The following is a 115343-nucleotide window of genomic DNA, read 5'->3' as shown; positions in this document are numbered from 1 at the left end:
ATCCTGGTTCATTTCAAAATCAACCCGAAGACGCTCATTTATTCCCAGCTTTTTTTTGCTAACGCTCGCCTCAAACTGTACCTGGGCCTGCAGCAATCCGGCCGAAATTATTAAAAAGCTCAGTAATATTAATTTCAACTTCATTTTCTGTCTTCTTATTCAGATTTTTCGGATATCTAAATTTTAATATTTCCCTACCAGTCTTTTTCAGACCTTACCTTTACACCTTTGGCCTTTTCAGCATTTATTTTATCCTGCACCTTCTTCTCCTCATTGTTCATCGCTTCCAAAAGGCTCTTTATTTGCTGAGGAGATAATTGCCCCTGGGCAGGTTGGGGTTGTTGTGGCTGCTCTTTTTGCTCCTCTCCTTCATCACCCTTATCCTGCTGGTCTTTTTTATCCTGGTTCTGGTCCTTTTTCTCGTCCTGATCGCCCTTATCTTTATTTTGCTCGTCTTTATTCTCTCCTTCGTCCTTAGGCTTATTATCCTTATTCTGCTTATCGTCTCCACCTTCACCATCCTGGTTTTTCTTATCCTGGTTCTGGTCTTTGTTTTGATCTTTATCCTGGTCCTTATTATCCTTATTTTGATCCTTGTTCTGGTCCTGGTTTTTCTGTTGTTCTTCCAGCATTTTTTTAGCTAAAGCAAGATTGTAACGCGTTTCTTCATCGGAAGGATTATTTCTTAAGGCATTTTTATAAGCTTCAACCGCTTCCTTGTATTTTTTCTGCTTCATATAAGAGTTCCCGAGATTGTGATTAATACGGTGCCTCTCCTCTTTGCTTCCTGAAATTTCGTTAGCCTGTTTTAAGCGGCTTTCGGCCTGTGGTGCTTTCTCCCTGTTATAATACAGGTTTCCCATATTATATTTTGCGGCCGTATTGCCGGGATCTTTGGCAATAGCTTTGCGATATGAAGCTTCTGCGGAAGCAAAATCATTTTCAGACATTGCGTCTTCGGCTTCGCGAATGTATTTGTTTACCTCCCGCCGAATCTTCTCAGGATTTTCCTGAGCTGAAATTTTAGTGAATGCTAAAATGGCTACTATCACCATTAAAGCCGCTATATTTTTGAAATTGTTTGTCTTCATCATCTTAATCCTCCTTTTTCTTTCTTTCGTTAAAAAGGTTCAACTTTTTAATCCATGCTGTACTACGTTCCAGCAAAAATAAATCCAAAAATAACAGGAGCAGCCCTAAACCTAAAAACCATTGAAAATGAGACTCAAAATCGGCAAATTGTTTGGCCTCAAATTCTGTCTTTTCAATATTCTGAAGAACCTCCTGCACCTCATCTGTCACTTCAGCAGTAATATTTCCCGGGATATATTCTCCGTTTGCTTCTGAAGCAATTTGCTGAAGGGTTTCGGGATTCAGTTTGGTAATTACAGTTTCCCCGGCATTGTCTTTCTTATAATTCTGAATAATTCCGTTTCTCTTTATAGGAATAGGCCCGCCTTTTTCAGTCCCAACCCCTATGGTTATAATTTTAATCCCTGCCTCGGCCGCTTCTTCAGCAATACCTTCTATATTTCCTTCATGGTCTTCCCCGTCACTGATGATGAACAATACCCTGTTAGTCTGGTCTTCATTATCATAATAGGTTGTGGCCAACTCTAAGGCATCGCTAATGGCCGTACCCTGGGAAGAAATCATATCGGTATTAAGCGACTGAAGGAACATTTTTGCCGCGGCATAATCTGTGGTAATCGGCAGCTGTGGGAAAGCACTCCCGGCATAGGCTATAATTCCCACGCGGTCACTTCCAAGATTATTCAGAATTTGCGTTACCAGCTGCTTGGATTTTTCAAGCCTGCTGGGGGCAATATCTTCGGCCTCCATACTTTTAGAAACATCTATGGCAAAAACAATATCCACCCCTTCGCGCTTCACTGTTTCCATTTTTGTACCAATTTTGGGGTTTACCAATGCCACTACAAGGCTGGAAATAGCCAGTAGAATTATAATCAGCTTTAAAACAGGCTTAAAAGTGGAACGGTTTGGGGAGAGATACTTGAGTAAATCTGAATTGGCAAATTTCTTCTGTGTACGCTTTTTCCAGAATAACAGAAAAAGGAACAGCAGTACCACCACAGGAAGTGCCAGTAACAACCAAAAATATATTTTCTCTTCTAAAACGTACATTCTTAACTTCTAATTTAAACACATTATATAAAACTTCTGAATATAGTGTACCTCAGCAATATTTCGAACAACAGCAAACCTCCTGCCAGTAAGATTAACGGGCGGAATTTTTCATCATAATTATAATAACGGAATTCTTCAATATCGGTTTTTTCCAAAGCATCAATTTCAGCATAAATTTCTTCCAGTTTTTCATTATTGGTCGCACGGAAATATTGTCCGCCGGTCTCATTGGCAATTTGCTTTAGCAGCGCCTCATCAATTTCAACCTTGCTCATCCCGTACTGAAACCTTCCGTTAGGCAAGATAGCAACGGGAGACAAGGCATTGCCGTTGCTTCCCACGCCAATGGTGTAAACCTTTATCCCGAATTCCACCGCCAGCTCACTGGCAATCTTAGGATCTATAAACCCTGAATTGTTCACTCCGTCTGTGAGCAGGATAATAACTTTACTTTTTGCCTCACTGTCTTTCAGCCTGTTTACGGCAGTAGCCAGGCCGGAACCAATTGCGGTACCGTTTTGCAGCAAATCGTTATATTCTATATCCTGAAGGGCGCTCAGCACAATCTCTTCATCACTGGTAATGGGCGTTTTGGTAAAACTCTCCCCGGCATAAACAACCACTCCAATCCTGTCTGAAGGCCTGCCTTTTACAAATTCCTGGGCCACGTCTTTTAGGGCATCCAAACGATTGGGTTGTAAATCACGTGCCAGCATACTGGCCGAAACATCTATAGCCATTACAATGTCTATCCCCTGCGTACTGCTTGTTCTTGTAGAAACGTCTACGGTTCGTGGCCTTGCCATGGCAGTAATAATTAAAGCCAGCACCAGTAACCTCAATATAAAAAGTACTGGTTTAAGCTGTGCCAGTAAACTTTTTTTGGCTTTAAAACCTTTTATGGTGGAAATACGCAATTCTGCCGTCTGTTTGTTCCGCTTCCAGAAATACCAGGCGATAGCTATGGGGAGAAGCAGGAACAGCCAGAAAAACTGTGGATTTTCAAAGGTGAAATTTGTAAACATCAGTCGTTCAGATTTGTGAGTTCTACCGAATCTATAAGGCGTTGCGCGATTTCTTCGGCATAAACATCCTCTACATCATATATTACGGTGATTTGCTGATAGCCACCGTTTTCAGCAAAGTTCAGGATTTCATATTTATTTTGGGTAAGCTCCCCGGTTACGGGATTTTCAATTTCCAAAGTTCCAAAGGCCCTTATTCCTTCTGCGCCATTTAGAGTGGTAAACTCTTCGCGTTTCATAATAATGTTTTGCGCCCCCTGACTTTCCAGGTAAGTATAAATACCATCTACAGCAGTTTCCAGGTTAAACTCCACCTGCTGATTAAATTGTACTGTACTTACTGTAGTGTAAAAATTACCAATAAGGCTGCCATATAAAAAAGTTTCATTGCCTACCAGCATTTGTTGCGCTTCCTGTGGTAATTCTATTTCTCCTCTTTTTAAAACTTCAGGCGTGGTAATGGCTACCGGTGGATTGCCGTATTCACTTCTAATCCACTCCCCTTCCAGCAGTTCTTTGGTGGGGTGGCCCAGGTATGTATCTTTTACATAGGTAAAGCCTTTGGTTGCAACAAGTGCACCCGCTGCTACCACTAACGCAAAAGCGCCTATTATCATACCAATTATAATACGCTTTTTCTTGCGCTGCTTCAGCTTTGCCTGGCGGTACATTTCATCCCGCATCAATTCTTCCTCAGTAGGTTCAGGAATTGAAGTTTTTACGTCATCAACTATATATTTAACGTTGGAACGATCTTCTTTAGCAGTAATCACATCAGGACGGGAATTGGCAAATTTGGCTAAATCGGCACGTTGCAGGATTCGCTTTAAATCATCAATGGTTTTCCGGTCAATTTTAAGATTGCCACTTTCCCTCTGCAATTCAAGGTAGGCCACAAGTTCACTGGTGGTGCTTTCAAGAGCACGGTCATATACCTTACGGTCTAAATATTTCCGTATTGAAAAAGTAAGCTGGGAATAATATTCTTTTACTTCCCTTTGCTCCAGCAGGTGAGATTGATCCAGCTTCTCCAGTTCCAGCATAGCCTGCTCATAAGGGGGTAATTCCCTTTCGCGGGCTTCTTTTCTCTTTTTTCTGAATAAGAAAAATAACAAAGCCAAAATAACCAATCCCAGCAATGTCCACCAGATCCAGTTAGGAATGGAAAACGTAGAAGGCGCTTCTACTGAAGGCTTTATAGGATACATTTTTTGTTTTGTGGTATCCACCACCACACTGGCTACTTTCACCAGCATAGAATCTGTTAAAAATTCGCGGTCGCTTATAATCACCCTTTGCTGCGGAATGGTATAGGAACCGGAGTCAAACTGGGTTAGCGAATATTCCTTTAAAAGCCTGAACCTATCCTGTATACGGGAGGTATCGGTTGTTATAGATTCCACCACTTCCAGAGGTAAAAAAGTATTGCCTTCAGGAAAAACCACCAGGTCTGTAGAATCAGTTTCTACTGAAATGCTGTACTTTATTTGTTCCCCAATTTTCATAATTGAGGAATCTATTTCGGCAGTTACCTGAGGCTGTTGTGCGAAAACGAAACTTGTAAAAAGAAGGAAGAAATAAAAGAAAATATGGTTACACCTTCTTTTATTGTTCAGGATATGCAATGCAGTTTTGTTTTTAGAATATGAATTTTCTTTTATCATATTGATTATGCTCTTCTCTTAAAGTAACCCAGTAGTTTTTTTACATAACTTTCGTCCAGCCGGTTTTCTATTGTCCCGGCACCGCTTAGCGTAAAACTTTCCTGAAAATAAGCTACTCTGTTCCTGTAATGTTCGGCATAGCTGTTCCTAACAGATTTTGAACCGGTATTTACAGTAATACTTTCGCCGGATTCCTCATCCAACATTTGTACCAAACCAAGATTGGGAATTTGTTCTTCGTGCCGGTCGTAAATCCTGATCCCTGTAACATCGTGCCTGCCTGCAGCAATTTTTAATGTATGCTGGTAATCTTCAGCCACAAAATCTGATAGAACAAAAACAATAGCTTTCTTTTTCATCACGTTGGAGAGGTATTTAAGGGCGCCGGTAATATCAGTTCTTTTTCCTGAAGGTTGAAATTCCAGTAGTTCCCTAATAATCCGCAATACGTGAGAACGGCCTTTTTTAGGCGGAATATACAATTCGATCTTATCGGTAAATAACATAAGACCAATCTTATCATTATTCTGGGTAGCAGAAAAAGCCAGGGTTGCGGCAATTTCTGTAATCACGTCTTTTTTAAACTGGTTGTGCGTACCAAACATTTCTGAAGCAGAAACATCCACCATCAACATCATGGTGAGTTCCCGTTCCTCCTCAAAAACCTTAACAAAAGGTTCGCTGTAACGCGCGGTAACATTCCAGTCTATATTACGAACATCGTCCCCAAACTGGTACTGCCGCACCTCGCTAAAAGTCATCCCGCGACCTTTAAAGGTAGAATGATATTCCCCGCCAAACATGTGATCGCTCAGCCGGCGGGTTTTAATCTCTATTTTTCGTACTTTCTTAAGGAGCTCTTTAGTATCCATGTGTTTCAATAAACAATTTGACAATAATCAATTACTAAAAATCCCATTGATCATTATTAACTAATAATTGTTAATTGCTACGGCACTTCTATTTCATTAACGATTTTGCTCACCAGGTCTTCAGAAGTAATATTTTCAGCCTCAGCCTCATAGGTTATTCCAATCCTGTGTCGCAATACATCATGGACCACTGCCCTTACGTCTTCTGGAATCACATAGCCACGGCGTTTGATAAAAGCATAACATTTAGCTGCTGTAGCCAGATTAATACTACCCCTTGGAGAAGCCCCAAAACTGATTAGCGGCTTGATATCTTCAAGTTTATATTTTTCAGGAGTACGAGTGGCAAAGATGATATCCAGGATATATTTTTCAATCTTTTCATCCATATAAACTTCACGAACGGCTTTTTGGGCGCGGGTAATTTGTTCAAGGCTTACCACGGGGTTCACCTTTTCAAATGCACCTTTAAGGTTTGCCCGAACAATAAGCTGTTCCTCATTCATCTGCGGATACTTAATAACGGTTTTCAGCATAAAACGGTCCACCTGGGCTTCAGGCAAAGGATAAGTTCCTTCCTGTTCCACGGGATTTTGCGTTGCCATTACCAGGAACGGGCGGTCTAGAATAAAAGTTTCATCTCCAATAGTCACCTGTTTCTCCTGCATGGCTTCCAGTAAAGCCGATTGCACTTTGGCGGGAGCACGGTTTATCTCATCTGCAAGCACAAAATTGGCAAATATGGGGCCTTTCTTAATGCTGAAGTCATTCAGCTTCATATTATAAATAAGAGTTCCCACAACATCTGCCGGTAAAAGATCTGGTGTAAACTGCACCCTGCTAAAACTGCCATGTACTGCCTGCGAAAGTGTATTAATAGCAAGGGTTTTAGCAAGTCCCGGCACTCCTTCCAAAAGAATATGCCCCTGCCCGAGAAGACCAATCAGCAGGCGCTCCACCATGTGCTTCTGGCCTACAATTACTTTATTCATTTCTGAAGTAAGTACATCTACAAATGCACTTTCCCTCTCTATTTGTTCATTCAGGCTGGCAATATCTACCGAAGAATCGTTTTCTATCATCACTTATAATTATTTAACGCGTGAATATACACTTAACGAATTAACGTCGCAAATGGAAAATTAATTAAATCTAATTTGTTAATATTAGGTTAAAATAAAAGAGCGGCCCAGTGAAGCCGCTCTTAAGATGTTATAAAAATCTGAACTTATTCCAGAAAAATAGTATCCAGATTAACCGAACTGCCGGCTTCAACTACCACGTTATTTTCTTCGATAGTTGGCAAATTTGATGCCACATCTGGTGTAATAGTAACTTTATATGTTCCGGCCGGAACCCCATGCAGGGTGAAATTCCCGTTAGCATCAGTATAAGCCGAAATCGTATTAGAAGCATTTTGAGCCTTCACCAAACTCCTGAAGTCTGAAGGATGTACTTCACCTTCAATGGTACTTGCTCCCTCTTCCGCAGAAAACCTTATTACCGGTTTAAGGCTGTAACCACCATTACCCTGTTGCACCACAGATTCTTCAACATCAAAATCAAGTAAAAAAGAATACTGCTCACCCGCTTCCAGGTCCTGGTTCACATTCAACTTTAATCCAGATTGTTGTGCACTTGGAGTGGCCATAGCATAAGATTCTCCATTTACAACAATAGAATTGTCGTTACCAAGAATCAACCTCATTTGGCCAAGATAACCTGCCGGAAGTTCAACATCGGCTAGAAGCTGGGAAACTCCACCGGTTAATTCCAGCAAATCGTAAACCCCCGTTTCCACTTCTCCAATACTCTCCCAGCCTTCATCTTCTGCCCCGTCCATATCGGTTCTAATCATTACATCCTCCACATCTATGAGGACACCATCATAATCGCCGGGAGCATCAGTCATACGAACAGTGACCTGAGCTGTTCCTTCCTCTTCATTGGAACCGCTATCATCATCACTACAACTAAACATAGTAAATGCTATTAAGCTCAGCATTAAAAAGCTTTTCAATTTGAAATTTGTTAGAGTCATACTTTTATATTTAATGTTTTGCAGGATAACGGCAGAAGCGATTTTCCATTTTGTCAAAGCCGGAAGATTAACGAAATTTAACATGCATTAACCCGCTATTAATAAATTGCTGCCCAAAGCAAGGAATTACTTTGTTACATTACACCAAAAAGCAAATATGACAAATGCACTTATTACCGGAGCATCAAGTGGAATAGGAAAAGCAACCGCCAGAATTTTTGCGGAAGAAGGATTTAACCTGATTCTCTGCGGAAGAAGAAAAGAAAAGCTGGAAGAACTAAAGTCTGAACTGGGAGAGAAGGTGAAAATTCACCTGCTTACTTTTGATGTAAGAAATAAAGAAGAAGTATTCAATAATCTTGAAAATTTACCTGAAGATTTCAAAAATATCAACATCCTGATTAACAATGCCGGAAATGCACATGGCATGGATCCCATTCAGGAGGCTAGCACAGAGGATTGGGACGCGATGATAGATATTAATGTAAAAGGTTTACTTTACGTTTCCAAAGCCATTATTCCGCAAATGACTAAAAGAGGAAGCGGACATATTATAAATATTGGCTCTACGGCCGGGAAAGAGGTTTATCCCAATGGAAATGTGTATTGTGCCAGCAAACATGCCGTAGATGCTATAAACCAGGGAATGCGTATTGATTTAAACGGCACAGGAATTCGTGTAGGAGCGATAAATCCCGGCCTGGTAGAAACAGAATTCAGCGAAGTAAGATTTAAAGGGGATAAAGAGAAAGCAAATAAGGTATACCAGGGATTTGAAGCTTTACAACCTGAAGACATTGCAGATATTATCAGGTTTGTAGTCACCAGGCCTTATCACGTAAATATTGCCGATTTAATAGTGATGTGTACCGCCCAGGCAAGCAGTACTATTGTGGATAAAAAGTAAGCTTTAGGCTGTAAGCTGTGGAAAATAGCTAAAAGAACAGATCGGTATTTCTGGATCTGTTCTTTAAAATTTGCCGAAGAATTTGGAGAAAGGAAAAATTAAAAGTTATTAAGTTTTAAGCTGAACAGGGAAAATCCAGATAAAAGGAGCAAAATTTGATTAATAAAGTAATAGTGAATTTTTTTAATGATTAACAAACGCCTTTTAATTAAAAACCTGCTTGCGCATAATGATGAGAATAGCTTTTATGATAAAAAGCTCAGGCTCAATCTTGGCGAAAAAGAAGGAAAGGCGAAGTTTTTAAAGCATGTTTGCGCGCTTTCAAATTCTAATCCCGAAAATAATTCTTATATCGTGATTGGAGTGGAAGATGAAGACAATAATATTGTTGGTATCGACTTTTTTGACGACAGTAAAATTCAGAACCTGGTAAATGCCTATCTTCAGAATCCCCCTATAATTAGCTATGAAAATATCCCATTCCCGCACCTGCCAGATCATCAGGTGATTGGGTTGGTGACCATACGTCCTAATCACGGCAGGATTTGTTCTTTGCGCAAGAACATCTGGAAATATTACGGGGGATCAATTTTTTTAAGGGATGGCAGCATTAGTATGCCCAAAGATTTTGACATTAAAATTGAAGATGTAAACTCTAAAATAGTCGCTTCTATAGAAAACCATGCGCAGAATAACATTGAACTTACTTTGGATGGCGTTTTTGATTTTTTCAGCAAACGCGAAGATTACAACCCCACCTATAAAGTTTTTAAGGAATATTTTGTGGTTTGCTGGGCAGGGAAACAGAAAAAAGGAAAAGACAAGGTTTACTATTCCAGGGTAGATATTGAACTTATAAATGAGCAGGTTAAGCTTTTTTACTCAGATTTGGATGAGGTAAGCATAGAACGGGATGAAAATTGCTTTAAAATTATTGAATATGTACATTTAGGGCTTCATGACAGTTTTAAATATTACCCGTTGGAGGAAGTTAGTATAGAATTTAGAGATAACGCCAGCTATGAGATTCATAGTCAGCTTTTATTTGAACCCCCCAGGTACGATAAAAAAACGCTTCACCACATATACAATATCAACAATGCCCTTGTCCAGCGCTTAAAACAAAACCTGCCCCTCAATAAAAATCAGCAAAAAGATTTAAAAAATCTCCCATCTACTTATTTACTTTGCTATTTCAATGATTTTGAAGATGCCATTGATAAGCTGGAAGAGGCGAAACTTTATTTGAAAAAATATAATGAACAGGTATACCATTCTTACAAGGAAAGCATGCGTATATTGAGGAAAGTAAAATATAATTAAAATGGGCAGGACGATTGCAATTGGAGATATACATGGAGGTTTAAAAGCTTTGATTCAGCTGCTGAAAAAAGCAAACGTAACTCCCGAAGACCAGCTGATTTTTTTAGGAGATTATGTAGACGGATGGAGCGATTCTGCCAATGTAGTGTCCTATCTTATTGAACTTGCCAAGCAAAATACCTGTGTGTTCATCAGGGGAAATCATGATGATTTGGTTCACCGCTGGTTAAAATCGGGAGAAATGAATGAAAAATGGCTGCAACATGGCGGCCAGTCCAGCATGGATGCCTATAGAAATTTTACTGCGGAAGAAATAAAGCTCCACATTGGATTTTTTCAGCAAATGCTCAACTATTATATTGATAATGAAAACCGGCTTTTTATACATGCAGGATTTTCCAATCAGCATGGGCCTGAAAGCGAATATCACGATACCGGCTATTACTGGGACCGCACCTTATGGGAAACTGTACTTGCCCTGGACCCTAAGCTGGATAAAGCTCATAAATATTACCCTAAAAGACTTCAAATATTTGATGAAATCTATATTGGCCACACTCCGGTAATCCGAATTGATGAATCAAAACCCTTTAATAAAGCCAATGTTTGGAATGTGGATACCGGCGCTGCCTTTACAGGAAAACTTTCTGCCATAGATGTAAGCACTAAGGAATTTTGGCAGAGTGACCCGGTACACCTGCTCTACGAGAAAGAAAAAGGCAGAAATTAAGAGTATTTTATCATACACTCTCTTAACATATTTATATCTTTGAACTTCAATAATTTCAGCTCCTTTCGGGATAAAATTCCAGGATGCCAATAAAAACTGCACGGTTGTTGATATTCAAATAAAATTCATACACTTGCACTCCCATTGGGTTCAAATTTAGATTAAAAGAAATGGCTTTAGAGAATGTTAGATTAGAAGTAATGCAAACCGTAGAGAAATCTGTGGACGGTTTTATTGATAAATATTTAATTCCGGTTGAAGAAATCTGGCAACCTACTGATCTCCTACCAAACTTCCAAAAGGAGAATTACATGGATGATGTTATTCAAATTAGGGAAGAGGCCAAAGAGCTTGGATATGATTTTTGGGTGGTACTGGTAGCAGATATGGTTACTGAAGAAGCCCTGCCTACCTATGAAAGCTGGCTAATGGATATGGAAGGCGTGAAACAACACGGGGCTTCCAGAGGAGAGCAGAACAGTTGGGCCAAATGGGTTCGCCACTGGACTGGAGAAGAAAACAGGCACGGTGATACCCTCAATAAATATTTGTATCTATCGGGAAGGGTTAATATGAAGGAAATTGAAAAAACCACGCAGCACCTTATTAATGATGGTTTTGATATAGGTACAGGTAGAGACCCTTACCGCAATTTTGTTTACACCAGTTTTCAGGAACTTGCTACTAACATTTCGCATAGACGCGTTGGGCAGCTTGCCAAGAAAAAAGGAAACAAAATGCTGGCTAAAATGTGTAATATCATAGCGGGGGATGAAATGAGACATTACATGGCCTATCGCGAATTTGTAAAGACTATTTTTGAACATGACCCTAGTGAAATGATGCTGGCTTTTCAGGATATGATGAAAAAGAAAATTGTAATGCCTGCACAGTTTATCCGTGAAAGCGGACAGGGTATTGCAGAAGCCTTTGAGAATTTCTCCAATGCAGCACAGCGGCTTGGGGTTTATACCACACATGATTATATTGATATTCTTAAAAAACTAAATGGCTACTGGGAAATTGATAAAATGAATTCTCTTACAGATGAAGCCGAAAAAGCAAGAGATTATTTAATGAAGCTACCGGACAGAATGTCCCGTATCGCTGACCGTATCGCTGTTCCCGAAGATCCACACCAGTTTAAATGGGTGGAGCCAAACGGAACACTTTAATCAAAATTTAAAAGGTTTAATGCAAAAACCGCTTCCTGCCGAAGCGGTTTTTCTTTTATCTTCGCCCCTATCCCCAAAAAATTTAAAAAATAGTTGCTACTTTTAACAAAAAGAATTCTCTATGAAAAAGATCATCCTATTCCTATTGGGAGCATTTATTGCTCAAAATGCTTCTGCACAAATTGATTTCCCTCAAAATGAAGTAAAGATAAATATAGCAAATACTATTGCCATTGCTTCTGTAGAATTAGGTTACGAGTTGTTTATGGACGATAATCAATCTATAGATTTTGGCCTGCTTCTTAATGACCGTATGAACTATCATTCCGAAAAAGGCTCCCGGAATTTTAAAACCAACAGTTTTAAGGTAGGTTATAATTTTTATTTTGGAACTGAAAATTCCGGATCAGGATTTTTTGCAAGTCCTTTTGCTAAATTAAGAACAGGTAAATTTACCGAAGTAGTGAGCATAGAAGAAGAGGAGGTACAACGTGAAACCGATATGAGCGCATTCATAATCGGTATAGGTGGGGGTTACAAATGGAACTTTAACGACACCTTTGTAATTGGCCCTTATGCCAATGTAGGGAGAAATTTTAGCAGTGAAGTTAAAGATCGTTTTTCTGCCATAGAATTCAATACCGGTTTAAGCGTAGGCTACAGATTTTAATTTTCAGATTACTTAAAATTATAAACCGGCTAATTTGTCTAATATGATTTCCAGACATTGGACAGGAGTTCTTAAGCCTGAACAAGCAGAAAACTATATTTTATACCTGAAAAGGGAAATTATCCCTCACCTGAAAAACCTGAAGGGTTTTCACACGGCGCCAGTATTAGAAGGCAAAGGTCTGGGGACGGAGTGGAATTTATGTTTATCTCAAACTGGAGTTCTATGGAAGCAATTAGAGCCTTTGCCGGAAAAGAACTTAATGTGGCGGTAGTTGCCGAAAAAGCACAAAAAATGATGCTGGACTTCGATAAGGAAGTCCGGCATTATGAAGTTATTTATTCTGACAATGGCTGAAGAAATTAAGAAATTGAAGAATCTTTCCAAACCTTGTAAGCAGCAAGATCTTTTTCAATAAGATTCAAACAAAAAGCAATTACCGCCGCATCATCCAGATATCCTATAACAGGAATAAAATCGGGAATCAGATCAATTGGGGAAAGCACATACAGTAAAGCACCTCCTATAGAAGCAATTATATTCCACGGAATTTCCCTGTAACTACCATTGGAATAATCCCGAACCAGGGAAAACAAAATCTGAACATCATCAAAATACCGGCTTAATTTACCTTTATTTTGAAATTTAGACTTGATCTTTTCTTCTTCTTCCTGAAGTTTATCAAGATCCTTTTCCTGAAATTCATCCTGTCTCTTATCGTGTTCTTTTTCAGCTTGTTCCTTAGAAAATATGCTCATTTTTATCGAATTGGATTTTATTATATTTTTTCTAAAATAAGAATTTTATATGAAATGAAAGTTCTGCCTTTGCCAATCTTGCGCCAGAACTATCTTAAGAATGCGTTAATTCAGCAATTAGATATTTATGCTGCGGGAATTTTGGATTAGCTGCTTCCTTTCTATTATCAGCAGGATAAAATTCAGCCGCTATTCCTCCTCGGCTACAAAACGGTGGTCTACCGGCATCACTTCCCCACAATTATCACAGGTGCGTAATTCTCTGCTTTCGTAAAAATGTTTAAAATGCTTCAGGAAATCTTTTTCAATATCCTCCAGTGGAAAATATACTTCATAAAGCTTATGGTTACAGTTATCACAAAACCATAACAGCCCGTCATTGCCTTCCTCATTCATGCGTTTTCTTTCCACAACCAGACCTATGGAGCCCTCTTTTCTCACCGGCGAATGCGGCACTTTCCCCGGATTCAAATACATATCTCCCGGCCCCAGCTGCATGGTTTTCTTTTCGCCGTTTTCCTGTACATGCACTTCAATATTTCCCTCCAGCTGGTAAAATAGTTCTTCCGTTTCGTTATAATGATAGTCCTTACGGGCATTTGGCCCGGCTACTAACATCACAATATAATCGCCAGATTCTTTGTACAAATTCCTGTTGCCCACCGGCGGCTTTAAAGTATCCCGGTTTTCTTCCAGCCATTTATTGAGATTAAAAGGTTTGTTTATAGCCATTTTTTAATGTTTTTGCTCCTAAAATTAAACATTCTGCACAAGAATTCATTATTATAAGCCTGATAATACTAATAGCGCCTGCTCCGCACCGCGCTATCCGCTGCAAGTCCTCGCCCTAAAAAGGGCTGTTGGCTTCACGCTACTATCGCTGGCGCAAATTTAAGTTATGGCTTTCGTTGTGCCTCTTTGAGTTATTTCTCTTGTTTCTTGTCTCCTGCCTCTTTAACTCGTTTTCTTTTTAACTGCTAAACTCCACTCCAAACTCCCAGCTCCTAACTTTCCTCTATTCACTCTTCACTTTACACTTACACTTTCCGCTACCATTCTTTTTATTAACTTTCAGCATTTCACAAAAGATTATTAATTATAGCGTACCAACAAAACTTTAATATGAAAAAATTAATTCTCCTCTTCAGCCTTAGCCTGTTTATCTCCTGCAATCAAAATACATCTTCTGAAGCAGCTCACACTTCCGAAGAAAATTCAGCAAAAAATACTAATGATTCTATTCCAAATTTCGGAATTGTAATTCACGGCGGCGCGGGGACAATTCTTAAAGAAAACATGAGCGATTCTTTAGAACATGCCTACCGGGAAAAACTGGAAGAAGCCATTACCACCGGGCATCAAATCCTTGCAAACGGAGGCACCGCTATAGAGGCGGTGAGAAAAACTATTAATGTCATGGAAAATTCTCCGCTGTTCAACTCGGCTAAAGGAGCGGTTTTCACCAATGATGAAACTAACGAATTAGACGCCTCCATTATGGATGGAGAAACGCTGAATGCCGGCGCGATTGCAGGAGTATCTACTGTTAAAAATCCTATAGATCTGGCTTATGAGGTAATGGTAAATTCTGACCACGTGTTGCTTGCCGGAAAAGGTGCTGAAAAATTTGCTGAAGAACAGGGACTTGAAATTGTAGACCCTTCTTACTTCTATACTGAAAACAGGTTCCAAAGCCTTCAAAGGCTAAAAGAAAGGGAAAAATCACAGGCTGGTAATAAAACTGCTTTTCATGATCCTTATATAAAAGACTCAAAATATGGAACGGTAGGTTGCGCTGCTTTGGACAAAGATGGCAATCTTGCCGCGGGAACCTCTACCGGGGGAATGAGCAACAAAAAATATAATCGTATTGGAGATTCTCCCATTATTGGCGCGGGCACTTATGCCAATAATAAAACCTGTGCAGTTTCCGGCACCGGCTGGGGAGAATTTTTTATTCGCGGGGTAGTTGCTTACGATATTTCAGCACTTATGGAATATAAAGGCCTGAGCCTTCAGGAAGCGGCAAGCCGGGTGATACAGGAGAAAAACCCGGAGCTCGGTGGCAACGGCGGTATAATTGCTATAGATAACCAGGGCAATGTTGCCATGGAATTTAATACTGCCGGCATGTACCGCGCGAAAATGAACAAAAACGCAGAGCTGGAAATTGGCATTTACGGGGAGTAAAATTCAGTTTCATAATTTTTTCACAGCCATTGGCTCAAAAATGATTACAAGAAAAATCTTAACATATAATTAGAACAGGAAAATAGATGTTACGGCTTTCAGATTTTAATTTTAGAAAATTAAAATCAGGATTAATGAAGCGTTGCTTTTTACTTATTTACCTCCTGTTTAGTTTTTCTAATCCTTTTGGTTATAGCCAGGCATTAACAAGGGCGCAGATTGACGATACCATCGCCACCATTCCATCTTTTTCTATACATAAAAATAATTATTTTATTACCGGTGTCCCAATGGACGAAAAAATTTCAAGGGAAACTTCCGATGTTAAATACCAGATAAGTTTTAAGCAGCTGCTAACAAGAAAAACCCTGCCATTAGATACTTATTTATTTCTTACTTACACACAAACAGCATTCTGGACTATTTATGCCAAATCCAGCCCTTTCGAAGAAATTAATTTTAATCCCGGTATAGGCCTCGGTAAACCTCTCTATAACAAGGAGGATAAATTAATGGCTATGGGATATTTGCAGTATGAACATGAATCCAACGGGCGGGACAGTATTTATTCCAGAAGTTGGAACCGGCTTTCTCTGAGTTTTGAAGCTGCGCTTAATGCCCGCACCACTGTAAGGATAAAAGGCTGGTTTCCATTTAGATATAAAGAGGACAACCCGGAAATTTTAGATTATCTTGGCCTGGGAGAAATAAACCTTTCTTACCAGCTTCAGCCTGAAAAATGGATTCTTGATGTAAGGCTTCAGAAAGGATTGGATGACTGGAAGGGTTCTGTAAGGGCACAAATTTTTTATAATTTATTTAGAGCATCTAACCAGTATTTAATGTTTGAATGGTACAATGGCTACGGGGAAAGTCTTATTAGTTTTAAAGATTTTCGTAGCATAGTGCGCATCGGCTATGTTATAAAATCGAACAACCTCAACCTCTTCAAATTTTCATCTAATTAATTAACATTTATTTAAGTTCTTTTAGTTCGGTGTGTTCCGAACCAATACTATATTTGCAGCTTTAAAATTGTGACCTTAGCATATATGAACTGTTGTTCCCCCGAAAAAAGAAAGCTGATAGAAGAAATTGGAGTACACTTTGAAAAAATACACCAATTGGCGCCACTTGCTGCCCGAATTTATGCAATTATGGTCTTATCTCCTGCAGACGGCCAGACCTTTGAAGAGATTATGACTATTACAGAAGCCAGTAAAAGTTCAGTCTCTACTCAGCTCAACTTACTTCTTCAGCTTAAAAAGGTTGAATACTTCACAAAATCCGGTGACAGGAAAAGATATTTTCGTGCCAACAGGTTGTACCTAAAAACAACATTAGAAGGATACCTGGAGGATATCACCCAAGAGTTAGAACTTTTAGATAAAATTACAGAATTTAACTCTACTTACAACAAAGAGAAATTTGAAAAAACCGGTGCCACTGCACTGCTTTTTAAAGATTATCTGCTTAACCAGGAGCAAAACATCAGGAATATCATTAATAAAATGTCCGAAATCCAAAATAATTAACATCAAAACAATTTCCTTTAAAATGAAAAACCTCTTTAAATATATAGCTGTTACCGCCGGGCTAGTAAGCATAATTTCATGTGGCGATAACCAAAACCCACAACAGCAGGCCCAGGGTCCTGCCCCTTTTCCCGTAATAGAAGTTCCTACTAGGACAATAACCGGCTATACTTCATACCCTGTAAATATTGAAGGAACCGTTACCAGCGGTGTAAGAGCTAAAGTTTCAGGTTACATTACCGATGTTGTTGTAGATGAGGGGCAAGAAGTACGAAAAGGACAGACACTTTTCAGACTGGAAACCGAATCGTTGAGCCAGGAAGCAGAAGCAGCACAAGCTAGTGTTAACGCCGCCCAGGTTGAAGTAGATAAATTAAAACCTTTGGTAGAAAAAAATATTATTAGTGAGGTACAGCTGGAAACTGCAAAAGCAAACCTGCAACAGGCAAAAAGTGGCTACCAAAGTATTGCTGCCAATATTGGCTATGCAACTATTAAAAGTCCAATAGACGGAAAAATAGGGGCAATTCCTTTCAGAGAAGGTGCATTGGTTAGTCCAAATGACCCACAGCCACTAACTACCGTTTCACAAATAGATGAAGTGTACGCTTTTTTCTCTATGAACGAAAGGGAATATTTAAATTTTATTCAGGAAGCTGAAGGAGAAAGTATTTCAGAGAAAATTGAAAATTTCCCTCCTGTACAACTTCAGCTGGTAAACGGACAAATTTATGAGCAGGAAGGAGAAATCCAAACTGTTACGGGGCAGGTAGACCCTTCAACAGGAACGGTAAGTTTTAGAGCTATATTTCCAAATCCAAACCAGATCCTGGCCAATGGAAATAGCGGGAATATCAGAATTCCAAAAACATATACCGATGTTCCGGTTGTTCCAGAGTCTTCTTCTTTTGAACAACAGGGGAAAGTTTACGTATATCGCGTACAGGGAGACAGTATTGCGGTTTCTAAAGTAATAGAAGTAAGAGACCGGGTTCAAAGCCTTATTGTAGTAGCATCTGGTGTGGAAGCCGGAGACAAGATTGTTGCCAAAGGAGTAGGACAACTCCGTAATAATACGCCAATTCAACCACAACCGGCAACTTTTGACAGTATTGCCAATTCACTGAATCCCGTTTTTAAATAAAGAATAGTTCCATGTTAAAAAAATTTATAGAAAGACCGGTATTATCTACGGTCGTTTCCATTATAATTGTGGTCTTGGGTATTATAGGGATTACCACCCTACCCGTTACCCAGTATCCAGATATTGCACCGCCTACCGTACAGGTTTCAGCCAATTATCCCGGGGCCAATGCCCAGACGGTATTGGAAAGTGTAATTATTCCCATTGAAGAACAGATAAACGGTGTAGAGGGAATGGATTATATTACCTCTACTGCCAGTAATAACGGGAGCGCCAGTATCGAGGTGTTTTTTGACCAGGGGATAGATCCTGATATTGCTGCCGTAAACGTTCAAAACCGTGTAGCCAGGGCTACTCCATTGCTCCCCATAGAAGTAACACAATCTGGGGTAACAACCCAAAAGCAGCAAACAAGTTCGCTGATGTTCTTCACGATCCTTTCTGAAAATGAAGAATACGACGCTACTTTTATACAAAACTACCTGAACATTAACGTAATTCCGGAATTAAAAAGGATTAACGGAGTGGGTGATGTGAGGGTTTTTGGTGCCAAAAATTACGCCATGCGTATCTGGCTTCAACCTGAAAAACTTGCTGCCTATAATCTTATTCCTACAGACGTTACCGCCGCCATAAATGAACAAAGTCAGGAAGCCGCTGCGGGTGCACTTGGGCAAAATGATGCTGAAGCTTTTGAATATGTAATAAGGTACAGCGGTCGCTATACTACCGAAGAACAATATGGTGACATTGTAATTAAAGCCCTCGGCAACGGCCAGTTTCTCCGCCTGAGCGATGTGGCCGAAATAGAGTTAGATGCCGAAGGTTATAACGTGATTTCTTATACTAACGGGGTACCCGGTGTAAGTATGGCCGTTTATCAGACTCCTGGTTCTAACGCACAGGAAATTATTGAAAACATACATTCGAGTTTAGAGGAAATGGAAAGAGATTTTCCCCGTGGACTCTCTGTCTTTGTAAACTTTGACACAAACGAATTCTTAACTGCTTCTATAGAGAAAGTGGTAGAAACCCTTCTTGAGGCTTTTATCCTGGTATTTATTGTGGTATTTATTTTCCTGCAGGATGTAAGGTCTACCCTTATTCCCGCAATTGCGGTTCCGGTGTCCATTATTGGTACTTTCTTTTTCCTCAATCTCTTTGGATATTCCATTAATCTCCTGACTCTTTTCGCCCTGGTACTGGCTATTGGTATTGTGGTAGATGATGCTATTGTAGTGGTGGAAGCTGTCCACGCTAAGATGGAAGAAGGTGCAAAAAACTCCCTAACGGCAACCCAGAGCGCGATGGATGAAATTACAGGTGCAATTATTTCTATTACTCTAGTTATGGGTGCTGTATTTATTCCCGTTACCTTCATTTCCGGGCCAACAGGAGTGTTTTACGAACAATTTGGAGTAACACTAATTGTAGCTATTGCCATTTCAGCTGTTAATGCTCTAACCCTTAGTCCGGCTTTATGTGCCTTGTTCCTTAAACCTCATAATGATGAAAAAGATAAAAAGAAGAATGTTTTACAGCGGTTCTATTCCTCCTTTAACACTGCCTTTGATGCCACTATAAAACGTTATGGAAAATCCCTTTCATTTTTGTACAAGCATGCCTGGATAACAGTGGCCATTTTGCTGCTTTCTGTGGCAGCTATTTTTTGGGCAGAAACTAGTACTCCTACAGGCTTTGTTCCAAATGAAGACCGGGGGATGATATTTGCCAATATTGAGCTTCCTGCAGGCGCTTCTTTAGACCGTACGGTAGAAATAACTAATGAATTGAGCCAAAAAGTAAGACAACTTGAAGGTGTGGAAGGTGCCTCTATGGTAAACGGTTTCAGCTTAATTGGAGGGGCAGGTAGTAACTACGGCCTTGGACTTATTAAGCTGGATAACTGGTCTGACCGTGAGGACGAATCACTTTCGTCTGATGCTATCACAGCCAAACTGTTCCAGATTGGTGCCCAGATACCTGATGCCAATATCCTGTTTTTTGCACCGCCTAGTATCCCTGGTTTTGGAGTATCGGCAGGTTTTGAAGCCAAGGTGCTTGACCGTACAGGAGGAACTTTTGAAGAACTGGACAGGGTAACCCAGCAGTATTTACAAGATCTTAGTGCACGCCCGGAGGTGTTGTATGCACAGAGTTCATTTAATACTAATTATCCGCAGTACGAGATAGATCTTGATGTTAGTCGTGCAAAAGCAGCCGGTGTACCGGTAAGCAGCATCTTCTCTACCCTTCAGGGATATATTGGTAGTATTTATGCAGCAGATTTTGCCCGTTTCGGAAAGCAATACCGTGTTTATGTACAGGCTTTTCCTGAAGACAGGGCAACGGTAGACGACCTTAATTCACTTTTTGTAAGAAATGATGAAGGTGAAATGGCTCCAATCACAGAATTTGTAAGCTTGAACAGGGTCTATGGACCACAATCCGTAACCAGGTTTAACCTGTTTAACTCGGCCAATGTTAACGGTTCAGCGGCGCCAGGTTATTCTTCAGGTGATGCAATTGCTGCCGTCCAGGAAGTAAGTGAAACTTCTCTGCCTACCGGCTTTGGAATTGGTTTCTCTGGCTTAACCCGGGAAGAAATTTCTGCAGGCGGCCAGACCCTCTTCATCTTTATGCTAAGTATCCTTTTTGTGTACTTTATCCTCTCGGCCCAGTACGAAAGTTATTTATTGCCGCTAACCGTCTTGCTTTCATTACCTGTGGGGGTTATGGGTGCATATGTGGTAACGAATCTTGCAGGTTTACAGGCTAATATTTATTTCCAGATTGCATTAATTATGCTACTGGGGCTCCTGGCAAAAAATGCTATTCTTATTGTAGAATTTGCCATACAACGAAGGCAGGCAGGCCATACAATTGTGGACGCTGCATTAGAAGCCGCTAAGGTGAGATTACGTCCAATCCTTATGACATCTTTTGCCTTTATTATTGGTCTTCTTCCGTTGGTTTTTGCCGGTGGTACGGGAGCTGCAGGTAACCGTTCTATTGGTACCGGCGCTGTTGGAGGGCTTTTAGTAGGAACTATAATTGGTGTTTTTATTATACCAATATTATTCATCTTCTTCCAGTGGTTACAAGAAAAAGTAAGCGGCAAACCAGAAGCTGCAGAAAATAAACAATAAGAAAAAAGAAATATCGAAAATGAAAAGAGCATCCATATCTAAATTCTTACTTCTGCCGGGGCTTATACTAAGTTTGGGTTCCTGTTTTGTTGCCAGGGATTATGAGCAGCCAGAGATTGTAGAAGAAGAGCATTACCGAACCGATACCTTTTCCCAGGATTCGCTGAATATGGCCAATGTATCCTGGAGGGAGATCTTTACCGATCCTGTCCTCACCGAATATATTGAAGAGGGGCTGGAAAACAATATTGATATTAGAATAGCCATACAACAGATACTTGCGGCAGAAGCTTACGTAAAACAGGGAAAAGCTGCATACTTTCCCACGTTTAATGTCAATGCTCAAATGACCCATCAGGAGTTGTCTTCCAACAGCCAGTTTGGTAGCCTGTTTTCTTCTATAAATCAATATGAAGTTAGCGGGGCACTTTCCTGGGAAGCCGATATATGGGGTAGAATAACCAGTGCGAAAAGAGCATTCCAGGCGCAATACCTTCAAACTATTGCCGCTCATAAGGCTGTAAAAACCCGTTTAATTGCAAATATTGCTTCCAGCTATTATCAATTACTCGCTCTGGATGAACAAATAAGAATTACCGAGCAAACAATTGAAACGCGGGAAAACAGCCTTGAAACTACAAAAGCTTTAAAAGAAGCTGGCAATGTTACCGAAGTTGGCGTAAAGCAAACAGAGGCACAGCTCTATACCGCCCAGGCAATCCTGATAGACCTTCAAAACCAGAAGCGTTTGCTGGAAAATTCTTTTTCCATTCTGCTTGGAGAAGCACCAATGCAAATTGAAAGAACCGATTTGTCCCGGCAGGAAATCACTACCGAACTTAATATTGGAGTACCTGCACAGTTGCTAAGAAACCGGCCTGATGTGATTGCGGCTGAATACAATCTTATTAATGCATTCCAGTTGACCAATGTTGCAAGGGCAGATTTTTATCCTTCCCTAACTTTATCGGCTACCGGAGGTTTTCAGAGTTTAGACTTGCAGGAGCTATTTGATCCCAATTCCCTTTTCGCCACTATAGTGGGAGGACTGGCTCAACCCATTTTTAATGTAAGAAGGATAAGGACAGAATATGAAGTCTCCCAGGCAGAACAGGAGGAGGCACGGTTAAATTTTAGAGATACGTTTCTCACAGCTACCCGTGAAGTGATGGACGCGTTATATTCCTACGAAGCGGCCACGGAATCAATTGAAGTAAGGCAAAATGAGTATGAGGCATACCAAACCGCTACAGATTATTCTGAAGAACTACTTAATAATGGTTTAGCCAACTATCTTGAAGTTCTTACTGCTCGTGAAAATGCCCTTAATTCCAGCTTAAATTTGATAGATGCAAAATATAATCAACTTCAGTCCATGGTAGATTTATATCAATCGTTGGGCGGAGGCTGGCAATAACTGTTAGGTATTGTTTTAGTTTGTTAGTTGTTGGTTAGCAGCCTCAGAATGGTAATTATTCTGAGGCTGTTACTATAAAGTTTAACCTACATATTTTTTAAAACATGTGAATGAAGAACAACTACACCTTCAGCGCAATAAGGATCGCTCATAAATATCCTCTTTTAAGCAATATTATAAAACAGGCTGTTTTCTGGATTTTATCCTATTCGCTTTTATTATTAATTATACATTATAACACTGCTTCTATTATCAATGCTGTTGATGTAGAATTTCATAATCCGGTTATTTCCATGGGAGTGGTTGTTATACTGGCAGGCTTAATTCTGGGATTTTCCCTTGGATTAATAGATGCTGTACTGGCAAAGAATCAATTTAAAAACATGCCGCTAGGAATAAGCATACTTATAGGAGGCGTCCTGTATTTTATTGTTTTAATGCTGGTAATTAACTTTATTAGATTCTTTTTACTGAATTATGCCAGTCAGCTGGTTTTTGATGAAATCAGCATCAGGATTCTGGAAGATAACTGGAAATACTACAACTATATTTTAATGGCTTATAGCTTTTTCATGACGCTGGTAATAAGTTTTGTGAACCAGATGAATAAAAGGTTCGGGCCGGGTATTTTAATTCCGCTCTTATTCGGCAGGTATCGCTATCCCAGGGAAGAAGAAAGAATTTTTATGTTTATGGACCTTACTTCCTCAACAAAACTTGCTGAAAGGCTGGGCCATTTAAAATACAGCGCACTCATTCAGGATAGCTTTCTTGACATCAACAGAATGGTAAAAAAATACAATGCTGAAATTTATCAATATGTAGGAGACGAAATTGTGGTAAGCTGGCCACTTCATATTCCGGGGAGATTTTCTTGTATAGATTTCTTTTTTGCCGTTCAGGAGCAATTACAAAGCCGGAAAGAATATTATCTGCAACGCTATGGAATTACACCACATTTTAAAGCAGGAGTACATGCCGGCATTGTTACCGCCGTTGAAGTAGGAGATGTTAAACGAGATATTGCCTATCACGGAGACACCTTAAATGTGGCAGCCCGAATAGAAGGGCTTTGTAAAATTTATAATGAATCCATACTTATTTCAGGCACAGTAAATAGTATGGAAAACATTCGTAATTCTTATTTATCAAATTCTCTTGGGTATCAGGAATTACAAGGCAGGGAAAATCCGGTGGAAATCTTCAGTATTGAAAAACGAAGAATTTAATCGTAAATTCAGAAAATTGAAACAACGTCCAATGAAAAGCATATTCAAAACACCAAATAAGCTACTGCCTATTTTTCTGGCATTGTTTTTATGTTTTAACACAACAAAGGCCCAGGTGGTAAAAAGAGACAGCCTCCCCTCATCCTGGGAATTACTAAAATATGACGGGATAAGTGCTTTTGGAGGGATAAAAAATACCTACACCCAACCTTTGCGATGGAAAAAAGAAGATTTTATAACCGCAGGAGCAGTGGTTTTAGGTACGGCCGCTTTATATATAATCGATGAGCAAAGCAGCGACTGGTTTATAGCTCAGGAAAAGGATATTCCACCATTAATCAGGGATATAGGCTGGTATTCCGGAAAGCCCGTAAATAACTACTCCCTTACCAGTGCCATATACCTTTATGGATTATTCACTAAAAATGAAAAGGTGCGAAAAACCGGTGTATTATTAATCTCGGCTGCCACTGCTGCAGGATTATTACAAACTTTTACCAAAACTGCTTTGGGGAGGGCAAGGCCCGGCGTGGGGGAAGGGAAATGGAGTTTTAAACCTTTCAGTGAAGAAGAAGGCTATCACACCTTCCCGTCTGGTCATACCATTTTATCTTTTACCACTGCTTATGCCATAGGTAAACAGTTTGACAATCCATTTGTAAAGGGCGGTATATATACCCTGGGACTTATTGCTCCTGCTTCCCGTCTTTGGGCCGGTGCCCACTGGCTTACCGATATTGGTTTGAGTATAGCCATAAGCATTGCTGTGGTAGATACTATTGACAATTACCTGAACAGAGATCGAAATTATGGGAATATTGATCCTCACAAAACTAAAATAAGCTGGGATTTTCAGATGGGTCCTGGTAGAATTGGCATTAGAGGTACCTTCTAACACTGTAAGGAACATCACAGTTATTTTCTATAGGCTATACGCAGGAAACCATTTTCAGAAATAATTCTATCAGGAGCGGTGATGTTGCTATCTTCTGAATTCTGACAATTATTTACCAGGTTTTATAAGCCTTCTTACTGAGAAGAGAATTATAATACCTTTTATCTCTAGTTACCTCCTTTCCTAACCAGGCTGGTTTTTCAAATTTTTCTTCTTCTGAATTTAATTCCACCTCGGCTATTATGAGACCCTCATTCCTTCCATGAAAATGATCTACTTCAAAAATATGAGTTCCCTGTTTTATCAAATAACGGGTTTTATCTATAACATCGGGTTCAGCTAACTTCATGAGTTCACGGGCATCATCTATAGAAATTTCCTTCTCCCACTCAAATCGGCTTAGCCCGCTCTCTGAAGATTTACCTTTTATAGTCAGATATGCATTTTCTCCCTTTGTTCTCACCCTTACGGTGCGTTCGGGATGGGAATTTAAATATGCCTGCGTTATCCTTTCACTTTTGTACGACTCCTTTTTATAATCTTCAGAGGTGACTAAAAACTTTCTTTCTATTTCCATATTCATTATTCTCCGGCCAGTTTTGCAATTTCCGCAATTTCATCAGATTCAATTCTTGTGGTATGGTATCCGTCATCTGCCAAATACAACATAGCGCCAGCTATTTCTTCAGCAGAAATAGATTTATACTTCCTTAAGGGGCCTTTCAAAAATGGATTAATAAACTTAATTATACCACTAGCAACTTTCTCCCCGTTACGATTTTCTTCACGATCGCCAACTATTAAGGAGGGTTTGAAAATGTATGTTTTCCTGATGTTACATTGCAGTACATCCCGCTCCATTTTACCTTTAACTCTATTATAAAAAATCTTGCTCCGAGGATTTGATCCCATTGCCGAAACCACCATAAAACAAGATATATTGTTGGCCTCACATAATTTTGCAGCCGTCACTGGTATTCCATAATCTATAGCTTTATACTTTTGCTTATCAGGAGTTTTGCTTTTAGTAGTCCCAATACAGCAGAAAACCTCATCGGCCTTAAATTCTTCCGCATAATTTTCCAGCTCAAGCAGGTTGATTAAATGTTCTTCAATTTTCACATCGCGTACATGGGAAGGGCTTCTGGAGAAAAGAATGATTTTTCCATAATTCTTATTTTCCCGCAATTTACGGAGCAGCTTACCCCCAGTAAGGCCTGTGGCACCCAAAACGATCGCAGTCTTTTGTTTCATATACAGATGATTTTCCATCTCTTATAGATTAAAGATATTATAAATTTGCATTGTGGAAAACCATCGCAAAATAATTCATATAGACATGGATGCCTTTTACGCTTCCGTAGAGCAACTGGATAATCCGGAACTTAGGGGAAAGGCTATTGCAGTTGGTGGAAGTTCCCAGAGAGGTGTGGTAAGTGCTGCAAGTTACGAAGCACGGAAATTTGGGGTACGAAGTGCTATGAGCAGCGTAATTGCCAAAAAAAATTGTCCACATCTAATATTTGTAAAGGCACGTTTTGACAGGTACAGGGAAATTTCCCAACGTATACGGGAAATTTTTTTAGAATATACAGATCTTGTAGAGCCACTTTCCCTGGATGAAGCTTATTTAGATGTTACACAAAATAAAAAAGGAAATCCCAGCGCTACTCTTGTGGCAAGAGAAATAAGAGATAAAATAAAAGATAAAACAGGACTTAATGCTTCGGCAGGTATTTCTATTAATAAATTTATAGCAAAAATTGCCAGCGACTACAATAAACCTAATGGCCAAAAAACGGTAAACCCTGAGGACGTGGAAGAATTCCTGGAGAATCTGGATATCAGGAAGTTTCATGGCGTGGGAAAAGTAACCGCCGACAAAATGTACAGATTAGGCATTTTTACCGGTAAAGACCTAAAACAAAAATCAGCTGAATACCTTTCAGAACACTTTGGTAAAAGTGGTAATTATTATCACAACGTAGTACGGGGAATTCATTTAAGTGAGGTTAAACCAAACAGAATAAGAAAATCCCTTGGAGCAGAAAGAACCTTCAGCGAAAATATTTCTTCGGAAATTTTTATGCTGGAACGCCTGGAGAATATTGCAGAAGAGATAGAGCGCCGGCTTCAGAAAAGCAAAGTCGCCGGGAAAACCGTCACCCTGAAGATCAAGTACAGTGATTTTAGCCTGCAAACAAGGAGTAAAACTATTTCATATTTTATATCCAGTAAGGAGCTTATTCTTGAGCAGGCCAAGATGCTGCTATATCAGGAAAAAATGAAAAATTCTGTTAGATTACTTGGGATTTCCCTCTCTAATTTAAATACCGATAAAACCGAACTAAAAAAAGAAGCAAAAAAGAAAATTGAGGTGCAACTGAGATTTGAATTCTAATCTTTCGTTATAAATTGAAAAGGTCTAAAGAATATATTTTATTTCCCTGAATTCTCATTCATTCAGAACAATGGTTTTAGCTCTTTAGACCTTTTCTTACAGGTAATAAGATTTCTACTGAATCTCAGAAACCCTAAGGGTATTCACCATTCCTTTATCTGAAATTGGCATTGCTGCCAGGTTAATGGTAAAATCTCCCGGTTGTACAAATTTGTTTTCTTTTGCCATTACATTAATATCTTCAATGGTTTCATCTGTACTGGTATACTTATCGTAATAAAATGCCTTAACTCCCCATAAAAGGCTTAACTGGGAGAGAATCCTTTGATTAGAAGTAAATACAAGAATATGAGATTCGGGTCTCCAGGCCGAAATCTGGAACGCGGTATAACCACTATTGGTAAGTGTGCAAATTGCTTTTGCATTAATCTCATTGGCCATATGCGCGGCATGATAACAAACTGCTTTGGTAATATACCTTTTGGTACGCACATGTGGCGGATCGTGTGGCACCTTAATAAGAGGCGAATTTTCCACGCTTTCCAGAATCTGACACATTTTTTCTATTACCTGTACGGGATACTGCCCAACTGAAGTTTCCCCACTAAGCATAACAGCATCTGCGCCGTCCATAACAGAATTTGCCACATCATTAACCTCGGCTCTTGTAGGCGTAAGACTGGAAATCATGGTTTCCATCATTTGAGTGGCGATAATTACAGGAATACGGGCTTTTTTGGCAACTAAAACCAGTTTTTTCTGAATTAGTGGGACTTCCTGAGCCGGAATCTCAACTCCCAGGTCACCACGGGCAACCATTAATCCATCACAATACGCAACAATTTTCTCTATGTTCTGAACCCCTTCAGGTTTCTCAATTTTTGCAACAATAGGGATTTTATGTTTGCTGTGCTCCTGTATTAAGTTCTGAAGTTCAATTAAATCTTCCGCATGACGCACAAAAGAAAGTGCCATCCAGTCCACCTCCATTTCACAGGCGAAAATGGCATCTTTTACATCCTTTTCAGTTAAAGCGGGAAGGGAAATTTTGGTATTTGGAAGGTTAACCCCTTTTTTAGATTTTAAAGGACCTCCCTGTATTACTTTTGTCTTTACTTCATTTTCCCTGTTGGTGCTTACCACTTCAAAAATAAGCTTCCCGTCATCAAGAAGAATACGCTCTCCCGGGTTTACATCCTGTGGAAAGGTATCGTAGTTCATATAAACTCTTTCTGCAGTGCCTTTAAACTCTTCGCCGGTTGCAAAAATTATTTCATCACCTTTAGAAACCACTACCTCCTCTTTCATAGTACCTACTCTAAGTTTAGGACCCTGAAGGTCTCCGAGAATGGCAGCATTAAAATTATGCTCTTTATTTAAATTACGGATCATGGCGACCCGCTCTCTCACATCATCATAATCTGCATGAGAAAAATTTATTCTGAAGACGTTCACTCCGGCCTGGAGCATGTCGAATAAAACTTCTTTAGTACTTGTAGCAGGTCCAAGGGTTGCTACAATTTTAGTCTTTTTATTTGTTGGCATTATTCAAAAATTAAATTTTCCTTCGATTTTAGATTTTCAACGTCTATACTGTACGCGGCAAGTACCTGCGGAATATTATAGACGATATTCACCAATTTTGTAAAATTTTGATCCTGTACATCTTCTCCTATTTTAAGAAAATAATCTACCTTCTTATACTCCGGAATGAGCTGCATCTCAAGTGGCCGTACTTCTTCCTCATCAAAGAGAGAGCCGGAACTTAGCACCTTTTTTGGCTTACCTTTGTATTTATTGCAGACAAGATGATACGTACAGTGGGTTTTGGGATCTTTTGAAGTAAACAAAGCATACATGGCCTGGACAGCTTTATAATTAAAGTCTACATCACGCCTGGCTCTTTTTAATTGCAGATTTAAATGTTTGTTCAATAAATAAGCCATTCTGAATTCTTCAACAGAACTGTAAATAGCCACCAATTTAAAGCTGTCTTCCTCTACTTCATCCAACAACATTTTATGCGCCTGCATAACCTCAATACTTTAGGCTAAAGATAAAATAAGAATGCTAAAAAGCAGGAAGAACAGCTTATAATTTTGCCATTTTTCTACGAAAACGTTATAGTTTCCGCTAAATTCGCAAAATTATTTCATTTTATTTTGAAGTGCATAATAAGCCCTCTTGCAAGCCTTTTCTTCAGCCTTCTTTTTTGAAGTTGCTCTGGCTTTTGCCACAACCCGGTCATCAATACGAAGTTTTACCGCAAAATGTTTAAGTTCATCATTGCCGGTATCTTCATAAACTTCAAAGTCAAAGTCTTTTTTTTGCTTCTGGCACCACTCAATTAAAAGGCTCTTATAGCTTATAACCTTGCCCTCCAGCTGCTCGATATCAACATAAGGCTCTATTACCCGTTCAAAAATAAACCTGCGGCAGTATTTATAACCACGGTCAAGATAGATGGCACCAACAAGGGCTTCAAACAAATTTCCGTGTATATTTACCCCAAACTGATCTTTAGGAATATTAGTTTGAACAAAAGATATTAACTTAAGGTCTTTCCCAAGTTCATTCAAGTGTTTCCGGCTTACCACTTTAGACCTCATTTTAGTGAGGTAGCCCTCATTCCCTCCAGGCACTGCCCTAAATAGATGAGACGCAATTACCGCACTAAGCATGGCATCCCCCAGAAACTCCATCCGCTCGTAATTTACCGCATTCCCCTCTTCATCCTTTATATTAAGGGAGCGATGGGTAAAAGCTTTTTTATAATGGGAAATCTCTTTTGGGCGGAAACCCAAAATCTTATGTATATCAGCAAAAAAATTCCCGCCTTTGGAAGAGCGGGAATTTAATATATTGTGAATAACACTCATTTTAAGAAGTTATTCCTGAAATTTTTTGAATAAAACGCAGGCATTATGCCCTCCAAAACCAAACGTATTGCTCATCACAACGTTTACCTCCCGTTCCTGGGCTTTGTTTAAGGTCAAATTCAATTCAGGATCAATATTCTCATCCGGATTTTCATGATTTATGGTTGGAGGCACTAAGCTGTACTTCATAGAAAGAATAGCCGAAATGGCTTCTATAGCACCGGCAGCTCCCAATAAATGCCCGGTCATTGACTTTGTTGAATTGATATTGATGTTTTTTGCATGCTCACCAAAAACCTTACTTATAGCTTTTAATTCGGCTACATCTCCCAGGGGAGTTGAAGTTCCGTGAGTATTTATGGCATCAACATCTCCGGGGTTCATACCGGCATTCCTTAAACAGTTTTCCATTACGGCAACAACCCCATTTCCATCGGGATGCGGTGCCGTCATATGGTAAGCGTCTGAAGATAAACCTCCGCCCAAAACTTCAGCATAGATTTTTGCACCTCTGGCTTTCGCATGTTCATACTCTTCCAATATAAGTGCCCCGGCACCTTCTCCAAGAACAAAACCATCCCTTTCAGCATCAAAAGGTCTTGAGGCAGTTTCGGGATTTTCATTTCTGGTGGAAAGGGCATGCATGGCATTAAAACCTCCCATACCTGCAATAGTTACTGCTGCTTCAGATCCACCGGATACAATAACATCGCTATACCCTAACCTTATATTATTAAGCGCATCTATCATTGCATTGGCAGAAGATGCACAGGCAGAAACCGTGGTGTAATTAGCACCCATAAACCCATGACGAATGGAAATATTACCGGGGGCAATATCTGCGATCATCTTGGGAATAAAAAATGGATTAAATCTAGGACTTCCGTCTCCTTCAGCAAAATTAATTACTTCATCCTGAAAAGTTTCCAGGCCACCAATTCCAGCTCCCCAAATTACACCCACGCGGTATTTATCTACAACATTAAGATCCAATCCGGAGTCTTTTATGGCTTCATCTGAAGCTACTATCGCATATTGGGCGAACCTGTCCAGCCTTCTTACTTCTTTGCGGTCAAAGTAATCTAAAGGATTGAAATTTTTGAGTTCACAAGCGAATTTGGTTTTGAACTTTTCGGTATTGAAGTAAGTGATAGGTGCACTACCACTTTTTCCACTCACCAATCCATTCCAATATTCTTCAATATTGTTACCAACGGGGGTTAGTGCTCCCAATCCCGTTACTACAACTCGCTTTAACTCCATACGGTTTTTTGCTTTTTATTTTTTCGCGTCTTCAATATAAGAAATTGCCTGACCAACAGTTGCTATATTTTCTGCCTGGTCATCTGGAATCTGAATGTCAAATTCTTTTTCAAACTCCATGATCAATTCCACTGTATCTAATGAATCAGCACCCAAGTCGTTGGTGAAGCTGGCTTCGTTTACAACTTCGTTTTCGTCAACACCTAATTTGTCCACGATAATCGCTTTTACTCTTGATGCAATGTCTGACATAATATTTTTGTTTTAATTTTGATTAGGTGGCAAAAATAAAAAACTTTATTTTAAAACCGATTTTTACTTTAAAAATGTGAATCTAATTTACATAAAATCACTGAAACCGATTAAATTTACATCCTAATTATTGTTAACAAACTCATTTTGAGCACTCAGCCACATAAAAAACAAAAAAAGATTGTAATCTTCGCTTCCGGCTCCGGAACAAATACTGAAAATATCATAAAATATTTTCGGAATTCCCCTGCAACCCGCGTGGTAGCAGTGTTTTCCAATAGGAAATCGGCAGGTGTGTTAAAAAAAGCACACCATCTTGATGTAAAAGCGCTTCATTTTGATCGTGATTCTTTCTACTATTCCAATGAAGTTCTTTATGTGCTGAAAGATATTAACCCCGACCTTATAGTGTTAGCAGGTTTTCTTTGGGTAGTGCCGGAAAACATTATTCGGAAGTTTCCCAACAAAATTATTAATATTCATCCTGCACTTTTACCAAACTACGGCGGTAAAGGAATGTACGGCGATAAAGTTCACCAGGCAATTATTGAAAATAAAGAAAAAGAGAGCGGTATCACTATTCATTATGTAAATGAAAAATATGATGAAGGGAAAATTGTTTTTCAAACTACTGTTGCCATTGAGCCTACAGACACTCCAGAAATCCTTGCTGAAAAAATTCATGCTCTTGAATACAGCCATTTCCCGAAAATAATTGAAGAACTCCTGGAAAAAGAAAAATAGTGCAGCAACCACAGGTTCATATTTATACAGATGGTGCCGCAAGAGGAAATCCCGGGCCGGGGGGTTATGGGATTGTAATGGAGTGGGTTGGAAAACCTTACCGCAAAGAATTTTCTAAAGGCTATAAACACACCACCAATAACAGAATGGAGTTAATGGCCGTAATTGAAGCCCTGAAAAAACTTAAAAAGCTTGGACTGGAGATTCTTATATTCACAGATTCCAAATATGTTGTAGATTCCGTAGAAAAGAAATGGGTGTTAGGCTGGGAGAAAAAAAACTTCAGGGATCGGAAGAATGCTGATCTTTGGATAGAATTTCTTAAAGAATACCGCAAGCACAAGGTGAAGTTTCAATGGATTAAAGGCCACAATAATCATCCTCAAAATGAACGCTGTGATGCACTTGCCGTGGCGGCTTCTAAAGAAAAAAGATTACTTATTGACGAAGGCTTTCAGGAAACATGATCTGAAAATTGCCAATTTCTGTTTTAGGTTTATCTCTTGAAAAACAAACTGTATATTTGCAGCGAATTTTAAATCCCGTTATGAGTAAATTATTAATTGTAGGCACTGTTGCCTTTGATGCTATTGAAACACCATTTGGTAAAACCGATAAAATCCTTGGAGGCGCAGCCACTTATATTGGTCTCTCTGCTTCACATTTTGATGCGAACAGCGCTATTGTTTCTATTATAGGCGATGATTTTCCACAGGAATACCTTGATCTCTTTCAAAAAAACAACATTAATATTGAAGGTATTGAACTTGTAAAAGGAGGAAAAACTTTCTTTTGGAGCGGGCGTTATCATAACGATTTAAATTCAAGAGACACCCTTGAAACACAACTGAATGTACTGGCAGATTTCCAGCCGGTGGTACCTGAAAAATACAAGGATTCAGAATTTGTCATGTTGGGCAATCTACACCCACTTGTACAACTTAGCGTGCTCGAGCAGGTTAAAAATCCTAAACTGGTGGTGCTGGATACAATGAATTTCTGGATGGACAATACCCTGGAAGATCTGAAAAAGGTTATTTCTAAAGTAGATGTAATTACTATAAATGATGAGGAAGCAAGACAGCTGTCCGGCGAGTACTCTTTAGTAAAAGCTGCCAGAAAGATCGAAAAAATGGGCCCCAGATATGTAGTTATTAAAAAAGGAGAGCACGGTGCCTTGTTGTTTCATGAAGAGGAAATCTTTTTTGCCCCTGCCCTGCCACTGGAAGAAGTGTTTGATCCTACAGGAGCGGGAGATACTTTTGCAGGAGGCTTTATTGGGTATTTAGCCAAAACTGAAGACATCTCTTTTGAAAACATGAAGAATGCCGTTATTTATGCTTCTAACCTGGCATCTTTTTGTGTAGAGAAATTTGGTACTGAGCGGATGCAGGAACTTTCTAAAGAAGATGTTCATTCGCGGCTTAGGGAATTCAGCAAACTTACCCAGTTTGAAATAGAAACAACTTAAAATTTTGCCCTGTAATTTCAGGGCTTTTTTTGTGACCAAACTTATAACCATTAACACGGTAATTATATATTTATGAGTGATGCCCTTAAACACGAATGTGGAATTGCACATATTCGCCTTCTAAAACCATTAGAGTTTTATAAGGAAAAATACGGCAGTGCATTTTATGGAGTTAATAAAATGTACCTGATGATGGAGAAACAGCATAACCGCGGGCAGGATGGTGCCGGTTTTGCCAGTATTAAGCTAAATACCGCTCCGGGCGAAAGATACATCAGCAGGGTAAGATCTAACCAGGCACAGCCAATTCAGGATATCTTTGAGCAAATTAATCAAAGGATCAACGATGAAATTAAGGAAAACCCTGAATATGCCGATGACGTGGCCCTTCAGAAAAAATATATCCCCTACCTGGGAGAAGTTTTTCTTGGCCATGTGCGCTACGGAACTTTCGGCAAAAACAGCATAGAAAGTGTTCATCCATTTTTGAGGCAGAATAACTGGATGCACAGGAATTTGATTGTGGCCGGGAATTTTAACATGACAAATGTAAACAAGCTTTTCAACAATCTTGTTGAACTTGGACAACACCCAAAGGAAAAGGCCGATACGGTAACCGTAATGGAAAAGATCGGGCACTTTTTAGATTCTGAAGTACGCAAGTTGTATAAAAAATTAAAGAAAGAAGGTTATAATAAACAACAGGCTTCCCCTCATATTGCCGAGCAATTGAATGTTGCAAAAATTCTCAGAAAATCTTCTAAAAACTGGGATGGAGGTTATGCCATGGCCGGACTTATGGGACATGGTGATTCCTTTGTACTCAGGGACCCGGCAGGTATTCGCCCTACATATTATTATAAAGACGATGAAGTTGTGGTGGTGGCTTCTGAAAGGCCGGTAATCCAGACGGTTTTTAATGTAAAGTTTGAAGATGTACAGGAATTAGAACCGGGACATGCCATTATAACTAAAAAGAATGGCAATGTATCTATTCAGCAAATCATTAAGCCCCTGGAAAGAAAAGCCTGTTCTTTTGAACGTATTTATTTTTCCCGTGGTAGCGATGCTGAAATTTATAAGGAAAGAAAAATGCTGGGTCAGCTCTTAATGCCCGATGTATTAAAGTCAATTGATCACGACACCCAGAATACTGTTTTTTCTTTTATTCCCAATACTGCTGAAACTTCTTTCTACGGAATGGTAGAAGCAGCCCAGGATGAACTCAGTAAGCAAAAAAACGAGGCTATTTTAGCTGAAAAAGAATCCCTCACCGATGCCCGGCTTCAGGAAATTCTATCTCACAGGCTCAGAACTGAAAAGATCGCAATTAAAGATGTAAAGCTGCGTACATTTATTACCGAAGACAGCAGCCGTGATGATCTGGTTGCCCATGTTTACGATGTAACTTACGGCGTGGTAAGACCTGAAGACAATTTGGTTATTATAGATGATAGCATTGTAAGAGGCACCACGCTAAAGAAAAGTATCGTAAAAATGCTGGACCGCCTTTATCCAAAACAGATTGTAGTAGTATCTTCTGCACCTCAGATACGTTATCCCGATTGCTACGGAATTGATATGGCCCGGCTTGAGGATTTAGTTGCATTTAGGGCAGCTCTGGAATTACACAAAGAAAATGATACTTATAGCATTGTAGAAGAGGTGTATTCCAAATGCATGGATCAGGTAGACCTGGAAGATACCGAAGTTCAAAATTTTGTAAAGGAAATTTATGAACCTTTTACAGATAGCCAATTATCAGATAAAATAGCTGAATTGATTAGTGAACCAACTGTAACAGCTAAAGTAAAGGTGATTTATCAAACAGTGGATAACTTACACAAAGCATGTCCTAAAAACCTCGGGGATTGGTATTTTACCGGAAACTATCCCACACCAGGAGGAAACAGGGTGGTTAACAGGGCTTTTATTAACTTCTATGAAGGAACAACAGGCCGTGCTTATTAGACAATATGCACTTTAACTAATTTATAAGTAGTTAGTCTATATTAGTTGGTTACATGTTTTTTCTTATCTACATTAGACTTGCCATAACATAAGTAGGTTAAGTTTATGGTAGATTTGGGGCAAAAAAAGGTGGAGTTTTCTCCGCCTTTTTTTATATCCATACTTTTCTGGATTCATTGATATTATATATGAATATCCGGAGAACCGTAAAATGATGTTTAAAATCTTTTCCTGTTCAAAATTCTTAGTACTCGACACGAGAGACCTCACAGGTTTTTTAAACCTGTGAGGTCTGGTGCTCGATGTATATTTCTGATAATCTGAATAAATACGGACATTCAAAATATTATATACCGGTTTAAAGAAGACAAAACACTTTAACTAATTTACATGCGGTTCATCTAAAAAATTAATTTTATACTAACTTTCTTTCTATCTTGGTACCACCATAAACATAAGTAGGTTAAGTTCATGGTAGATTTGGGGCAAAAAAGGTGGAGTTTTTCTCCGCCTTTTTTATTTATAAAATTCCAGGTGAAATTTCTCTTTTCATATACCTTTTCCTTCAAATTTTTAACCAAGTGTACTAAAAATGGTAGTTTAGCTACTAATCATGCGCTTTAGCTAAAAAATGAATTTTATATAATCTTTCTGCTTACATTAGTACTACCATAGCATAAGTAGGTTAAGTTCATGGTAGATTTGGGGCAAAAAGGTGGAGTTCTTCTCCGCCTTTTTTTATGCTTTGATGTTCCTTAAGAATATAAACCTCAGCTTCAATAACCTGATTATAGATCCTAACTCATTTACCTATCCAGTTTCCCATACTGATTTAAAATTATATTTTAGCTCTTTTAAAATTTGCACACGCTCACACCCCGTTTTCTTTTTACGTCCAATTAATAGGGCTTCGCTGTCCAATGCCACTCACCTGGTAAACCTTATATTACCCTTCTGTTCGTAAAATCATAGATTTGCTTTAAGCTTCCTATCAGATTCCACATCACCATAGACAGCCTTGCCCTCAGCTAGGATTCCAACTGGCTGGCTCTTCCAGGACTACTCACCTGATTGATATATAATTAGCGTAATGCACATAAAAAAGGCTGCTTTTTTTCAAAAGCAGCCTTTTAAACTCTAACAATTAATAATATCTATTTTTCTTTTGCGTAGCGACTGCCAACTTCTTTCCAATCTATAACATTGAAAAAGGCTTGAATATACTCAGGTCTTTTATTTTGATAATTCAGGTAATAAGCATGCTCCCAAACATCCAATCCTAATATTGGAGTACCTCCGCAGCCAATTTCAGGCATTATAGGATTATCCTGATTTGCAGTTGAACAAATTTCAAGCTTTCCACCTTCCTGTACACATAACCAGGCCCAACCAGATCCAAATTGTCCTGCAGCTGCTTTTGCAAACTCCTCTTTAAAGGCTTCAAAAGAACCAAATTTGCTATCTATAGCTTTAGCAAGTTCTCCTTCCGGCTTTCCACCACCATCTGGCGACATAATTTCCCAGAACAAATTGTGATTATAATATCCACCGCCATTATTTCTAACAGCTTTATTGGAAAGATCAAGATTCTTCAATATATTTTCGATGGTCTTTCCTTCAAGGTCAGAACCTTCTATAGCAGCATTCAACTTTTTTGTGTAACCGGCATGGTGTTTATCATGGTGAACTTCCATGGTCTTTGCATCAATATGTGGTTCCAGCGCATCAAAGGCGTAATTCAGTTTCGGTAACTCAAATGCCATAATATTATTATTTTTAGTGATTAGTATTTTATCTTTCCCTCAAATTTAGGAATAAAGGCTTTTACAGGAAACATTTTATTGTTATAAAATCCTTAAAAGCTATGGCTCAAAAGGAATCTCTGATATTTTATAATTAAATTATGCGATTCTTACCTAAAGAAAAAACTCTAAAGCTAAATCGGGATTGAAAAACTCCTTCACAATCTATAATGCTTCGGCAGGATCTGGAAAAACATTTACCCTGGTCAAAGAATATCTTCTCCTGCTTTTTGAATCGAAGCGGAAAGAAGAATATAGAAATATTCTAGCGATAACTTTTACAAATAAAGCGGTGGACGAAATGAAAACCCGCATTATTGATAGTCTCTCGGCATTTTCTTCTGAAGAAATTCCGGAAAAATTTCAGGGACTTTTTGAAGCAGTTTGCAAGGAATGTAAACTGAGTAAGCCCGAAATCAGGCAAAAAGCAGGTTTCATTTTAAAAAACATTATTCACAATTACGCTGCTTTTGAAGTCTCTACCATAGATGGATTCACTCACCGGGTATTGCGAACTTTTGCCAAAGACCTGGGGCTGCCGGTAAATTTTGAGGTGGAGCTGGGACAGGAAGATATTCTTATGGAAGCTGTTGAAAGCCTGGTTAACAAAGCAGGGAGTGATAAAACTCTTACCCGCATACTTTTAGATTTCACCTTAAATAAAGCAGATGAAGATAAAAGCTGGGACATAACCAGGGATCTTTTTGAAATCTCGCGGCTGCTCGTTAATGAAAATAATCACGCTGCACTTCAGCAGTTACGGGGAAAAACACTGGAAGATTTTCAAAGTTTTGACCTTAAACTAAAAGAAATTGCTGCCTTTGCCCAAAATGAAATCAATGAAACTGCTAAATCCTTTTTTAAGCTTATCCAGGCCAATGGCTTTGAAGAAAAAGATTTTACCCGTGGTTCTGTTCCCAAACATTTTAAAAAACTGCAAAAATCCGAAGCTGTTAAATTTGACGCACAATGGGCACAAAATATAGCTGAAAGCACGCTTTACTCAAAATCTCTCAATGCTGGAAAAAAAAGAATTCTGGACCAGCTACAACCTGAAATTGTTAATTTCTTCACCACATCCAAAGAAAATTACTTCAAAATTGAATTCCTGGAAGAAGTAAGAAAGAGGCTTGTGCAGCTTTCCCTCCTAAATGCCATAAATCAGGAAATCGAAACCATCAAAAAGGACCGTAACCTGGTGCTTATTTCAGAATTTAATCCACAAATAAGCGCCCAGGTCAAAAATCAGCCCGCTCCGTTTATTTACGAACGCCTCGGAGAGCGGTACAGCAATTATTTTATTGACGAATTCCAGGACACTTCTCAAATGCAATGGGAAAACCTTATCCCGCTTATTGACGCCAGCCTTGCAGGTATGGAAGAAGAAACACCTTCACGCTTAATGCTTGTGGGGGATGCAAAACAATCCATATACCGCTGGCGGGGAGGAAAAGCTGAACAATTTTTAAATCTTAGCAATCACGGCAATCCTTTTTCTACCCAAAAAGAAGTGGTAAACCTCCCGGCAAACTATAGAAGTGCAGAAGAAGTGGTACAATTTAATAATGATTTCTTTGGATTTGCTGCGGGATACCTTAGCCATCCCGATTATCGTGACCTGTTTGAAAAAAGTTTTCAGCAGCCGACTGCGAAAAAAGGAGGATATGTAAATATTTCTTTCTTAGAAGCTGAAAACCGGGAAGAAGAATTTGAAATTTATCCTGAAAAAGTCCTGGAAATCATTCAAAATCTTGATAGCAAAAATTATACAAAAGGAGATATATGTATCCTCACCAGGAAGAAAAAAGAAGGGATCGCTATCGCCAACCATTTAAGTGAAAAGGGTATCGCAGTGGTTTCTTCAGAAACCTTGTTGATATCTAATTCTCCTAAAGTTAACTTTATTGCAGATCTTCTGTCCTTTTCGCTTAATCCTGAAAATGACCTGCTGAAATTATCAATTTTCAACTATTTACAGGAGGAACATGAATTTCAAAACCCATACCAGATTATCAACCAGAACATTAGCCGGAATGGAGATGATTTTTTTAACTGGCTGAAGAATAAAAACATTGATTTCAGTCTAAACCGGCTGCTGCAGCTCTCCCTCTATGAAGCGGCAGAATACATTATTCGTAGTTTTCACCTTATAGAAGATTCAGACGCTTACCTGCAGTTCTTCCTGGACTTTATTTATGAAAACAGCCAAAAAGCTGCTGTGGGTATTTCAGAATTTCTTGAAACCTGGGAACGGGAAAAAGAAAGGCTGAGCATTGTGGTTCCGCAGGATGAAAATGCGGTTCAAATTATGACTATTCATAAATCTAAAGGCCTGGAATTTCCAGTGGTAATCTATCCTTTTGCAAATGCCGATTTTAATGATACCAAAAGAGATAATCTTTGGCTGGAAATGGAAGAACCCATTAAGGAAATTCCGGTAAGCTACCTGAGCGCCTCTAAAAAAATGCTCAACTGGAATAACAAATCCGGCCAGCTATACGAGGAGCTAATGCATCAAAAAGAACTGGATACCCTGAATGTTTTCTATGTAGCCTGTACCCGTGCTTCAAAACAACTATACCTGCTTTCCAATTATGAAACAGACAAAAACGGGGAGGCCAGGACAAACAAAATTTCGGGGCTGCTCATGGAGTTTTTGAAAACTAAAAATCTGTGGAACAACGGGAATTCCTATGAATTTGGTGAAATGGCAGAATCACAGCCCCGCAAAGAACAGGCACTTCAAAGCAATTTTCAGCAACATTTTTATTCTTCAGCAACACAGGGCAAGGCGGTAAATATTGTTACAAGATCTGGTTCCCTGTGGGATACCAGGCAGCAGGGGGCGATAGAAAAAGGAGAAATTGCACATGAAATCCTTTCAAAGATAAATTCCGCAGCAGATATAGAATCTGCTGTAAAAGAAGCGGTTACCGATGGTTTGATTTCTTCGGAATATGTGCCGGAAATAAGTACCCTACTGGAAAAAATCTGTAGTCATCCAGATCTTGCTCCGTTATTTACCACCAATACCGGCAATCTTAATGAAAGAAGTATTCTTACTGCTAACGGGCAAAAGCTAAGGCCCGACAGGATAGTTCTTCTGGACAACAAATGTACAATCATTGATTATAAAACTGGTGGAGTAGCTGAAGCTCATAAAAATCAACTTTACGGTTATGCTGAAGTTTTGGAAGATATGGGCTATGAGGTGGAGAACAGAATCCTGGTCTATATAAATGATGAGGTTTCCCCATTGTTTGTATAAAAGAAATGTAATTTTGTAAAAAACGAAATTTATGTACGGAAAAATAAAAGAATATTTAGAAAAGGAAATTGAGGAAATAAAAGAAGCGGGACTTTATAAGAAAGAACGTATAATCACCACCCCACAGGATGCTGTAATTAAAATTTCTTCAGGACAGGAAGTAATTAATTTTTGCGCCAACAATTATCTTGGGCTTTCTTCTCATCCCGAGGTAATACAGGCTGCCAAAGACACTATGGATACCCATGGCTTTGGAATGTCCAGCGTTAGATTTATCTGCGGAACTCAGGATATACATAAAGAACTGGAACAAAAAATTGCCGATTTTTACGGAACAGAAGATACTATACTTTACGCCGCAGCCTTTGATGCCAACGGTGGTATTTTTGAGCCTTTGCTTACCAAAGAAGACGCCATTATCTCAGATTCCCTGAACCATGCTTCTATAATTGATGGAGTTCGGCTTTGTAAAGCTGCCCGTTACCGTTACCAGAACAGTGATATGGCCGATCTTGAAAAACAATTAAAAGCTGCCAATGAGGATGGCGCAAGGTTTAAAATAATAGTTACAGACGGTGTATTTTCTATGGATGGCCTGGTAGCCCCACTTGATAAAATATGTGACCTTGCAGAGAAATATGATGCCCTGGTGATGATTGATGATTGCCATGCCACAGGTTTTATTGGAGATATGGGAATTGGAACCCTTGAAGAAAAAGGCGTATTAGGAAGAGTGGACATTATTACCGGCACTCTTGGGAAAGCTCTGGGTGGAGCAATGGGTGGCTACACTACAGCCAAAAAGGAAGTTATTGAAATCCTGAGGCAACGGTCAAGGCCTTATCTTTTCTCAAATTCCCTGGCTCCTGCTATAGTTGGAGCTTCCATAAAGGTATTTGATATGCTGGAAAAGGACGATTCCTTAAGAACAAAACTTAAGGAAAATACCGAGTATTTTAGAAAGGGCATTAAAGAAGCCGGATTTGATATTATAGAAGGTGACGCCGCAATTGTTCCGGTAATGCTTTATGAAGCCAAACTTTCCCAATTAATGGCAGATAAACTTCTGGAAAAAGGAATTTATGTAATAGGTTTCTTTTACCCCGTAGTTCCAAAAGAACAGGCAAGAATAAGGGTACAACTATCTGCCGCCCATGAAAAGGAACATCTGGACAAAGCCATAAAAGCCTTTATAGAAGTTGGAAAAAATCTTAAAATAATCTAAACAACAGAGGGGTGAAAATCTTAAATTTTCACGTTACCAAATAATCAAATCGTGCGAGAGGTACCGTTATACAAGGATCTATTAAGAAAACTTTATTATTTCTTTCTTTGTTAATGAGGATGAAGCCCATACTTTTGTTTAAGTTAACACTTAAAACTAAACTATTGAATATGAAACATTTTAGCAAATTCCTTTTAGCTTCAATGTTGTTTCTTGGGATTACTTCGGTAAATGCTCAGGATGACAACAACCCGTGGGCTATAGGTATTCAAACTAACGCGGTAGACTTCTATCCAACTGGCGAAGACGCACCGGGACAGGGCGGTTATTTTGACCATTATTTCCAAACAGAAAACTGGAACATCCTTCCTTCTGTTTCCAGGCTAACTGTAGGGCGTTATATAGGCGCTGGTTTTGTAGCAGAATTTGCAGGATCTATTAACCAGATAGACCAATTTGGTTCTGAGTCTATTCCGCAGCTTTCTTACTATTCCGCAGGACTTTCTGCAAACTATAGTTTAAGGGCCCTTCTTAATGACGGATGGTTTGATCCGGTAATTGGTGTGGGTGGAGACTACAACTGGATTGGAGATCAGGATTCTGATAACCTTCAAAATTTTGATGGTGCCACTCTTAATGGTAAAGTAGGATTTAACTTCTGGTTTTCAGATAATATTGCTTTAACCGTTGAATCTAATTACAAGCATTCTTTTGAAACTGAAAGTGCTTCCCACTTTCAACATGCTGCCGGTATAAAATTTGTCTTTGGAGGTACCGATACAGATGGTGACGGCATTTATGATAAAGATGATGAATGTCCCGAAGAAGCAGGCCTTCCTGAATTTAACGGATGCCCTGATTCTGATGGGGACGGTGTAGAAGATCGTATGGATGACTGTCCAGATGAAGCAGGCCTTGCACAATTTAACGGATGTCCTGATTCTGATGGAGACGGCGTGCCTGATAATGAAGATGACTGTCCAGAGGTTGCCGGTTTGGCTTCAATGAACGGATGTCCAGATTCTGACGGTGACGGAGTTGCCGATAATGAAGATGATTGTCCAAACGAAGCAGGTCCCGCTGATAATAACGGATGCCCTGAAGAAGATACCGATGGTGATGGTATAATTGACGATGAAGACGATTGTCCAGAGGTTGCCGGTACAAGAGCTAATAATGGATGTCCTGAACCAACCGCTGAAGTTGTTTCTGAACTAAATGAATATTCAAATACAGTATTGTTTGATCTTAATAAGGCTACAATCCGTACTGAATCTGAAGAAGCATTAAATTCAATTGCTGAAATCATGATGGAATATCCAAATACAATATTCCACATTGAAGGACATACTGATAGTTCTGGAAGTGATGATTATAACCTTCAACTTTCTAAAGAGCGTGCTGCCTCTGTAAGCGATTACCTTGCTAACCAGGGTATCCCATCCAGCAGATTAACTTCTGAAGGTTATGGAGAAACTCAGCCTATCGCCACTAACAGTACTTCTGCCGGAAGACAGGAGAACAGACGTGTAGAGATTTCTTTAGACAAAAATAAAGAGGTTAGAAATTCTTCTAACTAAGATAATAAGGAATTATTTTTTACCAAAAACGCTCCGAGTCATCGGGGCGTTTTTTATTTTTATAACATGAAATCATTTATAAAAAAGGTTCTTGAAAAAGTAATTTCTTCTTCCGAAGAAAATATTTCAGAGTATATCTTCATCCTGCCAAGTAAAAGAGCTGGAGCCTTTCTTCTGAATGAATTATCACACCTAAGTGACAAAAGTATTTTTGCTCCGCAAATATTCAGCATTGAAGAATTTACCGAAAAAATCTCCGGCCTTAAGGGCATAGATAATACAATTTCGATTTTCGAATTTTTTGAAGTCTACCAAAAATGTACCCCAAAAGAAGAGCAGGAAGATTTTGAAACATTTATGAACTGGGCACAGACCCTAATTCACGATTTTAATGAAGTAGACCGTTACCTTATCAACCATAAAGAATTTTTTAATTATCTCTCTGAAATTCAGGATATTAATCATTGGTACCTGCAAAAAGAAAAAACCGAGCTTATAAATAATTACCTGCGCTTCTGGCATACGCTTCCAAATTATTATGAGAAGCTCCGGGAGCAATTATTATCTAAGAAGCAAGGTTATCAGGGGTTAATTTACCGCGAAGCAGCTTCAAAAATTTCAGATTATTTAAATAATAATTCCCGCAAACACATATTTATAGGTTTTAACGCGCTTAATGCCGCTGAAGAAAAGATCTTTCAGGTTATGCTGGAAAAAACAGCCGCTGAAGTTTTTTGGGACATAGATGAAGTTTTTCTACAGGACAGGGAACATGGAGCATCCCTGTTTATCCGGGAATATTTCCAAAAATGGCCATTTTACAGTGCCAGTTCTAAACCTGCTCCTATTAGGGAATATGCCTCTGAAAAAGAGATAAAGATAACAGGAGTTCCAAAAAATATTGGCCAGGCAAAATATTTAGGTGAGATTCTGGCAAATATGGATCCTCAGCAACTTCAAAAGACAGCGGTGGTGCTAGGAGAAGAAGATTTATTGCTGCCTGTTTTAAACAGCCTTCCGCCCAATATAGAAGCTCTGAATATTACCATGGGTTTTCCGCTGAAAAACGCTCCCCTGGCATCTCTTTTTGAGAAACTTTTTCAACTTCACCTCAACGGTGAGAAAGAATACTATTATAAAGATGTTCTTGCAGTGCTTAACCATCCGGCTATTGCTGGAATTCCTGAAGTTCCGGTAACAGAAATCGGTACTAAAATTAATCGGCAGAATCTTGTTTACCTAAAGTCTGAAAAAATCTTGTCCGTAGAAACGTCAACTGAAGCTACTATTCTAAAGGCATGTTTTCAGCGCTGGCAGGATTCACCAGAAAATGCTTTGCAAAAGCTTCAGGAGATGGTCCAGCACATAAAGATTCACCTGAAAACTTCAGAAGACCAATTAGGACTGGAATTTTTATATCAATTTCATGTGCTTTTCAATAAGCTGGAAAGCCTTTTAAAAGATTACCCTCACATTAAAAATCTTAAATCACTCTATCATTTTTACAAAGAAATAATGAGTACCCAAAGCCTGGATTTTCAGGGAAGACCTTTCCAGGGTTTGCAACTAATGGGCATGCTAGAATCCCGGGCACTGGATTTTGAAAATGTGATCATTACTTCATTAAATGAAGGCGTTTTACCCGCAGGAAAATCAAGCAATTCCTTTATTCCCTACGATCTTAAAAAAACGTATCAACTGCCAACCTACAGGGAAAAGGATGCTGTTTATACCTACCATTTCTATCGTTTGTTACAGCGTGCAAAAAACGTACATCTTCTTTACAATACGGAGAGCAGCGGACTTGGCGCCGGGGAAAAAAGCCGGTTTCTCACTCAACTGGAAATTGAAAAGCAACCTGCTCACCATTTGATTAAAAACATTGTGGCACCCAAAGTTAATATCGCCTCACCAAAACTTCAGGAAGTTAAAAAAACTCCTGAAGTTATGGAAAAATTAAAAGATCTTGCTGCCTACGGTTTTTCTCCTTCAGCACTCACCACCTACATTAGGAATCCGCTTGACTTTTATCATCAATACATATTAGGAGTAAGAGAGCAGGAAGCGGTGGAGGAAACTGTTGCTTATAATACTCTGGGTACAGTGGTACACGATAGTCTTCAGAATTTTTATGAACCTCTGGAAGATCAATATTTATCTGAAGAAATTATTACCGGGCTTCTTAAAAAAGTAGATACTGAAGTCAGGCTCCAGTTTCGAAATTCCTATACACAGGCACCTATGGACAGCGGCAAAAATTTATTGATTTTTGAAGTAGCAAAAAGGTACCTGATCAACTTTTTAAAATATGAATTGCAAAGATTAAAAAGCGGGGAAGAAATTAAAATTTTGCAGATTGAAAGAAATTTGAAAACGCCCGTTGAAGTAAATCAACTGCCTTTTCCGGTATACATTCGCGGAAAAGTAGACAGGGTGGAAAATTATAACGGTATTACCAGAATTATTGACTATAAAACCGGAAAGGTTGAACAAAATAAAATTGAAATTGTAGATTGGGAATCTATAACAACCGATTATGATAAGTACAGCAAAAGTTTTCAGGTGCTTTGTTATGCTACGATGTTGAATGCAGGCCAAAATTTTGTTCAACCAGTGGAAGCCGGGATCATTTCCTTTAAAAATATGAAAGGCGGATTCCTGAAATTTTGTAAAAAAGACAAACCAGGGCAAAGGAGTGGAAAAAAAACGCAAGTTGACCATGATATTTTAGAAGCTTTTGGTGCGGAATTGAAGATATTAATTGCCGAAATATGCAATCCTGAAATTCCTTTTATCGAAAAAGAAGTAAAACAAATATTCGGAAGCTATTGATGCGAGCCGTTAAAATTGAAATGAGATGGAAATCACAAAGAAAAAAAACCTCCTTTTTGAAGGAAAACATGAAAGACCAATAGTAACTGATATTTTTTTTCAGGAAGATAAAAAGCCTAAACCCGTTATAATTTTCTGCCACGGCTATAAAGGGTTTAAAGACTGGGGCGGATGGGAAAAGATGGCTGAACGCTTTGCAGAAGATGGCTACTTTTTTGTGAAATTCAACTTCTCCCATAATGGTACCAATAAAGATAATCCAACAGAATTTTTAGATATAGAAGCTTTTGGAGATAATAATTACACCAAAGAGCTGGACGATTTACAATCGGTAATTGATTCGCTTCTGTTACCTGATTTCACTTATGCTCAAAATCTGGACGTTTCTTCTATTAACCTTATTGGCCATTCCAGAGGTGGCGGAATTGCAATTATAAAAGCTTCCGAAGAAAAAAGAATCACCAAACTAATTACTTTCGCATCTGTAGCCGACTTTGGTTCACGTTTTCCTAAAGAAGATATTCTGGAAAAATGGCAGGAAAAAGGAGTGCGTTATATCACTAATTCCAGGACCGGCCAACAGCTCCCGCATCACTACCAGTTCTACACCAATTTCCAGGAAAATGAAGAACGCCTGAATATTAAAAATGCCGCGGAAAAACTTGAAATACCACACCTTATTGTACATGGAAGTAACGATACCAGTGTTTCCATAGCAGATTCCGGGCAATTATTTGAATGGAGCCCGGCGCCAAAACTTTTACTGGTAGAAAATGCCGATCATGTTTTTGGGATGAAGCATCCCTGGAATGAGGCAGAACTCCCAAAAGAGTTTAAATATGTGCTGGACAATACCCTGGAATTTATTAAAGCCGATAATCAGGAATTACTGGACGCTTATGGAGATTAGGGCTTAAGTTAAGACATAAGAAAAACTTTCTAAACAAAAAACCACTGCAAATGCAGTGGTTTTTGTGGAGAATATCGGAGTCGAACCGATGACCTTTTGGCTGCCAGCCAAACGCTCTAGCCAGCTGAGCTAATCCCCCGTTTACACGGCAAATGTAATAATTTTCTTTAAATAAAGAAATCTTTTATTTTTTCTATTTCCATGCCCAGGATTGCCACAGAAAAAGACCTTCATAATCTTAAAAAACTTACCCAGGCCTGTGCCCTTGCTATGCGAAACAAAGGCATTTTTCAATGGAATGAACATTATCCTTCCCTTGAACGCCTTGCTGAAGACGTTCAAAAAAAGGAACTATACGTGAAGGAGGTAAATAATAATATTGAAGGAATGATTGTTTTGAGTGCCTTTATGGACGCAGAATATATACCTTTAAAATGGCTTACTAAAAGCGAAAATAACCTTTATATTCATCGGTTGGCCACCAATCCTGAAAATTGGGGATGTGGAACAAGAAAAGAACTTATGGATTTCGCAGAAGATTTTGCCAGGAAAAATAATTACGAGTCAGTGCGGCTGGATACCTTCAGTCAAAATAAAAGAAATCAGAAATTTTATGAATCCCGTGGCTATATAAAGCTTGAAGATATTTTCTTTCCGAAGCAAAGTAAAGATCCTTTCCACTGTTATGAATTAATACTATAGCCATCATCTAATGGCGAAACCTTTGTAAATATTATATTTGCAGATTAAAATTCGCCGTGAATACTTCCGTTAGCTTTAAAAATATAAACAGGATTGCCATCCCCGCTATTATTGCCGGGATAGCTGAGCCCCTCATCTCCCTTACTGATATTGCGGTTATAGGAAACGTGGGTAGAAATTCTGTAGAAGCCCTGGCTGCAGCAGGCATAGTAGGCTCTTTTTTATCGGCCATTATTTGGATTGTGGCGCAAACAAAAACGGCCATTTCAGCAATAGTTTCTCAGCATTTAGGGGCAAACCGGCTGCATGCGGTTAAAACTTTAATCCCGCAGGCAATCACTTTTAACCTCATCTTCAGCTTACTTATTTATGTGGTTACCGCTTATTTCGCAGAAGCCATTTTTAGTGCTTATAACGCAGAAGGACTTATTCTTGAATATGCTGAAGAATATTATCAAATCCGTGCGCTGGGTTACCCGCTAACGCTGGTTACTTTTGCAATTTTTGGTATTTTTCGCGGACTTCAAAATACCTTGTGGGCCATGAAATGCAGTTTAACCGGTGCCGTAATAAATGTGGCACTTGATTACTTACTGGTATATGGAATAGATGGTTATATTCCTGCCATGCACCTGGAAGGGGCGGCATATGCGAGCCTTTCGGCTCAGGCTGTGATGCTGGTAATGGCATTGTGGTTCTTTTTTAAAAAAACTCCTTTCCATATGAAGCTGAGTTTTAATATTAATCCCCAAATGCGGCCGCTACTGCTTATGGCGGCCAACCTGTTTGTACGTACGGCAGCCTTAAATTTTGCCATATATCTGGCTAATGCCTACGCTACAGATTATGGCAAAAGTTATATCGCCGCGCAAAGTATCCTAATGAATATCTGGTTATTTTTCAGCTTTTTTATAGATGGTTATGCTAATGCTGGAAACGCTATTGGAGGGCGGCTTTTAGGAGCCAGAGATTACCGAAATCTTTGGGAACTGAGCAAAAAAATTAGTTTATACGCTGTTTTGATCGCTCTTATCCTGATGGCCATCTGCGGAATGTTTTATGATGAGATTGGATGGCTTTTTAATAAGGAAGCCACGGTACTGGCATTATTTTCATCGGTGTTTTGGATTGTTTTAATTATGCAGCCTGTAAATGCAATTGCTTTTATGTTCGACGGAATTTTTAAAGGACTTGGGGAAGCCAAATATCTGCGGAATGTTTTACTGGTGGCAACCTTTCTTGGCTTTACTCCTACGCTGCTCATTTCAGATTACTTCGGATTGAAGCTCTACGCTATATGGATGGCGTTTTTTGTATGGATGCTTATAAGAAGCAGCGCGCTGGTGATCCAGTTCCGAAGAAAATATCTTAATAAAGAAGTTTAAAACGAGTACTTCTGAAAAATTCGTAGCAAATCGAACTTTCAAAAAGGTCAATTACTGACTTCTAAAAATTATGTACCATAAATTTCGAAGCATTTAAAATTTTCCTCTCTGCACTTTTCACTCAAATAGATCAGTTTCAAAAACAATCACCGACCTTCAGAACTGAAGCTTTTAATAAACTATATTTTTAATTACTTAAATTTGAGAAAAAGCAAAGAAAATGAGCACCACAAGAAAAAACGGAAGTTTGTACACCAACATAGAAAATAAAATCGCTACGCTGGAATTCGGGCATCCCGCCAGCAATTCTTTTCCTTCAGAATTACTTAAAAGACTGGAAAAGGAAATCAATAAACTTTCTGATGATGAAGCAGTGAATGTGATTATCCTTAAATCTGAAGGAGAAAAAGCATTTTGTGCCGGTGCCTCCTTTGATGAACTTATGGCTATTGAAAACATGCAGCTTGGTAAGTTATTTTTTTCAGGTTTTGCCAATGTGATTAATGCAATGCGAAAATGTAAAAAACTTATTGTTGGCCGCGTACAGGGAAAAACAGTGGGTGGCGGCGTGGGTCTTATAGCTGCCTGCGATTATGCTATGGCCACAGATGCTGCATCTATAAAGCTTTCCGAACTGAGCATTGGAATAGGCCCGTTTGTGATTGCACCTGCAGTAGAACGGAAAATGGGTGCCGCCGCCCTGGGAGAACTAACTTTGGCTGCACATGAATGGAAGAACGCATACTGGGCGAAGGAAAAGAATCTCTACGCCAGGGTTTTTGAATCAATTAAAGATTTAGATAAAGAAATAGAAATTTTTACAGAAAAGCTGGCTTCTTATAACCCGCAGGCACTTCTGGAAATGAAAAATATCCTTTGGAAAAATACAGAGAATTGGGATAGCCTGCTTCAGGAAAGAGCAGCGATTTCCGGGGAACTGGTACTTTCAGATTTTACCAAAAATGCACTATCGAAGTTTAAAAAGTGACCTTATAATTTAAAATATCAGCTTAAATTATAAAGGTCTTTTGAAAAAAATTTTGAAATTATCGCTACAGCTGCTTTTTTTGCATCAGCCGGAATTCTGTTTTTCATCATTAGATCAAAAAAACGTCTAAAGAATACTTAAGCCGGTAATATTTTAAATTAGAAGAACCTCATTCAATAAATCCTTTGTAACTTGTTTATTCTGGAAAAATTCAATTAATAATATGACCGTGCTTCAACAACATTTGCCACAAGATCGTGACGCCAGCCAGGAGCAAACCTGGGGTTTTTCAGTATGGGAATTTATTTCCGGAAACTGGCCCTACCTTCTGGCTGTAATATTTATACTGGCTATATTTTTCTATGCACGGTACAATTGGAGAAAAAGACACGAAAAATGATGCAGCAGGAAACCCCTTCCGGAGATGCCTGGGAAATCCTTAGTTTTTTAAGCGGTTACGGCTTCTGGCTAATTATTGCGCTTATTCTTGTTTTTGTAGTTTTTTATAAAAAATTCCGGGAATAATTACCTGGTTTTAAGCCAGCCTGTAATACTCAGGCGTTCCTTTTTTACTGGTTTTACCTCATGCTCCAAAACCTGACTTTCAAAAATTATCAGCCTCCCCGGAAAAGGGAAAAAACTTTCTGAAGTTTCGGCGGCGCCCTTTTCTTTATATATCACCAGTTCCCCTCCGTTTTCCGGCTGCCAGTCTTCCTGATTCAGGTAACATACAAGAGAAAGTTTCCTCCTGCCGTCGTTCTGGAAAGTGTCCAGATGGCGCTTATAAAAAGTCCCTTCCGGATATAAGGCATAATGAAACTCTTTGGTAAGAATTCCCAGAAAACAGGTTTTATTCAGGTAATCTACCAAAGCATTTATTTTATCAAAAAATATGCATTCCGCTGCTCCGGCTTCGGCTTCATTTAACCACAAAATTGCATCTCCCCGTACCGATTTTAAAACAACTTCATTAATACGATTGCCTATAGCCGCTTTTTTAAAATTATCCTCTTTATATTTCTGCAGGAGCGATTTCCGCAAAATTTCTACTTCAGCTAAATCAAAAAAAGAATCAATTACAGCATACTGTTTCTCCAGTAAATCGGAAATTATCTGCTCATAAAGCGGATTCTCTTTAAATTCCAGCTGGTCAAATAATTCTTCTGTTGCCATTTCCATGATGAAAAAAATTTTGCAAATATAGATCAGAAAATGATAGGTTGGATAAAAATTTTTAGCCTCAAAAAAACTTTATCTTTGCAGCAAATTCAATCAGGATGAGTAAAATAAGAATCACAAAACAATTCTCTTTTGAAACCGGTCACGCACTTTACGGCTACGATGGCAAATGCCGCAATGTACACGGCCATAGTTACAAACTGGGCGTTACCGTAATTGGGGAACCTATAACGGACGATAAAAATGTAAAATTTGGGATGGTGATAGATTTTGGTGATCTTAAGAAAATTGTGAAGTCTGAAATTGTGGATAAATTTGACCATGCCACCGTTTTTAACAAGAATACCCCACACCTGGAACTCGCCGAAGAATTAAAATCCCGCGGCCACCACGTAATCCTGGTAGATTATCAGCCTACCAGCGAAAATATGGTGATAGATTTTGCTGAAAAAATCAGGAAGCACCTGCCTGCACACATCGGCTTGTTTTCCCTGAAACTGCAGGAAACCGAAACTTCTTTTGCCGAGTGGTACGCTTCAGATAACGATTAGGGCGCAACCCTTACGGGCCGGGCTATCCGCTTTTAGTCCCGCAAAAAAGCGGGAGCTACCCGCTTCTATCCCTTGCGCAACAAACACTGCGAAGCGACAGCCGAAGCAATCTGTTTGTAATTTTGTCCAAACATTATTTCCACTTCAAATTAAAGATTGCCGCGCTACACTCCGTTTCGCTCGCAATGGCAATCATACTTCCAATAGCTCCTTCCCTTTTTCAAGGGAAGGTGGATTAATCTTCGAAAGAAGATTAAGACGGAAGGGTAAAAACGGAATATTCTCAAACCTGGCAGGTTTCAAGAACCTGTCAGGTGATACCGTAAACTAATCCTCTCCAATCCGAAATTATTTATCTTTACCCTCCAGAATCCAAATTATGAACATCCCGCACGGTAAAAAAGTTTACTTTTCAAGCGATAATCATCTAGGTGCTCCCACACAGGCAGAAAGCCGCCCGCGGGAGAGAAAATTTGTAAAATGGCTGGATGAAATTAAACAAGACGCAGCCGCCATTTTTCTTATGGGGGATTTATTCGATTTCTGGTTTGAATATAAGCATGTGGTTCCCAAAGGTTTTGTTCGGGTATTAGGGAAACTGGCCGAAATTAAAGACAGTGGAATCCCTGTTTATTTTTTTGTGGGAAACCACGATTTGTGGATGAACGATTATTTTGGGGAGGAACTCAACATTCCCGTTTTTCATAAACCCCGGGAGTTTGAATTCAACAATAAGAAATTCCTCATTGGCCATGGCGATGGACTGGGCCCCGGAGATAACGGTTATAAAAAGATGAAAAAGGTATTTACGAATCCTTTTTCCAAATGGCTGTATAGATGGTTACATCCGGATATTGGAGTACCGCTGGCACAGTATTTTTCTGTTAAAAACAAAGCAATTTCAGGAGAAGAAGACCAGGAATTTCTGGGGGAAGAAAATGAGTGGCTTATACAGTACTGCAAGCGAAAACTGGATAAAAAACACTATGACTATTTTTTATTCGGGCACCGGCATTTACCTATTGAATTTAAGATAAAGGAAAATTCAACATACATTAATACCGGCGACTGGATAAACTATTATACTTACGCCGTGTTTGATGGGAAAGAATTAAAATTGAAAAAATTACGCCAAGAGCAGGCTTAATTTTTACAAATATCGCTCACATATGTATAAAGGTTTACCTTAAACAAAGTGCCTTCAATAAGATCTGAGATTTCTTCCAGTTCTTCCCGAGTTACTGCAAAATCCATCTTCAGCAAAGGAGACTTCACCAAAATGCTCCGACAGTTTTTTTTATCGCACTTGCAGCAATTATGCTGTGCGGCGGTTTGAATATTCCCTGCCAATTGCACAAGCTCATCTTTCCGCAGATAAAAACCCATATCTTTAAATACCAGCTGAATACGATTGGGATCGGCATTTAGCTCAGGACTTTGCCATCTAAAAGCGATACCGAATTTATTGTGATAAATTACATCTACATCTTCCATCTCTGAATGTATTTACCCAAAGATAAAATTATTATTTAAAACCAATCTAAATAATAAGAATTATTCTGCAATATCCTTTAACCTCAGCTGCAAACTAATATTGCCATTATAATGATTTTCATCTATGGAGTAGGCTGCTTTAAAAATTTTATGTTTTCTAATAATCTCCAGTTTTTTGCCCAGTCCAAAGCCTATAACATTAAAAACAGGGTTTTCCCCTTCCTGTTTTACCTGGCATTTTAAATGACTTTCATCGGCTCCAACACATTTTCCATAGCCGGTATCCCTTAGGTTACAGGTAGTAAATACCGGAGACATGTTGCCGGGTCCAAAAGGCGCAAATTGTTTTAAAATGCGGTAAAATTTAGGGGTGATATCTTTCAGATTTATTTCGGCATCTATGGAAACTTCAGGAGTGAGCAGCTTTTTATCTATCGTTTCAGCCACCACATTTTCAAACTTCCTTTTAAAATTTTCGTATTCCGAAGCAAATAAAGTAAGGCCGGCTGCATATTTATGTCCGCCAAACTGCTCAATATGTTCTTTACAGGCTTCAAGGGCATCATAAACATCAAAACCTTTTACAGACCGCGCCGAAGCCGCCAGTTTTTCACCGCTTTTCGTAAAAACCAGCGTGGGCCTGTAATACGTTTCTGTAAGACGGGAGGCTACAATACCAATCACGCCTTTATGCCAGTTTTCCTGATATACCACTGTAGTATGCCGTTCCTGTTCCTTTAAATCTTCAATTTGCGCAAGAGCTTCAGCGGTAATGCTTCTATCGGCATCACGACGATCGGAATTATAATTTTCTATATCAGCGGCAAATTGTGCCGCGGTATCTTCATCTTCTTCAGTTAAAAGATTTACAGCATGTTGCCCGTGTTTCATCCTGCCGGCGGCATTAATGCGCGGGGCCAGAATAAAAACCACGTCGGTTATGCTTATTCTTTCCTTCTTCACCTGCTTTAGAATGGCTTTAAACCCCGCCCTGGGCGCAACATTAATAACATGCATTCCATGATAAGCCAGGATGCGGTTTTCGCCGGTAATAGGAACAATATCAGCTCCAATAGCCGTAGCTACAAGGTCCAGGTAAGGCAACAGGTTTTCTGTTTCTAATCCTTTTCTGGCGGCCAGCGCCTGAATTAATTTAAAACCAACGCCACACCCGCAAAGTTCCTTATATGGATAGTCACAATCTTCACGTTTTGGATCCAGAATGGCTGCCGCAGCAGGAATTTCGGCACCAGGGCGGTGATGGTCACAGATAATAAATTCTATTCCCTTCTCCTTCGCATAAACTACTTTTTCCACGGCTTTAATTCCGCAGTCCAGCGCAATGATCAGGCTTACATCATTATCTGCAGCAAAATCAATTCCCTGGTAAGATACCCCGTAACCTTCATTATAGCGGTCTGGAATGTAGGTGGCCACGTATGGCGAGAATCCTTTCAGAAAAGAAGACATTAAGGCTACACTTGTAGTGCCATCTACATCATAATCTCCGTACACCAGGATATTTTCTTCGTTTTTGATAGCTTTTTCAATACGCTCCACCGCGCGATCCATATCTTTCATCAAATAAGGATCATGGAGATCTTCCAGAGATGGGCGGAAGAATTTCTTTGCTTCTTCAAAAGTTTCTATTCCCCGCTGCACCAAAAGGGAAGCTACAGGTTTTCCAACACCAAGTTTTGCAGCCAGGTGAGCTACAGTTTCTTCATTAGGTTTGGGTTTAAGGCTCCAGCGCATTTCCATAAAAAATAATAAATTTAAGGTAGTAAAGAAAAATGGTTATTTGGGCTGCAATGCCGTTTCTTTAAAATGAATTCCTTCCCAGCCGGATTTCATAAAATTCCTGATATTTTGATGCCCTTCTCCGTTAGGCTGCTTTAATACCTGCTCAAAATAAACCTCTCCAAAACAAGCCAGTGTTTCCTCTTTATTCAAATTATTCCTTTTTGCGAAATAAAAGATCTTACAACTGCCGTTGTTTTCTCCGGCTGCATTTTTTATCTGACCATTTTTAAAGGCAACAGGTGTGAAATAATAATTTTTATCTATAACTTCCATAGTACGCCCAAAGGTATTAGCTCGTGGATTTTCTTTTAAAAAATTTAGAAATTCTTCAGTTTTCATTTTATAGTAGTTTGCTGCGAAGATGCCAATAAAATTTAGGCAGACACAAAATTAGCCATTTTAATAAACTCTTTTTTATGCTTATTTTACCATCATAAATTTAGCAATGAAAAAGATTAAAGGACAACTGGTAGATATTGAATCACGGGAAATTTTCCCTGCAGAAGTTAGCATTGAAAATGGAAGAATTGCCAAAATTGAAAGGAAGGAGCATGATGTGAAAACTTATATTATGCCCGGCTTTACAGATGCGCATATCCACATAGAAAGCTCTATGCTGGTGCCTTCAGAATTTGCAAAACTGGCAGTGGTTCATGGCACCGTAGCAACCGTATCAGACCCCCATGAGATAGCTAATGTGCTGGGAAAAAAAGGTGTTGAGTTTATGATCGAAAATGGAAAAAAAGTACCGCTTAAATTTCATTTTGGTGCGCCTTCCTGTGTTCCCGCGACTGAATTTGAAACTGCCGGAGCAGAGCTTGATGTAGATGACATAAGAGACTTAATGGCTTCTCCCGATATCTACTATCTTGCTGAAGTAATGAATTATCCCGGAGTTCTTGCAGGAAATTCAGAAGTGATGAAAAAAATTAACTGGGCAAAGTATTTTAAAAAACCGGTAGACGGTCATGCCCCGGGACTACGTGGTGAAAGTGCCTGGAAATATTCTGCAGCCGGTATTTCCACAGATCATGAATGTTTTACTTATGAAGAAGCCAGGGAAAAACTTTCCCTGGGAGTAAAAATAATTATAAGGGAAGGTAGTGCAGCTAAAAATTTTGATGCGCTCATAGACCTGCTACCTGAGAATTATGAAAATATGATGTTTTGTTCAGATGACAAACATCCGGACGATTTACTGCTAGGCCACATCAATGAACTTTGTGCCCGCGCAGTAGAAAAAGATATTGACCTTTTTAAAGTGTTGCAGACGGCATGTATAAACCCGGTGAGACATTATAACCTCCCGGTGGGATTGTTAAATGAAGGGGATGCTGCCGATTTTATTGTGGTGGAAGATCTAAAGAATTTTAAAGTGCTGCAAACTTTTATAAATGGAGATAAGGTAGCTGAAAATGGTAAATCCTCCATCCCTTCCGTAGATTTTGAAAAGCCGAATAACTTCCATACTTCTTTAAAAAAGCCTGAAGAATTTGTGGTTAAAGCCGAAAAGAAAGATACCAAAGTGATTGAGGCTGTTGACGGCGCTTTAATTACCAATGAACTTCAATTGGAAGGTCTTAATGAAAGCGGAAATTTAATTGCAGATACTAATAATGATATTTTGAAAATTACTGTAGTCAACAGATATGAAGATGCGCCCCCGGCCGTTGCTTTTATAAAAAATTTCGGCTTGAAAAAAGGTGCAATTGCCAGCTCTGTGGCGCATGACTCCCATAATATTATTGCCGTGGGTACTTCAGATGAAGAATTATGCAATGCGGTGAATTATATTATAGAAAGTAAAGGTGGGATTTGTTCAGTAGACGGGCAAAGTGTAAAATTGCTTCCCCTGCCTGTGGCCGGGATAATTAGTGAAAAAGACGGTTGGGAAACCGGGAAATTATATGAGGAAATTGATGCTATGTCCAAAGAACTTGGCAGCACACTAAAAGCTCCGTTTATGACGCTCTCATTTATGGCTCTACTTGTAATACCCGATTTAAAACTGTCAGATAAAGGGCTATTCAGCGGAAAAAATTTTAAGTTTGTTAATTCCTAAAAATAAATCGGTCACTAAATGTTGATAAAGAAGATGTAATGGTTTTGGCAATCTTCAACAAATAAAATATTAAAAACAGAGGTATTCAGAATTCTGACCGGAAAGGAAATAATATCAATTCAGGTATCCTCCTCCAAAATTTTCCTTATGATTTGCTGCACTTCAGGAACCATTTTTTCCTCAAACCAGGTGTTCTTCATTCGCCAGAAACGGTTTACGGGAGAAGGATGAGGTAAAGGAAGATATTCCGGCAGAAAATCCTCGAAATTGGATACTTTTTGAGTAAGGTTTCTATTAGGGGAATCGGGCAGATAACTGCCAGCAGCATAAGCACCAATCAAAATTTTCAACTTTACATCTTTAAATTGGTTAAGGACATTGTGGTGCCACAGCGGAGCACATTCTTTCCGTGGCGGGAGGTCTCCGGTTTTTGCTTTACCCGGATAACAAAAGGCCATTGGTAAAATTGCAAAATTGGAAGTATTGTAAAATGTATCGTCATTTACGCCCAGCCACTCCCTTAATTTTTTACCGCTCTGGTCCTTCCAGGCAATACCAGATTTGTGGACAACCCGTCCCGGCGCCTGGCTTATAAGGATGATTTTTGAATTTCGGGAAGCTTCAATTATTGGACGCGGCCCTAAGGGCAAGTGCTTACGGCAAACTTCACAACCACGTATCTGCTGAAGTAAATCATCCATTATTTTTTTCCTGCTACTATCACTACAATCTCACCTTTGGGAGGTTTTTGAGTGTAATGCTGAAGAACTTCCACAGCACTGCCTCTTATGGTTTCTTCGTGCAGCTTAGTGATTTCTCTTGAAACGGAGACCTGCCGGTCCTCCCCAAAATATTCTGCAAAATGGCCAAGTGTTTTTAATAATTTATGAGGAGACTCGTAAAACACCATGGTCCTTGTTTCCCCAGCCAAAAGTTTCAGCCTTGTTTGGCGCCCTTTTTTAACCGGAAGAAAGCCTTCAAATACAAATTTATCATTTGGAAGTCCGCTATTCACAAGAGCCGGAACAAATGCGGTTGCCCCGGGGAGACAATCCACATCCACCCCTGCCTCTACACAGGCACGCGTAAGCAAGAATCCGGGATCTGAAATTGCCGGCGTTCCCGCATCGCTTATTAAAGCAATAATTTCGCCGTTTTGTATGCGTTGTACAATGCCATCCACAGTTTTATGTTCATTATGCATATGGTGGCTCTGCATTTGGGTGTTAATATCAAAGTGCTTCAGCAGTTTACCGCTGTTCCGTGTGTCTTCCGCAAGAATAAGATTTGCTTCTTTAAGTACTTTTACAGCACGAAAGGTAATATCTTCAAGATTTCCTATTGGAGTGGGAACAAGATAAAGTTTACCCATAAATTACTATGGTTTCTAAAATTCTTAGTTGAACTTATTCTCAATTTTTTCCAGGAACCGCTGCTCCTGCTCTTCTTTTCCTTCCCAATTGTTATAATCGGGCTTGACCACAAGCTGAATAAATTTATGTGCTTCTTCAAGCGAATCAAAGGTATTCAACTGGGAAAGCACGCGATTATAATCGGCTGTATTGCCTTCAAAAAGATGTTTTATAAAAGAAAGACGTTCATTAAGCCCGATAGTAATTCCCTTTTTCAACCGGTCATTTAAAGATCGTGGGCGCTGCATTTTTCCATTTTGATTAACCGGCTCAAATTTGGGCAGGCTATCATAATCTACCCCAAAATCATGAAAATCGTCTTTCTGCTCCTTTGGCTCTTCCTTTTTAGGTTCTGGTTTAGGCGCTTCGTGTTCAGATGGCTGTTGTGATTCCCGCCTGGCCTGCGGCTGTGATGTGTGAGGCTGTGAAGGTGAATTTGACTCTGGAGGAGTGTGGCGCGGCGGAGTTTCTTTTGAAGATGGCTGTACCTGATGCTGTGTAGGTTCCTGCGGCTCTGGTGGATTTTCCCGATGCTTTGGAATTTGTTCCTCCGTATTTATATTCTGAAACAAAGTATTAAACTGGTCTGCTTCAGGAGGCATTTGGGAAACAATATTCTTGATCTTTTCAGTATTGGGTTCGGTTATCGCATCAGAATCGCTGTATTCGGTTCCATCCGGGGCAAAATAACTGGTGCGCTCCCTGTCTGCCTCCCGGTTTATTTGTTCCTTCTGCGGCTGCTCTGTTACCTTTTCAACCTCAGGTTGGGAAAGGGTTTGCGATTCTTCCATATAACTTTCAGTAAAAGCCAAAAGAGTGAGTTTCTCATAAACCTTCAGCGTCTGGGCTTTTAATTCAGCTATATTATTACTGCCTTTATTATTTAAGATTTTTTCTGCAAGACTAAAAAGTTCCTGTTCTATCTTCTTTTTCATTTTAATGGATTTTATAGCATTGAATGTAATCCGCTTTATCAAAATATAAGCTGGGTTCTTTATATCAGAATTAAAAGGCCTGCAGCTAATTAACTGCTGACCTGGAATAATTATCCAAAATAAGCACCCCGGCCTTTTATAACTTTAGCACCCACACCTTCGGCAAGGCTTGTATTTTTAATAAATTTGTTCCACCTTTATGCGAAACGAGGTTATTCCCATTTCGACTTGAAAATTACAAAATGTTTCTCGAAAATACAGTAAATCACGAAGAGCAATTTGGTTGGATTGAGGTTATTTGCGGAAGTATGTTTTCGGGTAAAACTGAAGAATTAATCCGCCGACTCAAGAGAGCCCAGTTTGCAAAACAAAAAGTGGAAATCTTTAAACCCGCCATAGATATTCGATATAACGAAGAAATGGTGGTTTCCCACGATGCCAGCGAAATTCGCTCTACTCCTGTCCCTTCTGCCGCCAATATAAGGATTCTGGCCGATGGCTGCGATGTGGTGGGAATTGACGAGGCACAATTTTTTGACGATGAAATTGTAACCGTTTGTAATGATCTTGCCAATCGCGGCGTTAGGGTAATTGTTGCAGGCCTGGATATGGATTTTAAAGGAAATCCTTTTGGGCCAATGCCCAATCTAATGGCCACAGCCGAATATGTTACCAAGGTGCATGCGGTTTGCACCAGGACCGGAAATCTCGCCCAGTTTAGTTACCGTAAAGCTACAAATGATGATTTGGTTTTTCTTGGAGAGAACGAAGAGTATGAGCCTTTAAGCCGTGGTGCATATTACAAGGCCATGCTAATGGAAAGAGTGAAGAAATTGGATGTGAACAAAGCCGAGGAAATAAACTCAAAACTAAAACAAAAGAATGCCTAAAGCACAGGAAACAGTACTTGAAATAGACCTTGGCGCACTCGCCCATAACTATAGAACCATACGAGCCAAAATACCGAAGGATGTTAAATTTATGGCGGTTATAAAAGCTTATGCTTACGGAAATGATTCGGTAAGCGTGGCGCAAAAACTGCAAGAATTGGGAGCCGATTATTTTGCGGTCGCTTACATACAGGAAGGAGTAAGGCTTAGAGAAGCCGGAATTTCAATTCCCATTATGATCTTCCATCCGCAGAAAGAAAATTTTGGGCAATTGATAGACCACCGCCTTGAACCCAGCCTGTACAGTGAAAAACTGCTGAAAGAATTTACTGCTTTTGCTGAAGAAAAAAAACAAAAGGATTATCCCGTCCATGTAAAATTTAATACCGGCATGAACCGGCTTGGTTTTACAGAAAAAGAGGTTGAAAGCATTTTTGGAATTTTTTCAAAAACTTCAGCTATAAAATTACAATCTGCATTTTCCCATCTGGCAGCAAGTGAAGACTGGAAGGAAAGAGATTTTACCCTGGGGCAGATTAGTAATTTCCGCAAAATTGCAGCAAGGCTACTTGAAGAATTCAATTACGAACCATTGCTCCATATTTGTAATACTTCTGCTATTTTTAATTATCCTGAAGCCGCATTTAGTATGGTGAGAAGCGGGATTGGACTTTACGGTTTCGGCAATGATAAAGAGATAGATAAACACCTAAAGCCGGTGGGTACGCTAAAAACACTAATTTCCCAAATTCAGCAACTGGAACCGGGAGATACGGTAGGATATAATCGAACTTATAAAGCAGAAAGACCTTCAAAAATTGCAACTTTACCCCTTGGGTATGCCGACGGAATACATCGTAAATACGGCAATGACAAAATTGGTGTTTTTGTTAATGAACAATATGCGCCTATTGTTGGGAATGTTTGTATGGACATAATAATGATAGACGTTACCGATATTGACTGCAAAGAAGGTGATGAAGTGGTTATCTTTGGCGGGCCACAGCATGCCACAAAATTTGCGGAAGCGGGAGACACCATTTCCTATGAATTAATTACGGGAGTGTCCCAACGGGTAACCCGTAAAATTATCTCTGAATAATCTAGAGGGTAAATTCAATTAAAATTTTGGCTATTTTAGTCGGCAACTATTAAATCCCCATAAATGGCATTTTTTAAAGATTTTAAAGCCTTTCTCATGAAAGGTGATATTATTGCACTGGCTACCGCTGTAGTTATGGGTGCTGCATTCAACAAGATTATCGCTTCTGTGGTTGCAGATGTTCTTATGCCAATAATAGGAGTAATTACCGGCGGCACAGATTTTTCCCAGAAGTTTTTTGCACTCGACGGTGAACAGTACGAAACCCTGGAGGCCGCGAAAGAAGCTGAGGCTGCCATAATTACTTACGGTAACCTCTTACAGGCTGTTATTTATTTTATTATCGTGGCCTTTTTTATATTTTTACTGCTACGGGCATACGAAAAGACAAAAACAAAAAAGGAAGCTCCAAAAGTGGCTGCTCCTAAAGGCCCTTCCCAGGAAGAGTTGCTTATTGATATTAGAGATGAGCTTAGAAGACAAAATAATGCTCCACAGGCATAAAATTAAAAATACGTGCACCGCTATACTGCACATTTTAGAAGTAGCAATTAAGTTAAACCCCTTGCGAAAGTGAGGGGTCTTTTTTTAACAAAATGTACAAATTGGTATAAAAATAATATTCCTATCAATTTTAGGCTATTAGCATGGTTACAAAATAATTTTGTATAATACCTTTGCACCAGAAAAAATTACAGACCTCCCAGGTTTTGAAAACCAGCGAGGGATTCACAAATAAATTAATTCGTAAAATGAAAATAGCAGTAGTAGGCGCTACAGGAATGGTAGGCCAGGTAATGTTAAAAGTATTAGCGGAAAGAAATTTTCCTGTAGATGAACTATATCCGGTGGCTTCAGAAAGATCTGTTGGGAAAAAAGTTCAGTATAAAGGGAAAGATTATGAAGTAATTGGACTTGAAACTGCTGTTTCAAAAAAACCTGATATCGCGATTTTTTCAGCAGGTGGGGAAACTTCTTTGGAATGGGCCCCCAAATTTGCCGAAGTAGGAACTACCGTGATAGATAATTCTTCAGCATGGCGAATGGATGCTTCTAAGAAACTGGTTATTCCTGAAATTAACGCCAACGAACTTACAGCCGAAGATAAAATTATCGCCAATCCTAACTGCTCCACTATTCAGTTATTAATGGCTCTAAAGCCTTTGCACGATAATTATAAAATCAAAAGGGTAGTGGTTTCTACTTATCAGTCCATTACAGGAACAGGCGTAAAAGCGGTTCAGCAGCTGGAAAATGAGTATGCCGGGGAGCAGGGCGAAATGGCCTATCCTTATCCAATTCATAAGAATGCCCTGCCACATTGCGATGTTTTTGAAGAAAACGGTTATACTAAGGAAGAGATGAAGCTTACCAAGGAAACCAAAAAAATCCTGGGAGACGATTCAGTAAATGTAAGTGCTACTGCCATCAGGATTCCTGTAGTTGGTGGGCATAGCGAAGCCGTAAATGTGGAATTTGAATCTGATTTTGACGAAAATGAAGTTCGTAAAATTTTAAATGAATTCCCCGGGGTTACCGTTCAGGACAACCCCGACACTAATACCTATCCCATGCCTATTTATGCAGAAGGAAAAGATGATGTTTTTATAGGAAGGATTAGAAGGGATTATTCCCAGCCCAACACCTTAAACATGTGGGTGGTGGCCGATAATTTGCGAAAAGGAGCTGCAACCAACGCGGTTCAGATCGCTGAATATCTGCTGAAAAACAAGCTGGTATAGATTTAGCAAAATTTACTACTTTAAACGCCTGTAAGATTAAAACTTACAGGCGTTTTTTGTCCTTGTTTTGAAATCAACATTTTATCCATTTCTATGAAAAAAATTATAACCGGAATTTTTGCAATAGGAGCCTTAGCTGCCTGTGATGATTCTAAAACTGAAAAAGAAACCGCTTTGAATTACCCTGAAACCAAAAAAGTAGATACCGTCACCAATTACTTTGGAACTGAAGTAAAGGATCCTTACCGCTGGCTGGAAAACGACCGCAGTGAAGAAACCGAAAATTGGGTGGAAGCCCAGAACGAGGTGACTTTTGATTATTTAAAAAGTATTCCCTTTAGAAAAGAGCTCGAAAACCGCCTTTCTGAATTATGGAATTATGAAAAAATAGGTTCTCCTTTTACTGAAGGGAATTACATTTATTTCTATAAAAATGATGGTTTACAGAACCAGTACGTGGTGTACAGGAAAAAATCTGAAGATGCCGAGCCGGAAGTTTTTCTGAATCCCAATAAATTTAGTGAAGATGGCACCACCTCTCTTAGTGGACTGAGTTTTTCTGAAAATGGTAAAATGGCTGCTTATAGTATTTCTGAAGGTGGAAGCGACTGGAGAAAAATTATTTTAATGGATGCTGAAAGTAAAAAAATTGCTGAAGACACTATTAAAGATGTGAAATTCAGCGGAGTCTCATGGAAGGCTAATGAAGGTTTTTACTATTCCAGCTACGAGAAACCTGAAGGAAGTGAACTTTCAGCAAAAACAGATCAGCACCGCCTGTTCTACCATAAACTGGGGACTAAGCAAAGTGAAGATAAGCTTATCTTCGGCGGAACAGAAGATCAAAAACATCGCTATGTAGGCGGAAGTGTAAGCGAAGACAACCGCTACTTATTTATTTCAGCAAGAAATTCCACTTCAGGAGGGAAATTGTTTATGATGGACCTTACCCAGAACAATCCTCAATTAAAGACTATTATCGGCAATGAAGAAACCGATTCTTATGTAATCGAGAATGACGGCAGTCAGCTTTACATTGTAACAAATCTTGACGCTCCAAATCGTAGAATTGTAACCGTTGATGCTGCCAGTCCGCAGCCTGAAAACTGGAAGGATTTTATTCCTGAAACAGAAAACGTGCTCAGTCCCTCCACCGCCGGAGGATATTTTTTCGCAGAATATATGGAAGACGCCATTTCTAAAGTGAAGCAATATGATTATGACGGAAAGCTAGTGCGGGATGTGGAATTGCCCGGCATAGGTTCTGCCAGTGGTTTTGGAGCTAAGAAAGAAGAAGATGTGCTGTATTATAATTTCACCAATTACGTCACTCCCGGCACCATCTACAAATACAATATTAAAGAGGGAACTTCAGAAGTTTATAACAAGCCAAACATCGACTTTAATTCTGATAATTATGAAAGTAAGCAGGTGTTCTTTACTTCAAAAGATGGCACCAAAGTTCCGATGATCATCACTCATAAAAAGGGACTGGGGCTCAATGGTAAAAATCCTACCATCCTTTATGGTTACGGCGGATTCAACATTAGCCTTACCCCATCTTTTAGCACTGCAAATGCCGTTTGGCTGGAGCAGGGTGGGATTTATGCTGTTCCAAACCTTCGTGGCGGTGGTGAATATGGAAGAGAATGGCACGACGCCGGGATTAAGATGAAAAAACAAAATGTATTTGACGATTTTATCGCGGCAGCAGAATATCTTATTGACAATAATTACACTTCCAGGGATTATCTTGCCATTCGTGGTGGTTCTAACGGAGGATTACTTGTCGGTGCAACTATGACGCAACGGCCAGACCTTATGAAAGTGGCTTTACCTGCCGTGGGGGTAATGGACATGTTGCGTTACCATACCTTTACTGCCGGCGCAGGCTGGGCGTATGATTATGGTACTGCTGAAGACTCTAAAGAAATGTTTGACTATCTCTACGGCTATTCTCCCGTACATAATGTGAAGGAAGGTGTGGAATATCCCGCTACCCTTGTAACTACCGGAGATCACGACGACCGTGTGGTGCCTGCGCATTCTTTTAAATTTGCTGCGGAATTACAGGAAAAACAAGCGGGAAATGAGCCTGTTCTAATCAGGATTGAGACCAAGGCGGGTCATGGTGCCGGAAAACCAACTAAAATGATTATTGAAGAGTATGCCGATATTTTCGGTTTTACGCTTTATAACATGGGTTACGAGGTTTTGCCTAATAAAGTTGAAGAAAAGGTTAAAGGATAAATTTATTTTCCGAATATAAAAATACTCCCTTGAACAGGCTCACTTCGACAGGCTCAGTGAGACTTCTAATATATTTGTTGGACAGTTAGGAATTTTTCTATTCAACCTGACATAACTAAAAAAAGCTGTTTGAAAATTGCTGTTTCCAAACAGCTTTTTTATTTCTTACTGCTGAAAAGGTACAAGTAGCGCAGAATTAATAAATTCGTAAAGCCGGGAATAATACCTCTCGACTACGCTGGATGTGATCCTGCAAATTGCCTAAACTAATCTCGCTATGCTGAAGCTAAAAAATGTCTCCTTTTCCTATAATGATAAAAATCCGGTGCTGAAGAACATCAATCTGAATGTAAAACAAGGCGATCATATTTCTGTTATTGGAGAAAGTGGCTGCGGAAAAAGTACCCTGCTAAAAATTATCTATGGACTTTTTGATGTTGAAGGCGAAATTTACAGAAATGAAGAACAGCTTTTAGGGCCGGCTTTTAATCTTGTCCCGGGGCATCCGTTTATGAAATACCTCGCTCAGGATTTTGACCTGATGCCTCCATTGAGCGTTGCCGATAATGTGGGGAAATATCTCAGCAACATGTATCCTGTAAAAAAGAAGCGTAGGGTTATGGAATTGCTGGAAGTGGTGGAAATGGCCGAATTAAAGGATACAAAAGCAAAAAACCTAAGCGGTGGTCAACAGCAAAGAGTGGCACTTGCAAGGGCTTTGGCCAAAAAACCAGAAATTATCCTTTTGGATGAACCCTTCAGTCATATTGATCAATTTCGAAAAAACAACCTGCGCAGACGTGTTTTTGCCTACTTAAAAAAGGAAAATATCAGCTGCATAGTAGCCACACATGATAGTACAGACGCACTTTCTTTTGCAGATCACACCATTGTGCTGAAAAATCAGGAAATATTTGCGGAGGCTCCTCCCGAAGAACTGTATAATAATCCGCCTAATGTTTATGTAGCCTCACTCTTTGGAGATGTAAATGAAATTAAACTTAAAGATTTAAAACCTTCTGAAAAAAGCAGGAAAAAAATAATCCTTTATCCGGAAGAAATTAAATTCACTCAGAATTCAGAAATAAAAGCAGAAGTCAGAAACTCCTATTTTCAGGGAAGCACCTGGCTGATTGAAGCTAAGCTTTCGGGACAATATATTTTCTTTGAACATTCATCGAAATTGCAAAAAGGCAGAAGTGTGGGCCTTAAAATTTCAAAAGAATTGATAAAATCCCGTTCCTGATTTCCTAGATAAAATATCAAAGTCATTCAACAGAAATAATCTGATTTATCTTCCCGTTAAACCTAAAATCCTCTCCTGCTTTTTTATGTAGTAATAATTGCGCTATTGGAGAACCCACGCCAATACTAAAATAAGTTTCTCCTGCTACCTTTATCTGTCCTGCCGGAATGGCGATAAAATAATTGGCCATATTTGTTTTTACCAGGCTTCCCAGCTGAATTTCATCAGAAGCATTTCTTCTTTTTACATTTTTAAGCGTTTCTTTCAGCATTTTAAATTGTTGTAATTGGCCGGAAAGCTTATTCCATTCCAGGTTGATCATTTCCCTGCCGGTTTCATATTTATCGCCTGCACTGCTTTTAGTTTCATTCTCCAGGTCATTTTCCAAGTCGTTCATCGCGGCTCTAATACGTTGCATCCTGTCTTCTAAGTATTGGTCACAGGATTCATATAATTCTTGTTTTATCTTATTCATTTTCTCTTAATTAGTTATTTTGGAAAACAATAGGATTTGTATTTCCAGACCTCAGAGGTTGTGAAAGCTGTAGGTGTAAGTGAGATTTTAACAGCAGATTATTTACCAAGATCTAATTTTCCAAGGTTATTCATTTGCCGTACAATCCAGTTTTTACGCTGCTGAATATAATTACTGGCAGGATTTGCACGGTATACCCTGGGGTTTGGAAGAATGGCGGCTATTGCCGCAGCCTCATAAGCAGAAAGATTTGCGGCTGGTTTCCCAAACCATGTCTTTGCTGCAGCTTCAGCTCCGTAGATGCTTTTCCCCATTTCAATACTGTTTAGATAAACTTCCAGAATCCTTTCCTTACTCCAAAAAAGTTCAATTAAAAAAGTGAAATATACCTCCATGCCTTTTCGAAACCAGCTTCTCTCGGGCCACAAAAAAATATTTTTTGCAGTTTGCTGGGAGATAGTACTGGCACCACGCACTCTTTTACCTTTTTTGTTGTTTTCAATAGCCTTTTCTATAGCTTCAAAATCAAATCCATTATGGTTCGGAAAATTTTGATCTTCACTGGCAATTACGGCGAGCTGCAACCTGTCTGAAATTTCTTCTATCGGCACCCATTCATGATGAATATCCTCTTCAGGATTTTCAAAATATCTAATAGCCATCAGCGGAGTAAGTGGTACCGGCAGCCATTTATATATGAGCACCATAAATATGGAAAAAAGCAACAGGTAACCTATTATTTTGAGCAAAAAACGAAATATCCTTTTGATCATATTATAAAAGTTCTGCAAGTTCTTTACCTGTAAGGCTGCCTGTAGCAATGCCCATGCCGTCCAATCTTACCCCACAGTAAACATTATTGGAAATTTGTTTTACCACCGGTTTTTTACTTTCTCCCATTCCAACAATACCGCTCCAGCGTTGGTCAATTTCAAACTCTGTTTTTGGCAAAACAATAGTTTTAAGTTTTTCGTTCAGTTTATTCTGAATTAGTTCCGTTTCCGTAAATTCTGTAGTTTCTTCTGTTTTAAAATCAAGGTTCCTTCCGCCGCCAATAAGAATACGATCATCTATATTTCTGAAATAGTAGAAGCCTTTATCAATTTGGAAAATACCTTTTATTTTAAGATTGCCAATAGGTTTGGTAATAAGAACCTGTTCCCTGGCGGGCTTTACCGCAGTAATTCCCAATTTTGAAGCCAAACCATTTGTCGCAATAAATAATTTATTTGTCTTAAAGCTGAACTCTTCAGTTCTTATTTCTACGGAATCAGCCTCTTCTGAGTATTCCTTTACCGTTACATTATTTAAAATTTTTACTCCTGAAATTTGCACTTTTTGAAGCAGTGTTGCCATCATTTTACTCATATCCAGTTGTGCTTCCAGGCAATTATATACTAACTCATGCTGAACATTCCTGAATCCAAACCTGTTTTTTTCCAAACTAAAGGCCTGTTCCCGGAATATGGGTTTTAAAATGCGATTGACCCCGTCCATTTTATTCAGGCAGTAATCAAAAAATTCCCCGTCTTCTTCCGGAAAAAGTTCAAATCCGCCATAAGATTTAAAGCCTATGGCTTTGTCTCCCAAATTTTCCCGCAGGAGTTTTAAACCGTTTACACGCTGTTTTGTAAGCTCTACAACTTCTTCTTCCCTGTTCGATTTAAGATCTTCCAGAATCTCTGAGAGGCTTCCAAAACAGGCAAAACCGCCACTTTTAGTGCTGGAGCCGTTCGGGAGAAGACCCTGTTCCAAAACTACAATTTTTGCTTTTGGATATTTTTGTTTTAAATACCACGCGCAGTTGAGTCCGGTAATGCCTCCGCCGATTATTGTATAATCTATATTAGAAAACCAGGTTTTGGTTTCCCAGTAGGAGAAATTCATCTATTGATTTCTTTTGCATGAAATTACAAAAAAGTTTAATAGTGTAGAAAATGGGATTATGGGCTTTTGGATTAAAAATTAGTACATATTTAGAAAAACAAGCACGCACGTGCCATGAAATGATTTTTCACCCTACTGTCTTCACCAGCTAAAAGGCTGATGAAGCCATCTTCCCCAAAAAAGGAAGAAGGTTTTACATTTTAAATTCTTGGTTCTAAATTGTGTAATGTAAGCCTTGAAACGGAACGATGTGAGCGCGGCAATCTTTTAACTATAGAAAGAACAAATTTTGAACGATTCTACAAGCGGATTGCTTCGGCTACCGCCTCGCAAAGCCAAGTTCAACAGGATTTATACTATTTTCACCCTTTCGCCTTAATCTTCTGCTAAAGATTAATCCATCTTCTCTGGAAAAAAGTGGTAAACCTTACAGGTTTAAATTTTCGAATCGTGATTGCGTTAGGGATAGAAGTGGTTAGCTCCTGCCGTGTTTTGGCACGGCGGGACTAAAAACGTATAGCCCGACCGCGATTTTTATTGCGGGAACGCCAAAAAAAATCCCCAGAAAATTTCCCGGGGATCTCATATTTTTATAAAATTTTGACTATTCTTCTTCAGGAGGATTCATTTTAAAACTCTCCATAAATTTAGTGGTATAGTTTCCTTCTACATAAGGCGCCTCGTCCATTAGCTGCCTGTGGAACGGGATTGTGGTTCTTACACCTTCTATTACAAACTCATCCAGTGCACGCTTCATCTTATTAATTGCTTCTTCCCTTGTTTGGGCAGTGGTAATTAATTTAGCAATCATAGAATCGTAATGAGGCGGAATGATATAGCCACTGTAAACATGTGTATCTATTCTCACCCCATGACCACCTGGTGCATGCATGTTAGTGATTTTCCCGGGAGAAGGTCGAAAATTATTATAAGGGTCTTCTGCATTAATACGACATTCTATAGAATGCAGTTGTGGAAAATAATTTTTTCCTGAAATCGGTACTCCAGCGGCTACAAGAATCTGTTCCCGTATTAGATCGTAATCTATCACCTGCTCGGTGATTGGATGCTCTACCTGGATACGGGTGTTCATTTCCATAAAGTAGAAATTGCGGTGCTTATCTACCAAAAACTCTACTGTACCGGCACCTTCATACTTAATGTATTCGGCAGCTTTTACGGCAGCTTCCCCCATCTTTTTCCGAAGTGTATCCGTCATAAAAGGAGACGGTGTTTCTTCGGTTAATTTCTGGTGACGGCGCTGGATAGAGCAGTCTCTTTCTGAAAGGTGACAGGCTTTACCGCTGCTGTCCCCAACAATCTGGATTTCGATATGGCGGGGCTCCTCTATAAGCTTTTCCATATACATACCATCATTTCCAAATGAGGCATCGGCCTCTTTACGGGCAGATTCCCAGGCGTTTTCCAGGTCTTCCGGCTTCCAAACGGCACGCATGCCTTTACCTCCACCACCGGCGGTGGCTTTAAGCATCACGGGATAACCGACTTCTACAGCCAGTTTCTTACATTCATTAAAATCCTTAATAAGGCCTTCAGAACCCGGAATACAAGGGACCCCTGCAGCTTTCATAGTAGCCTTTGCAGTTGCCTTGTCTCCCATTTTGGAAATCATTTCTGGAGAGGCTCCAATAAATTTTATATCGTGTTCGCCGCAGATTTTTGAAAATTTGGCATTTTCAGATAAAAATCCGTAGCCGGGATGTATGGCGTCTGCATTGGTGATTTCTGCAGCAGCGATTAGGTTTGAAATTTTTAAGTAAGAGAGGTTACTTTGGGGAGGGCCTATGCAAACTGCTTCATCAGCAAACCTAACATGAAGGCTTTCAGCATCGGCAGTAGAGTATACCGCCACGGTTTTAATGCCCATTTCCCTACATGTACGGATGATGCGCAGGGCAATCTCCCCACGATTGGCAATCAATATTTTTTTAAACATACCTATTGTATTTTTTTCTGAAGAAAAATCAGTTTATCCTTCAGATAAATGGGCAGTAATTTATGATGGATCTACTAAAAATAACGGTTGATCAAATTCTACGGGAGAGGAATCGTCTACCAGAACTTTTACAATTTTACCGGAAACTTCGCTTTCGATTTCGTTGAAAAGTTTCATAGCTTCTATCACACAAAGCACATCTCCTTCTTTAATAGTATCTCCCACTTCAACAAACACAGATTTATCTGGTGAAGGCTTCCTGTAGAAGGTACCAATAATGGGGGATTTAACAGTGATATGATTTGAATTGCCCTCTGCTGCAGCAGGAGTATCTTTCCCTCCATCGGCCGCACTCTGTTCCGGCGCCGGTGCCGGTGCCTGCTGTTGTGGCTGTGGTGCAGGCATTTGCTGCTGCATACCGCCCATAGGTACTTGTTGTACTATAGTTTCTTTTTCATCTGAACCGGTTTTGATGGTGATTTTCACATCTCCCGTTTCCAGTTTTACTTCACTGGCACCAGATTTAGCTACAAACTTTATCAGATTCTGAATTTCTTTTAAATCCATGATATTAAAGTGTTGGTTTTTTTATGAATTATAAGCCCATTTCAGGTAGGCAGCACCCCAGGTGAAGCCACCGCCAAAAGAGGCAAAAATAAGGTTATCCCCCTTTTTGAAGTTTTTCTCGTAATCACTTAATAGTAACGGCAAAGTTGCAGAGGTGGTATTTCCATATTTTTGAATATTCATTAATACCTTCTCCTCTTCCAGATTCATCCTGCTGGCGGTTGCTCCTACTATTCTTTTATTTGCCTGATGCGCAATAAGCCAGTTTACATCGTTATTGGTAAGATCATTACGCTGCATTATTTCTTCACTAACGCCAGACATATTAGAAACAGCAAATTTAAAAACAGTTTTCCCGTCTTGCCTTACATAATGTAAATCATTAGCAACAGTTTCAGCCGTTGCAGGCAGAAGTGAACCTCCTGCTTCAATTTTTAAGGAATTTCTTCCAATAGAGTCGCATCGTAAGATCTCATCCTGTAAACCCAGTCCTTCTTCATTAGGTTCAAGAAGAGCTGCTCCCGCCCCATCTCCAAAGATTATGCAGGTTGTCCTGTCGGTATAATCAATAATAGAAGACATTTTATCAGCTCCTATTACAATCACTTTTTTGTACCGGCCAGATTCAATATAAGCCGCGGCAGTAGACATACCGTATAAAAAACTGGAGCAGGCTGCCTGCAAATCATAAGAAAAAGCATTTATTGCCCCTATTTGGCTGGCTACATGAACTCCCGTGGCCGCAACCGGCACATCGGGTGTGGCAGTGGCCATGATAATAAGATCGATTTCTTTGGGGTCAAGGTTTTTTTTCCTGATAAGATCTTTGGCCGCTTCTATGGCCAGAAAGGAAGTTCCTTTATTTGGATCTTTTAAAATTCTACGCTCTTTAATCCCGGTTCTGGAAGTTATCCACTCATCGTTGGTATCAACCATTTCCTCCAACATTTTATTGGTAAGGACATCCTCGGGAACGTATGCACCCACAGCTGTAATTGCTGCTGTGATTTTATTCATAAATTCGAATTTTAAACACCGGCGCCTTGCATTTGCGCACAGTACAGTATTTAGAAATTTACTAAAATTTCTTCGAAACGCGGTGCAAATTAAGGTCTTTTTAGGACTTATTCAACTAAAAACAAAAAACTCCCACAAGGTGAGAGTTTCTGTAATTTATTGAAGCTCTTAAAATCATTAAGCCTCTACTTCTTCTGTGTTATCAATTAATACCTGACCACGGTAATATAATTTACCTTCATGCCAGTGTGCTCTATGGTACAAATGCGCTTCGCCTGTAGTAGGATCGGTAGCTATTTTTGGTACCGAGGCCTTATAATGTGTCCTTCTTTTATCTCTTCTGGTTTTAGAGATTTTTCTCTTTGGATGTGCCATGGCTTGCTATTATTTAATCGTTTAGTAAATTCTTTAGTTTATCCCATCGGGGATCTGTATCCCCTTCTTTATTTTTTTCTTTCTTGTCTATGCTAAGTTCTTCCAACTTATCCAGCACGTCTGACTTTAAAGTTCCGTCCTCCACTCCGGGATGAACCCTTTTAAGCGGTAAAGACAAAACTATAAGTTCATAGATATATTGCTGTACGTTTACTTCAAATTCTCCATGAGGAATAATAAGCAAATCCTCATCATCGTCATTAAACTCATCTCCAAACTTTATAACCAGAAACAGACTGCTGTCTAAAGGCTGGTCGTAAGGTTCATTAGTGATGTCGCAATTTACATTTACCGTTCCCGAAGCCTGAAAAGTTAGCTCCATCATGGTGGTTTTCTTCTCAAACAGCAAATCGATTTTCACATCGGCACTGTTGAAGTCATCGTACTCAAAATGATCAAAGAACTCATTATCAATATCGTACTCAAAATGGTGTTTCCCTAGCTTTAATCCCACGAATGGAATTGTAAACTCTGCTAATTTCCTCATCTCATCTCCATTTTCGAGCGCCCGGCCCCTAGGTTTAGGCGGCTGCAAAGATAAAAATTATAATTAATTAACTATGATTTATAAACAAATTTTTGTTTATATCTTTCTACCCTGCTTCTTTAACGGATTCTTTGTTAGTTTCTTGTACTCCATACGGCATTTATTTATTTCAATAGCCTTAAAAACTGCCTCTTTAAAGGAGTTGATATTTGCTGAATTTGTTCCTGCAATTTCAAATGCAGTGCCATGGTCCGGCGAGGTACGAACCTTACTTAAACCGGCTGTAAAATTCACTCCGTTTCCAAAAGAAAGGGTTTTAAATGGAATAAGCCCCTGGTCATGATAAGAAGCCACCACCGCATCAAAATTTTTATAGTTTTTAGAGCCGAAGAAACTATCAGCTGAATACGGGCCATAAACAAGTTTTCCTTTTTCCCTTATTTTATTGAGGGTGGGCTTCAGAATTTCCTCATCTTCTTTTCCTATTACACCGTTATCCCCACTATGCGGATTGATCCCTAAAACAGCAATTTTAGGCTTCTCCACCCTAAAATCCTGCTTCAGTGTTTCGTGGATAATTTCTATTTTCTTTTCAATTAATTCCGGAGTAATTACGCTGGCAATATCTTTTAGCGCCACATGATCGGTAAGCAAACCAATTTTAAGGGTATCGGTAATCATAAACATGAGACTTTCGCCATCAAGCTCTTTGGCAAGATAATCTGTATGGCCGGGAAAATTAAAATTTTCGCTCTGTATACTGCTTTTATTGATAGGGGCTGTAACCAACACATCAATTTCATCCTTTTTTAAAGCAGCCGTAGCGGCTTCAAGAGACAGAAAAGCATATTTGCCCACGGTTGGATCTTCTTCACCAAAGTTAATGTTCACGTTTTCCTTCCATACATTAACCACGTTTATTTTTCCATCTATGGCTTTGGATGGCTCATCAATTCCCTGGAAGTTAAGCGACAGTTTGTACTGCTTTTTCAAAAAAGTAATAATTTTTGCTGAAGCGAAAATTACCGGAGTACAAAAATCCAACATGCGGGAATCGTCAAAGGTTTTAAGAACTATTTCGCTTCCAATGCCATTCAGGTCCCCAATGCTAATTCCTAATTTTATCTTTTGAGCGTGTTTCATAAAACTTCCCGATATTTTATTTCTATTTTTACAACACAAATGTACTAATATTATATCTTCCATGTTTACAGGGATTATAGAAGAAGTAGCCGAAGTTGCTGAAGTAACCGGGGAAAACAACAATCTCCACATAAGAGTAAAAGCCAGGATCACACCTGAACTTAAAATAGATCAAAGCGTGGCGCATAATGGTATTTGCCTTACCGTGGTTTCAATGGATGAAGAAAGCTATATTGTAACCGCCATCAAAGAAACATTAGACAAAACCAATCTTAAATTCCTTAAGAAAGGTAGCCTGGTTAATCTTGAGCGGGGAATGAAACTTGGTGATCGTTTAGATGGGCATATTGTACAGGGCCATGTAGATCAAACAGCCACCTGCGTTGCTGTGGAAGAAGCCGGGGGCAGCTGGAACTTCACTTTTGAATATGATCCTGAGTTACAGAATTTAACTATAGAAAAAGGATCAATTACCGTAAATGGCGTGAGTCTTACTGTAGTGAATTCGGAAAAAAACACATTTAGTGTTTCCATAATTCCTTTTACTTACCAGCATACTACTTTTAAGGGTTTAAAAAGAGGAGATACTGTAAACCTGGAATTTGATGTAATAGGAAAATACGTAAAACGAATTTCTGAATTCCGCTAATCTTCTCTCTTTTTCCTGAGGTGGTATACTCCCAAAGCAATCCCGGAAGCAATAAGACCTGAAATCCCGAAATCTATGGGAAGCCCCGGTGGTGGTGGGACACCACCCGGTGATGGAGGTTCCTGAACACTGGAGAAAGCATTAGAAGTTAAAAATAGCAATAGCATCACCATTGCTACGGTTTTTAATTTTTTAAATCGTTTCTCTCGCTCTGTCATAAATTAAAACCTGCGCTATATTAACGAATTAAATCATTCTTCGGTTCTAAAGAAATAAAAATACGTCAAAAAACATAAACCAAAAGAGCATAAACTTTTTGCGTTAGGAAAATTCCTTCAGGCAATTTATTGTAAACATACCTGCAAGTTTTTCCTTATAAATACTAAATTCCGCCGAAGCAATATAAATATCAGAGTTTAGATTTATCTTCAAGTACTACTCTGCGAAAAGTATGCTAAAAATATACCAAAACTGTATATTGAACTACTATCCTTACAAGATTTGATCCAAAAGCAACAATTGGTTATTCATAATCTAAATTTCCGGGAAAAAAGCAACCTTGGATACTGAACATCAATATAATGTCTTCTCTAAAAGAGTAGTAAAACTTTTGAAGAAATCTTTTCTATTGCTTTCCATTCTCATTATGAGCTTAAAAGCAAAAAGCTCTTTATCAGTACGGTAATTGAATTCGTCATCCTGAACTTGACAATGTTCTACTACAACTGCACTGGTAGTGTTATCTTTGGGATAGTTTCAATTTACTGCCAATTACGTTTCAGTGTACATGAATTTTCTTTGACCAGGCTTTTCAGTCTTTTGTAAAACTCTTCTTTATTTGCCTGCCTGCAAAAACTATTGACCCGGCTGGTTCGCCTGAGGGGTAATAATTTGATAATTCCCGCTTAAGTGCATCAGGCTGAACAGGTAAAGCAGCCCGTCAAAATAGGGATCGAAGTAGCCGTCTTCATAAGGTTCAAGTTTAGCCTCCCAAACCTCATCTACAAACTTCCATCCTTTAGGATGTGTGGCCATTAAAGAAGCAGCACCTGCGGTAGAAATAAGTCCTAGGGAATGTCTCAGCTTCTGATAACCTCCGGCAGGAAGTATCCATTCTGGAGTTGATCCATCTATATTATATTGATCTACATATGTTTCTATGCCTTCACAATACAAGAATTTTTGGAAGCGGTTGGCATATTCCTGTTGCCATTCAATATCCTTTGCATACCAACTGTAATCCATAGCTATGTTCATAGGTACTCGCCAGGAATCATACCTGAATGCATCACCCATACGACCACGGCTATGGGGCTCTCCATTAAATTCCGCATAATCCGGTGTAAGGCCGGTTTTGGGATGTGTAGTGCGGTGCAGAAAAACACGCGCCGTATCAGCTACGGCTCTGTAGAATTCCCCGTGCCCATCATTGGCATATTCAGCCCAGACTTCAAAAAAGGCCGGTACGTGGTAAGACGGATCTGTCCAATCATAACCGCCATCGTGGGGTACAAAATTTATCTGTTTATGTTCAATATTAATCACGTTCCTAACACCCTCAGTTCCATCTTTACTCCACATCTCGTCCAGGATTCTTCGGGCCTCACCGTAATAGTCTATCCCGGTATCATTGCCCCAGCGGTTGGAAGCGAAAAGCAGTGCAGTGACAAAATACAGTTCCCCATCTGAAGCCGAGCCTTCTGCATTATGCTTTCCGGTTTTTGGATCTACACTCCAGGCAAAATAGGCCTCTCCGGGCCCTTCCTGGTGCTGCATATATTTTTTTGTCCAACGCCACAGCCGGTCAAATACTTCCTTTTTATCAAATTGAACTGCCACCATAAGCCCATAAGAGAGTCCTTCAGTACGTGCATCTTTATTCTTTAAATCGGATACATAGGCCAGGGAATCCTCTACTTCAAAATAAACCCTGTCCGGTCCTTCAAAGACATCATAATATGCTTTTTGAATTTTAGCATCAATCTCAGCTTGTGAATAACCGGCTTCTAAAAAGAGATTCCGATATTCACCGGTTTCCCATGCTCCTTTTTTCCATGGCTCCATTTTACCACGGAGATCCTGTACCTCCTCTTCACATTCCTGGGCATTTATTCCGCCTGAAAATAAAACTATACTAATAAAGGCGAGTGCGGATAAATAAATTTTTTTCATCATTTTTTCATTTTAATTTCATTCTCTTCTGAAATGGAAAACCTGCCTGGTGATCAACCTATTCAAAGCGAATCCAATCAACCTCAAGCCTTCCTGAGGCATTATTTTTTAAGGTTAGATCCTTAATGCCTTTAGTAGTAGCATTTGCCTCTGTTCTGATTATTTCCCAGGAGTCAGTTTCTGAAAGTTCGAAATCGGCTATTACATTTCCGGTATTATCTGTAACTTCAAGAGATCCTTTCTCGCCTGTGTAGCGAATCCGTGCGGTCAATTTTTCCGGAGATTCCTGCAGGTTCACTTTGTTATAAGAAACCCAGCTCCCGCTTTTATCCAGTATCACCTTCCAGCCTTTAAAAGTATCTTCAGCATTTAAAAAGGCTGTCTCAACTGCCGAATCAGATTTCGCACTAAACCTATCAAACTGTATTTTATCTGTAGCCTGTGTCAAACCGATCCCTCTTAAAGAAGGCTCTACCTTTTTTAGTAATCCGTTCTCATTAAAAGAAAGACTGTCTGCTTTAATAGAACGATTTTTGTCAAAATCGGGTGATAGATCAGCATCATGATAAAACAAGTACCACTGATCTTTAAACTCCACGATAGAGTGATGATTGGTCCACACACCCGTGGGAGACTCATCCATAATCACTCCCTGATGTTTGAAAGGGCCAAGAGGATCATTTCCGGTAGCATATTCCAGTCTTTCGGTTTTATCGGCCACGTGGGGATAAGTTAGATAGTAGATACCCTCGCGTTCAAATACAAAAGGACCTTCAATATGTCCTTTTTGAGGAAGTGTGAAAACTTTTGGTTCTGATGCAAGTTCAAGCATATTATTTTTCAACTTCGCTCCGTAAATCTTATCCCTGGACCAATAGAGATAGGCCTGCCCATCATTATCGATAAAAACATTAGGATCTATACCAACCACCCCCTCTATAGGCTCTTCCTGAGGAATAAAAGGCCCCTGAGGTTTATCGGCAATTGCTACCCCTATGGAAAAACCACTCTCGCCGTCACTGGCTCCCTTTCGCCTGGTGGGAAAATAAAAATAGTACTTCCCGTCTTTTTCTATCGCATCGGGAGCCCACATGCTATACGCTGTTGAATCGGCCCAGGGAACATTCTTTTGGTCCAGAATCACCCCGTGATCTGTCCAGTTGGTTAAATTTTCAGATGAGAAAACATGATAGTCTGCCATGTTGAACCAACCGGCACGACCTTCTCCTTCAGTCGGTACAATATCATGCGAAGGATAAACGTATATTCTGTCACCAAAAACTCTTGCCGTAGGGTCGGCTGTAAATTGGTCTGTTATGAGAGGATTCTGCGCAAAAGCGGCACTTGTTCCTAAAAACATTCCAAAAAAGACATTCTTCAGAATTGTTGTAGTTTTTTTCTTTTTCATTCCTGTCAAGTAAATTTAGTTCCCGATAAGTTTAAATTATTAATGTCCCCGGAACTATCGAAATAATCAAAGCCTGCATACCCACCGGGAGTTTGGGTAGCATAGTTGTAAAATCCATAGCTGCTCCGGAAAAGGAAAAGACCTTCTAATTCCGGTATTTCAGCCCTAATCCGATCAGCTCTTTTACAACCGGTTTAGGCTCATTGTCCCTATCGAATAGCAAAGGATAATCTGTTCTTCCTCTTACAGGCCAGTTATTCTTCCATGAATTACCATCATTCACCCCCCACAGCGTTACGCGGGAAATACTGTTTTGATATTTAAGGAAAAGTTCAAAAAATTCACGATAGCGCTTATTGAATTGCTCTTGAACGGCCTCAGGCAATTCTTTTTCGAAAGGGTTCATTTCATCTTCATATTCAAAATTTTTCGAGATCTCAGCCCCGGCATCGCCCCACGGGGAGGGAAGAACACTCAAGTCAAGCTCGTTGATTGTTACCGTGCCCAATTCTCCAAAGGCTTCTAAACTTTTTTCAAACTCTTCTATCGTAGGATTATTCAAGCCTATATGGCCCTGCATCCCTATTCCATCTATAGGAACTCCTTCCTGCTTGAACTTCTTTACCATTTTGACTACCCCTTCTCTTTTTTTGGGGTTGGACATGGAATAGTCATTATAGAATAGAGTTGCTTCAGGGTCAGCGTGATGAGCAAACTGAAAAGCAAGCTTAATAAAGTCTTCCCCGATGATCTCATAAAACCTGCTCTCCCGGTAGCTTCCATCATCCAGAATGGCTTCATTCACTACATCCCAGCTGTGAACACGGCCTTTGTAGCGTCCCACCACTGTAGAGATATGATCTTTCATACGCCCGATAAGAATTTCCCTTGAAACCGGATTTCCCTTTTCGTCTTTAAAAAACCAGTCCGGAGCCTGGGAATGCCAGATCAAAGTGTGCCCGTGGATGTGCATATTATTGCGCTCCCCGAATTCCACAAATTCATCGGCTATTGAGAAGTTAAATTTTCCCTGTTGGGGCTGAATCCTTCCGCTTTTCATCACGTTTTCGGCAACAATAGAATTAAAATGCTGCTTTACCACTTCAATGGCTTCTATTTCGCCGCCCATGATCTGCCTCGTGTTCAATGCTGTACCAATAAAGAACCTGTTTTTAAAAGCTTCTTTTAAGGTTGTATCTTTTTCTTTAACAATACCCGAAACAACTTGTGAGGAATGGGATACACCGGCAAGAAGAGAACCTGCCAGAAAACAAAAAAGGAGAAAGATCGGATATTTTTTGCTTATCATAAGTTGGATTTATCTGCAGACGTACTTTAAAGAGTTGAATTAAAACTTGTTTTTGGTCTTTTCATAAATGTCGTCATCTCCGGTATACTTAAACCAGCGTACATAGGCTTCATTCTGACTTTTGGCATTACCGGAAGTGGTGTAAGGGCCAATATTCACACCAACGAATCCTCCGGATTCCTTGGTGCTCAAGAACTTCCCATCAATCTCACCGCCCAGGTTCTTCCACTTGCCGTTGGTTTTATATTGAAAAGTATACAGATCATCATCAAACTTCAGTCTTAATTGAATCTCGTCCGTATTTTTCTTTAAAGTCACAGTTTTTAGAAGTTCATCAGCTTTAAAAAGCTGAAGCACCGGAGAAGCATTTGCCGAAGAAACCGCAGTAAAATAAAAGTGGTTTTCGTTCTGAAAAGCCAGGAGACCTGCTTTTTCATTTTCATTCTTCGCATTGAACTTAAGAAATATAGAAGCTTCTCCTTTTAAATGTTGCTGGCGGTGAGCAAGAAAGCTTGGATTCCCGGTACCACTGACGGTTTCGGGACGGGTTTTTATAATTACACCCTGCTTATTTCTTTTAAGGTCATACCAGTCAGTCTCAGGATTCCTTAACATAAGCCAGTCCAATGGTAATTTTTCGCCGGTAAAATTTTCTGTGAAAGAAAAGTTTCCATTCAAAGGTGGCAGATCTTTGCTTATATCCACTCCCTCAGGTAATGGGTAGGCATATTTAATCTCTTCCCCGCCGAGATCAAAAACTGGCCAGTCATTTTCCCATTTTACGGGAGCCAGAAAAGTCTCCCGGCCGGTGTTGTAATAATCATCTTCATAAGGCCTTACTGCCAAAAAGATTCCGTACCATTCTCCATTTGGATGCTGTACGATATCCGCATGGCCGGCTGAAGTAATAGGGTCCTTCCGGTTTGGGTCAAGATGTCTCTGAGTAAGAATTGGATTTTCTTCATAGGGAATGAATGCAGCATTAATATCTCTAGTGCGGTAGACCATTTCAGAATGATTGACAGCCGTACCTCCTTCAGCAGTCATCAAATAATAATAGCCGTTTTTCTTGTAGATTCTGGGTCCTTCTGCCCACACAGGCTTTGTTGAAATATCAACTCCACCATTAACAAGAATACGGTTATCCCCGATGGTTTTTAAATTTTCTTTATCAAACTCGATCATCCGAATGGTACGGTGCCCGTCATAAAGAGGCTCATTATCAGGTGCCTCACTGTTGTAAACCAGATAAGATTTACCCTTATCGTCAAAAAATAACCCCGGGTCTATTCCATTAACCTCTGGTAACCAGACAGGATCAGACCAAGGTCCCGCAGGGTCTTTTGCAGTCATTACAAAATTTCCCTTACCGTCCACCATGGTACATGTCAGATAAAAAGTGCCGTTATCATAACTAATGTCAGGGGCAAAGATACCTCGGGACACCCCTAAGCCAGTCATTTTGACCTGGTCTGGACGATCAATCACATTTCCTATCTGCTTCCAGTTTATTAGGTCTGTGCTATGAAATACCGGAATTCCGGGATAAAAAGCAAAGGTGGAGTTCACCATATAATAATTCCCTTTACCATCATCTGTTATGGCAGGATCGGGATACCAGCCCGCGAGTACCGGGTTCAAAAAATGATCCTGTGCGTTTGCTATAGGAATAGCAATAAAGGCTAATACGATAAAGATTATTCTCTTCATTTTTTAATTCTATTATTTAAGATTTCCATTATTACAGTGAGATGATTTTTTAGTAGGCATTCTCAATTTAATAATATTAATAAGGTAGACAATCGATTGCGTTTATATAAAATATAACTCATTAACGACGTATCCTGTACTATTTTGCTAAGCTTTTGCCTGCCAATATTCTAAAATATCAATTTGATCTTTCTGGTATGCAGAAGTTATAATTTATCTAATAAAAATTACCGCGCAAGCATTAAAGTAGGATTAAATTTTGATCTTATCTTATCATCACTAATCTAATAATACCTTTACCAATCATCTGTCCTAAAAGGAGATGCAGGAAAACCATTTTTATTATAAAAATTTACCCCTTCAGGATTATCTGCCCAGCCATATCTTACCGCAACAGGATTTTTAACTTTGGGGCTGGAAATTATTACTTTATCTCCTTTAATTTCAGCATTTGCCCGAAAAAATTGATGATCCTTACCGGCGATAGCAAAATGTTTAAGTTTTTTGCCGTTTTTAATCATAAGCCCTTTACCTACATTGTCAAAGTTTATAATTATGGAATTTCCTTTTCGTGTAAAAGAATTGTATACCGGTCCGCCGGAGACAACTTCTTCCTTGTAGGCAACTTTTCTTGCCGTCTGGGCCAGCCGGTCTCCAACTGCTTTTTTATTTAAAGGATGAATATCATTCCATTCCCCAATATCTATAGCAACCGCCATTCCTGTTTGTGGCAATGATAGGGTCTTTAGCTGGGCATCTCTTAACCTTGCCCAATTACTATCTGCAGGCTCCTCTTTGGCTTCCATAAAATTTGCCAGTTGAACAAACAGAAATGGAAAAGTCTCCTGATCCCATTTTTTCCTCCAGTCACGGATAAGAGTAGAAAAAAGCTGCCGGTATTCATCCGAAGTATCGGTATTGGATTCTCCCTGGTACCATATTACACCTTTGATTGTATAATCAGTTAGCGGGTTAATCATGGAATTATACAAGCCCAAAGGTTTCCATCTTATAAAGGTCTGCCCTCTTAGAGGAGGCATTTCAGCACCCAATTTATATTTCCATTTACCTTCAAGATCTATTTCCTCATCTTCAAAAACAATTTTATAAGGCTTGTCCGGAACAAAACCGCCTCTTCCACGCTCATTAATAACACGTATGCTTATCGTATTCTTCCCCTTTTTTAAAACCCCTTCCGGAATTTTGTATCTTCTTGGCGGATATTGATAAGTTGTATTTCCAGCAAATATTCCATTAACAAATACAGAATCTGCATCTACAATCCTTCCCATTAATAATTCAGGAGCTTCATTGGACAGGTTTTCAGAAGAAATATCAAATTTTCTTCTGAACCAGACTACACCGTTTTTTGCTCCTAATTCCTCATCAGCCCAATATCCTGGAATTTCCATCTCCTGCCAACCGGAGGTGTTGATGTTTTCATCCTGCCAGTTTTTGGCTATTCCTATATCATCTTTCGAAGATTTTCTGTACCAGGAGTTAATCCTTTCCGAATCACTTTGTTCAATGCTATCACGAAATTCAGCACTTTTGTAGCGCATTGCCTCGTCATGATAATCAGGGAATTTTTTAAGCGATTCCTCGCTTATCCATGCTTCCGCAGGTGATCCTCCTAAACTGGAATTGATAATTCCAATTGGCACTTTATAGCGCTCATTAAGATTTTTAGCGAAAAAATACGCAACCGCTGAGAATTGACCGATATTCTGCGGCGTTACCGGCATCCATTCACCCCCTTTTAAATCTTCCTTAGCCTCTTCAAAATTATAAGTTTTTGGCACCTCAAAGAATCGGATTGCAGCATTGGAGGCACTTTCTATTTCTTTGGAATACATAGGCTCTACCCGGGACATGGGCAGCTCCATATTAGATTGTCCCGAAGCAAGCCACACATCTCCAACGTATAGGTCTTTCAGATTTATCTGGTTTTTCCCCTTAATAGTCATTCTATAGGGTCCTCCCGCCGGTAAATCTGAAATATCAACAAACCATTTCCCGTTCCTGTCAGCTTTTACCTGATAGGTTTTTTCCAGAAATGATACTGAAACAGATTCACCTTTAGAAGACCACCCCCAAATTCTAATTTCGGCATTTCGCTGAAGCACCATTCCATCGTTAATAAGTTGCGGTAAACTAACCTGAGCCTGAACCAGCAAGGGAAGCCCAAGCATCAGGCGTAAGAGCAATCTTTTCATAATCACTACGGATTTTTATTCTGCTTCAACCATAGCATTAACAGTTTCAATGCTGCCATCTTCATTAATTTGAAGTTCCTTCATTTTTACACTTCTTAAATAAGTTTTCCCACCAGACAAAGAGCTGTCATGATAAAATAAGTACCATTTCCCGTTATATTCCACAATGGAATGATGATTGGTCCAACCTAAAACAGGCTCCAGCACAACACCCTGATAGGTAAACGGGCCATAGGGACTATCACCGGTGGCATAAACAATTTTATGAGTATCTCCTGTAGAATAGGAGAAATAATATTTGCCATTCATTTTATGAACCCATGCGGCTTCAAAAAACCTCCGTTCATTATCCCCGGTTTTCAGTTCATTACCTTCCTGATCAAGAATTTTTACATCTTTTGGTGCTTCAGCAAAACTCATCATGTCGTTACTTAATTTAGCTATTTTAGGCTGAAGGGCCGCGGCACTGTCTGCCGGATATGTATCTTCTTCTACATATTCACCAGACTTCCAGCGCTGTAATTGCCCACCCCAGATTCCGCCGAAGTACATATAGTATTCTCCATCAGAATCAGCAAAAACGGCAGGATCTATACTGAAACTGTTTTCTATAGGCTCTGGTTGCGGAGTAAATGGTCCCGCAGGATTATCTGCTGTGGCTACGCCAATCTGAAAAACATCATTTTCATTTTTGGCTGGAAAATATAGGTAGTATGTACCATCTTTTTCTGCGGCATCGGGTGCCCACATTTGCCTTTTTGCCCATTCTACATCTTCAACATCGACAACCACTCCGTGATCTTTAACTTTTGAGCCAATGCTGTCCATGGAGTAAACATGGTAATCTTTCATATTGAAGTGGCTTCCCATATCATCTTCCGGGATCCCGGAGTCCCAATCGTGGGAAGGATAAATATAAATTTTATCATTAAAAACATGGGCAGATGGATCGGCAGTATAATTATCGGTTACCAGTGGCTGAGAAGATTGTTGTTCCCCCGGGTTAATAGAGTCCATTGCAGCACCCTCTTCTTCACTGTTGTTTTGTTTTTTCTCGCCGCAACTAATTAATGAGCATATAGAGAAAACCAGGAAGGGGTAAAAAGAATATTTCTTCATAATTAAGAATTTTAAATAAGGATTTTATGAAATATATGTCTGGCTAATTTATAAAATCTTTAATCAATCGTATTCGTTGTTTTAGAACTTATTTTAAATGACAATATTTCAATTAGTTACAAACAATAAATAAACACCACTTATGTTAAATTTTGAAAATTTCATGAATTTTTAACGCAACCGATTGCGTCATAAAGATATTTACGTATATTTATCGTTACAAAAATATAAAAGGGTTTTTATTACACTTCTTTTATTTTTTATTACCAAGAAATATAAATATGACATTATGATCAAAAAATTCTTAATTTATGGTAGTCAGTTAAGGAAAAAAACGTTATTCCTTTTCTTTCTCATTTTTAGCTTTGCCGCAAGTGCCCAGACGACAACAGTGACAGGAACTGTTACTGATGAAAACGGACCTGTTCCTGGAGTAACGGTATTGGTAAAAGGAACCAGCAATGGTACAACCACAGATTTTGATGGAAACTATAGCATTTCCAACGTACCTGTGGACGCGACGCTCCAATATAGCTTTATTGGCTTTACCACAACTGAACTTCCTGTGGATGGAAGATCTTCTATTGATGTTACATTACAGGAAGATACCGAAGCCCTGGACGAAATCGTTGTTGTGGGGTATGGTACCCAGCGGAGAGAAGCTGTAACAGGATCTGTAGCTTCGATAGACGGAGATGAATTAAGAGAGATACCTTCAGCAAACATTTCGGAGGCATTAGGAGGACGTTTGCCTGGAGTTCAGCTCTCACAAACTTCTTCCCAACCTGGCTCAACACAACAAATCCGTATACGTGGTACACGCTCTTTAACCGCAGACAATAATCCTCTTATTGTACTGAATGGTGTTCCATTTGCCGGTTCTCTTAATGATATAAATCCAAATGACATCCAAAGCATGGATATCCTAAAGGATGCTTCTGCAACCGCTATTTACGGTTCCCGTGGTGCCAACGGGGTGGTTATAATTACTACAAATACCGGCCGACAGGGACAGGAAGCAAGGTTTAGCTATGATGCTTTTCATGGCCTTAAAACTGTGTTTGGAGAATATCCCATGATGAGCGGACCAGAACTCACTGAACTACGTGAAGCTGCAGGTCAGTTTACCAACGGACCAGACGAAGCCGATGATATAAATACGAACTGGCAGGACCTGCTGTATGAAAATAGCATAATTACCAATCACAGTTTGGGTGTTTCCGGAGGTACAGAAGGTGGTAGTTATAGTGCCACCCTTGGATATACTAAGGATGAAGCTGTTCTTCCCGAACAATATTTTAAACGTATTTCCTTTAATGCCACACTTGATCAGGAGATTGGAGAATATCTACGGCTAGGTTTCTCTTCGAACAGTAATTATTCAATAAGAAATGGAATGAACCTGGGGATTTATGGTGTTTTATCCAGTTCTCCACTCGCAAGTCCTTATAATGAAGACGGTTCTTTAAGAAGGATAATTCGTATGCCATCCGATGATCAATGGGTATATACCAGAGAAAGTATAGAGAATTTAGGAGATGCCTGGGCAGACCGTAGCACAGAGTTTGGTACTTATAATAACTTTTTCGGAGAAATACAGGCTCCTTGGGTAGAAGGATTGAGCTATCGCATAAATTTTGGTCTTAATTACCGAAATACTAATGGCGGAAGCTATACAGGAGAAGGGGTTTTTAGCGCTGCTGCAGATACCCCCTCAACAGCTTCAATTAATAATGCTACCACTACCCGTTATCTGGTAGAAAACATTCTTACCTACGACCGTACTTTTAATGATCTGCATAGACTTAATGTGGTGGGACTTTATTCCATGGAAGAAACACAATTTAATAGTTCAAGTGTTGGGGCAAGAGGTATTCCCTCAGACCAGTTTCAATATTTTAATTTAGGGCAGGCCACCGGCGAAATAACTATTGACCCAGCTAATCAAGGCTATTACCGGAGTGGTTTAATGTCTTATATGGGAAGAGTAATGTATGAATACGACAACCGATACTTATTTACAGCTACCTTCCGTTCTGATGCCTCTTCAAGGCTGGCAGAAGGGCATAAATGGCATTCTTATCCTGCGATATCTGCCGGATGGAACATTGGAAATGAAACCTTTATGGATGATACCGAATGGGTAAATTCATTAAAAATACGTGCAGGTTATGGTGAAACTTCTAACCAGGCAGTCGATCCATATTCTACTCTAGGAAATCTTGCAACACGTCCTTACAATTTTGGTCCGGACGATTATGGTGTAGGATATTATGTAAGCCAATTGTCTAACCCCGAACTGGGATGGGAGTATTCCACCACCTACAACTTTGGAGTCGATTTTTCTTTATTGAATTACCGGTTAACAGGTACAGCAGAATATTACATCACTAATACCAATGACATTTTGCTTAATGTAGGTCTTCCGGGTACCGCAGGGGTAGGAAGTTATACAGCTAATATTGGAGAAACACAGAACAAAGGTTTTGAATTTTCTCTTAATGGACTTATTATTGATAATCCAGAAGGCTTCAGCTGGGAAGCAGGCGTCAATTTCTATTCTAACCAGAACGAATTGGTTGCATTGGCTTCCGGCCAGCAGCGCGATGAAGGTAATAACTGGTTTGTAGGTAATCCAATAAATGTAATCTACGATTACGAACGTATAGGAATTTGGCAGGAGGATGATCCATATTTGGATATTCTAGAGCCCGGAGGAGAAGTGGGAATGATTAAAGTACGATACACCGGAGAGTATGACGAAAACGGTGTTCCTGTAAGGGAAATTGGTCCCGAAGACCGCCAGATTATAGATGTAAATCCTGATTTCCAGGGTGGTTTTAATACTCGTTTTTCTTATAGGAATTTTGATCTTACTGCTGTAGGAGCATTTCAGAGTGGAGGAACTCTAATAAGTACCCTTTATGGATCTTCGGGTTATCTCAATATGTTAAGTGGTCGCCGTGGAAATGTGGACGTCAATTATTGGACTCCTGAAAACACTGATGCTCGTTATCCGCGTCCCGGAGGTCCAGTGAGTAGCGATAACCCGGTATATGGATCCACTCTTGGTTATTTTGATGCCTCCTACTTAAAGGTTCGTACCATTACCCTTGGTTATAACTTTGATCAGGATTGGCTGGAGTCTATGAATATTAACAGGCTGAGATTATATGGTACAGTTCAAAATGCATTTGTTTTGTTCTCACCTTATCATAATGAATCTGGAATGGATCCTGTAACCAACTCGTACGGAGATGAAAATTCGGCAGTAGAAGGCTATCCCAGCAGGTTGCTTACCATCGGGACAAATACTCCTTCTACAAGGAATTATCTAATCGGTCTCAATTTAACATTTTAAAAATAAGTCAACTATGAAAAATATAAATCTAAAAACTTCAATAGTATCGAGCCTGATGCTGGCATTACTGCTGGTGTCCTGTTCTGATGAAATTTTGGAGGAAACACCTAGGGCCACTTACGAACCCTCCTTTTTTCGAACTGAAGCCGGTGTTCGTGGCGGCTTAACATCAATGTATGCTCATCTGCGGTATATTTATGGACAAGCCTATTACTATAATACAACCGAAACAGGTACCGATGAAGTCACTTATGCGCAAAGTGCAGACCAGAATTTCCTGGTGATGGATGTTTCCGGACAGGGAAATATCACTCCGCAGGACAGTCGTGCTGATGTGATATGGGCAACCTCCTTTTCAAACATTAATACTGCTAGCGGAATCATTGAAAGCTCAGCTGAAGTGGATGTTTCAGAATCCCTTATAGCCGAAGCAAGATTCTTTCGTGCGTTTGATTATTTTTTGCTGGTGCAAACCTTTGGAGGTGTTCCTTTAGACCTTGGTGCAGGGGAACTCGCATTCAATCCCAATCCTACAAGAACTTCCACCCGAAATACCGTGCCTGAAGTGTATACCAGAGCAATTTTTCCTGATTTAGTTAGTGCAATTGACAATCTACCGGAAAATCCAAGAATGATTGGTGGGGCAACTAAAACACTCGCCCGGCTTTATCTGGCAAAAGCTTATCTTACTTACGGATGGTGGCTGCAAAATCCAAATAATATTCCTACCTATCCGGAGGCTTCAAGAACAGATCCTGATGGACACGATGCCCAGTGGTATTTTCAGCAAGCTTATGATGTTGCTACTACAGCTATAAATAATCCGGGCCCATTCGGTCTTCAGCCTACATATTATGACGTCAACAATGCCGAAAACGATCGGAATAGCGAAATTTTATTATATGCAGACCATACTGAAACAAGTGAATTTTACAACGCCGCAAGCCTAACTTATAGTAATGGTGGCGCACCCGACAATTTTGCTGGCTGGATGATGACCTGGAACTATACAGTTTTAAGAAGTGCTACAGATCCCAACTGGGATAATCCTGTGAGTTCAGTACAACGATCGGATGCACAGCCTTTGGGCCGTCCCTGGACACGTATGGCTCCTACTATTGGTGCTATTACCGAAACTTTTGAGAATAAAGATCAGGATTCGCGTTACGATGGCACCTTCACTACAGTCTATAGAGGTAACTGGCAAAAAGGAGGGGTTGAACAAACTACATTGTACAATGCCAATGGATTACCTGTAGCGCCAGGAGATGCTATCCTTACTTTTCTGGACGAACAACCTGATGGTGCCATTGATTATCCGGAGGGACAGGGAAGAAGTAATATTGGCGCAGGTGTTTTACCGGGAAGATCAGATTTTGTAATAGGCCCACAGGATATCAGCAGAGTGGTATATCCCGGACTTTGGAAGTTAGGTCCTTACCGCACCAACACCGGAGATGGACTTGGGCAACCAAATGCCGCAAGTACACGACCTTTTAATATTGCAAAATTCTCAGAGCTTTATTTTGTTGCCGCTGAAGCTGCCGTAAAAGGTGCAAACGCTACTGGTATGTCAGCCCGAGAATTAATTAATGTAATTCGTGCCAGAGCCGGAGTATGGCGTTGGGATAATAATTCTGATGAGCCAAGAATCGCAGATTTTAGCGATGAACTTGTATCTGAAACTCCCGCCGAAATTGACATTAATTATATTCTTGCAGAACGATCCAGAGAATATTTTGGTGAAGGTTACAGATGGTATGATCTTATACGCACCCAAAAATGGGAAGAATTGGCATCCACTTACCGGATTGCCGGAAGCAACTATGGAGATCACACAGCACAAACTATTACACGTAATATTGAGCCGTACCTATATCTGCGGCCTATACCGCAAAGTCAGATCCAATCAATGGAGGGCGATACCGGTGGGTATCAAAACCCCGGATATTAGGAAGGGGAAGGTATTTGTGACATTATGATCTTAAAGATTGGTTGCTTTATCAACAGGCAACCAATCTTCATTTTGTCTATAACTAAACTAAAAATCTATCTGTAGCAGGTACTATTTTATCCTGCAAAATAATTAGGACCTATACTACAATTTTTAATTTTTTTTTAAGAGGATGAGTTATAAACCAATTACTTATACAGTAAATAGGCTTAATCGAACTTCTATCTTTGTTCGCATGTGGCTTGTCTTGTCAGGTTTATTTCTGTCTTCACTGCTTGCAATGGGATTTTCTAATCCCGAAGATTTTCACCGGCCTTCTGCGACTAATCTAGAAAAATGGGTAGGCACATGGAGTACCGCTCCGCAGTTGGTGGAGCCCCGCAACATGCCTCCCGAGCCAGGTTTGAGTAACAATACCTTACGACAAATCGTTCGGGTTTCTATAGGTGGCGATAGTCTTAGAATTCGTTTTTCAAACGAATTCAGCTCCACCCCTACAACTATGCAGGAAGTACAAATCGCTGCTTCCAAAGGAGGTGATTCTATAGACCTATCAACCATAAAAAATTTAAAATTTAGCGGGAAAAATCAGGTTATCATCCAACCCGGGGAAGCAATAACCTCAGATCCTGTGGCCTTTGATTTAGAGGAAAGGGAAGATTTGGCAATAACCATTCATTTTGGTGAAGTACCTGAAGATCTTACCGGCCACCCCGGGTCACGTACCACTTCATATATTGTTCAAGGTGATAAAACATCTGCCAGTAATTTTTCTGAAGCTACAAAAACAGATCACTGGTACAGCATAAACGGAATAGATGTAAAAGCGCCAAATTCTGCAGCTGCCGTGGCTATTATTGGCAATTCCATAACCGATGGCCGCGGCTCTGGCACCAACAAACAAAACCGCTGGCCGGATATATTGTCTGAGCGTCTTTTAGAAAATGAGGCTACAAAAAATATTGGGGTTTTAAACCAGGGAATTGGTGGTAATGCGGTACTTAAAGGAGGATTGGGACCAACGGCTCTTGACCGTTTTGACCGTGATATCCTTAACCAAAAAGGAGTACGCTGGGCAATAGTTATGGAAGGCGTAAATGATCTTGGCGCAACCAAAGACAGTGCTGCAGCCTTTCAGGTAGCGAAAAACTTAATTGCTGCTTACAATACAATGATAGAGAAGGCACACGCCCGGAACATAAAAATATACGGAGGTACAATTACTCCAATAAAGGAGTCTTTTTACTACAAAGATTTTCGTGAAGCTGCCAGGGATTCAGTTAATGAATGGATTAGGACCAGTGGGAAATTTGATGCGGTTATTGATTTTGATAAAGCCATAAGAAATCCTGAAGACACATTAATAATGTTACCAGAAGCTCAATCGGGCGATTATCTCCACCCTAATGAACTGGGATATGAGATGATGGCTAAAGCCATAAACCTTTCCCTTTTTGAATAATATATCCTGGAAAAGATTCGCCAATAATAAGGCAAATTTTGGATTAGTTAGTAGTTAGTTTGTTAATCAGGCCGTCTTCATACATGGAGGCGGTTTTTTCATCTTCAATAAATAAATTCATTCGGTAAATTTTAATCTATTCTTCATCTGTTATTTGCTTTATTACTCCCATACTTCATTAAAAAAGGGCTCCTTTTCAGAAGCCCTTTAACATTCCACTAACTATTTATTTTGCCCACCGAAAAAATCGTATATCCCGGAGGAATTAAACCCTTAATGAGGGATTAAATTCCAAAGCACTACCAGTTTAAAAAGCATTCGCAATTATCTGCTCATAAAGTTCCTGCTTCCCACTTATCTGCTTAGGTTCACCTTTTTCTCTCGCTATTTTGCTAAGATCTTCCAGAGAAAGCTCTCCCTTTTCAAACCGGGCTCCATCAGCACTGTCAAAAGATGAATATCTATCCTTTCTTAATTTCTTGTATTGTGAATTCTGCAGGATTTCGCTGGCACATATTAGACCCCTGGCAAATACATCCATTCCGGCAACATGTGCAATGAATTTATCTTCCAGATCGGTTGAATTCCTTCGTACTTTCGCATCAAAATTAATACCTCCGCCCTGGATTCCGCCGCCTTCAAGAATAACCAGCATTGCCTGGGTAATTTCATAAATATCTATCGGGAACTGATCTGTATCCCATCCATTTTGATAATCCCCTCTGTTGGCATCGATGCTTCCAAGCATTCCGGCATCTACGGCTACCTGTAATTCATGCTCAAAAGTATGGCCTGCCAATGTCCCGTGGTTCACTTCCAGATTTAGTTTAAAATCATCCTGAAGTCCGTATTTATTGATAAATGCCAATGAAGTTGCCGCATCATAATCGTACTGGTGTTTGGTTGGCTCCATAGGTTTCGGCTCGATAAAGAAAGTTCCTTTAAAGCCTTGTTTTCGCGCATAATCTTTACAGGTATGCAGGAATTTTGCTAAATGGTCCTGTTCCCTTTTCATATCCGTATTCAGCAGGCTCATATAACCTTCGCGACCACCCCAGAAAACATAATTTTCTCCATTAAGGGCGATAGTTGCATCAAGGGCTATTTTTGCCTGTCCTCCCGCGTATGCCAACACATCAAAATTTGGATTGGTTGCTGCACCATTCATATAACGCGGATTGCTGAATAGATTCGAAGTTCCCCAAAGCAATTTAATTCCTGACTCCTGCTGTTTTTGCTTAGCATATTCTACCATAGTTTGCAGGCGCTTTTCAAATTCAGCCAAAGTTGGAGCTTCATCTACAACGTCTACATCATGAAAACAATAATATGGCATTCCCAGCTTTGTCATAAATTCAAAAGCGGCATCCATTTTATCTTTTGCACGGGTAATAGGATCATCACTTTTGTCCCAGGCAAATGTTTCTGTACCCGGCCCAAATGGATCGGCCCCTGTATTGTTAAAAGTATGCCAGTAAGCAGTGGCAAAGCGCAGATGCTCTTTCAGGCTTTTTCCCGCTACCCTTCTATTCTCATCATACCACTTAAAGGCTAAAGGATTATCGCTCTCTCTTCCTTCAAACCTGATCTCATTAATGTCTTTAAAAAATTTACTTTCCATAATCTATTCTTCTATTTTAATATGTTGTTTCCAATTTTCGTATATCTCCTGATATTGAGCTGACAATTCTTTTTTTGGTTCAAGGCTTTCAAGTATTTCAAGATCTCCAAAAGCTTCATCCAGATTTTTATAATATCCCGACCCGTAAGCTGCGCCCCGGGCGGCTCCTTCAGCTCCAGATGTTTCATATAATTGAAGATTTGCCTGTGTGGTACTGCAAAATATTTCCCTGAAAACCGGGCTTAAAAAAAGATTGCCCTTACCTGCACGCACTACATCTCCAGAAGTACCCAAGGATTTCATTACATCAAAGCCATAATTCATGGCAAATACAATCCCTTCACAGGCAGATCTAATAAGGTGTGCCGGTTTATGGATATTGAAATTAAGGTTCTCAATACCCGAATTAACATCTTTATTATTGAATATTCGTTCGGCGCCGTTTCCAAACGGATAAAATCTTAAATCCTCACTTCCCGGTGCTACCTTGGCAGCTTCTTCGTTCAGAAGGTCGTAAGAGAGCAGTTCCTTACGGCCGAGCGAAATGGTTTTTCTAAGCCACTGATAAAGAATACCGGAACCGTTAATAATCCCAAGAATTCCGTTGCGCTTTTGGTCTTCAGTGTTATTAACGTGCAAAAAGGTGTTGATCCGGCTCTGTTCATCATAAATATCTTTATCTGTTACCGCGTAAATTACTGCGGAAGTACCCGCTGTAGTGGCAATTTCGCCAGGGTTCAGAACGTTTAGTGACAGCGCATTGTTTGGCTGGTCCCCTGCCCGGTAAGTGATAAATGCTTCGGGATTAAGACCTAATTCTGAAGCAATTTCAGAATTTACTTTTGCCTGTTTTGCAAAACTGGATACGATCTCCGGAATCATTTCTTCTGAAAGCCCCATCTTTTCAAGGACTTCAGTGGCGAGTTTCCCCTTAGGAAAATCCCATAATGCAGCTTCAGACAAACCTGAAGTAGTGGTTTGGGCAACACCGGAAAGTTTTGCTGCTATAAAATCTCCAGGGAGCATCATATATTTTGCCCTGGCGTAAATTTCCGGCTCGTTTTCTTTGACCCATTTAAGTTTTGAAGCAGTAAAATTCCCGGGGCTCCCAAGAATCTGCTTCTGGCTTTTTTCCTTTCCTATAGTTTCAAAAGCATCATTTCCAATTTTCACTGCTCTACTGTCACACCAAATAATAGAAGGCCTTAACGGGTTGAGATTTTCATCGGTAAGTACCAGTCCATGCATTTGATAGGCTATTCCAATGGCCTGTATCTTCTTAAGATCAACCTGGTGCTTATGGCGTATTTTTCCTAATCCCTCTTTTACATAATCCCACCAAACAACCGGATCCTGCTCTGCCCAGCCGAATTTTGGAGCGATCATTTCCATTTCTGAATCGGGAACGGTGACAGCACAAATTTCTTTGCCTTTTTCACCATCCAGAACCGAAAGTTTAATAGAAGAGCTTCCTAAATCTATTCCTAAGAAGTACATAATTTTATTTTTTCAATTACTTATAATTTATCCTTTGGGCCCCATAAAAGTTCCATTTCCTCCAGGGTTTTCCCTTTGGTTTCCGGTACAAATTTCCAGATGAAAAGTCCGGATAAAACAGCCATTATTCCGTAGATCCAGTAAGAGAACCCGTGGTTAAAAGTTTCCACAAGGCTTACATTATTATTCATCATAGGGAAAGTCCATGAAACCAAAAGGTTGGCAAGCCATTGTACTGCCACGGCTACTGCCATAACACCTTTAATTTTATTGGGAAATATTTCAGAAAGCAAAACCCAGGTTACAGGTCCCCAGGACATAGCAAAGGCCGCAATGTAAAGCAACATCCAAAGCAGGGCGAATACTCCTTCAGATTGAAGGTAAAGCACCACTCCCAGTCCAATCATACTTACAGCCATCACTGCACTCCCTATGAGCATTAATTTTTTTCTTCCGAAGTTATCTACGGTAAAAATTGCCAGTACCGTAAACAGCATGTTTATAGCCCCTACAATAATAGTTTGTAACATGGAAGCATCGGTTTCCATTCCCATTCCTTTAAAAATTTCAGGAGCATAATAAAGCACAACATTTATCCCTACAAACTGCTGGAAAACCGATAGCAAAATTCCTATAATTATAATCCCCCACCCAAAGCTAAGCCAGGGCGCACGTGTTTTGCTGAAGGAAGCTTTTATTTCCTGCAGAATTTGTGAAGCTTTCTCAGGACCATTTAATTTGGTTAAAACCTTTACCGCATCTTCTTCATTTCCCTTCATTGTTTGAAAACGCGGAGTTTTAGGAACTACCAGTAAAAACAAAAAGAAAAGCACTGCCGGAATACCTTCCGAAAGGAACATATAACGCCAGCCTGTAAGATTAATCCACTCTTCGGTCTGGCCGTTCACGATAAAATAGTTTACAAAATACACTACCAGCATTCCGGTAACGATTGCGAACTGGTTAAAAGAAACCAGTTTACCCCGAATATTCGCGGGTGCCATTTCAGCAATGTAAAGTGGTGCCAGCATACTGGCCAAACCTACACCTATACCACCCACAATACGATATATAATAAAGGAAGTAAGGGTATTGGCCTGGAAAATATTCATGGCCTCAGGATAAGCCGAGCCACAGGCAGAAATCAGAAATAAAGTGGCAGACAAAATAAGGCCGTTTCTACGGCCTATGGAATTTGCTGCTTTATCTCCCATAGAAGCACCAATAATACAGCCTACCAAAGCACTGCTAATCATAAAACCAAGAATAGAATTCCGAAGGTTTTCTGTAAGCACCTCAGGTAAAGTAAGGAACTGGAAATAATAAACAGCTCCCCCAATCAGGAGAATACCGGCAATGATAATGTAAGCTTTGGTACGGTGAAAGAATTTTAGAATAAACGAAGCGAATAAAATTCCAACCGCAAGTATGCATAAACTGATAATCACCTTAAACTGAAATATCATACTTGCCGAAAGAATTGCATTATCCTGTAAAGAGGTTATAAAGTAATTCTCCAGTGACCCAACGGCCCCGGAAATTACCGCAGTATCATAACCAAACAGCAGCCCCCCCAGGCTGGCCACAATGGTAATAAGATAAACACTTTTTTGACTAATTTTTGCTGTCGCCATGTGTGATTTGTTATTTAAAAAAGACCTTATGGTTTATTTGACTACAAGTTTAAATATTCTTTTTAACTTTAGCAATTTATTAGGCTTAATTATTAATTTTTCATAAAAACCAATATTCTCTTATTTCATATCCTCAAAAACAGGGAATAAAATAGCTACAAATCTCAAATTGATATAACATGGAAAAAACACTCATAAACGAAGAATCCGGCGAAATGGTAAAAACTTCAGTAATGAGTACCATTACCATAGATTGTGTAATATTTGGATTTGAAAATGGAAGTCTTGAAATTCTACTGGTAAAACATGGACGCGGAATAAGAAAGGGAGAATGGGGACTCCCCGGTGGATGGATAAAAGAAAAGGAAGGTTTGGATAATGCAGCGCACCGCCTGTTGCGGGAACTTACCGGACTTAATAACATTTACCTGGAGCAGCTTAAAGCTTTTGGAGATCCCGATCGATTTCCTATGGGCCGGGTAATTACTATTGGCTACAATGCCCTTATCAAAAGGGAAGATTATAATATAAAAGCCGGGTTTACCGCTTCGGAGGCAAAATGGTATAAAATAAAAGAAATCCCCAACCTTATCTATGACCATAACCAGATCCTTGATTACAGCCTTAAAAGATTAAGGCGCCGCGTAAGACAGGCTCCCATCGGCTTTAATTTGCTTCCTGAAAAATTCACTTTACTCCAGTTAATGCAGCTTTACGAAGAAATACTTGACAAGGAGATGGATAAGCCCAACTTCCGCAGAAAAATACTTCGAATGAAACTGCTGGTTGACCTGAATGAAAAACAAAAAGATGTTTCTCACAGAGCAGCTAAACTCTACAGGTTTGAGGACAATATCTATAAAAAATTAACAGAGAAAGGATTTAGTTTCGAATTTTGAGTGTTTGTGCATCATAAATGTTATTTTTACAGTTATAACAAGGTAAGTTGCATAAAGTTTCAAATATTTATGCAATTTTTTTAATAAGGCTAAAGCTATAGTTTATTATAAAGCCTAATTGAAGAGGGTTTGCTATATTTGAAATTCTACGCAACAGATATTAAAATACATTTAATGGGGCATCAATTTTATATGAATGAAGAAGAAAAAAGAAGTGACCATATATGATCTGGCAAAAGAGCTAAAATACTCCCCTTCTACCATTTCAAGGGCTCTTAACAATCACAAAAGCATTAGCCAGAAAGCAACAAAGGAAATCCAGAAAGTTGCTAAAGAACTGGGCTATCGTCCCAACTCGATTGCGGCCAGTCTTCGCAATAATAAAAGCAAGACTATAGGCATCATGATAGCCAGGATTAACAGGCCTTTTATTGCTTCACTTATCAGCGGAGTGGAAGAAGCTGCCAGAAAAGCAGGGCACAATGTAATTATCAGCCAATCTAATGATAAATATGAAAATGAAATAAATAATGCCAAGGCACTTTATGACAGTCGTATTTGTGGTTTAATTGTTTCCCTGGGAATGGAAACCAAAGACACCGGGCATTTTAAACAATTTGTAGATCAGAATATCCCCATTGTTTTTGTTGATCGTGTGCCGGATGCATTTAATTCCTACAGGGTTATTATTGATAATTATGCTGCAGGTTACCGTGCCACCAGGCATTTGATAGACGAGGGATGTAAAAGAATTGCCCATTTTGCAGGAGCGCAGCATCTTAATGTCTATAATCTGCGGAAAAAAGGATACCTGGATGCCCTGCGTGAGCATAATTTTGAAATTGACGAAGATCTTATTATTGACCTCAACACCATGAGTTTTGAAGAAGGTGAAGAGGCCACTTACAAGCTGCTGGATATGGAAAATCCGCCTGATGGCTTGTTTTCTTCAAACGATACTGCAGCAGTTAGTGCAATATTAACAGCCAGAAAAAAAGGGGTAAAAGTACCAGATGAACTTGCTGTAATAGGCTTTAATGACGATCCTATCGCTTCCATAGTAGAGCCGGCACTTTCCACTGTATCACACCCGGCCATGAAAATGGGAGAAATCTGCACGCAACGTATCTTAGAGCATTCTTCAAAAAACCTTGATACCAATATTTCAGAAATCACTATGCTCGATACTGAAATTATCGTACGAAATTCAAGTAAAAAGAAAAAGCTGGAAACTATTTTAGAAGCCGAATAATTCCGGCAGCCAAAGACTTAACTGCGGAAAAAGAATCACCAAAATCAATGCAGTCAACATACCAGCGAAAAGAGGCAGCAAGGGTTTAATTACCTTTTGTATTGTAGTATTTGCCACTCCAACCCCAATAAAAAGTACTGCACCAACCGGGGGTGTACAAAGTCCAATACATAAATTCAGCACCATAATAATTCCGAAATGAACAGGATCTATTCCCATTGCTGTGGCAACCGGAAGAAAAATAGGCGTAAAAATGAGTATTGCCGGGGTCATATCCATGAAAATCCCAATAAACAATAAGATTAAATTGATAAGAATCATTACTACAATTGGATTATCGCTGAAAGAAAGCAAAGCTGAAGTTACATCCTGCGGAATATTTTCATAAGACATAATCCAGGACATGGCAATGGACATTGCGATTAGCAGCATTACCAGTGAAATTGTTCCGGCAGATTGTACCAGGATAGCTTTCAGGTCTTTTATTCCTACTTCTTTGTAGATAAAAGCAAGTATCAGGCAATAAACCACAGCAACCGAAGAAGCTTCCGTAGCAGTAAAAATTCCCGCCACTATTCCGCCAATGATAATAAACAGCAGGAATAAACTTGGCACTGCCGAAATAAAAGCCTTCAAAACCTGTGAAGCCGAACTTCTCTTTCCAGTGGGAAATCCTTTCTTCTTAGCCCATATCAAAGCGATGATCATCAAAATAAGTCCGGTAAGGATTCCGGGAATATAACCCGCCAGAAAAAGCGCACCAATGCTTACCCCACCACTGGCCAGGGAATAAATGATAAAAATATTGCTCGGCGGGATCAGCAATCCCGTAGTGGCAGAAGTTACATTTACTGCAACACCATATTCCTTGGTATAGCCTTCCCTCTCCATACGTTCAGACATAAAACTTCCAATTGCCGCCGCGGCTGCTCCTGCAGAACCGGCAATGGCGCCAAACATCATGGCTGCAACAATATTAACATGCGCAAGGCCACCGGGCAGGGAACCTACCAGAGATTTGGCAAATTCAATAAGGCGCTTGGCAATTCCCCCATGATTCATAATATGCCCCGCCAGGATGAAAAACGGGATCGCCAGCAAAGAAAAACTGTCCAAACCTGTCACCACTCTTTGCGCAATAGTGGTAAAGGCAGGAATAGAATTTATGCTTATTAGAATCGTGAGCAACGAAGCAATACCAATACTCCACGCTACCGGAACACGAATTCCTACAAGCACAATAAAGCTAAGCACCAGCACAAAAATTTCCATTATATGGGTTTCTTTAAAAGTTTTTTAGCCTCCCAAATGGAAAGAAACTTAAAATAAATAATAATTACACCGCACACCGGAAGAATAGAATAAACATAACCCATTGGCAGACCCAAAGCGGCCGAAGTCTGTCCTAAATGGAAAGAAATATATACATAGCGTAAGCCACCAATAACAAATACTGCCATTACAAAAACCGCAATCAGCACAAAGGCGATGATATCCATCTTTATTTTCTTTTTTTCAGACATTGAAGCAGGTAACAGGTCTATGGCGATATGCTCGTTTTTACCAGCAACATATGTTGCGCCCACCATACTCACCCAAATTAGCATAAAACGGGCAAGCTCATCTGTCCATGAGCTTTGATCGGCAAAAATATATCGCGTGGCCACGCCCCATAAAACGCTAAAGAGCATAATGGCAATTAAAATCACCACCAGCCATTCCAGAAATATATTCAGCCTCTTACGTATTTTCATAAATCTTTTATTTCCTGCACTAGGTTGTAGAGGGAAGTATCCTTCTGTTTTAAAGCTTCAATTACGACTTTACTTTCTTCGCGGAATTTATCTTTATCAGGATAATTCACCTTTACACCAGCTTTTATAATTTCCTCAAGAGCTTCTTTTTCGGCTGCTTCCCATAATTCCCTCTCCTTTAGTGAAGCTTCCCTGGCACTTTCATTTATCCACATTTTCTCCTGCTCACTAAGATCTTCATAAATTGAAGAACTTATTACCAGAACATCGGGAATGGCGGTGTGCTGATCTATTGAAAAATTCTTGCAAATCTCATAATGCTTTGAAGAGTAGAAGCTGGGCAAATTATTCTCGGCACCATCAACCACGCCCTGCTGCAGCGATGTGTACAACTCTCCCCAGGATACCGGAGTAGGCGAACCTCCCAAAGCTTTCACCAAAGCGATTGCCGTGGGGCTTTGCATTACCCGTATTTTCATGCCCTGAAGGTCTTCCGGAGTCTTTATTGGCGTAGCCATAGAATAAAATGAACGGCTGCCCGCATCGAAATAAGTGAGGCCGCGCAACCAGTATTTTTCCCCGTCCAGCAATAACTCCTTTCCCAGCTCACTGTCATAAAGTTTATAACGATGTTCCCTATCCCGAAATAAATAAGGATAGCCAAAAACCTTCAATTTCGGAGAGAAATTTTCCATTACCGCAGAAGATACTTTGGTCATGGCAAGGCTGCCAATCTGCAATAATTCCAGTGCCTGCCTTTCGGAACCTAACTGACTGCTGGGATAGATTTCAATGCTAAGTTTTCCGCCGGATTTTTCCCTGACCCTTTCAGCAAAATATTCCATGGCGATATGCACGGGATGGGTGACTCCAAGGCTGTGCGCCAGCTTTAAAGATTTTCCTTCTTCCTTTTTTCCGCAGGCGGTAAGCAGCAGTAAAACAAGGACTAACAAGATTTTACCTTTGGCGCTCTCGCTCATTTCTAATTATAGATTAATTCAAAGTAAAGGTGACTTCTTCAACTTCAGTCATTCCGAGCTCGGTATTTCTTTGATGCGGAGTAGATCCTCCCAAATAAACCTTAAAATCCCCTTTTTCCAGTACCCGTTCTCCTTCCAGGTTTACTAATTCCATCATTTCCGGAGTAATTTCAAAATTGATTTCTTCGGAAGCACCCGGCTGCAGTTTTACTCTTTTCACCCCGAATAATTGATATTTAGGAGCATCTACTGAAGTTTCTACGTCTGATACATAAAGCTGTACTACTTCTTCGGCTTCCTTTTCGCCGGTGTTGCTCACCTGAACCGAAGCCTGCAAAGAATTGCCTTTTTTAACCCTATTCCTGGAAAGTTTTATATCGGAATAATCAAAATTGGTGTAGCTAAGACCATATCCGAAGGGATACATTGGCGCCTCATCCATATACTTATAAGTTCGCCCGTTCATCGTGTAATCTTTATAAGGTGGCAGGTCATCCAGAGATTTGGGAAAAGTAATGGGCAATCTTCCGGAAGGGGAAATTTTACCAAAAATAATATCGGCAACTGCATTTCCACCTTCTTCGCCGGGATACCATACCAGCAACACGGCATCGGCCAGTTCATGAACTTTTTCAAGGTTCATCGGGCTACCTCCGGTAATTACAGCAATAACAGGATTATCGCCTGCGGCATCACTCAACTTCTGTAAATAGTCAATTTGGTTCTGCGGAATATTATAATCCATCCTGTCGCCAAATGTTTCAGAAGCAATAGATTCGCCTTCCTCGCCTTCCAAAACTCCTGAGATTCCTAAAACGGCAATAGTAGCATCACTGTTTCCGGCATTTGGAGAAGCCCAGTCCTGTGGATTGGCATTCGGGCGATCCAGCAAAGTTCCCTGCCGGTATTGCATCTGGCTCTGGGGCTCAATAGCGCCGGCCAGCCCTTCAAGAATAGTGACTAAATCTGGATTAATTCCATGGTAATTTCCCAGTAAAACCTCTATGCTGGTAGCATTGGGACCGGTTATAAAATACTTGGAAAGGTCGTTTTTTAAAGGAAGTGCTCCATTGTTTTTTAACATTACAATAGATTTTTGAGCAGTTTCTTTTGCCAGCTGCCTGTGCTCTTCAGTATTTAAATTTTCTACAGAAAGCTTTGAATATGGGTTATCTTCAACGGGATCAAAAAGTCCCAGCTTAAATTTGGTCTTCAACAGCGTGGCTAACTGTTCATTAATTTCTTCTTCGCTCACCAGGTCCTGTTCCACAGCAGCAGGAAGCGATGGATAAGTACTTCCGCAGTTAAGATTAACGCCACTTTTAATGGCCAGTGCAGCAGCCTGCTCGGGAGACTCCACTACATTATGCCCTTCATAAAAATCTACCAAAGCCCAGCAATCACTAACAATATGCCCTTCAAAATTCCATTTATCACGCAGCACGTCCTGAAGCAGGTATTTATTGGCACAACAAGGTTCCCCGTTAGTACTATTGTAAGCACACATGATGGTTTCCACATCGGCATCTACCAAAGCTTTAAATGCGGGCAGGTAAGTTTCCCACATATCTTTTTGGGAAGCTTCCGCATTAAACTCGTGCCTTAGTTTCTCCGGACCACTATGCACGGCAAAATGCTTGGCGGCCGCAGCAGTTTTTAAATATTTTGGATTGTCTCCCTGAAGCCCTTTTACAAAAGCCGTTCCCAGGATAGAAGTAAGGTATGGATCTTCCCCATAGGTTTCCTGCCCCCTTCCCCAGCGCGGATCCCTGAAAATATTGATATTTGGTGTCCAGAAGGTGAGGCCGCTGTACTGGCGGCGATAACCATTCTTTACTGCGGTATTATGTGTGGCCCGTGCTTCATCTGAAATTGCCGAAGCCACTTTGTTAATTAATTCTTCATCAAAAGTTGCCCCCATTCCTATAGCCTGAGGAAAAACAGTGGCAACGCCAGACCTTCCAATCCCATGTAAAGCCTCATTCCACCAGTTGTATTTAGGAATTTCAAGCCTTTCAATTTCAGGACTGTCATGCATCATCTGCAGTGCCTTTTCTTCTAAAGTCAATCGATTGACTAAATCCTGTACTCTCTCGTCTAAAGATAAAGCCGTATTCCTAAAAGGATAAGCTTCAGATTCAGCAGAATTCTGTGCATTCGCCTGTACAGAAAAAACAATGCTCAATAATAGGAGAAAAGGTTTAATAACTGTTATTTTCATGATGATTAAAGTATTGAAAATTATGATTTATTAAATACAGAGGGGGTAATATCGCAATAGCATTAACAAATAACGCATAAAATTCAATTAAACGCAACCGATTGCGTAAAAAATTTTGTTTACATGCTTTTTTTACCTAATTTTCGCCATACAAGTGCAAAAAAGAATTAGCACTTTCACCATTTATTCCTGTTTTATGAATGTTAACAGACTAATTTTAGGCGTTTTACTCCTATTTTCAGCCCAATCTTTTGCTCAAAAAGGTTATGACCTTTGGCTGCAGTACGATGAAATAACGGATACGCAGCTTCAGAGTGATTACCTGAATAAAATACAGGGAATAAAAATTTTAGGAAACTCACCAACCCTTAATGTTTCTGCGGAAGAAATGCAGACCGCCTGGAAATCTTTCTTCGGAAAAGAACTTCAGAAGAAAAATTCCGGAGAGAATATTCTCTTACTTGGACAAAGAGAGCAACTACCTCAAAAGCTTCAACAAAACCTAAAACAGGATTTCGAAAATATCAATTCTGAAGGTTACATTATTAAAGAAGTAAAATTTGAAGGCAATAACACAATTCTTATAACCGGGAAATCCGACATAGGTGTACTTTACGGCAGTTTTCGGCTGCTTCGGGAAATGCAGCTGCACAATAAACTGTCCAATCTTGCCATTACCGATAGTCCCAAAATCCAGAAAAGAGTGCTCAATCACTGGGACAATTTAGATCGCACGGTGGAAAGGGGTTATGCCGGATTCTCTATCTGGGACTGGCATCTTCTTCCAGATCTTATCAAGCCTGAATATACTGATTACGCCCGCGCCAATGCCTCTATTGGGATTAACGGGACCGTGCTTACCAATGTAAATGCCAATTCCCTTGTTTTAACTGAAGAATATATTAAAAAAGTAAAAGCGCTTGCTGAAGTTTTCCGTCCCTATGGGATCCAGGTTTATCTTACGGCAAGGTTTTCCTCTCCCATGGAAAGCGGGGGCCTGGAAACTGCCGATCCTTTAAATGAAGAAGTAAGGCAATGGTGGAAAGATAAAGCCGACCAGATTTATGCTGAAATTCCTGATTTTGGCGGATTTTTGGTAAAAGCGAATTCTGAAGGGCAGCCGGGACCAAATAATTACGGCCGCTCTCATGTAGATGGCGCCAATATGATGGCCGAAGCAGTAGCTCCTCATGGTGGAATTGTAATGTGGCGCGCCTTTGTTTATTCAGAACATGACCCGGAAGATCGCGCAAAACAGGCATATTCAGAATTTGTTCCTTTTGACGGAGAATTTGCAGATAATGTTTTGCTACAGGTAAAAAACGGAGCTATAGATTTTCAGCCGCGGGAGCCTTTCCACCCGCTGTTCGGGGCAATGCCGGACACTCCTTTAATGATGGAATTCCAGATCACCCAGGAATATCTTGGCTTTGCCACGCACCTGGTTTTTCTTCCGAAGTTATTCGAAGAAACGCTGGAAGAGGACACGTATGTAAATGGTGAAAAATCCACTGTAGCAAAAATTATAGACGGGACGCTTTCAAATAAGAAATTAACCGGAATGGCTGGTGTGGCAAATATTGGAAATGAACGAAACTGGACGGGGCATCCTTTTGGGCAGGCCAACTGGTATGGCTTTGGCCGCCTCGCCTGGGATCCCTATCTCTCTTCAGAAGAAATAGCCGAAGAATGGCTGAAAATGACCTTTACCAATAATGAAGATTTTGTTGAACCTATGAAGGAGATGATGCTGGAATCGCGGGAAACCGTGGTAAATTATATGACGCCATTGGGCCTTCACCATATTATGCGAACCGGCCACCACTATGGCCCCGGACCGTGGGTAAGTAACCTTTCCCGCCCGGAATGGAATCCTGTTTATTATCATAAAGCAGATTCTGCCGGAATTGGATTTGACCGTACCAGCTCCGGCAGCAATGCCCTGGAGCAATACGCCGATCCTATCGCTGAGAAATACAGTTCTCCTGAAACCACTCCTGAAAAATACCTGCTTTGGTTTCATCATTTACCCTGGGATTATGAAATGGATAATGGTAAAAGCCTCTGGTACAATATGGCCTCCAAATACCAGGAAGGCGTGGAAGAAGTTGAAGATATGGCGGAAAACTGGAATAATATGGAGCAGTATGTAGATGAGGAAAGATTTGAAAAAGTATCTATGCTGCTGCAAATTCAGCTAAAGGAAGCCAAATGGTGGAGAGATGCCTGTCTTCTTTATTTTCAGGAATTCTCTAACATGGAAATGCCGGAATTTATACCAGAACCCGCCCATACCTTAGAATATTATAAAAATTTAAAAACACCTTATGCCCCGGGAATTTAATCTCCCGTTAACCATTATAACCTGAAAAAGGAGAAACCCCGCCTCTAAAGCCGGAAAATCTCCTAAACTCTATTTAAATGAAAGAAAATCTAACCGCAATTGTTACCGGCGCTAACGCCGGATTAGGATATGCCACCGCTAAAAAATTATGCGATAACGGCGTTACCACATATGTTAATGGCAGAAACGAAGAAAAAACCAAAAAGGCCTGTAAGGAACTTGGTCCTAATGCCAAACCTTTTATCCTTGACCTTAACAACCTGAAAGATATTCCCGCCGCAGTGGCAAAAATCGCCGAAGAAGCGGGAAGCATAGATATCCTGGTTAACAACGCCGGAATCAATATGAAAAAAGAATTTATGGAAGTGACCGATGAGGAATTCCAGTCCATTCTTCATACCAATGTGACCAGCGTTTTTGTGATGAGCCGCGAAGTTTCAAAATACATGAAAGAAAAAAATGCCGGAAGCATTATCAACATCAGCTCTATGGCGGCTCAGTATGGTATTCCAAAGGTGATTGCTTATTCCGCCAGCAAAACCGCGATTGAAGGAATGACCCGTGCCATGGCTGTTGATCTTGCCGAATTTGGAATAAGGGTGAATTGTGTGGCTCCCGGATTCATCAAAACCAATATGAGCGGCAAGGCACTGGACAGTGATCCTGAAAGAAAAAACAAAGTGCTTTCCAGGACGCCAATGGGTAAACTTGGTGACCCTTCAGACGTTGCAGATGCAGTATTTTATTACGCCACGACCGAATCAAAATTCACTACAGGAACTGTTTTGCCTATAGACGGTGGAAATTCAATAGGGTTTTAAGATCATATAAGTTAAGTGCGGTTTCAATTCCGCTCAACCTGACCATCTGGTATAAATATCAACGAACACATTATCAACATTATGAAAAACCGAATTACAAATCTAAGTTTCTTCCTGCTTTGCACACTGCTGCTCTTCAGCTGTAAATCCAATAATGAAGAAAAAGGGGAAAATGCAGCTATTGCTTCCGTAGAAAAAACAGAGGAAAAAGGGCTGAAAAATTATTATTTCGGATATTTTCCAATTGGCGTTGCAGTAGCTCCAAGGTCTCTTGAGGGCCAGTCCAAAGAACTCATTTTGGAGCAATTTAATAGTATGACGCCGGAGAATGTGATGAAAATGGGAGAGATTCATCCTGAACAAAATCGCTATTACTGGGAGGCAGCTGACAAAATTGCCAATTTTGCCAGGGAAAATGATATAAAAATGCGGGGACATGCCCTGGTATGGCACCAACAAACCGGTGACTGGATCTTTAAAGCTGAAGACGGCGGGCAGGTAAGCAAGGAGGTGCTTTTACGGCGGATGAAAAACCATATAGACAGCGTGGTCTCCCGTTATAAAGGAACAATTTACGCCTGGGACGTAGTGAATGAAGCAATTTCGGACAATCCTGATGAATTTTTGCGAAATTCTCCCTGGTATGAAGTTGCCGGCGAGGACTTTCTTATCAAGGCTTTTGAGTATGCCCATGAAGCCGACCCTGAAGCTAAGCTTTTCTACAATGACTACAATGCCATTATTCCTGAAAAAAGGGAGCGGATTTACAAGCTTCTAAAACTGCTAAAAGACAAAGGTGCCCCGATTGACGGCATGGGAATCCAGGCACATTGGTCAATTTTTGACCCTTCCGAAAAAGATTTAAGGGAAGCCATAGACAAATATTCTTCGTTGGGCCTTGACGTGCAGATAACAGAACTCGACGTTTCCCTTTATCCCTGGGAAAAAGAACGAAGGGAATTAAAGCCGGACGAATCTGATGAATTTACCCCAGAACTTGAACAGCGGCAAATTGAAAGTTACGATATGTTTTTTGATGTTTTCAGGGATTATAAAGAAGTGCTAACCGGGGTTACTTTTTGGAATGTATCTGATAATTACAGCTGGCTGGATCATTACCCGGTAGAAGGCAGAAAAAATTATCCGCTGCTTTTTGATGAAAATTATAAGCCGAAAAAGGCATACTGGAAAGTGGTTGAGTTTGACGAAAAAAATTAAAGACATGAAGATTTCCGCAGCAGCAAGATTAAAGAAAATTTTTTTTTACGGTGTAATGGCTTTTTTGCTCCCGGCGCTTGGCTTTGCGCAGAAAAGTTATATCACCAAAAACGCTGAAGAAGGAGCTTTTGCTTTAGCTTCTGCTTCAGAATTACCATCAATTTATTTAAATACTGAAGATTTTAAAGGCGTAAAAGTGGTAGCCGAGGACCTGAGCCAGGATATTGAAAGGGTAACGGGAAGGCTTCCGAAGATAGACAGCACTGGAGAAGTAAGTGCCAAAACGGCAATTATCGTAGGTACGCTGGGTAAAAGTCCGCTAATTGATCAACTCGCCGGTAACGGGAAATTAGACGTATCGGAGATTGTGGGGAACTGGGAAAATTTCAGCATACAGGTGGTTAACAATCCCATGCCCAACGTAGATAAAGCTTTGGTAATTGCCGGAAGCGATAAGCGCGGGACGATTTTTGGAATGTATGATGTTTCCGAAGAAATGGGCGTGTCTCCATGGTACTGGTGGGCCGATGTTCCTGTTAAAAAGGCCGGAGAGCTTTATGTGAAAAATGGAAAATTTACCGATGGTTCTCCCAAAGTAAAATACCGCGGAATCTTTATTAATGATGAAGCCCCTGCCCTTTCGGGTTGGATTGCGGAGAACTTCGGAGATTTTAACAGCGAGTTTTATGAGCATGTTTTTGAGCTTATTTTGCGGCTGAAAGGAAATTATTTGTGGCCGGCAATGTGGGGCAGGGCGTTTTATGATGACGATCCCAGAAATCCTAAACTGGCCAATGATTATGGCATTGTGATAGGAACTTCACACCACGAACCGTTGATGCGTGCCCATGCCGAATGGGAAAAATATGGTGAAGGAGCCTGGGATTACACTAAAAATAAACAAAACCTGCAGGACTTCTGGAGAAAGGGAATGGAACGAATGGGCAATAACGAGAGCCTGGTAACCATTGGAATGCGCGGCGACGGCGATGAACCCATGAGCGAAGGCACTGCCATTAGCCTGCTTGAAAACATTGTGACAGATCAAAGGCAGATTATTTCTGAAGTTTCGGGGAAACCTGCTGAAGAAACTCCACAGGTTTGGGCGCTGTATAAGGAAGTGCAGGATTATTACGACCAGGGAATGCGGGTACCGGATGATGTAACTTTACTGCTTTCTGACGATAACTGGGGAAACATTCGAAAACTGCCAAATCCTAAGGAAGAAGCCCGGGAAGGCGGCTACGGAATTTATTACCACTACGATTATGTTGGTGGTCCGCGGAATTATAAATGGATCAACACCACGCAGATTTCCAGGGTTTGGGAACAGATGAACCTGGCCTATGATTTTGGCGCAGACCGATTATGGATTGTTAATGTTGGCGATATTAAGCCTATGGAATATCCCATCAGCTTTTTCCTTGATTTTGCCTGGAATCCGGAGAAAATCGCTGCAGAAGATCTTAGAAACTATACCGTAAATTGGGCCGCAGAGCAGTTTCCGCAGGAGTATGCTGAAGAAACTGCAGATTTACTGCTTACTTATACTAATTATAACAGCCGTAGGAAACCTGAACTTATCAGCCCGGAAACCTACAGCCTGAACAATTTTAATGAAGCAGAAAGGGTGCTGGAAGAATTTTCAACATTAGAAGCAAAGGCGGAAAACGTTTACAGTCAGCTTCCGCAGGAGTATAAAGATGCTTTTTATCAACTGGTTTTGTTTCCGGTAAAAGCTTCAGCAAATCTCAACAGGATGTATATAGCAGCGGCAAAAAATAAATTATATGCCGAACAGGGCCGGGCTTCAGCAAATGAATATGCTGATAAAGGAGAAGAATATTTTAAGAAAGACGCTGAACTTACCGATTATTATCACCACGAAATGGCTGATGGCAAATGGAACCATATGATGTCCCAGACGCATATTGGCTACACCTATTGGCAACAGCCCGAGCAAAACAATATGCCGGAGGTAACACGAATAGAAGTGCCTGAAGATGCGGCCATGGGAGTGAGTGTGACAGGATCTGAAAAAACATGGCCGGAAGCATCGGGAAGTGCAAAACTGCCGGTTTTGAGTCCGTATAGCAACCAGGAGGCGAAAATTACCATTTTCAATAAAGGACAGGAAGAGTTTAAATATAAGATCAAAAACAAGAAGGACTGGCTAAGACTGTCTTCGGAAAAAGGAAAAATAAACGATTCTGAAGAAATTGCTTTGAACATTGACTGGAATTCGGCGCCAAAAGGAACTACTGAAGTTCCGTTGACAATTAAAGGCCCCGGAAGAACAAAGGTTGAAGTAATTGTTCCTGTTCATAATCCCGCGGAAAATGATATTTCAGGTTATGTAGAAAGCAATGCTTATATTTCGATTCCGGCAACGGGATATTCAGAAAAATCTGAAGAAGAAAATACCTGGAAAGAAATACCAAATTTAGGAAAGACAGGCTCTGCAATGTCTTCAGGAGAAATGGAACCTGGTATAGAATTTAAAAGAGATAATCCTTACCTCCATTATGAATTTTATGCATTTGAGTCGGGAAAAGTTGAAGTGGAATTTACTTTATCCCCAAGCCTCGATTTTCTTGATCGCGGCGGATTAAGGTTTGCAACATCCATAGATAACAAGGAGCCTGTTACCCTAAATTTGCAAAAAGATACTGATGATGACTGGGGTACTTCGGTAGGCAATAACGCCACGAAAGTGAGCACTTCCTTTACTCTTGATGGTGATGGCAAGCATACTCTAAAGGTATGGGCCATAGATCCCGGAATTGTAATTCAGAAGATTATGATAAAAACCGGCGAGGTTGGAGATTCTTATTTGGGACCTCCGGAAAGCAAGAAAATGTAATAATACAGACAATGTGAAAATGAATCAATAAAATTGGGCTATCAGTATATTGAGATTGACAGATTGCTGGACATCTACCTGATTTTTACAGTGTTTTTATATTAAATGCAAACTTGAATATTACAGAAGCTGAAACAAGTTCAGCTTAACTTTACTGTCAAAGCTTTTTATAGATTTTGGGAAAAGAAGATATTTAATAAAAATAAATCAAATGATGATCTAATCCAGTTCCCTAACCCAGATATTTCTGAAGCTCACCGGATTGCCGTGGTCCTGAAGAACAATAGGCAGTTTTTCAGCGTGTTTGGTATAATGAGGAATTCCGGTATATACAGTTGGTCCTTTAAGTTCGAAATTATTCTGAACCACCACCCCATTATGCAAAACAGTGACTTTTGCAGAACTAAGCAACATCCCATTTTTATCAAATTCCGGCGCAGTGAAAATGATGTCATAACTGTTCCATTCTGATGGTGGATTGGTGGCATTTGCTAAAGGAGTAGACTGCTTATAAATACTGGCAGCCTGCCCGTTGGTATAAGTTTCATTATTATAAGAATCTAATACCTGGACTTCATAATTATCCATGAGGAAAATTCCGCTGTTGCCACGGCCCTGTCCTTCTCCTTTTACCTCAGCAGGGGCTTTCCATTCCACATGCAGCTGTACATCTCCAAAATTCTGTTTTGTTTTAATAGCTCCCGCTCCGGGGTTTACCACTAACGCATCACCTGATATGTTCCAGTTGGCTTCAGTATTATTTCCGGCATTTTGCCATGCATCCAGATTAGACCCATCAAATAAAACAATGGCATCTGAAGGCGGCGCAGTCAAAACCGGTTCAGATTGTACTTTTGGAGGCACAGGCTCATAAAATTCGGTTGCTTCGGGAGGAAGATCGGCAGGATTCTGGGCATTAAGAATGGAGCACAAAAGGAGTAAAACACCAGGGATGCCAGGGAAGGATAATTTAAATTTTCTCATGATAATTATATTTCAGATGGATTTTTCAAAAGACATAAGCATAAATTTAGCTTTTAATCCTGCCGGATCAAATAATAATGACAGATTTTAATATTCAGTAGATAAAAACCTATTTAACAGAATTAAATTTCGCTTTCAATATCCTTTTGTAAATTAGAGATCTTGAAATTATCTTCAGCATATTGAAATATGAAATTGAAAACCTATATACTTTCCATTGCTATTTCTGCAGCTTTTCTGTCCTGCCAGAATTCAGAAAAGGAAAAAAGTCAGAATAATGTTCCGCAGAAAAACACCCTTTCTTACGATCTTCTGGTAAAAAAACCGGATAGTATGGCTGTACCCGAAGGAATGAAATGGGTATCTGGGGTGAAATTCACTATGGGCGCGACTGAAGACGACCCTTATGCCCTGCCGCGGGAAAAACCTGCTCATCCGGTTGCCGTGGATGGATTCTTTATGGATGCAACCGAAGTAACCAATGCTGAATTTGCCAAATTTGCAGAAGAAACCAGGTATGTAACCGTAGCTGAAAGACCCATTGACTGGGAAGAAATGAAGAAACAGTTGCCGCCTGGCACTCCTAAACCCCATGACAGCATTCTGCAGCCCGGTTCATTGGTTTTTAGGAAAAGCCTGGAAAAAGTAAATAACCTGAATGATTATTCACAGTGGTGGGAATGGAAAATTGGCGCCAACTGGAGGCATCCTTACGGCCCGGGCACTAACATAGAAGATAAAATGAATTTTCCCGTAGTTCATATTGCTTATGAAGATGCGCTGGCATACTGCAAATGGGCAGGAAGAAGCCTTCCTACTGAAGCGGAATGGGAAGCAGCTGCAAAAGGGCAGCGTAGCGGCGGAATCTATACTTGGGGAGATGAAGAAAAAACACTTAATGAAAATGCCAATACCTGGCAGGGAACTTTTCCTACTGAAAATAAGACTGAAGATGGGTTTAATTATGCCGCACCTGTAAAATCTTTTCCCGCAAATAGCATAGGATTGTATGATATGGCGGGAAATGTTTGGGAAATCACTACCGATTGGTTTGATGTTAATTATTACAATCAGGCGCTGAACCAGGGAGAGCTGATTAACCCGAATGGTTCAGACAGGTCTTACAATCCTGATAATCCATATGAATCGGAAAAGGTGATGAAGGGCGGTTCCTTTTTATGCAACAAATCCTACTGCGCCAGTTATCGAATTTCGGCAAGGATGGGATTGTCTATGGATTCGGGAACAGATCATGTAGGGTTCAGGACTATTTTACGACCTGAAAAGGGTTAATTCCAGAGCGGACTTTAGGTTTTCTTATCCTGAGGCACCTGCGTAGTTACAATCAGGATTCCCAAACCAGCGAGAACGGCACCTACAAGAAAGGGGATTATAAAACCAAACCGCACGGCATAGCCGGAAAGAAAAGAACCAAGGGAAATACCCAGCCCAAAAGCCATGGTCACCACAGAAAGCTGAGTTCCGGTTTGGCCTTTTTGAGCGAGATCGCCGGCAAGGGCGAGGGCCGGGGCAAAAACCATTGCCGCACTAATCCCCTGAAACGCCCGGGCGGCAATCATATGCCAAGACTCTGTAGCAATCCCCTGTGCCAGTTCCGCAGGAATAAGAGCAATAAGGCCAATAACAATAAAAATCTTACGCCCATATTTATCACTTGCCTTACCGATTAAAGGCTGAAAAATAGCCAATACACCAATTAATGCACTAAATTCCACTGAAAAAAGAAAAGCTCCCTGCCCCAGCCGCTCATTTGTTTCGGTTTCTATGGGAGCCAAAAGGGAGAAGCCAAAACTCATTATAAGCGTAGCCAGTCCCAACGCAAAAATAGGATCAAGAATTCTTCCTTTTTCTGAAGATTTCACACGAATGGACATTTTCCTGTCGCTTGGGTTAATATCTTCGGGATCGTGTACCAATAGGGAAACCAGCACAGCGCCCAGTAATGCTGCAAAAGAAGCTATATAGAAAGAAGCTGTAAAACCATCCATCGTGCCCAGAAGAGGAACATTATAAGGACCTCCCTGCGCGAGAACACCACTAATTAAAGGACCCGCACCAAATCCGATCAACCGGAAAGAATTATAAACGCCCATATTGTTCCCGCGGCTTCCCTTTGCACTCAGTTCGCTTACCAACGCCAGGCTGGCCGTAATAGTAAGTGCTGCGGCCAATCCCTGGAAAGCTCTAACAATCATGAGGGCCCAATAGGTGTGGACGAAGGAATAACTGAAATTTGCAATTGTGAAAAGTACCAGACCAAATAGAACAAATAATTTCCTTTTCCCGAACTTGTCGGAAAGGCGCCCGGCAAAAGGTTGAGTAAAACTGGTAACGAGCCCGAAAAGGCCCAGAACAAGGCCTGTGATAAAGGATTCTGAAAGCCCGAAGAATTCTCCCTGTACTTTTTCACTGGCAATGTAAAGCGGGAGTACCACGATAAGGAAGGAATTCCCAAGTGAATCTGCCATTCTCGCTATTCCCAGGATTATGATTCGCTTATCGGTTCCAAACATATATTCTGGTTCTAAGTGAATTTCTGAAATTTGAAGCAAACCAAAATTAGCCAATCCTGCAGGAGCAGGAGTTTTAACGTGTGGTAAAATGTTGTTAAGAAATAAATTTCATCAAAAATTTATTGACTTCCTCAATATAAACTGAACTCGATCAAACTTTTTTGAATATCCGTTTTATATCA

At 39.9% G+C, this 115343-nt stretch carries 98 protein-coding genes, 1 tRNA gene and 1 pseudogene (1 of these 100 running past the window's edge); 49 read left to right on the top strand and 51 right to left on the bottom strand.

Going from position 1 to position 115343, the window contains the following annotated elements:
* From RM539_RS07510 to RM539_RS07475, 8 genes are all read right to left on the bottom strand, one after another.
* Positions 1-144 carry the beginning of a BatD family protein gene (locus RM539_RS07510; RefSeq protein WP_311502770.1) on the bottom strand. It extends 1614 nt beyond the left edge of the window, so the window shows 144 of its 1758 coding nt (coding positions 1-144); it begins with the start codon at positions 142-144; the stop codon falls past the left edge of the window.
* Between the two features lie 50 nt (positions 145-194).
* Positions 195-1094: a tetratricopeptide repeat protein gene (locus tag RM539_RS07505; RefSeq protein WP_311502769.1), complete on the bottom strand. Its 900-nt coding sequence runs from the start codon at positions 1092-1094 to the stop codon at positions 195-197.
* Position 1095: 1 nt separating this feature from the next.
* Entirely contained in the window at positions 1096-2145 is a 1050-nt protein-coding gene (locus RM539_RS07500) for a VWA domain-containing protein (RefSeq protein WP_311502768.1), read from the bottom strand.
* Positions 2146-2168: 23 nt separating this feature from the next.
* Positions 2169-3173: a vWA domain-containing protein gene (locus RM539_RS07495; protein ID WP_311502767.1), complete on the bottom strand. Its 1005-nt coding sequence runs from the start codon at positions 3171-3173 to the stop codon at positions 2169-2171.
* A complete protein-coding gene (locus RM539_RS07490; protein ID WP_311502766.1) occupies positions 3173-4678 on the bottom strand; it encodes an LPXTG cell wall anchor domain-containing protein in 1506 nt (501 codons plus the stop codon). The genes RM539_RS07495 and RM539_RS07490 overlap by 1 nt, the downstream gene beginning before the upstream one ends.
* Before the next feature lie 164 nt (positions 4679-4842).
* Positions 4843-5709: a DUF58 domain-containing protein gene (locus tag RM539_RS07485; RefSeq protein WP_311502765.1), complete on the bottom strand. Its 867-nt coding sequence runs from the start codon at positions 5707-5709 to the stop codon at positions 4843-4845.
* 77 nt (positions 5710-5786) lie between these two features.
* Positions 5787-6791, bottom strand: a complete 1005-nt coding sequence (locus RM539_RS07480; RefSeq protein ID WP_311502926.1) for an AAA family ATPase — start codon at positions 6789-6791, stop codon at positions 5787-5789.
* Positions 6792-6937: 146 nt separating this feature from the next.
* Positions 6938-7714: a DUF4382 domain-containing protein gene (locus RM539_RS07475; RefSeq protein ID WP_311502764.1), complete on the bottom strand. Its 777-nt coding sequence runs from the start codon at positions 7712-7714 to the stop codon at positions 6938-6940.
* 193 nt (positions 7715-7907) lie between these two features.
* On the opposite strand from RM539_RS07475, the gene RM539_RS07470 reads away from it, so the two are divergent.
* From RM539_RS07470 to RM539_RS07445, 6 genes are all read left to right on the top strand, one after another.
* Positions 7908-8657 carry an SDR family oxidoreductase gene (locus tag RM539_RS07470; protein ID WP_311502763.1) on the top strand — a complete coding sequence of 250 codons (750 nt, stop codon included), beginning with the start codon at positions 7908-7910 and terminating at the stop codon, positions 8655-8657.
* Between the two features lie 186 nt (positions 8658-8843).
* Positions 8844-9980: an ATP-binding protein gene (locus RM539_RS07465; RefSeq protein ID WP_311502762.1), complete on the top strand. Its 1137-nt coding sequence runs from the start codon at positions 8844-8846 to the stop codon at positions 9978-9980.
* Position 9981: 1 nt separating this feature from the next.
* Positions 9982-10710, top strand: coding sequence for a metallophosphoesterase family protein (locus tag RM539_RS07460; RefSeq protein ID WP_311502761.1), 729 nt, complete (start codon positions 9982-9984; stop codon positions 10708-10710).
* Between the two features lie 170 nt (positions 10711-10880).
* Entirely contained in the window at positions 10881-11885 is a 1005-nt protein-coding gene (locus RM539_RS07455) for an acyl-ACP desaturase (RefSeq protein WP_311502760.1), read from the top strand.
* Between the two features lie 121 nt (positions 11886-12006).
* Positions 12007-12555, top strand: coding sequence for a DUF3575 domain-containing protein (locus RM539_RS07450; protein WP_311502759.1), 549 nt, complete (start codon positions 12007-12009; stop codon positions 12553-12555).
* Positions 12556-12780: 225 nt separating this feature from the next.
* On the top strand, positions 12781-12912 hold the full coding sequence (locus RM539_RS07445) for a hypothetical protein (protein WP_311502758.1): 132 nt from the start codon (positions 12781-12783) through the stop codon (positions 12910-12912).
* A 77-nt stretch (positions 12913-12989) separates the two neighbouring features.
* On the opposite strand, the pseudogene RM539_RS07440 reads toward RM539_RS07445, so the two are convergent.
* Positions 12990-13313: pseudogene (locus tag RM539_RS07440) on the bottom strand (YkvA family protein); the annotation flags it as partial.
* Positions 13314-13502: 189 nt separating this feature from the next.
* Positions 13503-14045, bottom strand: coding sequence for a 3-hydroxyanthranilate 3,4-dioxygenase (locus RM539_RS07435; protein WP_311502756.1), 543 nt, complete (start codon positions 14043-14045; stop codon positions 13503-13505).
* A gap of 390 nt (positions 14046-14435) precedes the next feature.
* Here RM539_RS07435 and RM539_RS07430 point away from each other — a divergent pair, with 390 nt between their 5' ends.
* The 8 genes from RM539_RS07430 (at position 14436) to RM539_RS07395 (ending at position 24872) form a co-directional block, all read left to right on the top strand.
* Positions 14436-15503 (top strand): isoaspartyl peptidase/L-asparaginase family protein, encoded by a 1068-nt coding sequence (locus RM539_RS07430; RefSeq protein ID WP_311502755.1) that lies wholly within the window; start codon positions 14436-14438, stop codon positions 15501-15503.
* Between the two features lie 134 nt (positions 15504-15637).
* The gene (locus RM539_RS07425; RefSeq protein ID WP_311502754.1) at positions 15638-16471 is read left to right on the top strand and encodes a phospholipase A; all 834 of its coding nucleotides are present in this window, start codon (positions 15638-15640) and stop codon (positions 16469-16471) included.
* A 69-nt stretch (positions 16472-16540) separates the two neighbouring features.
* A complete protein-coding gene (locus RM539_RS07420) occupies positions 16541-17038 on the top strand; it encodes a GbsR/MarR family transcriptional regulator (protein WP_311502753.1) in 498 nt (165 codons plus the stop codon).
* A gap of 22 nt (positions 17039-17060) precedes the next feature.
* Positions 17061-18182 (top strand): efflux RND transporter periplasmic adaptor subunit, encoded by a 1122-nt coding sequence (locus RM539_RS07415; protein WP_311502752.1) that lies wholly within the window; start codon positions 17061-17063, stop codon positions 18180-18182.
* Between the two features lie 11 nt (positions 18183-18193).
* Complete coding sequence (locus RM539_RS07410) at positions 18194-21331, top strand: efflux RND transporter permease subunit (protein ID WP_311502751.1); 3138 nt, start codon at positions 18194-18196, stop codon at positions 21329-21331.
* 19 nt (positions 21332-21350) lie between these two features.
* On the top strand, positions 21351-22748 hold the full coding sequence (locus RM539_RS07405; protein WP_311502750.1) for an efflux transporter outer membrane subunit: 1398 nt from the start codon (positions 21351-21353) through the stop codon (positions 22746-22748).
* Between the two features lie 110 nt (positions 22749-22858).
* Positions 22859-23977, top strand: a complete 1119-nt coding sequence (locus tag RM539_RS07400) for an adenylate/guanylate cyclase domain-containing protein (protein ID WP_311502749.1) — start codon at positions 22859-22861, stop codon at positions 23975-23977.
* A 31-nt stretch (positions 23978-24008) separates the two neighbouring features.
* Entirely contained in the window at positions 24009-24872 is an 864-nt protein-coding gene (locus tag RM539_RS07395) for a phosphatase PAP2 family protein (protein WP_311502748.1), read from the top strand.
* A gap of 112 nt (positions 24873-24984) precedes the next feature.
* On the opposite strand, the gene RM539_RS07390 is transcribed toward RM539_RS07395, so the two are convergent.
* Positions 24985-25455: a CYTH domain-containing protein gene (locus RM539_RS07390; RefSeq protein ID WP_311502747.1), complete on the bottom strand. Its 471-nt coding sequence runs from the start codon at positions 25453-25455 to the stop codon at positions 24985-24987.
* Positions 25455-26126: an NAD(P)H-binding protein gene (locus RM539_RS07385; RefSeq protein ID WP_311502746.1), complete on the bottom strand. Its 672-nt coding sequence runs from the start codon at positions 26124-26126 to the stop codon at positions 25455-25457. Before RM539_RS07385 ends, RM539_RS07390 begins: the two co-directional genes overlap by 1 nt.
* A gap of 52 nt (positions 26127-26178) precedes the next feature.
* Between RM539_RS07385 and dinB the strand changes: the two genes are divergently transcribed.
* Positions 26179-27273: a DNA polymerase IV gene (dinB, locus tag RM539_RS07380; protein WP_311502745.1), complete on the top strand. Its 1095-nt coding sequence runs from the start codon at positions 26179-26181 to the stop codon at positions 27271-27273.
* A gap of 114 nt (positions 27274-27387) precedes the next feature.
* Here dinB and pyk read toward each other — a convergent pair whose 3' ends face one another.
* From pyk to RM539_RS07355, 5 genes are all read right to left on the bottom strand, one after another.
* Positions 27388-28818: a pyruvate kinase gene (gene pyk / locus RM539_RS07375; protein WP_311502744.1), complete on the bottom strand. Its 1431-nt coding sequence runs from the start codon at positions 28816-28818 to the stop codon at positions 27388-27390.
* Positions 28818-29306 (bottom strand): IPExxxVDY family protein, encoded by a 489-nt coding sequence (locus RM539_RS07370; protein ID WP_311502743.1) that lies wholly within the window; start codon positions 29304-29306, stop codon positions 28818-28820. Before RM539_RS07370 ends, pyk begins: the two co-directional genes overlap by 1 nt.
* A 114-nt stretch (positions 29307-29420) precedes the next feature.
* Entirely contained in the window at positions 29421-30152 is a 732-nt protein-coding gene (gene rnc, locus RM539_RS07365; RefSeq protein ID WP_311502742.1) for a ribonuclease III, read from the bottom strand.
* Between the two features lie 9 nt (positions 30153-30161).
* On the bottom strand, positions 30162-31415 hold the full coding sequence (gene fabF, locus RM539_RS07360) for a beta-ketoacyl-ACP synthase II (RefSeq protein ID WP_311502741.1): 1254 nt from the start codon (positions 31413-31415) through the stop codon (positions 30162-30164).
* A 15-nt stretch (positions 31416-31430) separates the two neighbouring features.
* Positions 31431-31667 (bottom strand): acyl carrier protein, encoded by a 237-nt coding sequence (locus RM539_RS07355; RefSeq protein ID WP_013069791.1) that lies wholly within the window; start codon positions 31665-31667, stop codon positions 31431-31433.
* 147 nt (positions 31668-31814) lie between these two features.
* Between RM539_RS07355 and purN the strand changes: the two genes are divergently transcribed.
* The 4 genes from purN to RM539_RS07335 all read left to right on the top strand — a co-directional run bounded on the left by purN (position 31815) and on the right by RM539_RS07335 (position 35853).
* Positions 31815-32411 carry a phosphoribosylglycinamide formyltransferase gene (gene purN, locus RM539_RS07350; RefSeq protein ID WP_311502740.1) on the top strand — a complete coding sequence of 199 codons (597 nt, stop codon included), beginning with the start codon at positions 31815-31817 and terminating at the stop codon, positions 32409-32411.
* On the top strand, positions 32411-32878 hold the full coding sequence (rnhA, locus tag RM539_RS07345) for a ribonuclease HI (protein WP_311502739.1): 468 nt from the start codon (positions 32411-32413) through the stop codon (positions 32876-32878). Before purN ends, rnhA begins: the two co-directional genes overlap by 1 nt.
* An 80-nt stretch (positions 32879-32958) precedes the next feature.
* Positions 32959-33882: a PfkB family carbohydrate kinase gene (locus tag RM539_RS07340; protein WP_311502738.1), complete on the top strand. Its 924-nt coding sequence runs from the start codon at positions 32959-32961 to the stop codon at positions 33880-33882.
* 72 nt (positions 33883-33954) lie between these two features.
* A complete protein-coding gene (locus RM539_RS07335; protein ID WP_311502737.1) occupies positions 33955-35853 on the top strand; it encodes an amidophosphoribosyltransferase in 1899 nt (632 codons plus the stop codon).
* 1154 nt (positions 35854-37007) lie between these two features.
* Here RM539_RS07335 and RM539_RS07330 read toward each other — a convergent pair.
* Positions 37008-37616: a superoxide dismutase gene (locus RM539_RS07330; protein WP_311502736.1), complete on the bottom strand. Its 609-nt coding sequence runs from the start codon at positions 37614-37616 to the stop codon at positions 37008-37010.
* Between the two features lie 184 nt (positions 37617-37800).
* Between RM539_RS07330 and RM539_RS07325 the strand changes: the two genes are divergently transcribed.
* The 5 genes from RM539_RS07325 (at position 37801) to RM539_RS07305 (ending at position 47470) form a co-directional block, all read left to right on the top strand.
* Entirely contained in the window at positions 37801-40923 is a 3123-nt protein-coding gene (locus RM539_RS07325) for a UvrD-helicase domain-containing protein (protein ID WP_311502735.1), read from the top strand.
* A gap of 31 nt (positions 40924-40954) precedes the next feature.
* Positions 40955-42148: a glycine C-acetyltransferase gene (kbl, locus tag RM539_RS07320; RefSeq protein ID WP_311502734.1), complete on the top strand. Its 1194-nt coding sequence runs from the start codon at positions 40955-40957 to the stop codon at positions 42146-42148.
* 170 nt (positions 42149-42318) lie between these two features.
* A complete protein-coding gene (locus tag RM539_RS07315) occupies positions 42319-43728 on the top strand; it encodes an OmpA family protein (protein ID WP_311502733.1) in 1410 nt (469 codons plus the stop codon).
* A 66-nt stretch (positions 43729-43794) separates the two neighbouring features.
* Positions 43795-46560 carry a PD-(D/E)XK nuclease family protein gene (locus RM539_RS07310; RefSeq protein ID WP_311502732.1) on the top strand — a complete coding sequence of 922 codons (2766 nt, stop codon included), beginning with the start codon at positions 43795-43797 and terminating at the stop codon, positions 46558-46560.
* A 25-nt stretch (positions 46561-46585) separates the two neighbouring features.
* Positions 46586-47470, top strand: coding sequence for an alpha/beta hydrolase family protein (locus tag RM539_RS07305; protein WP_311502731.1), 885 nt, complete (start codon positions 46586-46588; stop codon positions 47468-47470).
* Positions 47471-47535: 65 nt separating this feature from the next.
* Here RM539_RS07305 and RM539_RS07300 read toward each other — a convergent pair.
* Positions 47536-47609, bottom strand: a tRNA-Ala gene (locus tag RM539_RS07300).
* Positions 47610-47671: 62 nt separating this feature from the next.
* On the opposite strand from RM539_RS07300, the gene RM539_RS07295 reads away from it, so the two are divergent.
* From RM539_RS07295 to RM539_RS07275, 5 genes are all read left to right on the top strand, one after another.
* Complete coding sequence (locus RM539_RS07295) at positions 47672-48172, top strand: GNAT family N-acetyltransferase (RefSeq protein WP_311502730.1); 501 nt, start codon at positions 47672-47674, stop codon at positions 48170-48172.
* Between the two features lie 56 nt (positions 48173-48228).
* The gene (locus RM539_RS07290; RefSeq protein ID WP_311502729.1) at positions 48229-49557 is read left to right on the top strand and encodes an MATE family efflux transporter; all 1329 of its coding nucleotides are present in this window, start codon (positions 48229-48231) and stop codon (positions 49555-49557) included.
* Between the two features lie 220 nt (positions 49558-49777).
* Complete coding sequence (locus tag RM539_RS07285; protein WP_311502728.1) at positions 49778-50545, top strand: enoyl-CoA hydratase/isomerase family protein; 768 nt, start codon at positions 49778-49780, stop codon at positions 50543-50545.
* Positions 50546-50768: 223 nt separating this feature from the next.
* Positions 50769-50945 carry a hypothetical protein gene (locus tag RM539_RS07280; protein ID WP_311502727.1) on the top strand — a complete coding sequence of 59 codons (177 nt, stop codon included), beginning with the start codon at positions 50769-50771 and terminating at the stop codon, positions 50943-50945.
* Complete coding sequence (locus tag RM539_RS07275; protein ID WP_311502726.1) at positions 50942-51070, top strand: hypothetical protein; 129 nt, start codon at positions 50942-50944, stop codon at positions 51068-51070. The genes RM539_RS07280 and RM539_RS07275 overlap by 4 nt, the downstream gene beginning before the upstream one ends.
* Here RM539_RS07275 and RM539_RS07270 read toward each other — a convergent pair whose 3' ends face one another.
* Complete coding sequence (locus tag RM539_RS07270; RefSeq protein ID WP_432264615.1) at positions 51071-51718, bottom strand: 2OG-Fe(II) oxygenase; 648 nt, start codon at positions 51716-51718, stop codon at positions 51071-51073.
* Between the two features lie 104 nt (positions 51719-51822).
* Between RM539_RS07270 and RM539_RS07265 the strand changes: the two genes are divergently transcribed.
* Positions 51823-52275, top strand: a complete 453-nt coding sequence (locus RM539_RS07265; protein WP_311502724.1) for a 6-pyruvoyl trahydropterin synthase family protein — start codon at positions 51823-51825, stop codon at positions 52273-52275.
* A gap of 379 nt (positions 52276-52654) precedes the next feature.
* Positions 52655-53422 carry a UDP-2,3-diacylglucosamine diphosphatase gene (locus RM539_RS07260; RefSeq protein ID WP_311502723.1) on the top strand — a complete coding sequence of 256 codons (768 nt, stop codon included), beginning with the start codon at positions 52655-52657 and terminating at the stop codon, positions 53420-53422.
* Here the strand turns inward: RM539_RS07260 and RM539_RS07255 are convergent.
* The 3 genes from RM539_RS07255 to RM539_RS07245 are packed head-to-tail and all read right to left on the bottom strand — an operon-like array spanning position 53419 to position 55911.
* Positions 53419-53769 carry a hypothetical protein gene (locus tag RM539_RS07255; protein WP_311502722.1) on the bottom strand — a complete coding sequence of 117 codons (351 nt, stop codon included), beginning with the start codon at positions 53767-53769 and terminating at the stop codon, positions 53419-53421. The genes RM539_RS07260 and RM539_RS07255 overlap by 4 nt on opposite strands.
* Before the next feature lie 60 nt (positions 53770-53829).
* Positions 53830-55524 carry a single-stranded-DNA-specific exonuclease RecJ gene (gene recJ / locus RM539_RS07250; RefSeq protein WP_311502925.1) on the bottom strand — a complete coding sequence of 565 codons (1695 nt, stop codon included), beginning with the start codon at positions 55522-55524 and terminating at the stop codon, positions 53830-53832.
* Positions 55525-55566: 42 nt separating this feature from the next.
* Positions 55567-55911 (bottom strand): HopJ type III effector protein, encoded by a 345-nt coding sequence (locus tag RM539_RS07245; protein WP_311502721.1) that lies wholly within the window; start codon positions 55909-55911, stop codon positions 55567-55569.
* 106 nt (positions 55912-56017) lie between these two features.
* Here RM539_RS07245 and ade point away from each other — a divergent pair, with 106 nt between their 5' ends.
* Positions 56018-57634, top strand: coding sequence for an adenine deaminase (gene ade / locus RM539_RS07240; RefSeq protein ID WP_311502720.1), 1617 nt, complete (start codon positions 56018-56020; stop codon positions 57632-57634).
* 119 nt (positions 57635-57753) lie between these two features.
* Here ade and RM539_RS07235 read toward each other — a convergent pair whose 3' ends face one another.
* From RM539_RS07235 to RM539_RS07225, 3 genes are read right to left on the bottom strand one after another with little or no spacing between them, the layout of a single operon-like run.
* On the bottom strand, positions 57754-58335 hold the full coding sequence (locus RM539_RS07235) for a uracil-DNA glycosylase family protein (RefSeq protein WP_311502719.1): 582 nt from the start codon (positions 58333-58335) through the stop codon (positions 57754-57756).
* On the bottom strand, positions 58335-59006 hold the full coding sequence (rsmI, locus tag RM539_RS07230) for a 16S rRNA (cytidine(1402)-2'-O)-methyltransferase (RefSeq protein WP_311502718.1): 672 nt from the start codon (positions 59004-59006) through the stop codon (positions 58335-58337). Before rsmI ends, RM539_RS07235 begins: the two co-directional genes overlap by 1 nt.
* 24 nt (positions 59007-59030) lie before the next feature.
* On the bottom strand, positions 59031-59981 hold the full coding sequence (locus tag RM539_RS07225) for a DUF8457 domain-containing protein (protein ID WP_311502717.1): 951 nt from the start codon (positions 59979-59981) through the stop codon (positions 59031-59033).
* 242 nt (positions 59982-60223) lie between these two features.
* Between RM539_RS07225 and RM539_RS07220 the strand changes: the two genes are divergently transcribed.
* From RM539_RS07220 to RM539_RS07195, 6 genes are all read left to right on the top strand, one after another.
* Positions 60224-60871: a thymidine kinase gene (locus tag RM539_RS07220; protein WP_311502716.1), complete on the top strand. Its 648-nt coding sequence runs from the start codon at positions 60224-60226 to the stop codon at positions 60869-60871.
* Complete coding sequence (gene alr, locus RM539_RS07215) at positions 60864-61973, top strand: alanine racemase (protein WP_311502715.1); 1110 nt, start codon at positions 60864-60866, stop codon at positions 61971-61973. The genes RM539_RS07220 and alr overlap by 8 nt, the downstream gene beginning before the upstream one ends.
* Before the next feature lie 63 nt (positions 61974-62036).
* Positions 62037-62477: a large conductance mechanosensitive channel protein MscL gene (mscL, locus tag RM539_RS07210; RefSeq protein WP_311502714.1), complete on the top strand. Its 441-nt coding sequence runs from the start codon at positions 62037-62039 to the stop codon at positions 62475-62477.
* A 248-nt stretch (positions 62478-62725) separates the two neighbouring features.
* Positions 62726-63715 (top strand): aspartate-semialdehyde dehydrogenase, encoded by a 990-nt coding sequence (locus RM539_RS07205; RefSeq protein WP_311502713.1) that lies wholly within the window; start codon positions 62726-62728, stop codon positions 63713-63715.
* 93 nt (positions 63716-63808) lie between these two features.
* The gene (locus tag RM539_RS07200; protein ID WP_311502712.1) at positions 63809-65965 is read left to right on the top strand and encodes a prolyl oligopeptidase family serine peptidase; all 2157 of its coding nucleotides are present in this window, start codon (positions 63809-63811) and stop codon (positions 65963-65965) included.
* 277 nt (positions 65966-66242) lie between these two features.
* Positions 66243-67211 (top strand): ABC transporter ATP-binding protein, encoded by a 969-nt coding sequence (locus RM539_RS07195; RefSeq protein WP_311502711.1) that lies wholly within the window; start codon positions 66243-66245, stop codon positions 67209-67211.
* A 22-nt stretch (positions 67212-67233) separates the two neighbouring features.
* Here the strand turns inward: RM539_RS07195 and RM539_RS07190 are convergent, their stop codons facing one another.
* The 9 genes from RM539_RS07190 to pdxA form a co-directional block, all read right to left on the bottom strand.
* The gene (locus RM539_RS07190) at positions 67234-67686 is read right to left on the bottom strand and encodes a transcription elongation factor (RefSeq protein ID WP_311502710.1); all 453 of its coding nucleotides are present in this window, start codon (positions 67684-67686) and stop codon (positions 67234-67236) included.
* A gap of 98 nt (positions 67687-67784) precedes the next feature.
* On the bottom strand, positions 67785-68459 hold the full coding sequence (gene mtgA, locus RM539_RS07185) for a monofunctional biosynthetic peptidoglycan transglycosylase (RefSeq protein ID WP_311502709.1): 675 nt from the start codon (positions 68457-68459) through the stop codon (positions 67785-67787).
* 1 nt (position 68460) lies between these two features.
* The gene (locus tag RM539_RS07180) at positions 68461-69573 is read right to left on the bottom strand and encodes an NAD(P)/FAD-dependent oxidoreductase (RefSeq protein ID WP_311502708.1); all 1113 of its coding nucleotides are present in this window, start codon (positions 69571-69573) and stop codon (positions 68461-68463) included.
* A gap of 604 nt (positions 69574-70177) precedes the next feature.
* Complete coding sequence (accC, locus tag RM539_RS07175) at positions 70178-71530, bottom strand: acetyl-CoA carboxylase biotin carboxylase subunit (protein ID WP_311502707.1); 1353 nt, start codon at positions 71528-71530, stop codon at positions 70178-70180.
* Positions 71531-71590: 60 nt separating this feature from the next.
* A complete protein-coding gene (gene accB / locus RM539_RS07170) occupies positions 71591-72097 on the bottom strand; it encodes an acetyl-CoA carboxylase biotin carboxyl carrier protein (RefSeq protein WP_311502706.1) in 507 nt (168 codons plus the stop codon).
* Positions 72098-72118: 21 nt separating this feature from the next.
* Positions 72119-73114, bottom strand: a complete 996-nt coding sequence (locus RM539_RS07165; protein ID WP_311502705.1) for a beta-ketoacyl-ACP synthase III — start codon at positions 73112-73114, stop codon at positions 72119-72121.
* A 177-nt stretch (positions 73115-73291) separates the two neighbouring features.
* The gene (gene rpmF, locus RM539_RS07160) at positions 73292-73489 is read right to left on the bottom strand and encodes a 50S ribosomal protein L32 (RefSeq protein WP_081208252.1); all 198 of its coding nucleotides are present in this window, start codon (positions 73487-73489) and stop codon (positions 73292-73294) included.
* A gap of 13 nt (positions 73490-73502) precedes the next feature.
* On the bottom strand, positions 73503-74036 hold the full coding sequence (locus tag RM539_RS07155) for a YceD family protein (protein ID WP_311502704.1): 534 nt from the start codon (positions 74034-74036) through the stop codon (positions 73503-73505).
* Positions 74037-74132: 96 nt separating this feature from the next.
* Entirely contained in the window at positions 74133-75179 is a 1047-nt protein-coding gene (pdxA, locus tag RM539_RS07150) for a 4-hydroxythreonine-4-phosphate dehydrogenase PdxA (protein WP_311502703.1), read from the bottom strand.
* 61 nt (positions 75180-75240) lie between these two features.
* On the opposite strand from pdxA, the gene RM539_RS07145 reads away from it, so the two are divergent.
* On the top strand, positions 75241-75828 hold the full coding sequence (locus tag RM539_RS07145; protein WP_311502702.1) for a riboflavin synthase: 588 nt from the start codon (positions 75241-75243) through the stop codon (positions 75826-75828).
* On the opposite strand, the gene RM539_RS07140 is transcribed toward RM539_RS07145, so the two are convergent.
* The 7 genes from RM539_RS07140 to RM539_RS07110 all read right to left on the bottom strand — a co-directional run bounded on the left by RM539_RS07140 (position 75825) and on the right by RM539_RS07110 (position 85660).
* Complete coding sequence (locus RM539_RS07140; protein ID WP_311502700.1) at positions 75825-76046, bottom strand: PID-CTERM protein-sorting domain-containing protein; 222 nt, start codon at positions 76044-76046, stop codon at positions 75825-75827. The two genes, RM539_RS07145 and RM539_RS07140, sit on opposite strands and share 4 nt — an antisense overlap.
* A 637-nt stretch (positions 76047-76683) precedes the next feature.
* Positions 76684-78003, bottom strand: coding sequence for a family 8 glycosyl hydrolase (locus RM539_RS07135; protein WP_311502699.1), 1320 nt, complete (start codon positions 78001-78003; stop codon positions 76684-76686).
* Positions 78004-78058: 55 nt separating this feature from the next.
* A complete protein-coding gene (locus RM539_RS07130) occupies positions 78059-79408 on the bottom strand; it encodes a family 43 glycosylhydrolase (protein WP_311502698.1) in 1350 nt (449 codons plus the stop codon).
* Between the two features lie 145 nt (positions 79409-79553).
* Entirely contained in the window at positions 79554-80717 is a 1164-nt protein-coding gene (locus RM539_RS07125; RefSeq protein WP_311502697.1) for an endo-1,4-beta-xylanase, read from the bottom strand.
* A 39-nt stretch (positions 80718-80756) separates the two neighbouring features.
* Positions 80757-82427 carry a glycoside hydrolase family 43 protein gene (locus RM539_RS07120; RefSeq protein WP_311502696.1) on the bottom strand — a complete coding sequence of 557 codons (1671 nt, stop codon included), beginning with the start codon at positions 82425-82427 and terminating at the stop codon, positions 80757-80759.
* A gap of 296 nt (positions 82428-82723) precedes the next feature.
* Positions 82724-84643, bottom strand: a complete 1920-nt coding sequence (locus RM539_RS07115; RefSeq protein ID WP_311502695.1) for a sialate O-acetylesterase — start codon at positions 84641-84643, stop codon at positions 82724-82726.
* 15 nt (positions 84644-84658) lie between these two features.
* Positions 84659-85660, bottom strand: a complete 1002-nt coding sequence (locus tag RM539_RS07110; protein ID WP_311502924.1) for a glycoside hydrolase family 43 protein — start codon at positions 85658-85660, stop codon at positions 84659-84661.
* Positions 85661-86051: 391 nt separating this feature from the next.
* On the opposite strand from RM539_RS07110, the gene RM539_RS07105 reads away from it, so the two are divergent.
* The 3 genes from RM539_RS07105 to RM539_RS07095 all read left to right on the top strand — a co-directional run bounded on the left by RM539_RS07105 (position 86052) and on the right by RM539_RS07095 (position 92539).
* Complete coding sequence (locus tag RM539_RS07105) at positions 86052-89123, top strand: SusC/RagA family TonB-linked outer membrane protein (RefSeq protein WP_311502694.1); 3072 nt, start codon at positions 86052-86054, stop codon at positions 89121-89123.
* A gap of 13 nt (positions 89124-89136) precedes the next feature.
* Positions 89137-91077 carry a RagB/SusD family nutrient uptake outer membrane protein gene (locus tag RM539_RS07100; protein WP_311502693.1) on the top strand — a complete coding sequence of 647 codons (1941 nt, stop codon included), beginning with the start codon at positions 89137-89139 and terminating at the stop codon, positions 91075-91077.
* A 172-nt stretch (positions 91078-91249) separates the two neighbouring features.
* Positions 91250-92539, top strand: a complete 1290-nt coding sequence (locus tag RM539_RS07095) for an SGNH/GDSL hydrolase family protein (protein ID WP_311502692.1) — start codon at positions 91250-91252, stop codon at positions 92537-92539.
* Positions 92540-92846: 307 nt separating this feature from the next.
* Here the strand turns inward: RM539_RS07095 and xylA are convergent, their stop codons facing one another.
* The 3 genes from xylA to xylE are packed head-to-tail and all read right to left on the bottom strand — an operon-like array spanning position 92847 to position 97291.
* Positions 92847-94160, bottom strand: coding sequence for a xylose isomerase (xylA, locus tag RM539_RS07090; protein WP_311502691.1), 1314 nt, complete (start codon positions 94158-94160; stop codon positions 92847-92849).
* 3 nt (positions 94161-94163) lie between these two features.
* Positions 94164-95657 carry a xylulokinase gene (locus tag RM539_RS07085; RefSeq protein WP_311502690.1) on the bottom strand — a complete coding sequence of 498 codons (1494 nt, stop codon included), beginning with the start codon at positions 95655-95657 and terminating at the stop codon, positions 94164-94166.
* Between the two features lie 20 nt (positions 95658-95677).
* Positions 95678-97291: a D-xylose transporter XylE gene (gene xylE / locus RM539_RS07080; protein WP_311502689.1), complete on the bottom strand. Its 1614-nt coding sequence runs from the start codon at positions 97289-97291 to the stop codon at positions 95678-95680.
* Positions 97292-97470: 179 nt separating this feature from the next.
* Between xylE and RM539_RS07075 the strand changes: the two genes are divergently transcribed.
* The gene (locus RM539_RS07075) at positions 97471-98190 is read left to right on the top strand and encodes an NUDIX hydrolase (protein ID WP_311502688.1); all 720 of its coding nucleotides are present in this window, start codon (positions 97471-97473) and stop codon (positions 98188-98190) included.
* Between the two features lie 196 nt (positions 98191-98386).
* Entirely contained in the window at positions 98387-99442 is a 1056-nt protein-coding gene (locus tag RM539_RS07070; RefSeq protein ID WP_311502687.1) for a LacI family DNA-binding transcriptional regulator, read from the top strand.
* On the opposite strand, the gene RM539_RS07065 is transcribed toward RM539_RS07070, so the two are convergent.
* The 4 genes from RM539_RS07065 to RM539_RS07050 are packed head-to-tail and all read right to left on the bottom strand — an operon-like array spanning position 99428 to position 104397.
* Positions 99428-100714 carry a TRAP transporter large permease gene (locus RM539_RS07065; protein WP_311502686.1) on the bottom strand — a complete coding sequence of 429 codons (1287 nt, stop codon included), beginning with the start codon at positions 100712-100714 and terminating at the stop codon, positions 99428-99430. The genes RM539_RS07070 and RM539_RS07065 overlap by 15 nt on opposite strands.
* Positions 100714-101196 (bottom strand): TRAP transporter small permease, encoded by a 483-nt coding sequence (locus tag RM539_RS07060; protein ID WP_311502685.1) that lies wholly within the window; start codon positions 101194-101196, stop codon positions 100714-100716. Before RM539_RS07060 ends, RM539_RS07065 begins: the two co-directional genes overlap by 1 nt.
* Positions 101193-102176 carry a TRAP transporter substrate-binding protein gene (locus RM539_RS07055; RefSeq protein WP_311502684.1) on the bottom strand — a complete coding sequence of 328 codons (984 nt, stop codon included), beginning with the start codon at positions 102174-102176 and terminating at the stop codon, positions 101193-101195. Before RM539_RS07055 ends, RM539_RS07060 begins: the two co-directional genes overlap by 4 nt.
* Before the next feature lie 13 nt (positions 102177-102189).
* Positions 102190-104397 carry a glycoside hydrolase family 3 N-terminal domain-containing protein gene (locus RM539_RS07050; protein WP_311502683.1) on the bottom strand — a complete coding sequence of 736 codons (2208 nt, stop codon included), beginning with the start codon at positions 104395-104397 and terminating at the stop codon, positions 102190-102192.
* Between the two features lie 196 nt (positions 104398-104593).
* On the opposite strand from RM539_RS07050, the gene RM539_RS07045 reads away from it, so the two are divergent.
* The 4 genes from RM539_RS07045 to RM539_RS07030 all read left to right on the top strand — a co-directional run bounded on the left by RM539_RS07045 (position 104594) and on the right by RM539_RS07030 (position 111643).
* Positions 104594-106741 carry an alpha-glucuronidase family glycosyl hydrolase gene (locus RM539_RS07045; RefSeq protein ID WP_311502682.1) on the top strand — a complete coding sequence of 716 codons (2148 nt, stop codon included), beginning with the start codon at positions 104594-104596 and terminating at the stop codon, positions 106739-106741.
* 77 nt (positions 106742-106818) lie between these two features.
* Positions 106819-107562: an SDR family NAD(P)-dependent oxidoreductase gene (locus tag RM539_RS07040; RefSeq protein WP_311502681.1), complete on the top strand. Its 744-nt coding sequence runs from the start codon at positions 106819-106821 to the stop codon at positions 107560-107562.
* A gap of 81 nt (positions 107563-107643) precedes the next feature.
* Positions 107644-108780 carry an endo-1,4-beta-xylanase gene (locus RM539_RS07035; RefSeq protein WP_311502680.1) on the top strand — a complete coding sequence of 379 codons (1137 nt, stop codon included), beginning with the start codon at positions 107644-107646 and terminating at the stop codon, positions 108778-108780.
* A 4-nt stretch (positions 108781-108784) separates the two neighbouring features.
* On the top strand, positions 108785-111643 hold the full coding sequence (locus RM539_RS07030) for a glycosyl hydrolase 115 family protein (protein WP_311502679.1): 2859 nt from the start codon (positions 108785-108787) through the stop codon (positions 111641-111643).
* A gap of 219 nt (positions 111644-111862) precedes the next feature.
* On the opposite strand, the gene RM539_RS07025 is transcribed toward RM539_RS07030, so the two are convergent.
* Positions 111863-112627 (bottom strand): 3-keto-disaccharide hydrolase, encoded by a 765-nt coding sequence (locus RM539_RS07025; RefSeq protein WP_311502678.1) that lies wholly within the window; start codon positions 112625-112627, stop codon positions 111863-111865.
* A 189-nt stretch (positions 112628-112816) separates the two neighbouring features.
* Here RM539_RS07025 and RM539_RS07020 point away from each other — a divergent pair, with 189 nt between their 5' ends.
* Positions 112817-113920 (top strand): formylglycine-generating enzyme family protein, encoded by a 1104-nt coding sequence (locus tag RM539_RS07020; protein WP_311502677.1) that lies wholly within the window; start codon positions 112817-112819, stop codon positions 113918-113920.
* 14 nt (positions 113921-113934) lie between these two features.
* Here the strand turns inward: RM539_RS07020 and RM539_RS07015 are convergent, their stop codons facing one another.
* Positions 113935-115161, bottom strand: a complete 1227-nt coding sequence (locus tag RM539_RS07015; RefSeq protein ID WP_311502676.1) for an MFS transporter — start codon at positions 115159-115161, stop codon at positions 113935-113937.
* Between the last annotated feature and the right edge of the window lie 182 nt (positions 115162-115343).

The organism is Autumnicola musiva (assembly GCF_031846585.1).
Taxonomy (GTDB): Bacteria; Bacteroidota; Bacteroidia; order Flavobacteriales; family Flavobacteriaceae; genus Autumnicola; species Autumnicola musiva.
Note: the sequence above shows the minus strand (reverse complement) of the source record. Positions and strands in the feature narration are given on the sequence as shown.

Coding starts and splice junctions, on each gene's coding strand:
- RM539_RS07135 (WP_311502699.1), bottom strand. CDS start 78,003: ATGATGAAAAAAATTTATTTATCCGCACTCGCCTTTATTAGTATAGTT.
- RM539_RS07450 (WP_311502759.1), top strand. CDS start 12,007: ATGAAAAAGATCATCCTATTCCTATTGGGAGCATTTATTGCTCAAAAT.
- RM539_RS07180 (WP_311502708.1), bottom strand. CDS start 69,573: ATGAATTTCTCCTACTGGGAAACCAAAACCTGGTTTTCTAATATAGAT.
- RM539_RS07260 (WP_311502723.1), top strand. CDS start 52,655: ATGAACATCCCGCACGGTAAAAAAGTTTACTTTTCAAGCGATAATCAT.
- RM539_RS07275 (WP_311502726.1), top strand. CDS start 50,942: ATGATGCAGCAGGAAACCCCTTCCGGAGATGCCTGGGAAATCCTTAGT.
- RM539_RS07075 (WP_311502688.1), top strand. CDS start 97,471: ATGGAAAAAACACTCATAAACGAAGAATCCGGCGAAATGGTAAAAACT.
- RM539_RS07115 (WP_311502695.1), bottom strand. CDS start 84,643: ATGAAAAGATTGCTCTTACGCCTGATGCTTGGGCTTCCCTTGCTGGTT.
- RM539_RS07035 (WP_311502680.1), top strand. CDS start 107,644: ATGAAAAACCGAATTACAAATCTAAGTTTCTTCCTGCTTTGCACACTG.
- RM539_RS07490 (WP_311502766.1), bottom strand. CDS start 4,678: ATGAAAATTGGGGAACAAATAAAGTACAGCATTTCAGTAGAAACTGAT.
- RM539_RS07025 (WP_311502678.1), bottom strand. CDS start 112,627: ATGAGAAAATTTAAATTATCCTTCCCTGGCATCCCTGGTGTTTTACTC.
- RM539_RS07305 (WP_311502731.1), top strand. CDS start 46,586: ATGGAAATCACAAAGAAAAAAAACCTCCTTTTTGAAGGAAAACATGAA.
- RM539_RS07190 (WP_311502710.1), bottom strand. CDS start 67,686: ATGAATAAGATAAAACAAGAATTATATGAATCCTGTGACCAATACTTA.
- RM539_RS07465 (WP_311502762.1), top strand. CDS start 8,844: ATGATTAACAAACGCCTTTTAATTAAAAACCTGCTTGCGCATAATGAT.
- RM539_RS07130 (WP_311502698.1), bottom strand. CDS start 79,408: ATGAAAAAGAAAAAAACTACAACAATTCTGAAGAATGTCTTTTTTGGA.
- RM539_RS07485 (WP_311502765.1), bottom strand. CDS start 5,709: ATGGATACTAAAGAGCTCCTTAAGAAAGTACGAAAAATAGAGATTAAA.
- RM539_RS07435 (WP_311502756.1), bottom strand. CDS start 14,045: ATGGCTATAAACAAACCTTTTAATCTCAATAAATGGCTGGAAGAAAAC.
- RM539_RS07480 (WP_311502926.1), bottom strand. CDS start 6,791: ATGATAGAAAACGATTCTTCGGTAGATATTGCCAGCCTGAATGAACAA.
- fabF (WP_311502741.1), bottom strand. CDS start 31,415: ATGGAGTTAAAGCGAGTTGTAGTAACGGGATTGGGAGCACTAACCCCC.
- RM539_RS07225 (WP_311502717.1), bottom strand. CDS start 59,981: ATGAAAAAGAAGATAGAACAGGAACTTTTTAGTCTTGCAGAAAAAATC.
- recJ (WP_311502925.1), bottom strand. CDS start 55,524: ATGCGCTGGAGCCTTAAACCCAAACCTAATGAAGAAACTGTAGCTCAC.
- RM539_RS07220 (WP_311502716.1), top strand. CDS start 60,224: ATGTTTCTCGAAAATACAGTAAATCACGAAGAGCAATTTGGTTGGATT.
- RM539_RS07280 (WP_311502727.1), top strand. CDS start 50,769: ATGACCGTGCTTCAACAACATTTGCCACAAGATCGTGACGCCAGCCAG.
- RM539_RS07395 (WP_311502748.1), top strand. CDS start 24,009: ATGAAAAGCATATTCAAAACACCAAATAAGCTACTGCCTATTTTTCTG.
- RM539_RS07200 (WP_311502712.1), top strand. CDS start 63,809: ATGAAAAAAATTATAACCGGAATTTTTGCAATAGGAGCCTTAGCTGCC.
- RM539_RS07335 (WP_311502737.1), top strand. CDS start 33,955: ATGAGTGATGCCCTTAAACACGAATGTGGAATTGCACATATTCGCCTT.
- RM539_RS07095 (WP_311502692.1), top strand. CDS start 91,250: ATGAGTTATAAACCAATTACTTATACAGTAAATAGGCTTAATCGAACT.
- alr (WP_311502715.1), top strand. CDS start 60,864: ATGCCTAAAGCACAGGAAACAGTACTTGAAATAGACCTTGGCGCACTC.
- RM539_RS07430 (WP_311502755.1), top strand. CDS start 14,436: ATGAAAAAATTAATTCTCCTCTTCAGCCTTAGCCTGTTTATCTCCTGC.
- RM539_RS07105 (WP_311502694.1), top strand. CDS start 86,052: ATGATCAAAAAATTCTTAATTTATGGTAGTCAGTTAAGGAAAAAAACG.
- xylE (WP_311502689.1), bottom strand. CDS start 97,291: ATGGCGACAGCAAAAATTAGTCAAAAAAGTGTTTATCTTATTACCATT.
- pyk (WP_311502744.1), bottom strand. CDS start 28,818: ATGCCAACAAATAAAAAGACTAAAATTGTAGCAACCCTTGGACCTGCT.
- RM539_RS07235 (WP_311502719.1), bottom strand. CDS start 58,335: ATGGATGATTTACTTCAGCAGATACGTGGTTGTGAAGTTTGCCGTAAG.
- RM539_RS07165 (WP_311502705.1), bottom strand. CDS start 73,114: ATGAATAAAATCACAGCAGCAATTACAGCTGTGGGTGCATACGTTCCC.
- RM539_RS07400 (WP_311502749.1), top strand. CDS start 22,859: ATGAAGAACAACTACACCTTCAGCGCAATAAGGATCGCTCATAAATAT.
- RM539_RS07045 (WP_311502682.1), top strand. CDS start 104,594: ATGAATGTTAACAGACTAATTTTAGGCGTTTTACTCCTATTTTCAGCC.
- RM539_RS07270 (WP_432264615.1), bottom strand. CDS start 51,718: ATGGCAACAGAAGAATTATTTGACCAGCTGGAATTTAAAGAGAATCCG.
- mtgA (WP_311502709.1), bottom strand. CDS start 68,459: ATGATCAAAAGGATATTTCGTTTTTTGCTCAAAATAATAGGTTACCTG.
- RM539_RS07120 (WP_311502696.1), bottom strand. CDS start 82,427: ATGAAGAGAATAATCTTTATCGTATTAGCCTTTATTGCTATTCCTATA.
- RM539_RS07055 (WP_311502684.1), bottom strand. CDS start 102,176: ATGAGCGAGAGCGCCAAAGGTAAAATCTTGTTAGTCCTTGTTTTACTG.
- RM539_RS07425 (WP_311502754.1), top strand. CDS start 15,638: ATGAAGCGTTGCTTTTTACTTATTTACCTCCTGTTTAGTTTTTCTAAT.
- RM539_RS07310 (WP_311502732.1), top strand. CDS start 43,795: ATGAAATCATTTATAAAAAAGGTTCTTGAAAAAGTAATTTCTTCTTCC.
- RM539_RS07315 (WP_311502733.1), top strand. CDS start 42,319: ATGAAACATTTTAGCAAATTCCTTTTAGCTTCAATGTTGTTTCTTGGG.
- RM539_RS07015 (WP_311502676.1), bottom strand. CDS start 115,161: ATGTTTGGAACCGATAAGCGAATCATAATCCTGGGAATAGCGAGAATG.
- RM539_RS07410 (WP_311502751.1), top strand. CDS start 18,194: ATGTTAAAAAAATTTATAGAAAGACCGGTATTATCTACGGTCGTTTCC.
- RM539_RS07390 (WP_311502747.1), bottom strand. CDS start 25,455: ATGAATATGGAAATAGAAAGAAAGTTTTTAGTCACCTCTGAAGATTAT.
- RM539_RS07295 (WP_311502730.1), top strand. CDS start 47,672: ATGCCCAGGATTGCCACAGAAAAAGACCTTCATAATCTTAAAAAACTT.
- RM539_RS07355 (WP_013069791.1), bottom strand. CDS start 31,667: ATGTCAGACATTGCATCAAGAGTAAAAGCGATTATCGTGGACAAATTA.
- xylA (WP_311502691.1), bottom strand. CDS start 94,160: ATGGAAAGTAAATTTTTTAAAGACATTAATGAGATCAGGTTTGAAGGA.
- RM539_RS07385 (WP_311502746.1), bottom strand. CDS start 26,126: ATGAAACAAAAGACTGCGATCGTTTTGGGTGCCACAGGCCTTACTGGG.
- RM539_RS07495 (WP_311502767.1), bottom strand. CDS start 3,173: ATGTTTACAAATTTCACCTTTGAAAATCCACAGTTTTTCTGGCTGTTC.
- RM539_RS07370 (WP_311502743.1), bottom strand. CDS start 29,306: ATGCAGGCGCATAAAATGTTGTTGGATGAAGTAGAGGAAGACAGCTTT.
- RM539_RS07155 (WP_311502704.1), bottom strand. CDS start 74,036: ATGAGGAAATTAGCAGAGTTTACAATTCCATTCGTGGGATTAAAGCTA.
- RM539_RS07145 (WP_311502702.1), top strand. CDS start 75,241: ATGTTTACAGGGATTATAGAAGAAGTAGCCGAAGTTGCTGAAGTAACC.
- RM539_RS07255 (WP_311502722.1), bottom strand. CDS start 53,769: ATGGAAGATGTAGATGTAATTTATCACAATAAATTCGGTATCGCTTTT.
- rpmF (WP_081208252.1), bottom strand. CDS start 73,489: ATGGCACATCCAAAGAGAAAAATCTCTAAAACCAGAAGAGATAAAAGA.
- RM539_RS07285 (WP_311502728.1), top strand. CDS start 49,778: ATGAGCACCACAAGAAAAAACGGAAGTTTGTACACCAACATAGAAAAT.
- accB (WP_311502706.1), bottom strand. CDS start 72,097: ATGGATTTAAAAGAAATTCAGAATCTGATAAAGTTTGTAGCTAAATCT.
- rsmI (WP_311502718.1), bottom strand. CDS start 59,006: ATGGGTAAACTTTATCTTGTTCCCACTCCAATAGGAAATCTTGAAGAT.
- RM539_RS07065 (WP_311502686.1), bottom strand. CDS start 100,714: ATGGAAATTTTTGTGCTGGTGCTTAGCTTTATTGTGCTTGTAGGAATT.
- RM539_RS07460 (WP_311502761.1), top strand. CDS start 9,982: ATGGGCAGGACGATTGCAATTGGAGATATACATGGAGGTTTAAAAGCT.
- RM539_RS07100 (WP_311502693.1), top strand. CDS start 89,137: ATGAAAAATATAAATCTAAAAACTTCAATAGTATCGAGCCTGATGCTG.
- RM539_RS07415 (WP_311502752.1), top strand. CDS start 17,061: ATGAAAAACCTCTTTAAATATATAGCTGTTACCGCCGGGCTAGTAAGC.
- RM539_RS07470 (WP_311502763.1), top strand. CDS start 7,908: ATGACAAATGCACTTATTACCGGAGCATCAAGTGGAATAGGAAAAGCA.
- RM539_RS07110 (WP_311502924.1), bottom strand. CDS start 85,660: ATGGACTCTATTAACCCGGGGGAACAACAATCTTCTCAGCCACTGGTA.
- accC (WP_311502707.1), bottom strand. CDS start 71,530: ATGTTTAAAAAAATATTGATTGCCAATCGTGGGGAGATTGCCCTGCGC.
- RM539_RS07060 (WP_311502685.1), bottom strand. CDS start 101,196: ATGAAAATACGTAAGAGGCTGAATATATTTCTGGAATGGCTGGTGGTG.
- RM539_RS07140 (WP_311502700.1), bottom strand. CDS start 76,046: ATGACAGAGCGAGAGAAACGATTTAAAAAATTAAAAACCGTAGCAATG.
- RM539_RS07030 (WP_311502679.1), top strand. CDS start 108,785: ATGAAGATTTCCGCAGCAGCAAGATTAAAGAAAATTTTTTTTTACGGT.
- RM539_RS07085 (WP_311502690.1), bottom strand. CDS start 95,657: ATGTACTTCTTAGGAATAGATTTAGGAAGCTCTTCTATTAAACTTTCG.
- RM539_RS07125 (WP_311502697.1), bottom strand. CDS start 80,717: ATGATAAGCAAAAAATATCCGATCTTTCTCCTTTTTTGTTTTCTGGCA.
- mscL (WP_311502714.1), top strand. CDS start 62,037: ATGGCATTTTTTAAAGATTTTAAAGCCTTTCTCATGAAAGGTGATATT.
- RM539_RS07500 (WP_311502768.1), bottom strand. CDS start 2,145: ATGTACGTTTTAGAAGAGAAAATATATTTTTGGTTGTTACTGGCACTT.
- RM539_RS07020 (WP_311502677.1), top strand. CDS start 112,817: ATGAAATTGAAAACCTATATACTTTCCATTGCTATTTCTGCAGCTTTT.
- RM539_RS07050 (WP_311502683.1), bottom strand. CDS start 104,397: ATGAAAATAACAGTTATTAAACCTTTTCTCCTATTATTGAGCATTGTT.
- RM539_RS07070 (WP_311502687.1), top strand. CDS start 98,387: ATGAAGAAGAAAAAAGAAGTGACCATATATGATCTGGCAAAAGAGCTA.
- RM539_RS07405 (WP_311502750.1), top strand. CDS start 21,351: ATGAAAAGAGCATCCATATCTAAATTCTTACTTCTGCCGGGGCTTATA.
- RM539_RS07340 (WP_311502738.1), top strand. CDS start 32,959: ATGAGTAAATTATTAATTGTAGGCACTGTTGCCTTTGATGCTATTGAA.
- RM539_RS07505 (WP_311502769.1), bottom strand. CDS start 1,094: ATGATGAAGACAAACAATTTCAAAAATATAGCGGCTTTAATGGTGATA.
- ade (WP_311502720.1), top strand. CDS start 56,018: ATGAAAAAGATTAAAGGACAACTGGTAGATATTGAATCACGGGAAATT.
- RM539_RS07195 (WP_311502711.1), top strand. CDS start 66,243: ATGCTGAAGCTAAAAAATGTCTCCTTTTCCTATAATGATAAAAATCCG.
- RM539_RS07475 (WP_311502764.1), bottom strand. CDS start 7,714: ATGCTGAGCTTAATAGCATTTACTATGTTTAGTTGTAGTGATGATGAT.
- RM539_RS07245 (WP_311502721.1), bottom strand. CDS start 55,911: ATGAAAACTGAAGAATTTCTAAATTTTTTAAAAGAAAATCCACGAGCT.
- RM539_RS07445 (WP_311502758.1), top strand. CDS start 12,781: ATGGAAGCAATTAGAGCCTTTGCCGGAAAAGAACTTAATGTGGCGGTA.
- RM539_RS07455 (WP_311502760.1), top strand. CDS start 10,881: ATGGCTTTAGAGAATGTTAGATTAGAAGTAATGCAAACCGTAGAGAAA.
- kbl (WP_311502734.1), top strand. CDS start 40,955: ATGTACGGAAAAATAAAAGAATATTTAGAAAAGGAAATTGAGGAAATA.
- RM539_RS07205 (WP_311502713.1), top strand. CDS start 62,726: ATGAAAATAGCAGTAGTAGGCGCTACAGGAATGGTAGGCCAGGTAATG.
- pdxA (WP_311502703.1), bottom strand. CDS start 75,179: ATGAAACACGCTCAAAAGATAAAATTAGGAATTAGCATTGGGGACCTG.
- rnc (WP_311502742.1), bottom strand. CDS start 30,152: ATGAGTGTTATTCACAATATATTAAATTCCCGCTCTTCCAAAGGCGGG.
- RM539_RS07265 (WP_311502724.1), top strand. CDS start 51,823: ATGAGTAAAATAAGAATCACAAAACAATTCTCTTTTGAAACCGGTCAC.
- RM539_RS07040 (WP_311502681.1), top strand. CDS start 106,819: ATGAAAGAAAATCTAACCGCAATTGTTACCGGCGCTAACGCCGGATTA.
- RM539_RS07330 (WP_311502736.1), bottom strand. CDS start 37,616: ATGGCATTTGAGTTACCGAAACTGAATTACGCCTTTGATGCGCTGGAA.